We start from the raw sequence: 109505 nt of genomic DNA, 5'->3' as shown, positions 1-109505 counted from the left end.
CTTGCATGTATTAGGCACGCCGCCAGCGTTCGTCCTGAGCCAGGATCAAACTCTCCATAAAAGAAAAGCTGATGACTCATTGTTAATGCTGACTTGTTTATTAAAGTCACTGTCATGTGACTGCTTAATTCGCTCGATGTTCAGTTTTCAAAGATCAAACTGTCTTGCTTTCGTCTCTCGTTTCGATGATGTTCATCTCAGCGGCGACTTTTATAATATATCACATTCACCTAGTTGATTGCAAGCTTTATTTTTAAACTTTTTCTATCAAGCTAGCAACCGGTGTATCCGACAGCCCTTTTTAACGGGGCGAGAAATAATTTAACACAGAATTCAACATGAAGTCAACAGTCTGTTGGTGGGAATTTTTTACTCAGAAGAGCGTGTAATTCATCCCTATCAGAAGCAGCAGGCCGGGGATCCCTAAAATGCCGATCGTAAAGACTGTGTATGGATTAACCGCTAATTGCAAAGCTTCAATATCCGTAAGGCGGAGAAAATAAAGCGCAAAACCCGCGATGACCAGATTCAGAGCCGCATACTTCAGCAATCGGGCCCACCCGCGGGTTTTTAACACAATGAGGATCAATAAGGAAATGGAACTTACCAATAGAATAACCCACGCGTAATTCATGTTATACCTTCGCCACCTTGCCAGTTTTTTCGTCAAGCAGCGTCAAGCGGGCCCGTTTGGCTTTTCGCAGCAACATCTCATAACGCTTCTCGGATGCTTCCAGCGCAAACACCGCATAGTCAATCTGATCCCTTTCAATGACGTAATCCAGCCTGCATTGGGCATTCTCCCATTCCATCCGCGCGGTGCGGAGCTCTTTAATCAGGTACAAATTCTCTTCAGGCATTTCCTGATGACGCTTGCCCCGGGTTGTCCACCATGTTCCCAGCCACTTCACAAAGACCCTCTCCCTTGTCCAAATATCGTTGGTTGTATTTTTATAGATATCGGGTTTGGGACAATCTTAGAACTGAAAAATGACGACAGACCCTTAAGCGATGCCAACAAAAAAAAGAGGCCCGAAGGCCCCTAGTCCGCTAAGCTTATGCATGTCCCTTAGGACAACTCTCTTCTGCCTTCCAGAGCTTTGGATAACGTAACCTCATCCGCATACTCCAGGTCCCCGCCTACAGGCAGTCCATGGGCAATCCGGGTCACTTTCAATCCGAACGGCTTTACAAGCCTGGACAAGTACATCGCCGTAGCCTCCCCCTCAATATTCGGGTTGGTGGCCAGAATCAGCTCCTGAACGGTGTCGTCGCTCAATCGCCGAAGCAGTTCCGCTACACGGATCTCATCAGGCCCAATGCCCTCCATAGGCGAAATAGCGCCCTGCAGTACATGGTAGTACCCTTGAAACTCTTTGGTCCGTTCCATAGCAACCAGGTCTCTAGACTCCTGCACAACACAGATTACCGAGCTGTCCCGGCTTTTGTCCTGGCAGATCCGGCAAGGATCGATGTCCGTAATATTGCAGCAAACGGAACAATAATAAAGATTCCGCTTCACATTCACCAATGCCTTGGCAAAATTCACAACATCTTCTTCCTTCATCCGAAGCACGTGAAAAGCCAGGCGTCCCGCTGTCTTCGGACCGATGCCGGGAAGGTGGGTGAAAGCGTCGATTAGTTTGGCTATCGGTTCAGGGTAGAACACGGTTTACGCCCCTTTTCGCAATGATGTAAGACCGTGGCCGGCCCGGTATAAAACTTCGCGGATTAGAACAATCCAGGAAGTTTCATGCCGCCTGTGAATTTGCCCATATCCTGATTCGCCAGCTCGTCTGCTTTGGTCATTGCATCGTTTACGGCAGTCAAAATCAGGTCCTGCAGCATTTCCACATCATCCGGGTCCACAGCTTCAGGTTTAATGTTTACGGATAATACTTTCTTGTGGCCGTTCATGGCAACGGTAACTACGCCGCCCCCTGCTGTTCCTTCCACGTTCTTGTTAGCAAGTTCCTCTTGCGCTTTCATCATTTGTTCCTGCATTTTCTTTACTTGCTTCATCATCTGGTTCATGTTATTCATGGTAATCGCTCCTTCAGAAATGTAGTGGGTATCGGGTTCTATTCATCTTTAATGACTACAAGATCTTCGCCGAACATCTGGATTGCCTCGTTGATCCAATCTTCCTTATGCCCCCCCGAATTCCGGGCGTCCTCGGGTTCCAGCTGAAGCACCTCCTGCGGAGCCTGCTTCTCTTCGCTTGCGGCCTCTTTCCAATCCTTCAGCATAACCGTAACAAGCTGCAGGGATTTCCCGCATACCTCTTGCAGTACCTGCTCGATGACTTGTTTGTTGACCGGCTTCTCGGTAGTTTCCCGGTGAATAGTGTTCTTGAAAGCCACCAGCACCGCGGTGTCGGTAGCCGAGACGGGTTCGCCGTCGATAAACCATGCGTAGATGGTGATTTTGGTTTCCTTTACGCGCTGGAGCACCTTGCTCCACTGGGCGCGTACTTGCTGTAGATCCGGGCCGTCCTTAACCCGGATATACTCATCCAGCTTAGCCGTCCGCAGGATGGGAGCGGACGAGCGCGCGGGTGTGCGGGCCGCAGGCTTCGATTCGGCAGGGGCAGAGCCCCCGGCGCCGGCCGGCAGGCCCGTCTGCAAAAGCTGCTCCAGCTTCTGCTCGAGCGCAGCGACTTTGCGGGCGAGCTTTGCAGCTTCGCCTGCTTCGGCCGCCGGAGCGGCCTGCTGGACAGCATCCACGCTGCACAGCTTCATCATCGCCACCTCGAACAGCGTCTGAGGCTGTACAGAGTACTTCATCTCCGCCTGGTAATGGTTCAGGATGTCAATGTAGCGGAAGATGCGCTCCTTATCGTACAGCTCCAGCACCTCTCCGAACCGGGAAGGGTCCATCAAACGGTCTGTCAGCTGCTCCGCATTAGGCAGAAGCTTCAGCATCAGAATATCCCGGTAGCAGTAGATCAGATTCTCAAGCAGCTTCTCTGCGCTCTTGCCTTCCTGCATAAATCCGTCGATCTGCTGCAGCACCTCGCCGATCTCCTGCTTTGCGATCGCAGCAGCCAAACGGGCGAACTGCTCCGAAGCCACACCGCCGGAGACATCTAGGACATCCTGGTATGTGATGCGGTTACCCGTGAACGAGATAATCTGGTCCAGCAGGCTCAGGGCGTCACGCATCCCCCCATCGGATAAGCGCGCGATATATTCAAGCGCCTCTTGTTCGGCTTCGATGCCTTCCTGTCTGCTGATCAATGCAAGCCGCCCAACCTGATCCTGCAAGGACACCCTGCGGAAATCAAAACGCTGGCAGCGGGAAATGATCGTTGCCGGCAGCCGGTGAGGCTCCGTGGTGGCCAGGATAAAGATGACGTGGGCCGGAGGCTCCTCCAGCGTCTTCAACAAGGCGTTAAATGCTTCCGTTGTAAGCATGTGAACCTCGTCGATAATATACACCTTGTAACGGACTTCCGTCGGCGCATACTTGACCTTATCCCGGATGTCACGGATTTCCTCGACGCCGCGGTTGGACGCCGCATCGATTTCGATGACGTCCATCACGGCACCGGATGTGATCCGCCGGCAAGCATCGCATTCGTTGCACGGCTCGTCCGCAGGTCCCTGCTCGCAGTTTACTGCTTTGGACATAATCTTCGCCGCACTCGTCTTCCCGGTTCCGCGAGGTCCGCTGAACAGGTAGGCGTGCGTGAAGCGGCCTTCTCTCAGGGAGTTCTGCAGTGTCTGCGTAATATGCTGTTGTCCTACGATCTCCTGAAACCGCTGGGGTCTCCAAGACCGGTAAAGCGCTATGTGTGCCATGTTATGGTCTCCGTAACTGTAAACAAACTGAAAGAAATTGATCACTTTATTATACTATACATTGAAATACAAAAAAACAGCCAAGCTGAGCAGGCCGTTTTATTGTTCGTTATACGGGATACTGACTGTGAAGGTAGTGCCGTAACCTTTAGACGAAACCCGGATGTGTCCGCCGATGTCATGAATAATCCGCTGGCAGACGGACAGGCCGAGCCCTGTCCCGTTTTGTTTGGTGGTAAAGAACGGATCGAAGATCTTGTCCACGAGAAAAGCCGGGATTCCCGGTCCCGTATCATGGATATCGATATTGACCCTACGGTTCCCATGGTCATTGTCCACCCTTTCGGTAATGCACAGTGTGCCTCCGGAACTCATCGCTTCAATTCCATTTTTGCATATATTCAGGAAGACCTGCTTCAACAGCTCCCGGTTCCCGACGATTTTCGGAAGTTCGAAGGAGGCCTGAAACTGAACCGTCACACTGTGCAAAATCGCTTCATTATTAATGATCGGCAATATCTCCCGTAAGACCGTAGAAACGTCCACAAGATCAAACGAGATATTCTTCGGCTTGCTAAGAAGCAGAAATTCGCTAACCAATTCATTGATCCGGTCGATTTCGGAAAGCATAATTTCCGTATAGCTGTATTCTTTGTCCATTTGTTTTTCCAGGAGCGTCTTTTTGAACATTTGCAGAAAACCCTTGATGGACGTCAGGGGGTTCCTGATCTCATGCGCCGTACCGGCAGCGATTTGGCCTATCATGGCAAGGCGGTCACTACGCTGCACCTGCTGCTCCAACGAGCGAAGATTGGACACGTCCTTAAAAATCACATAAGCGCCTACTATCGTCCCCTTCTCGTCCTTAAGCAGATTGGAGTCCATCAGCAGCTCATACCGTTCTTCATTATTCATCCAGGATATGGCGTGATTGCGTACAATCATTCCGTCCAAAAGGCTGCGCTGCACCAATTGATGGCTCACCGGCACGGAAGCGAATACTTCCTCCATCGATTGATGGATCAGCTCTTCGCGGCGTACACCAAGAATATTGCAGGCCATGTCACTGATATCAAGGACCCGGAAGTCCATGTCAAACAATAGAATACCCAAGTTCACCGTCTTCATAAATGTACCCGAAAAATGCTGCTGCAGCATCAGTTCCGGCTTGGTTTTCGTCTCCTGCATAGACATCACATAAAGGGGTTCATTCTCTGTAAGTACACGAAACATATTCAGTTCCACCTTATGACGTACCCCGTCCTTCAAGCCTACCCAGATTTCTTTGGCCTCCGTCCGCTCATTACCGGCCTTGAAATACTGCTCGTATATGTCTTGCAATCTGCAGCCTTCCGGCAAAATGTCCGAAACAGGACGTCCTTGCAGCTCATATTCGCCGATCGACAGCATATGGCACAAAGGCTCGCTCGTATAGCGGATTCTGTCTTGCATATCAACGACCAGTATGGCTCCGCCTGAAAGCCGGGAGGCAAAGAACTCAATTGCATTCATTGGTAAACGAATTTCATCTGCAGTAGATTCCGTCATCGTCCTTCCCCCTCAGCCGACACATTTCCCAAAATGAGCCCAATTCTAGAACATTCGATAGGAAACTTACAAATTCCTCCTAATAAACCAATAACATCGTTATATTTTTATATAAAAAAAACACAGACGACAAGTTCCAAAACGGTTGTTCGGAACGTCTAGTCTGTGTTCTATGCTAAAGATAAGTTACCATGCACCTCTCATCGATCAATAAGATCCGAGCGTTACTTCTATCGCCGGCTCAAATCAGGCAACCCCTCGGCACATGAAGATTCCTACTTACGGCTGCTTCCTTCCGGACCTGACCGGGTTCATAAGCTTTCATTGCGAAGGACCCGACTCTCAACACCACGTGTAGAAGTCGACCTCACATCCTAAGACCTCTTCGAGGAATTAAGCCCCACTGCAGCGGATTGTGGGTTACAGGGCACCGCTACCTCCCCGCCTAGCACGGTAAACCCTAGTATAGACCATTCCCTTTCAAATAGCAACCTGAGGGGATGATTTGGCAAAGTTCCCGTTTTACCGCATAGGTGAACTAAACAAACCGAATCTACGGGCTCCAGAAGTTACCCTAAAGGCATAACGGGGTACATTCAGCTGAAGCAAATCTTTAGCCTGGTTCTCGACCCTCCGGACTTCCTCTCTTGCCAGACCCTTCACCAGCACCAGATTCACATTGGCATGCGGTCCGTTCATGGTAATTTCGGCGTTCTTCACTTCAGGTATAGAAAATATAGCCTGCCTCATCAGGTTAATATCGCTTGCATTCGTTCTTCCCGTCGGGCTGATCCTTAGATTAGGGTTTGCGCTGGACATACCCAAATATCCGTCATCCGCATACCCTTTCACGTTGCGGTCCGCCCCATTCGTTCCCCCGCCGCCCGACGCACAGCCGGGTGCCATCGTCAGTGCGGCCCCTAATAAAACGACAGTAACTCTTCGTCTCAACATAGAAAAAACCTCCCTTGGTATCCGTAGGATTACCAAGGGAGGCAGCTCTATGCTGGTATATTTATCCGAAGATTAGATACCGTATTTTTTCTTAAATTTATCCACGCGACCACCAACATCAGTGAACTTCTGCTTACCAGTGAAGAAAGGATGGCATGCGGAGCAGATCTCTACACGAAGGCTCTGCTTGATGGATCCAGTTTCAAATACGTTACCGCAAGCACAAGTCATTGTTGTGATGTTGTAATTTGGATGAATTCCTTGTTTCATTCCATTCACCTCTTTCCGCCCTAAGCTTATAGTGGAAGCCTAGAGTATATAGACACATGCTCGTAGTATAGCACGAGGTCTTGTCAGATGCAATATCCTGCTGCTTACAATTATTGCTGTATTTTCACAGGCGGTACGTGAGTGTAAGAACCGATAACTACATCAGGCAGTTCCTGGCGATAGATCTCCAGCATCTGTTTCATACCTAGAATTTCGCCCTGCGCCTTAGGAATCAGCTCCAGATAACTCTCCGGATCTATATTCAAGTTCCGCATCTGGATGAGTTTCAAATCCGTACGGCGGCAAAACTCGATCATCGCCTCGATCTCCTCTTCCCGGTCTGTTACGCCAGGGAAAATAAGATAGTTAATGGACGTATATACACCTTTAGCTGCTGCATATTTCAGAGACTTCTCCACATTGGCCAGTGTGTACCCGCGGGGCTTATAGTACGCATTATAATGGTCATCCAATGCGCTGATGGTACTCACTCGCATCAGATTCAGTCCTGCATCCACGATTCCTCTGATGTGGTCGGTCAAACCTGCGTTCGTGTTAATATTGATGTAGCCTAGATCCGTCTTCTCCCGCACGCTCCGTATCGCTTCGATAATAATCTTCGCCTGCGTGGAAGGTTCCCCTTCGCAACCTTGGCCGAACGAAATGATACTTTCCGGCGTCTGCAGATGCTCCAGCATCACTTGAACCACTTCTTCTGCCTGCGGTTTGAAATTCATACGGGTTTGAGGCGCGGGAAATCCGCTGTCATCCGGCTGCTCGGAAATACATCCGAAACAACCCGCATTACACGAGAAAGATACCGGAACGGCACCTTCCAACCTTTGCAGGAACGTATTAGAAGCCGTAAGACATTCATAACCCAGGGCGCAGTTGGACAGATGGCCGAATAACCGGTTATCCGGATACTTGGACGTTAAGCGGTCCACCTGCAGTTTGAGTTCGTCAGGGTCGCAGTTCATCGGATTCCAAGGTTCCGGGTTATCACTCTGTTCTGCTGCAACATAAAAGCCCCCGTCTTTCCAGACAACAGCTGTATATCCGAACAAAGGAAATTTCTTTTCTTTATCCGTCTTAATGTAACTCGGGATGGAAAGGCGCGTGAATCCTTGGGGTAAAAGTGCGCCTACTGCATGGTAATTCCCCTGCAATGGCACCATCTGCCCTTTATCCGGATCAAACCCGATAGCCCGGGTGTCAGGCAAACTTACCAGTGTGGCGCCTTCCGGCAGCGGAATGAGTTCTTCTTCAAGCAGTTCTATAATCATATCGCCGCTTCGGCCCAGAGCCAGCAGCTCGGGGTGGTCGAAAACGTTCCCGTTCGAGTCGGCATATACTAAATGCATAATTTATAATCTCCTGTTCCTATCGTAAGCGGACTCCTTCTGTCAGGAAGCTGGAGTACCAACCTTCTTGGACACAGAACTGCTGCGCTGCGTCTTCACAGGCGGTTTAGATTCCAGACTGTCCAGAAATTCCTGATTCGTCTTGGTGTCGGCCAGTTTCTTCAGGAATCCGTCGATAAATTCTAATGAATCGTTCATATTTTTGCGGATCGTCCATAGTTTATCCAATTCTTCTTTGGTAAGCAGCATTTCCTCGCGTCTCGTTCCCGATCTGCGGATATCGAGCGCAGGGAAGATACGGCGCTCCGCCAATTTGCGGTCCAAATGAAGCTCCATGTTCCCCGTACCTTTAAACTCCTCATAGATGATATCATCCATTCTGGAACCGGTATCGATCAGCGCTGTAGCCAAAATGGTCAAGCTTCCTCCTTCCTCCACATTCCGGGCCGATCCGAAGAAGCGCTTCGGACGATGAAATGCTCCCGGATCGATACCGCCTGACAAAGTCCGTCCGCTTGGAGGCACAACCAGGTTATAAGCTCTCGCAAGACGCGTAATGGAATCAAGCAGGATCACGACATCTTTCTTGTGCTCTACCAGACGCAAGGCTCTCTCCAGCACAAGCTCAGCCACCTTGATATGGTTCTCAGGAAGCTCATCGAACGTAGAAGCAATTACTTCGCCGTTCACCGAACGCTGCATATCTGTTACTTCTTCCGGACGTTCATCGATTAATAACACGATAAGTTCGATTTCGGGATGATTATGCGAGATGCTGTTCGCAATTTCTTTCAGCAGAAGGGTCTTTCCCGCCTTGGGAGGAGCTACGATCAAACCGCGCTGTCCGAGTCCTACCGGAGCCAGCATGTCCATAATCCGAGTGGAAAGCTTATTAGGGGAAGTTTCAAGAACCATCTTCTTTTGCGGATAAAGAGGAGTTAATGCCGGGAAATGCAGGCGCTCGGCCGCTGTTTCGGGATTCTCGCCGTTAACGGCATTGACTTGAAGCAATCCGAAGTATCTTTCATTTTCCTTAGGAGGACGGCACTTGCCCGAGACCAGATCGCCGCTTCGCAAATCGAATCTGCGGATCTGGGAAGCCGAAATGTAAATATCCTCGGAGCTAGGGAGATAGTTAATCGGACGAAGGAAACCGTATCCCTCTGATAATATTTCGAGCACGCCTTCCATAAACATGAGACCGCTTTGTTCTGCCTGCGCCCTAAGAATGGAAAAAATCAGTTCTTTCTTCTTCATCTGGCCGTAATAAGGAATCTGATACTTCTTGGCCAGTTTGTACAAGTCTGTCAGCTTCATCGCTTCCAGGTCGGCAATTTGCAAATCCATTGTATCAACCACCACACTATTCTATTTTAAAAACTATTACGCTAGTTTAGCCAGCTTTAAACCAAAGTATTCTGATATGTTGGGGATGACGAGTTCCCGCCCTGATACTGCCGAGGTTTCTACCGAAGCAGCAGGGCGGCCCGGAATGTTACTGTTCTCTCCAAACCTCGGCGCCCAATCCCCTCAGGTTATCTACCAGAAAATCGTAGCCGCGGTCAATATATTCTACCCCGGTGATCTCCGTAACGCCGGACTGGGCCGACAAGCCTGCAATGACAAGCGCAGCACCGGCACGAAGGTCGGTTGCCTTCACCTTAGCACCGAATAAGGGGCTGCCTTCAATGACAGCGGAGCGGCCTTCGACTTTGATTTTGGCGCCCATGCGGATGAGTTCCGGCACATGTTTAAAGCGGTTGTTATAAACATAATCGCTTAAAATGCTCGTTCCTCTCACCTGTGTCAGCAGGCTGGTCATAGGAGACTGCAGGTCGGTTGCAAAGCCCGGGTACACCAGCGCTTTCACATCTACAGCTTCGTACTCGGGCCGTCCGATAACACGGATGCTTTCATCCATTTCGATAATTTCGACGCCCATCTCCTGAAGCTTGGCCGTCATTGCTTCCATGTGTTTAGGAATCACATTATCAACTACTACATCACCGCGTGTAGCGGCTGCAATAATCATATAAGTCCCTGCTTGAATCCGGTCCGGAATGATGGAGTGCCGACAGCCGTGCATCTCGGATACGCCTTCGATACGAATCGTCTCCGTGCCTGCTCCTTTGATCTTCGCACCCATGGAATTGAGTAATGTTGCAACGTCTATAATTTCAGGCTCTTTGGCCGCATTTTCGATAATTGTGGAACCCTTTGCCCGCGAAGCCGCAAGCATAATATTGATGGTTGCTCCTACACTGACTACATCCAGGTAAATCTTGGCGCCAGTAAGCTGCTTCGCCCGGATATGGATGCATCCGTGATCGTTGGTCACTTCTGCGCCCAACGCTTCAAAGCCTTTGATATGCTGATCGATCGGACGGGGCTCAAAATTGCATCCCCCCGGTAATCCTATGACCGCTTCTCCGAAACGTCCCAGCATAGCTCCCATTAAATAATAGGAAGCTCTTAATTTCTTTACATTTCCGTTCGGCAGGGGTACAGATTTCGCCTTGGTAGGATCGATGACCATCTTGTCGCCGAACCAATTCACCGAAGTGCCCAGTTCCGCCAAAATTTCGGTAAGGATCCCTACATCGCTAAGCTTAGGCAGGTTATCCAGCGTTACCGGCGTTTCCGCCAAAATGGCAGCGGGAATTAAGGCCACCGCACTGTTCTTAGCGCCGCTGATCTGAATTGTGCCGTGCAGGGGTCTGCCTCCGGCTATCATCAACTTTTCCATGTGTCTAGCAATCCTCCTACTTCTGCCGCAAAAGAAGATGAAATAAACCTCGATCGAGGATCTTTCGAAGCAGAGCGACCGCGTGTAATGGTAGGTTTATTCTCTAATATGGTAAAGGGAAAAACACCGCATGCTGCGGTGTCTTCCCTTTCTGTGGCAAAACTTTATTAAAAAACTTAAGCCTGGTTGCTGCTTCCGAACAAACGGATTTTCTCTTGAACGACTTCAACCATAGCATTACGGGCTGGAGTCAGGTATTTACGAGGATCGTATACTTTGGAGTCCTTGTTCAGAACTTCGCGGATTGCATTCGTGCAAGCCACTTGGTTTTCTGTGTTCACGTTGATTTTGCCGGCACCCGCTTGAATTGCTTTACGGATATCCTCATCAGGTACGCCGGAACCGCCGTGAAGAACTACCGGTACAGGAATCGCAGCGGAAACCTTCTCGATAATATCAAAATGGATGTTAGGCTCGCCTGCATACATACCGTGAGCAGTACCTACAGCAATAGCCAGACAGTCTACGCCGGTTTCTTCGTAGAAACGGATCGCTTCTTCCGGTTTCGCCAAAGATGCGTTCGCTTCGTCAACGGAGATGTCATCTTCTACGCCGCCGATAGTACCAAGCTCACCCTCAACGGAAACGCCCATTGCGCGTGCTGCTTTTACTACTTCTTTCGTTAAGCGGATGTTCTCTTCCAGAGTGTAGTGGGAACCGTCGAACATAACGGAAGAAAAGCCTGCGCGGATACATTTCATTGCAACGTCAAAGCTGCTGCCGTGATCCAGGTGAAGAGCGATCGGAAGACCGGACTTCTCTGCTGCCGCTTTCGCGATTGCAACCGTAAATTCGATACCCATATATTTCAGAGCGCCTTCGCTTACGCCGTAAATGAATGGGGATTTCTCTTTCATAGCCGCTTCAACAATTGCTTGAGCGAACTCCAGGTTGTTCATGTTGAATTGACCTACCGCAAATTTGTTAGCTTTTGCTTTAGGCAAAAACTCGTTCATCGAAACCAATGGCATGATTTTCTTTCCTCCTGTATACGATTGTTTCGTTCTTCTGTAGTTTGTACTGCGCTATTATAACATATTTAGTCTTTAAAAAGGAAACAAGCTCTCGGAAATCGGGGAATTTTCCTGCATGGCTGCGCACATAAAAAAGGACCCTTACTCAGGATCCAAAGGAGATACGGCTGTTTTCCCTGCCAAGCTGGGAGTTTACGGCAGCAATCATTTCGTCGATATCGAACGGTTTCGTGAAATGCATCAAAGCGCCCAGCTCCGTAGATTCCTTGATCATGTCCAATTCACCGTAAGCCGTCATCATAATGACTTTAATTTCTTTATCGATATTCTTGATATGTTTCAAAATCTCAAGCCCGTCCATTCCCGGAATTTTCATGTCCAGCAGGACCAGGTCAGGAGACTCCTTGCGTACAATTTCGAGCGCGAGTTTGCCGTTTGAGGCTTGAAAAGTCCTGTATCCTTCGCTGCTGAACACTTCCAGGAGCAAAACGCGGATTCCGTTCTGGTCATCGACAATCAGTACTTTCTTCTTCTCCTCCAACCTTAATTCCCTCCCGAGAAAAACGTAAACGCACTGCGCCGAAAAGCTTCTGAGCCACTTGCAAGCGGGCACATTCACGATATTGTATTTTGTGGGCGCCGGCTGCACAAACCCGGCATTTTTGTAATATTCGTCATTTGTTTCCAGTTTCCTGCCGGAGCTGATGAATTTTACTGTTCACCGTATCAGTTATATGACAGATATGCACAAAAAAACAGCAGGCACCGGAGCGCCTGCTGATAAATTTAATTTATTTCTTGTGATTGAAAGCCGCTTGCACAAAACCTTTAAACAGAGCCTGCGGACGGTTCGGACGGGATGTAAATTCCGGATGGAACTGTACGGCCAGGAACCACGGATGGCCCGGCATTTCTACAATCTCCACCAGACGGCCGTCCGGGGAAGTACCGGAAATCTTCAGACCGACACTTTCAATCAATTCACGGTATTCGTTGTTAAACTCATACCGGTGACGGTGTCTTTCGTATACAAGCTCATCGTTGTAGCACTCCATAGCAAGCGAGCCTTCCGCGATTTTGCAAGGGTATAGGCCAAGACGCATCGTGCCGCCCAGGTTTTCAATATCCTTCTGTTCCGGAAGAAGGTCGATAACCGGGTAAGGGGTAGCCGGGTTAATCTCCGAAGAGTTGGCCCCGTCCAGTCCCGCCATTGCACGGGCATACTCGATCACGGCTACCTGCATACCGAGGCAGATGCCGAAGAACGGAATCTGTTTTTCGCGGGCATACCGGATCGCGGAAATTTTCCCTTCGATTCCGCGGTCCCCGAATCCGCCCGGAACCAGGATGCCTTGCACGCCGCCCAGCAGCTCGTCTACGTTATGATCGTAGATTTCTTCCGCATTGACCCAGCGGATATTGATTTCCGAATCGCAGTCAATTCCAGCATGACCCAAGGATTCGACAATACTTAAATAAGCGTCATGCAAAGCAACATATTTACCTACGATGGCAATTTCGGTTGTATGTTTCAGCGATTTTACTCTTTGGACCATGGATTCCCATTCCGTCATATCCGGCTGAGGCGTTTCCAGCTTCAGGTGGTTGACTACGAACTCATCCAATCCCTGCTCGCGGTACATTAACGGAACATCGTACAGAGTGTCGGCATCCAGACCCTCGATTACCGCATTTACATCGATATCGCAGAACAGCGCCAGTTTCCGCTTCATGTCGTCTGTCAGCTTATGTTCCGTACGGCAGACGATCACGTTAGGTTGAATACCGATGCTGCGAAGTTCTTTTACACTGTGCTGGGTCGGCTTCGTCTTCACTTCACCAGCAGCCTTCAGGTATGGAATCAGAGTGACATGAATGTACATCACATTGTCGCGGCCCACATCGCTCTTGATTTGACGGATGGCCTCCAGGAACGGAAGGCTCTCGATATCCCCGACGGTTCCCCCGATTTCCGTGATGACCACATCCGAACCGGACTCTTTGCCTGCACGGAAAACACGGTCTTTAATCTCGTTGGTAATATGCGGGATTACCTGTACGGTTCCGCCCAAGTATTCGCCTCTGCGCTCTTTGGTAATGACCGAAGAATACACTTTCCCTGTGGTAATGTTGCTGTTTTTGGACAGGTTGATGTCAATAAAACGCTCATAATGCCCTAAATCCAGGTCCGTTTCCGCCCCGTCATCAGTAACGAATACCTCCCCGTGCTGGTAAGGACTCATCGTCCCCGGGTCCACGTTAATGTAGGGATCGAACTTCTGGATCGTTACCTTCAGGCCCCTGTTCTTCAGCAATCTGCCCAAAGATGCCGCGGTAATCCCCTTCCCTAAAGAAGACACAACCCCGCCCGTTACGAAAATATACTTTGCCATAATCTGGTTCCTCCTCTAGCGTGTTGTGTTATATTTTTTCCTATTTACGACAATTCATGAAAAAACGTCGCAGGCTCGTACCCTTAAATAAAAAAAGAAAAAGTGCTCCCGTCGAAACGGGGCACTTTAGTAAGTAAATTTGGTAAAAAGAATGTAAATTTTTAGCCCGAAGAACAGTTTACCTTGTAGCCACCCTGATGTCAAGATAATCGAGCGTTCAAATTGTTCAGTTCCGTCTTACTTCTCGTCGTCTGCATCCTCGTCGTCGCTGTCCAAATCAGAGCTGTCTTCCTCTTCGGATTCGTCCAGTTCATCCAGCTCTTCTTCCGCATCTTCATCCAAATCGGCATCTTCGATGACTACATCATCTTCTTCAGCCTCTTCTACCTCGTCGTCTTCCCGGAACAGGTCTTCGCTCTCTTCATCGCCGTCGAAGCTGTCGTCTCCGCCGTATGTATCTTCCTCTTCCGCGAACAGGTCGTCATCATCGAGATCATCGTCTTCGTCGTTAATAATCCGCGGACGTTTCGTTGCGCCGCTCATGGCATCTTCCGCCTTCTCGACCGGATACCAACGCTTCAGTCCCCACAAATTGCTGCCGACGCAAGCGAAACGCCCGTCGATGTTGATCTCCGTATATATCTGTGCAATGACCTGCATTACTTCTTCTTCGCTCAGGCCCTTGATCTTCGCCATTTCCATCATCAGATCACGATAGTAATACGGAGTGTTCGCTGCTTTCAGCACTTCGAACGCCAAGTCTACCATCGGCATTTCCTTGGCTTGCTCCGGGGTGATTTTCAATGTATAAGTGCCACTCATCCCTGACACATCCTTTCGCGTTTACAATTAGAGAACTTTACTAACCTATCCATTATCACAATAAGTAAAACCTATTTTATACAAAATTGCAACTTGAATCACAAAAAAGAGACGAAGGACCGAAATCCTCCGCCGGTGACTGTATCCGCGCAATAACGGACCCTGCTTCCGCCACTGCGTCTGATGCCGAGAGCAACAGCCCTCACTCCATACTATGAACGCCCGAGTAGAATGACACGGTTCGGAGCCTAAATATTCCAAATTAAGGCAGACGACCTCTATCCGCCGGCGAATCTGGTTCATAAGATATGTCAAAACGGTACGCTTGAGGGGGTACTCTATTGGACTACGTCGGGTTTTGGCACCTTTTGCACGAGGAAATGAAGTATAAATCCAACACCGGCCACCAGCCTAAACAAATTATCCGGTTTCACAGCCCCATGGAATATGCCCGCTGTATGGCGGAATTAAGGCGGTTAAAGCCGTCTCTTTCCAAGCTGTCCGCTGTGAAGAATATGAACTTGATCCATGGCGTATCTTGTACGCTCGGCTCTTCCTCCAAACTAATCAAAGCACATAGCAGGCACCTCCGTGTGGAGGAAGACATGAGGATAAAGCTGCACGAGACGGCTGTATCTCCCCGTACCGATCCTCATGTGCCTTGGGGAATCCGCCAAATTAAAGCTCCCGCCGTTTGGAATAAATCGATTGGTAACCGGGTAAAAGTCGCCGTAATCGATACAGGCATCGATTACAGCCATCCGGATTTGCGTCATAACATCGCAGGCGGCATCAACCTGATTCAGCGCAGCATGCTTCCCCATGACGACAACGGCCACGGCACCCACATTGCCGGAACGATTGCAGCCGCCGGCCAATACCACGGTATTGTCGGTGTCGCCCCGCGGGCTGTCATTCATCCGGTCAAATCGTTCGATAAGCACGGGGCCGCCCTGGTATCGGATATCATACTCGGTATCGACTGGTGCGTCCGGAACAACATCGATATCATTAACATGAGCTTTGGCATGAGAACCCGCAGTGAGGCGCTGCTGCAAGCCGTCCGAAACGCATACAATGCGGGTGTCATCATCGTCGCGTCCTCTGGGAATGAAGGCAAAAAACTTTCCATGGATTATCCCGCCAAGTATCCGCAGACCATTTCCGTAGGCGCCGTCGGAAAGGATCATCATATTGCCCCGTTCAGCAACCGGAACCGCAAAATCGACGTGTTCGCCCCCGGCGAAAAAATATTATCGGCTTGGCCGCGGGGCAAATACAACGAGATGAGCGGCACCTCCATGGCCACTTCGCATGTAAGCGGCCTGATCGCTCTGCTGCTCGCTGCAAAGCCCGGGCTGAAACCGGATGCCATCCGGGAGATGCTGAAAAAAAGCTCCCTGCCAGTGCGGGGAGCGAAAGTAAAAGGCAGCGGGCGGATCGACGCCGCCCGGCTGTTTAAGTTATTGAAGTAAGCGCGCCGGCGTTGCCTGGTTCGGCGGTCTTACGCGTTCTCGCCTTCTGCCGCTTCGTCGGCAGCGGGGCTGGTCATTTGATCCGGCGCGGAGACGCCGATTAGGGCAAGCACGTTGCGGATGACGGTCCGCACGGCTTGCAGGAGCGCGAGACGCGCCTGGGTCTGCTGCGCGTCGTCAGTGATGACGCGCTCTGCTCTGTAGAAGCTGTGGAACTGCGCAGCCAGTTCGTACACGTAGCGGATGACGCGGTGCGGCGCATAGCTGGCAGCGGCGATCGCGATTTCTTCCGGCAGCTCGCCAAGCTTGAGAAGCAGGCCGAATTCAGCTTCAGATGTAAGCTTCGTCAGATCGATTTGATTCAGCGGAAGGACCGTTATGCCTTGTTCCTCCGCTTTGCGGAAAATGCTGCAAATTCTGGCATGTGCATATTGGACGTAAAAGACAGGATTCTCATTGGATGTCGATATAGCAAGATCCATGTCGAAATCAAGATGGGAATCCATACTTCTCATCGTAAAGAAATAGCGGATAGCGTCGACGCCCACCTCGTCCATCAAGTCTACCATCGTGACAGCTTTGCCTGTACGCTTGGACATTTTGACCTTCTCGCCGTTCTGGAACAGGCTGACCATTTGGGCGATCAGGACTCTCAGTTTGTCCGGGTCATTGCCCAACGCTTCCATAGCGGCTTTCATCCGTGGAATGTACCCGTGATGATCGGCGCCCCAGATGTTAATCATTTCGTCATAGCCTCTGGCGTACTTCGTTTTGTGGTAGGCGATGTCCGGTGTTAAATAAGTATAGCTTCCGTCGTTCTTGATCAAAACGCGGTCTTTGTCGTCTCCGTAGTCTGTGGTGCGAAGCCAGGTTGCGCCCTCTTGTTCATAGCTTTGCCCCTTAGCTTTAAGTTCCTCCAGAGCCTCAATCACCTGTCCATTCGTGTACAGGGAAGTTTCGCTGAACCACTCATCAAATTTCACCCCGAACCGGCCCAAGTCGCGCTTAATTTTGTCCAGTTCTTTCTCCAGGCCGTAGGTGCGGAAAAAATCCAGGCGTTCTTCTGAAGGAAGGTTGACAAAGGCATCGCCCTTCTCAGCAACCAGTTCTTTGGCAAAGCCTTTGATGTCCTCGCCGTGATATCCGTCCTCCGGCATCTCCACTTCTTGGCCAAGCTCTTGAAGATAACGGGCTTCAATGGATTTGGCAAGGTTCATGACCTGGTTGCCGGCATCGTTAATGTAATATTCCCGTGTCACTTCATATCCCGCAAAATCCAGAACATTGCACAACGCGTCACCGACAGCCGCCCCGCGGGCATGTCCCAGGTGCAGGCTGCCTGTAGGGTTGGCGCTGACAAACTCTAGTTGGATCCGGCGTCCCTGGCCGGCATTGATCCTTCCATAATCCGCTCCGGCCGTTAGTACTTCAGGAACGACGTTGTACAGATAACTGCGGTTCATAAAGAAATTAATAAAGCCCGGACCTGCAATTTCGGCTTTCTCGATGCCTGCAGAGCCTTGATCCAGATTCTCCAGAATGGTTTCCGCGATCTGGCGAGGGTTCTTCTTAGCCAGCTTGGTCAGCTGCATGGCCGCGTTCGTCGAGAAGTCGCCGTGAGCTTTCTCCTTTGGCACCTCAAGCGCTACAGCTACCGGTGTGCCCGGCTCTACCAGCCCGGACTTCGCCACCGCGTCCGCGATCGCTTCTTTCAGTTTGTTCTTCATTTGCTCCAATGCGTTCATTCCGATTGAACCTCCTGGTAACTCATCTTTATTTTATAATCGCCGGAGAAGTCCCCGTCAAAATACAAGTCATAGTTCCATTGCAAAGTGCCCGTTGCCCCTGTCACGTCCGCATGGATCAGTTGAGTGTGCGTCTCAAGCTGCATAGATACGAACGGTGTCCGGTAGTTGCCGGGCAATCTTCGGCCTACCGCAAAGGTCTGATCCGACTCTACTTCGCCATGACGGATTATTTTCAGTTCCTGCGGATCGATCCGGACCGTGGTCATCGTGTTCCCCATCGCCTCGTCCGTCTCGGCATACCGCAGATAGACGGCATTCTCTTTACGGTACAGGGTACCTTCCACCTTCTGCACGTACGTTTCGCCGCTGTGCCTGCTTTCCACCGTGAGCATGATCGCTGATTTGGCCGGCATCGTCATTCGACTCCTGTCTATTTAGATACTTCCCTTAATCATATACACTTCAGACGTAACATTCAAGAAAGGCGGGGTTTTGCGGGCAAAAAGTTCACCGTCTTGGAGGCCTACAAAGCGCAGAAAGGCTGAAACAACAAAAAGAGCAGGGAGTGTCCCTGCTCTTTGCCTTTTAATCAGTAACACCCGGAATTACCCGGGATTACCCGGTATTACTTCACAAATCCAAGCAGCATCTCGCGGATTAGCTTCGAGGCCACGATTTGAGTTTGTTCGCTGTGGTCGTAGATCGGAGCGACTTCCACTACATCGCAGCCTACTACGTTGGCGCCGGAGCCTGCGATCGCGTGAACCGCCGCCAGCAGCTCTTTGGATGTAATCCCGCCGGCTTCAGCCGTACCTGTGCCCGGTGCAGCGGACGGGTCAAGCACGTCGATGTCGATTGTTACGTACACCGGACGGCCTTCCAGTTCAGGAAGCACTTTCTTCAGCGGCTCCAGTACTTCAAACGGGAAGAAGTTGATGTTCTCGCGTCCGAACTGGAACTCTTCACGTGAACCAGAACGGATCCCGAATTGATAAATGTTCTTGCCGCCCATCATCACAGCCGCTTTGCGAATCGGTGTGGAGTGGGACAGCGGCTCGCCTTCGTACTGCTCGCGAAGATCCGCGTGCGCGTCGATATGGATGACTGCCAGATCCGGATACTTCTTGTACACTTCCTGCAGCACCGGCCAAGTGACCAAGTGCTCTCCGCCCATGCCAAGCGGGAACTTGCCGTCAGCCAGCAAGCCGGCTACATATTCCTGAATGATGTCCAGGCTGCGCGCCGCATTGCCGAACGGCAGCAGCAAATCGCCTGCATCAAAGTACGTCATATCTTCTAGGCTGCGGTCCAAATAAGGGCTGTACTCTTCGAGTCCGATAGACACTTCGCGGATACGGGCCGGGCCGAACCGGGAACCCGGGCGGAAGCTTACCGTGTAATCCATCGGCATGCCGTAGATAACCGCTTTGCTATTCGCGTAGTCATCGGAGCTAAGGATAAACACGTTACCGGAGTAAGTTTGGTCTAAACGCATATGCAACTGCCTCCTACTTCGTCAGGTCTTCCACAAATTTCGGCAATACGAATGCCGCTTTGTGCAAGCGAGGCGTGTAATATTTGGTTTCCAGCTCAGGGATTTGCGTTTCGTCAACCTGAAGCGGATCGTGTTTTTTGCTTCCCATAGTGAACGTCCACATGCCGCTCGGGTAAGTAGGAATGTTCGCTGCATATACGCGTGTAATCGGGAAGATTTCTTTAACGTCGCGGTTAACTTTTTGAATCAGATCGGCTTTGAACCAAGGGTTGTCCGTTTGAGCAACGAAAATACCGTCCTCTTTCAGCGCTTCGAAAATCCCTTGATAGAATCCGCGCTCAAACAGAGGAGCAGCCGGGCCGACAGGCTCCGTGGAATCGACCATGATGACGTCATAAGTATTCTTGTGGTCGTGGATATGCATGAAACCGTCGTTCACGATGACTTCAACCCGAGAATTTTCCAGTTGTCCTGCGATTTCCGGAAGGAACTTTTTGCTGTATTCTATAACTTTACCGTCGATTTCAACGAGAACCGCTTTCTCTACGCCAGGGTGCTTCAGCACTTCACGGATAACCCCGCCGTCGCCGCCGCCTACTACCAGTACGTGCTTAGGGTTCGGGTGTGTGAACAGAGCCGGGTGAGCCACCATTTCGTGGTAAACGAACTCATCCTTAATCGTAGTCATGACCATGCCGTCCAGTACCAGCATACGTCCGAACTCTTCGGTGTCGATCATATCCAGCTTTTGAAAATCAGTTTGTTCCGTTACCAAAGTTTCGCGAATTTTCGCAGTAATGCCGAAGCTCTCGGTTTGTTTCTCCGTGTACCACAGTTCCATGTATTTAACCTTCTTTCGTCGTCATTGATCTTGCTTATTTTTCCGAAAAGAGATCGTTTCATCCCTTGATACGTCTGAATCTGTAAAGCCTCGCGCCCCGAAGGGACAAAGCCCGTGCCACAGCACAAATTGTATTATAGTCGAACCCTGCAGAAATGCAACCTTTTAAGCCCTTTAGATGAAAATTTTTCATAATAAGATGATGTAAATCTGTATAGGCTTTCTTTTCCTTTTCCATACTGTTAAAAAGATGCCTTTACGATACTCTTCAACGAAAGGAGACCGCCATGAACCGGATGGAACAAGAACCGAAACCCGTACAGACCGAACTGCAAGATCAGGGCCCTTACGTAAGGATGTATCAGAACTTCAAAAAAGGCGTCACCGTCCTTCTCCTAACCGGGGGGATCGTCATCGGCCTGGCTGTGCTGGCTCTTCTGTTTTTGCGCACCCAATCGCTGCCAGCGGCTTCGGTCTCGCAGACTTCCCAGATTTTTGACGCAAACGGTACATTAATAGACAGCTTTCACTCCGGGCAAAACCGGCAGGTCATACCCCTAAGGGATATTTCCCCGTATTTGAAAAATGCGACACTTGCGATTGAGGATAACCGGTTTTACAGCCATTGGGGCATCGATATGCGGGGCCTCGCGCGCGCCGTTGCGGTTGACGTGAAACATATGGCGAAAGTCCAGGGGGCAAGCACGATTACCCAGCAGCTGGCACGGAACCTTTATTTAAATCACGACCGGACCTGGGAACGAAAAATCAAAGAGGCGATGTACACCGTCCAGCTGGAAATGAACTACTCGAAAGATGAGATTCTTGAAAAATATTTAAATCAGATCTACTACGGCCACTCTACTTACGGTGCGGAAACGGCGGCTCAAGTTTATTTTGGGAAGCATGCGAAGGATTTGTCCCTGGCGGAAAGCGCTCTGCTGGCCGGGGTGCCCAAGGGGCCAAAATATTATTCGCCCTATCTCGATCTGGACAATGCGCTTTCCCGGCAAAAAACCGTACTCCAATCCATGGTGAAATACGGCTATCTTACACAGTCCGAAGCTGAGGCGGCTGCCAAGGAGCCACTGAATTTTAAGCCGCTCTCGGCACCGAAGCCGGATGCTGCGCCTTATTTCAGGGACTATGTAAAGCAATTCGCCGTTACGCAGCTGGGAATTGACGAGAAGCTGATCGACGGCGGCGGTCTTAAAATCTACACTTCCCTGGATATGAAAGCTCAGGAAGTGGCGGAGAAAGCGGTGGCCGGACAGCTGCAAGGCACCGAAGAACTTCAGGCGGCGTTGATCTCGATCGATCCGCGCAACGGTTACATTAAAGCGATGGTCGGCGGGCGGGATTACGACCAGAACCAGTACAACCGGGTGTTTGCCGGAACACGGCAGCCGGGTTCGGCATTTAAGGCATTTCTTTATCTGGCCGCACTCGAAAGCAAGACATTCAGCCCGATGACGAAATTTAAAAGCGAGCCGACAACGTTCACCTACGACAACGGCAAGCAGACGTATACCCCGCGGAACTATGGCGGGCACTACGAGAACGATTGGATCGACATGCGGCAGGCGATCGCCAAATCGGACAATATTTATGCGGTCTCCACCATTCAGCAGGTGGGACCGGAGAAAGTAATCGAGACGGCGCGCAAGCTCGGGGTGGACAGTGCAATGAAGCCGCTGCCTTCCCTGGCGCTGGGGACATTCCCGGTGAGCCCGTTCGAGATGGCTGTGGCGTACGGCACGATCAGCAACCGCGGAGTCAAAGTCACGCCGACCGCGGTCCTGAAAGTCGTCGACTCCGAGGGCCGGGTGCTGTATGAATCGCACCCGCAGGCGCAGCAAGCGGCCGATCCGGCAGCAGCGTATGTGCTGACGAACCTGATGCAGAGCGTCTTTGAAGAAGGCGGGACCGGCAACCGGGTGTCCCGCTACCTGAAGCGGCCTGTTGCCGGAAAGAGCGGAACCACCAACTCGGACGCCTGGATGGTCGGCTTTACGCCGGAGCTGGTGACGGCGGTATGGGTAGGCCACGACAAAGGCAAAACGATCACTACCGTAGAGTCGCGGAAAGCGGCGCCGATCTTCGCGGAATATACGGAAGGGGCGCTGGAATCGATCCCGCCGAAGCTGTTCGAGATGCCGCAAGACGTGGTCAGCGTCTACGTAGACACGGCTAGCGGCAAGCTCGCGACCGCTTCCTGCGGGCAGTCCCGCCTTGAGGTATTTGTGAAGGGGACCGAACCGGCCGAATACTGCGGAGATGGCGGCAAACCGCTTCAGCCGACGGAAGAGCGGGCCAACCATTCCTGGTGGCAGGACCTGAAACGCTGGTGGACGGATTAAGATCAGAGAACCTTTCCCGATTTCGAGGAAAGGTTCTTTTTTGCTGCACTGAAAAAGGAACTATTTAGGTAAAATGCGACTGCACACGGAGAACGCTTACACCCTACTCCTTCTAAGAATAAATAGATCCTGCAAACAGGCATTTGTCAACCTATATTTGCTATATTACTCTCAGATAATTCTCATGTTTTTCTAATAATCCCCGTTACCCCTTAGAGAGACATAGACTTGCCGCGTGTGAGGTAAATGATTCCAAGTTTCAACATGCTATACTTCGGGTATACCGGCTAGCCAGCCACCCTTAGGAGGAAAACAGCATGAATCTACGACATCGCATTGTGAAACAGCTGACCGTGCTCGGAATCAGCGCAGCCCTATTGTACACTGGTACTGCAGCATACCTTGCCCCTCCGGCTGAAGCAGCCGTCTCGACTAGAGACCGGGTTATTACTATCGGCAAAAAATACTTGGGGACTCCCTATCAATTCGGTGCTAAATACGGCAGCACTTCCCGATTTGACTGCTCGTCCTTTACTAAATGGGTATACCATTATGTAGGCAAACCATTGCCGCGCGCTTCGAAAGACCAGGCGAAAGTCGGCCGTTACGTACCGCGCAGCAAGTTAATAAAAGGCGATTTAGTCTTCTTTACCACAACTAGCAGACCGGGTATTTCCCATGTGGCTATTTATATCGGCAACAACAAAATACTGCATACTTACGGAGCAGGCGGCGTGAAAATCTCATCTATGGCTTCCGGTTGGTGGGACAACCATTACGTGACAGCCCGCAGAGTCCTTTAAATGAAAAATTGATAGCGCTAACGAAATAGATGAATGTATTCGATTTCTCGCATACATTCCGACCGGCAAACTAAAAATGGCAGTCAGGAGAAACCTCCTGACTGCCATTTTAGTTATTAAGCCAGCCCCTGTTTTAAAGCTTCGTCCGATGCTTCCCACCACTGCGGATTGTGTTCCATCAGCAGCTTGCGCAGCGAGGCTTTCTCTTCTTCGCTCAATCCGTCCAAGATGAACCTGCGCTTCAGGGCATAATCCAGCTTGTTCACGTGATCCGCAAGAATTTTCCATCCTCTTCTGGCTTCAGCATCAATCAGCATTTCACAGGCTGTGACACCGCCGTACCTTGTTCCTTCTTCCGTGCGGTCGACGGCAACCCAAACCACCCAGCACTTCCGGCCGTTCGGGACATCCTCTTTATTGGTCGAGAATTTAATGCCGCGCTCCACCTTGCTCTTGGCATGCATAGCACCGTCGTCGATGTAGGCGCTGCCTTCGTCGATAATCACGCACGACACATTGTTCAGATCAATGCTTCCGGCACCGAACCCCCGGTGCGGCTTATTGCTGACTACATTCAGCGCGATCTGCTTCTTCTCTTTCTTCGCCGGTTCCCCGCCCGCTCCCGCGCTGCCGTTGTTCTCTATATCCATAAATGAAGGCCTCCTTCAGATTTGCCCAAGATTAGTTCTATTTTAGCGAATATACTATCATCTTTGCCATATGCAATGCAAAAATTCCCCCGCACACTTATAGAAATAATTCGCGGACAAGGTACATATACATGCTTTAGACGCTTGTCAAGCTTGTCAACGGGAGGAAAAACGTATGAACCATCGGCTTACCAAACCACTTGTATCCTTGCTCTTAGCGGTCGCTTTCATCGTATCCGGTATCGCCTTATGGCCCCGAGACGAAACTGCGGTCCCCGCTTCCGGCGAAGTGAAACCGGCAAACCAGAGCAAGAAGAAGGCGCAAAGCAAGCCCCAGCGCCCGGCCGCCAAGACTACCTCCCCGGCTGCCAAACCGCCGGTTAAGTCGGCGCCTTTGCCGAACCTGCCCGTCGATAAGAAGCCTGAACCGCTCAGCCAGCGCGTGGTGGAATATCATATTGATGCCAAGTGGGTGCCGGACCGCAAGCAGATTACCGCTGCTCAAACCGTCACCTGGACGAACCCCGGCAAAAAGACGGTAACCGAGATGTATCTGCATCTCTACCCTAATGCGTTTGAATCCATGGACACTACGTTCATGAAAGAATCAGGAGGCACGCTGCGGTCGGACCGGATGCTCTCCGGCAGCTTCGGCAGCATAAAACTGAATGCGGTGAAAACTTCGGATGGCACCAACCTTCTTCCGCGGCTCCAGGCTGTGCAGCCTGATGACGGAAACAAGAAAGACCGCACACTGGTCAAGATCCGCCTTCCTGAGCCGATTCCTCCCAAGGGATCGATTACGCTGAGAATGGCTTTTACCGTAACACTGCCTCACACGTTTGCGCGAATGGGTTATGCCGGCGATTTCGTCATGGCCGGGCAATGGTTCCCGAAAGTCGCCGCCTACGAATTGACCGGAACCCGCGGACGTGCCGTAGAAGGCTGGAATGCGCACCAATACCACGGCAATTCGGAATTCTACTCCGATTTCGGGATTTATAACGTGAAAGTGGCGGTTCCATCCAGCTATATCGTTGCGGCAACCGGCTTTCAAACCAAACCGACAACGGACAAAGACGGGTACAAGACTTATCAGTTCTACGCCGACGATGTGCATGACTTTGCCTGGTCCGCCTCCCCGGATTTCGAGTATGCGGAAGAGCCCTTCTCGGCTCCCAATGTGCCGGGTGTTCGCATCAAGCTGTATCTCGATCCGAAGCATAAGGATCTCAAAGACCGCTACTTCCATGCAGCAAAGACGGCCCTTACCGAATTTAGCAAAATGTACGGCCAATATCCATACAGCACGTTGTCGATCGTCGTACCCCCTGCCGAGGGCAACGGTGCAGGCGGCATGGAGTATCCGACACTGGTTACCGCATTCGGTGCCGACAGCATCGACCCCGGCTATGATCTGGAGCGTGTCGTCGTTCATGAAATTGCGCACCAGTACTGGTACGGCATGGTCGCCAGCAACGAGTTCGAGGAAGCCTGGCTGGACGAAGGTTTCGCTTCCTACTCGGAAGACAAGATTATGGAGAAAGAGTACGGTGTCGCACCGAACCTCCCTGTCGAATCCAGCTATATTACGTCCCCGGCTCCATTGAAGCAGCTTTCCTGGAAATACAGGGGCCATAACCATTACGCCGAGAATGTGTACACCAGAGCAAAGCTTGTGCTGCTGGGGATTGAGCGGGAAATCGGAACGAAGATGATGAACAAAGTGATCCGAGCTTATTTTGTAAAATGGAAATTTAAACACCCTTCCACGGCGGACTTCCAAACCGTGCTGGAGCGTATGACGAAACGGGATTGGGATCCTTACTTCAGCCAATACGTCTATGGCAGCATGATGGCTGACTTCTCCGTAGAGGAAATCCACACGGACAAGGTCAACGAAAACGGCGAGACGATATATGTACACCGGGTCTTTATAAGGAAGAACGGCGGGGATTTTAGTAAAGTGCCTATCTTGTTCTATTTTGAAGACGGCTCAACAATGAAGAAAACCTGGGACGGCGCCGAACTTCTGACGGAATACAAAATTACGAACTCCTCCCCTCTTACCTGGGTTGCAGTCGATCCGAACCGCACGATCGTGGTCGAAAACAAGCACATCAATAACTTTATGAAAGCCGAGGTGGACTCCAAGTGGAACATCCGGTGGAACTTGAGCATCGCCAAAATACTCGAAGCCCTGCTGGGCTCGCTCGCATGGTGAGGTGAAACTATGGTCATGCAATGGGTAAAACAAGGCTGGTCCTCCATGCTGCGGCAATTTTCTTCCGTACTGCTGCTGTTCGTGTACCAATTGATATGGGGTTTACTGCTCTACCGCTTCATCGAATCGATCGTTTACCCTCTGCTTCGGCGTTACCCCGGCAATTCCATGCAGGAGCAAGCGGTCCAGCTGTTCTTTATAGAAGGTCAATTTCAATTGACCCGGACGGATATCAGCCACCGTTATCTGGCCATTCTTGCAGCGCTCGTATTGCTAAGGCTGGTCGTCTCCCCGTTGATTCAGGCCGGGATCTGTCACTGTATCCACCAGGCCGGCTCAAAGGAGAAACGTGTTTTTCTTACCGGTGTCAAAACATACGGAGTCTTCTTCGTCCTGCTTTACTGGCTGCAGCTGACGTTAACTCTGCTTCCGGCCTACTGGATTCTTCCCCGGACCGCGGATATCTACAACACGAATGTGAACTGGCAGCCCATGCTGATGGAATTAAGCCCGCTAGCTTTACTGTGGATCCTGTATGCTTTCCTTCTGCATCTGTTGTTCTTATCGGTTCAAATCGGCAAGGTGAGCGGCCGGCCCGCATTTCACTCGCTTGGAGTCGGGCTGCGCTCCATCCTCCCGTTCTCAGGCGTGGCTTCCGTCCTGCTGTTGGCCAGCGGAGCGGTGTTTCTGGTTACTGCTGCGGTCTCCCTAATCTGGGCGGGCCTGCTGGCATTAATCCTTCATCAAATCCATTACCTGATCCGTACCATGTTTAAAGTTTGGGGCATTACGAGCCAGTATCATTTGTGGCGCTTCAAGAGCGGAGAATAAACAGTCTGGACAAACGAACAAGCCGTTCCTGCATAGCAGGGACGGCTTATTTTTACATTTCTTACAATGGACTGGGTCTAAAGATTGTCATTTTAAAATAATTTGTGACTAATCTGTGACTAAAGAAGGAGATTTGAAAAAAAGATCGAATTATGAGAGTGGAAAAAATCACTTTACACAAATTTTGCCGAATTCCCGCAAGGGAAACGGGGGATCCATTTTCGGGTGAATTGGTCTCGCTTCAGAGTGACCATAGGGAACCTTCTTACCGAACCCTTAAGCTAACCTCGTAGGCTCTGGAAGGGGCAGCTCTGTTTTGAGAAAAGTTTCAGCAGTACTTTTGGGATTGGCTGTTTCGTTGTCAGTTATGGTTGGTAGTGCTTCCGCAGCTACCTCGCTGGATAGCGAAGTATCCAAATTAATCGGTATCGACTACGACTACGGCGGCACTACGAAGAGTGGCTTTGATTGTTCAGGGTTTACTTCTTATGTATTCAACCGTTTCGATATCGAGCTGCCGCATTCCTCCAAAGCACAGGCACAGCTTGGCTCCAAGGTGAGCAAGGATGAGCTTCGTGCGGGAGATCTGGTCTTTTTTGAAACGGGCGGCGACGGCATTTCTCATGTAGGCATCTACGTGGGAGACGGAGAGTTCGCTCACGCATCTTCGAAGAAAGGCGTTACGATAAGCAAAATGAATGATTCTTACTACGTGTCGAAATTTGTGACTGCCCGTAGAATCCTTTCAAATAATGCTTACAAACAACTCGCAGTAGAGTAACGATTTCTTCAGGTTCCGTCTCCGGGCATTGGACCGGAACCGTCTGTGAAAGTCTCGTAAGGCCGTTGCAGCGGCCTTCGGGGCTTTATTTTTGTTTACAAGAAAGGCAGGGTTATAAACTATGTACTTGTTTATTCATAGAAAAGATTTAAGAGTTAAGGATATGAAAGCGTTCAGTTTTCTCCATGAGCTGGGGAAGCCAGGCCTTCACTTGGTGATTGTGGACCCGCAGCTGTTATCAACGGAACGCGGCAAGGACCACAGCGGCAGGTATTTCCTTGATGCCGTTGCCAGGTTAACCAGGGATTACGCTAAAGCGGGCCGCGAGCTTCATCTCGTTTATGGGAATCCGGAAGATGTCGTTGAAGCTGTTTGCAGCGTACACAACGTGTCGGAAATTGTGTTTCATGAAGATTACACACCCTATGCTGTACGCAGGGATCAGGCAATCCGCGAACGTGCCGGTACTGCATCGGTTCCGGTGTATGCGATACAGGATCATACGCTCGCTGAGGCGGAGGCGTTTCAGTCATTTACGGAGAAAAAAGAGCCTTATAAGGTATTTACACCATTTTACAGAAAAATGAAAACATATCTTGAACTTTTTTACAGGCCGGGTTCGCCTTATTCCGTGCGTGATTTGCAGACGGCGGAGCTGGATGCGGGATTGATCGAGAGATTTAGTGTACCATCGGAGATTGCGGCAATTCTATCGGGGAGTGCGAAGACGGCTGAGCCGGAACCGGCGGAGGTGCTTGCGGCGTATTTGGATGACGGACTGCTGCAGTACGACGACCTGCGGGATGATTACGGCAACCCGGGAACCAGCGGTATCAGCGGGCTGCTGAACACCGGAGCCCTTTCCATCCGCACCGTGTACGAAGAGCTGCAAGGCCGCGAGGGGGCGGAGGCTTGGCTCCGGCAATTGATTTGGCGGGAGTTCTATATGTATCAGGCGCAGATGGATCCGGACTTTTTCCGTTATGAGCAGGTTTATGATTTGTCGGGGCTGTCGGACCGCCACTTTGAAGCATGGCGCCAAGGCCGTACTGGCATACCGGTGATCGACGCGGCTATGCGCCAGTTAAACGAAACCGGGGTCATGCCGAACCGGCTCCGGATGATTACGGCTATGTTCCTTACTAAAAACCTGTTATGCCCTTTTCCGCTGGGAGAGGCTTATTTCCGCACCAAGCTTGCCGATTACGACAACGTATTGAACCGGGGCGGCTGGCTCTGGAGTTCCTCGATCGGCTTCGATGCGGCTCCTTACTTCCGGATTATGAACCCGGTCACTCAATCGGAGCGGTATGATCCACAGGGGCGTTATATACGGACTTGGCTTCCTGAATTGGAGGGTGTTCCTGCGGCCAAGATCCACCAGCCCCGTCCCGATGCCATCGTAGATTTGAAATTGTCACGCTTAGAGGCGATCGAGCGATATAAGGTGTTGTTGGGCGGGCGGAAAGAATAAAGGAAGTTTTCTCCCGTAACTGCAAGCGGCGGCTGTATGATAAACTAATCTAAAAGAGGAGGCCTCCTATGCCAGCACCAGGCCAAGAACATCCGAAGCATATGTTAGACAAGCGGACGCTTAACCGCGCCCTGCTGGCAAGGCAATGGCTGCTGGAGCGCTCCCCGGCCTCTGCTTATGAAGCGTTGGAGCATCTTGTCGGACTGCAGGCCCAGGCTCCGAATCCGCCTTATTTTGCGCTGTGGACCCGGCTGAGCGAGTTCAGTCAGCAAGATCTGTCCGAACTGATCGGCAGTCGGCGTGCGGTTCGGATCGCTCTGCAGCGCGCGACGCTCCATCTGGTGAGCGACCGCGACTGGCTTCGGCTGCGCCCGGTGCTGCAAGCGGTCCAGGACCGCGCAGTAAACGGCGCCTTCGGCCGGCGGCTCGAGGGCCTTGACCTCGACGCCGCAGCCGCGGCAGGCCGGTCCCTCGTAAAGGACCGGCCGCTGACCCTGGGCCAGCTCGGCGCGAAGCTCGCCGGGCTGTGGTCCGAGCGCGAGCCTGCCGCGCTGGCGAACGCGGTGCGCGCAGCGGTGCCGCTCGTCCAAGTGCCGCCGCGCGGCATTTGGGGCTCGAGCGGCCAGGCCGCGCACACATCCGCGGAGGCCTGGATTGGACGGCCGCTCGCCGCGGAGCGTGAGCCGGACGAGCTGCTGCTGCGCTACCTGCGCGCGTTCGGCCCGGCCACGGTCCAGGACATGCAGGTCTGGTCCGGACTTACCCGCCTGAAAGAGACCGTCGACCGGCTTGAGCCTCAGCTCGTGACCTTCCTAAGCGAGGATGGGCGCATACTGTACGACCTTCCGGACGCCCCGCGGCCGGACTCCTCGACTCCCGCACCTGTGCGGTTCCTGTCAGAGTTCGACTCCATGCTGCTCTCTTATGAAGACCGCAGCCGCATTTTGGACCCGGCATACAAAGCACGCCTCTTCACTGGCAACGGAATCATACGTGCCGCATTCCTCGTAAATGGTTTTGTCCAGGGAAAATGGAGTTTGGAGCTTCATCGCGAAAAAGCCGTGTTGGTCTTAGACCCTTTCATCCGGATAAGTGCACAAACGAAAGAGGAACTGGAAACAGAGGGCTTATGTCTGTTGGCTTTTGCGGCCCCGGGAGCCGATATACGGGAAATCCAATGGAAATCATAGAACAAGGGGAATCATAAAATAATGAAACTCGTATCATGGAACGTGAACGGCCTTCGGGCCTGTGTGAATAAAGGGTTTATGACGTATTTTAAAGAGGCGGACGCGGATGTGTTCTGTCTGCAGGAAACGAAGCTCCAGGAAGGCCAAATCTGCATGGAAGGTATGGAGGAATACGGGCAGTACTGGAACTATGCTGAGAAAAAAGGATACTCCGGCACCGCTGTTTTTAGCAGAATGAAGCCGCTGAACGTGACTTACGGCATCGGGGCTCCTGAAGAGACCGAGGGGCGCGTAATAACGCTGGAATTTGAAAGCTTCTATCTGGTGAATGTGTACACGCCTAATGCGCGCAGGGATCTGTCCAGGCTGCCTTACCGGTTGGAGTGGGAAGAATTGTTCCGGGAATACTTGGCGGGTTTGGATGCGGTGAAGTCTGTTATCGTATGCGGGGATTTGAATGTCGCTCATCAGGATATCGACCTGAAAAATGCTAAATCCAACCGGGGCAACTCCGGATTCACGGATGAAGAACGGGCTGCAATGACGAAACTGTTGGATTCGGGGTTTATTGACACCTTTCGTCACTTGTACCCGGACCGGACCGATATGTACTCCTGGTGGTCTTTCATGCCGAAAGTCCGGGAGCGGAATATCGGATGGAGAATCGATTATTTTCTGATGTCCGAGCGGCTCGCGCCACAACTGAAGAAAGCCTCCATCGAATGCGGCATCCTCGGCAGCGACCATTGCCCGGTAACTTTAGAGCTTGAGCTGTAAATTAAGGGCTCGCCAATACTTTTTTGAATGCAAGAGAGGTGAAGACAAGTGCCCTTAATCCGCCGTTTTATCGGTTATTATGTGCCTTACAAAAAGCTGTTTCTGTTAGATTTCAGTTGTGCCGTCGTTGCTGCCTTGCTGGAGCTTGGTTTCCCTATCGGCGTCCAATGGACAATAGATAAGCTTCTGCCGACAGGGAACTGGTCGAAAATCGCGTTCGTGTGCGCCGGGCTGCTGGTTTTGTATTTGATCAGCATGGGACTGCAGTTTGTGGTCAATTATTGGGGGCATATGCTGGGGATCAACATTGAGACGAATATGCGCAAGCAGCTGTTTACCCATGTGCAGAAGCTTTCCTTCCGCTTTTTCGACAACACGAAAACAGGGCAGATTATGTCGCGGATGACGAACGATTTGTTTGATTTGGGCGAAATGGCGCATCATGGCCCGGAGGACTTTTTTATTGCATTGATGACGCTGGCGGGCGCCTTCGGGATCATGTTTACCGTCAACTGGGAGCTGGCCTGCATTACGTTCGTCGTCGTGCCGCTGCTTGCTTGGCTGATCGTATTTTTCAACCAAAAGCTGAACAAAGCCGCCACTCAAATGTTCGAAAAGATCGCCGATGTCAACGCACGTGTGGAAGACAGCATCTCAGGCATTCGGGTAGTGAAGTCGTTCGGAAACGAGTCGTTCGAAAGAGCAAGGTTTGAGAAGAACAACCAGGCGTTCCGCGCGGCGAAGCTGAAGTCGTATTTTGCCATCTCGCTCAGTTCCTCGGGAATCTACATGCTGACGAGGTTCATTACGCTGACGGTGCTGGTGTTCGGTGCCTGGTTTGCTTATCAGGGAAAACTCACCTATGGGGAGTTGGTCGGTTTTCTGCTGTATGTGAATATTTTTCTGCGGCCGATTGAGAAAATTAATGCTCTGCTGGAACTGTATCCTAAGGGTATGGCCGGGTTCCGGCGGTTTTGCGAGCTGATGGATACCGAACCGGACGTAAAGGATGCGCCGAATGCAGTGGACGTCGATCGGCTGCGCGGGGATATTGAGTTTAAGGATGTCTCCTTCGGTTACGAAAATCATGCTCATGTGCTCCAAAACATCAACCTCCGGATTCGCGCGGGGGAAACCGTAGCGTTGGTTGGCCCGTCTGGTGCGGGAAAATCAACCCTTTGCAGCCTCATTCCGCGGTTCTATGAGATCGACAGCGGCGTGCTGTCCATCGACGGGATGGATATCCGGTCCATGAAGCAGACTTCCCTGCGCAATCAGATCGGTGTAGTGCAGCAGGATGTGTTCCTGTTCAACGGAACGATCCGGGAGAATATCGCCTATGGACGGCTTGGCGCGTCCGATGAGGAGGTAGAGGAAGCGGCCCGGCAGGCATCGCTTGACGGGCTGATCGCATCGCTGCCGGACGGGCTGGACACGTTCATCGGCGAGCGCGGGTTGAAGCTGTCGGGCGGCCAGCGGCAGCGGCTGTCCATTGCGCGGATTTTCTTGAAGAATCCGCCTATCTTGATCTTGGACGAGGCGACGTCCGCGCTCGATACCGAGACGGAGTCGCTGATCCAGGCGGCGCTGGAACGCTTGTCGCACAACCGGACGACGCTGATCATTGCGCACCGTCTGGCGACGATCCGCCACGCCGACCGCATCCTGGTCGTGACGGAGGACGGCATCGCCGAGGAGGGCCGCCACGAGGAGCTGCTGGCCGCCGCCGGCATTTACGCGCGGCTTAGCTCGGCGCAATTTGCGCAGTCGACGTTGGGTTAGATTGGCGCGGTCGGACAGGTACTTCTATGTTGCAGCCACTTAGCTAAATGAAAAAGACGACCTTCATCTCAAGAAATTGGGAATGAAGGTCGTCTTTTTGTATCACTTGGGCGGAACCATTCTAAGCTTCATTACACCGCTCTGTTCGCAGGCTGGATCCGGTAAACTCCTGCAGCGTCCTCCGTGACTTTCCAGCCAATGGACAAGATCTCAGCTAGCCGTTCTTTCTCACTAGGAGTAAGATCGGAGACCACCGCTTCGTTCCCTTCTTCCAGAATGAGCTCCGGCTTTTTGCCGAATGCTATGGAAATCCAGGAATGAATCCCCCGAACTGTATTATATTTAATCGAGTAGCCCGACTCTACTGCCGATCGGAATGTCTCAGGCTCGGCCGCTGCAAAATCCGCCAGTACTTGGTAATCCAACTCATAGATGCTCTCGTCCTTCGGCAGGTCGCGTTCCGCCACTCTCCGCAGCAGTTCCTCGTGAGGCCAGCCCAGGGCCCGCAAGCCTTCCAAGAGCAACGCTTCCCATTGGGACAACTTCACCAGCGTTTGGCTCATAGTAATCCCTCCTTATCTTCTTTTCATCCTATTTCGTAATCCGCTACAAAATGACCCGGGCTAACCTCCCGCAATACTGATTCCTCCGCATGTCCCGTAAAACGGAAACTCTCCTTCCCCTTCGCCGCCATTCTATCCCTTGCGGCACGCGGATCCGGAATCGGAATGGAAGACAGCAGCGTTTTCGTATACGGATGCAGCGGGTTCTCATAAAGCTCATCGCTTGGAGCAATTTCTACCAACCGGCCGCCATACATGACACCGATCCGGTCGGAAATATGCCGCACCATCGATAAATCATGGGCGATAAACAGGTAGGTCAGCCCAAACTCCTCCTGCAAATCTTCCAGCATATTGACTACCTGCGCCTGTACGGAAACATCAAGTGCGGATATCGGTTCATCGCATACCACGAACTCCGGACGCACGGACAAAGCGCGGGCAATCGAGATCCTCTGGCGCTGGCCGCCGCTGAATTCATGGGGATAGCGGTACAGATGTTCCCGCTTCAGCCCGACCTTTTCGAGCAGTGCTGCTACAGTCTCTTTACGTTCTTCCTCTTTAGCGGCCAAGCCATGAATGCCCATCGGCTCGCTAATCAGATCGAATACATTCATCCCAGGGTTCAGGGAGGAGTAAGGGTCCTGAAAAATGGTTTGGATCCGCCGCCGATAAGGTTTCAGTTCCTTATCTTTAAGATGGGTTAGGTCCGCTCCGTCAAAAAGCACCTGCCCCTCTGTATAATCGTAGAGCTTGATTAAACAACGGCCTACTGTCGATTTGCCGCTCCCGGATTCACCTACCAGACCGAACGTTTCGCCCCTGCGGATTTGAAAGCTTACTCCGTCTACAGCTTTAAGTACTTCCTTCTGGCGGCCAAAGAGAGCTGTTACCTTGGGGAAATATTTCTTCAAATTTCGTACATCCATAAGAATATTGCTATTATTTTCAACCATGTGCAGGACCTCCTTCCCCTAAAGCCTGCGCAAGCGTTCTATGCTCGTCCAGCAGCCAGCAGAGAGAACTGTGCCCCTGCCCGAGTACATACCTCGGCGGAAGCTCGGAACACTTCGCCATAGCATGTGGACAGCGTTCCTGGAAGGGACAGCCGGAAGGCGGATGAATCAGATCCGGCGGCGTTCCTTCGATGGGTACCAAGCGCTGCCTGCCTGCTCCTCCTTGACCGGGAAGGGACCGGAGCAGTCCTTGCGTATAAGGGTGACCCGTACGATAGAATATATCATCCACCGTCCCCTCCTCCATGACCATCCCCCCGTACATCACAATGACACGGGTACATACTTGAGCAACGACCCCTAGATCATGTGTAATGAGTGCAACAGCAGTATCCGACTGTTCCTTAAGCTCCTTGATGAGATCCAGAATTTGAGCCTGGATCGTTACATCCAATGCCGTCGTAGGCTCATCCGCTATCAACAGCTCAGGGCTGCAGGAAAGTGCCATAGCAATCATGACACGCTGACGCATGCCCCCGCTGAGCTCATGAGGATACTGATTCAACCGTCGTTCAGGCTCCGGAATGCCCACCTTGCGCAGCAGCTCGACCGCTTCCCGGAATGCCGCCTCTTTACCCAGCCCGCGGTGCCTGCGAATGACCTCCGCCATTTGGAATCCAATCTTTTTCACAGGATTCAGAGCTGTCATCGGATCTTGAAACACCATCGCCATCCGGTTTCCACGAACGGTACGCCACTTTTTCTCTGAAAACTCCAATACCCGGTCTCCGTCAAAAATAATCTCACCGCTCAGCATCTCACCCGGAGCCGAGACGAGTCCCATCACCGCTTTGGCCGTGACGCTTTTCCCGCTCCCGGACTCGCCCACAATGCCAAGGGTCTCTCCTGCGTCTATATGAAAGCTGACGTTCCGTACCGCTTGATTTTGCCCTTCGCGGGTATGAAAAGACACGGTTAACCCATCCACGGTCAGCAAACGTTTTGTCATAGTTGCCGCACTCCTTTCTGCCGTACTGGCTGTACGGATTACCTTTTGCCCAATCTAGGTTCCAAACCGAGGCGCAGAACGTCCCCAAGGATATTAAAACTTAACACTGTCATGAAAATCAGCAGTCCCGGGAACAACGCCATATAAGGAGCTTGAGCAATATATCCCTGAGCCCCGTTCAACATGCTGCCCCAAGTCGCATTCGGCGCCTGCACGCCAAAGCCGAGAAAGCTTAAAGAGGATTCCATCATAATCGCGGATGCGATGTTATTCGTCGCACTTACGATAATGACGGATACCAGACCCGGGAGGATATGCCTCCAAATAATCCCGAATGACCCATGTCCCGAAGCCTTGGCGTACATGACATATTCCCGTTCCTTGAGCGCCATGGTCTCCGCACGGATGATCCGCGCGATATTCATCCACATCAGCAGAGAAATAATCACAATAATATTGCCTACCCCCGGCTTCAGATACACGCTAAGCAGCAGTAAAATCAGGAACGACGGGATGGACAGCACAATATCCAACAGCCTCATTAACACACTGTCGATCCATCCTCCAAAATAACCGCTGACAACGCCTACTGCCACACCGATGCCTGTAGCCAAAATCATAGCCAGGAAGCCCACCGTCAGTGAAATTCGTCCCCCATACAATGCTCTTGCAAAATAATCCCGGCCATAATCATCCGTACCGAACCAGTGCTCGCTGCTTGGAGGCTTCAGCTTGTCCATGATCTGGATGGCGTTTGGATCTTTTGAAGATAAAAAGGCAAAGGCTGCTGCTGCAGTCACAATAATAAGGTAGATGACAGCAGCGATAGCCGGCTTGTTAGCAAGCAGTTCGCGGGCGACCTGGTTCCATTTATTCCGATTCATGAGATCACCTCGTTGTTTTAATTCTCGGGTCTGCCAGGCTGTACAGAATATCCGCCGCCAAATTGCCCAAAATCAGCATAACGGAGGAGAATAGGGTAATACCAAGGATTACCGGATAGTCCATTCCCCGTACCGCCGTCATACCCAGCGAACCGATCCCCGGCCAGGAAAACACAGTCTCCGTGACAATGGCTCCTGTGACAAGATCGCCCATCGACATGCCTAAAAGCGAAATAACAGGAAGGAGCACATGCTTCAACACATGCCGGAATAAGATGGTTTTCTTCGAGGAACCAAAGGCATATTGAATTTGCACATAGTCTTCTTTAAGCTGGCTGATGGTGCTGGAGCGGATGTACCGCACATACACGGCAAGAAAACCCATCGCCAGCACGGTACAAGGCAGAATTCCATGCTTAATGACATCCCAAGCTGATTCCTTGCCGATCGTCCGCATCCCCATACTTGGCAGCCAGTGCAATTTAATTGAGAACAAGTACATCAGCAGGATGGCTAGCCAGAAAAGCGGAATGGAGATTCCGATATAAGCGAGAAGATTGACTCCTTTGTCCACCCACCGGCTCCGGTTAGCCCCCGCCAGCAGTCCGAGAGGAATAGCAAGCAACACTCCTAACGCGATAGCCGACCCCATTAGGCCCGCCGTGGCAGGTAAGCGTTCAAGGATCTGATCCAAAACAGGTTTGTGATTGATTAGGGAGTATCCCAAATTGCCGGAAAGGCATTCTTTGATCCAGAGAAAATACTGGACGTAAGCGGGTTTATCCAAGCCGAGATTATGCCGGATCCTTTCGATGTCTTCTGCATGCATATTGGGCGTCACGAAGGAAAGTACCGGATCGCCCGGCGCCGCCTTCACCATTATGAAGCAGGCAATCGATACGAAGAGCAGCATAGGCACGGTTTGCAATAGTCTTCTTATAATAAATTGTCTCATGCTTCTGTTCTCCTAGGCATTATTAGAATAAAAAATAAGCTGGATGCACCAGCTTATTTTTGCCCACCCGTTATTTCAGATAAATTTTTGACAGGTCTTCAAAGATGACAACAGGCTTCAGGACCGCTTCTTCCAGTCCTCCATACTTTTTATCTACGGCAACAATCGTTTTCGTGTAAGCAATCGGATAAATCGGAGCATCCTGAGCTACTGTTTCCTGCAGCTTCTTATAGATCTCTCCGCGTTTTGCAGCGTCCGCTTCTCCGGCACCTTGCTGGAACAGGCTGTCTGCTTCTTGATTAGAGTAATGCGAGTAGTTCGCATTGCCTTTCGTTGTGTACAGAATGCTGTATGCGTCCGGGTCGTAACCCATAATATAGCCTGCTGCAGCCAACTCAAAATCTTTTGCATTTGGATCTACGAATTTCTCGCCGTAAGCGGAAGCATCCATAGCCTTAATTTCTACTTCTACACCGATCTCTTTCAGCTTTTGCTGGACATAAAGGGAGATGGCTTCCTGTGCTTTGTTGCCGCTGGAAACGATGAACCGAAGCTTCAATCCTTCTGCGCCGGCCGCTTTCAGCAGTTCTTTGGCTTTGTTGATGTCATTATCGTAGCTGGTTACCTCATTTGTGTGGAACAATCCGTCCGGTGTTACAAAGGACTTTGCAGGGTCCGCATAATCGCTGGAAGTGTAAGCTACTTGAATCAGTTCTTCCCGGTTCAAAGCGTACGAAAGTGCTTGTCTTACTTCCTTTTTGCCTAAAGCGCCCGTGTCACTGTTCTGATTGAACAGAACGTAGGATAAACGGCCTTCACTATATGGCAGAATCTCAAAATTGTTAGTAGCCTGGATTGTCGCAACGTCCTGCGGGTCCACGTACTTAATGTTAATTTCGCCGTTCTGCAACGCCAAGTTAGCAGCATTCGTATCTTTGGCGATCCGGTAGGTAATGGAATCCAAGTGAGGCTTTCCGCCTACATAGTTATCGAATCGCTCCAAAGTGACATACTCACCTGTCTTGTATTCCTTGAATTTGAATGCGCCGGAACCGACAGGAGTGCTGTTCTTGATGCTTTTCTCGATATCAGCTTCATTTTCAAAAATATGCTTTGGAATCGGGGATACTTGTACCAACGTAGCTTCAAAAGCAGGGCTGACTTGCGGAAGCTTGAATTCAACCGTGGTCTCATCTACTTTAACCGCTTCAACCGGCTTACCTCCGATCACGAAGTTCCCTCTCAGAAAACTGTTTTGCTTCTCATCTAAAATCTTTTGGATAGTAAACACGACGTCGTCAGCAGTCAGCTTCTCTCCATCATGCCAAGTCAGGCCGGGTTTCAACTTCAATGTATACGTCAAGTTATCAACGGAAGGCTCCAGGCTTTCTGCCAAATAAAAAGTCTTCTTGCCGTTGTTCACCTGAAATAGCGGTGCAAAGAGTGCTTGGTCAATGGTAAGGCTGACACGGTCGCCTGCATAGTTCGGATTCAGAATGACAGGGTCAGCTCCAACAGCTATAATTAAGCTTCCGCCATCCTTAGGCTGGGCATTCTCCGCTGGTTGTGACGTGTTACCCGGGTTGTTGGCAGCTGGTGCATTTCCAGCATTATTGCCCGAGCAAGCACTAACAACCAAAGCTAGCAAAGCAAGAAAAGTTACCCCTAATAATTTCTTCCTCATGATGTGTTTTCCTCCATTATCTCTATGAATCTTATAATTTTCTAATTGTATATCGGAATACTAGGGATTGCAATAGTAGAGACTTTATAAATATTATCATGGAAACCAACGAGCAGGGTCAAGCCTTGTTGAGAACCTTCACCAGCCCACATATAGATATTGCTATCAAATGCTGAGGAACAGACAGGATGCGGAAGATGCCGTACAAGAAGTATTTGTAAAGATACTAAGGAACCCGTCCAACGGCATGCTCCACAAACCAAAACCATAAATTGACACAATTTAGTAACAATTCGCTCAATTCAATCCTTTACCGCAGTGATATACTAATTGCAGACGAAGAACGTCCTTATCCGCCGTACTGGCATAAGGGCGTTCTTATTTTTTTGTTCGGGACATTGTTGGTGATGGAGGCGGTTGCGGTGGCGTTTGAGGAGGAACACGGATTGTTTATAGAACAGCATTTTAGGTCAAAGGAGCGGTGAGAGGCGCGGACGGCTTCAGCGGGGGCATGCGTTTGCGGAAAAACTCTTTTTGGAGCAGGTTTGGTGGCCGTTAGTCGGAAGTTTTGAGGGTTTACACCCCGAGTACGAGGTCCACGATTGGAATCGCAAGTCACAGTTTCTGGACTTCGCTTTCCTTACTCATAGCGGGTGTATTGGCATAGAGATTGACGGTTACCAAAGCCATGTAAAGGATATGGATCGGGAACGCTTTAGCTACGCATTGAATCGGGATACCTTTTTAACCGGGCTTGGTTGGCGAATCATTCATTTTTCTTTTGACGATGTACAGAAGAGACCCGAAGTGTGCCGCATGCTGCTGCAAATGGTTATTGGTCCTGCAATGATGCTGCGCAGCAGGGATCGTGAACTCTTTTCCCCTTTAGAAAAAGAGATTGTGCGTCTAGCCTGGAGCACAGGGAAGCCGGTCCGCCCTAAGGATCTTATGGAGAGGTATTAGTGAACTTCCGCACGGCCCGTAAATGGCTGCAGGGGTTGGTTGAAAAGCAGGCGCTTCAGCCGGTTTTAACCACTGGCCCTTATGTGTGCCGCTATGAACCAGCCGAGGGATTTACTCGGGCGTTGATGTGAAATGTTGTATTCTGTGCAGCATTTTGAGTGATTTGAGGGGGTTATATTGAGTAATGTTGTACGGCGTACAACATTATGGGGCTATACGGTCCGTAATGAGGTGAAAATGTTGTATGATATACAACACTTGCTAAAAATGCAGCCCAATTCAACCGCAGAAGTTGTAAAAAATACAACATTCACCCGCTTCCCCTGCCTTGGCGCGGAGATGTGACTGCTGGATCTGCGAGGGAGTCACCTCTCTCGCGTCCGGCACTCCCCGCCACCAAGCCTTCCCCTGCATCAACCCGGGAAGTAGATCGACTATGACCGGCTCGCTGCGTATAGTGAAAATAGCCAGGCCCGTCAAGCGGCCAAACACTTTGGTCCGCCCGGACCTGGTCGCTAACTTCGTTTAAGCTTCCGGAGTAGAAGTCTTATAATAATGAATCGGCCGGATTTCAATCCTCCATCCAAACCTCTCACCGGCATCCACCTGCACGGCTGGATGCAAAGATGCCGCTCGGGCAGCTTCTTCCATATCCTGCGCTTCAATAATGAACACACTGCCGATCATTTCCTTCGTTTCCGCAAAAGGGCCGTCCAGCATCCTTACTTTTCCGTCCATACGATGCAAAAGCCTCGATTCTACATCCAATCCAGCATCGATAAGGACCTGACCGCTGTTATAGAACTCCTGAAGATGCGGCTCACATTGGCTCATGGCCTGCTCCACATCCTCCTTCGGGCTGGCATCCATCTTGTCCCGGTCAAAATAACCAATACATAAGTACTTCATCTTCATTCCCCTTCCCATTCCGAATTAGAGGTGTTTATCCCTTTCAACTATACGACGAACAGCAAGACAAAGGATCGACAAGTTATATATTTTTGGCCAGTGTTCTTATTTGACGGTTCCAGACATATGTTTTTGGTAAATACAAAACCTACTAAATTCATGGGGATATGAGGTGATTTGGAATGGGAGATGTAAATAACAATCTGCTTCAAGCGATTCAGACTAACGGGTACAGCTTTTTGACGTCAATTCTGGTTTTCGGGCTATTGTTTTACTTGGCCAGAAAACGTGTCGGCTTCGGCACGCGGGTTGCATTGGGGCTGGTGCTGGGTGTGCTGGCAGGGCTTTTGTTTCAACAGATTGACTACGATACTAAAGGAATTACTACCTTCGGCAGCATCTATGTCAGCCTTATCAAAATGCTCGTCATCCCCCTTGTTTTTGTCCTGGTCCTGAACAGCATTGCCTCTTTAACAAGCCTCGAGTATCTGCGCAAAATCGGACTAAAAACGTTCGCCTGGTTTCTAGGAACGACTGCAGCAGCGTCCATCATCGGTCTAACTGTATCCCTCCTGATTCAACCGGGGAGTGGTCTACAGCAAGAGGTTCCTTCCAACTTCGAGGCCCGGGAAATTCCGTCATTCTCCCAAGTCATCCTCGACCTTGTTCCCTCCAATCCTATCAATGAAGCTGCAAATGGCAAGGTAGTGCCGATTTTGATATTCGCGCTTTTCCTGGCGGTAGCCATAGTTAAAATTGGATCCAAAAATCCCGAAGCCATCAAGCCCGTTCGCGACCTTATCGCTTCCCTGACACAGGTACTCCATCAGGTGATCAAAATAGTAATCAGCCTGACTCCGTACGGGGTTTTCGCCCTGATTTCCGGGATTACGGCAAAATACGGCTGGGAAACCCTACAAGAGCTGGGCAGTGTCATCATTACTTCATATGCTGCTTTGCTCATTCACTTTGTATTGGTATTCGGGGGACTGGTCTTACTGGTGGCCAGAGTGAACCCCATTCGTTTTTTTCGCAAAATCTACCCGACGTTGGCCGTGGCCTTCAGTACCCGCAGCAGTTATGCCACTTTGCCGGTGAATCTGGAAGTAATCACTAAGCGGCTCCATGTTTCCCCGAAAATCGCCAGCTTTATCGCACCGTTGGGGGCCTCAGTCAATTTTAACGGTTGCGGAGGCGTGTGGCCTGCCGTTGTGGCTGTCTTTACGGCACAAGTCTTCGATGTAACTTTGACTTCGACGGACTACATCGTCCTCGTTCTAATCAGTGTTGTCTCCTCCATCGGTGTAGCCGGCGTTCCGGGTCCTGCTGTAATTTCCACCACTGTTGTCCTGACGGCATTAGGTCTTCCGTTAGAGGGAATGGCTATTGTGGCAGGTGTAGAAGCTCTGATCGACATGGGGCGTACAGCTGTGAATGCCACGGGCACCACAGTAACATCCCTTCTCGTAGCTGCCTCGGAGGATGAATTTGACCGGGAGGCCTTCAACACCAGCGAGGACGCGAAAGAAATCGCCGCATACTAAACTAACCTGCAGATAAAGAACGTCCAATTGCCGCTATGGCACACGGGCGTTCTTTTTTGTCGTTGTGCTGTCTTTTTCACCGGTACTGCTCCAATAACGACGATAACTTGTCCCGAATGGCCTCTTGCAGCTCCTCCGAGTCTTTAAGGGCAACCTCTTTACCCAATCCAATAAAAAACTCAGCGAAAAAAGGAAGATCACCGCCGGAAATGTTCATTTCCAGCACTCCCGTACCGTCCTCCCTTACCTGCAAAAGAGGGGAAGCAAGCCACCGCTCCGCCTCGCATCGCTGCACACCGGTCCGCGTCAGCTCGGCGTAAATACGAATTGTGCCTTGAAGCTTTTCCTTGCTGCCCTCATCCGCGAACATGCTGCTCAGGTCCATCGGCTCTGTTCCCGACTTGTCCGCTTCCGCATGGCTGATTCGATCACACCGGAACACTCGAAATCCCTGCCTCAGGAAACAGTACGCCTTGCAATACCAAAATCCGTTGTGCGCATAAAGAAAAGCGGGCTGAATCCGGCGCGGGCCCTCTCCCTCCTCTTTTGACGTGTAGATCACCTCCAGCACTTTCCCGTTTACAGCAGCTTCCAAAAGAATGGCCAAAAAGGGAGCATCGGCATGCCTGGTAGGCGTTATGAAATCTACCCTGTGCTTCATGCTGTCGATCCGGTCCCGCACGTCCCCGGGCATGTGAAGATAGAATTTGTTCAAGGCCGATGCGGATTCCGCTTCAAACGGCAAGGAAGAATAGTGGCGCAGCGAATGCACCGCAAAAAACATCGAAACCGCCTCCTCCTCCGTAAACGCAATCGGGGGCAGCACTCTCTCCCTTACTACCTGATATCCTCCATGCGGTCCTACCTCCGAGTACAACGGCACCCCAAGTTCGCCGAGCTCCTGCAAATCCCTTAGCATCGTCCGCTTCGAAACTCCAAACTCATCCGCTAATTCCTGTACCTTAAAACGCCGTTTCCGATTGACCGTCATCATCAGTTCCATGAGCCGTTTCGCTTTTGACATGGCAGGTTCACTTCTTTCCATATTCATGACAATACCTGTCACCATTATAAGATACAATCAAAATCAATCCCAGCCCAACCGGTTGGAACCTACTATGAATAAGGAGCTGTTACTTTATGGCAATTCAACTTACCCCGTTTATTCTTTTGGATGGAAAAGCAAAGGAGGCGATTGCGTTTTATGAAAAAGCGCTTGGAGCCCAGGTTCTGTTCACTCAGACTTATGGGGAGGCCCCGGACAGGGAAGAGCATGCCCTTCCCTCCGATACGAAAGACCGGCTGGCTCATTCCGTCTTAAAAGTCGGCGGGGCCGACCTGTTTGTAGCAGATTCACTTGCCCCGACCGGCAACGAGGGTGCTGACCGCGTTCAAATTTGCATGACAACGCCGGACATTGCTGCATCCCGGCAATATTATGAGGCTTTACAGCAAGGAGGCCGGGTGGTGTTCCCTCTCCAAAAAGTTCACTTCAGCCCAGCCTACGGTATCGTAACGGATCGGTTCGGCGTTACTTTTCTTATTTTTACACAGAGGCCTTGAGCGGTATGATGGAACTGCAGGAGTGCAGCTGTGCGCCGTCAATATGAACCGGATCAAAATTCACTTGATGCTGTTGGGGTTCTCCGTTTTTACGGGGGCCTCTTTTAACCTTGCCAAATATACGGTAAGCTGCTTTTCCCCTTTTACCGCGGCGGCTTGTCGTTTTGGGCTGGCTGCTGGGGTTTTGTTGCTCATTTTGGTGATCACCAAGAGAATGGACTTCTCCGAAATCAAAAGAAATGCCGTGTGGTATCTTGTGCTTGGAGTTGTGGGCATTTTCGGGTTTAGTGCCTTCTTTTTTGTGGGGCTGCAATACACTTCCTCGGTAAATGGAGCATTGATTATGGGGCTGAACCCTATACTTACAATGCTCTTAGCCAGGGTCCTTCTTAAGGAGCGCATTACAGCATCCCGGACTGCCGGTGTGGTTTTGGCGTTCCTCGGCGTGACCCTTGTGATTTCGCAGGGTTCCTTGCAGGTGTTAGACTCGTTGACTTTCTCCAGGGGAGATGTGCTGATTCTGTGCGGCAATGTGTGCTGGACGGTTTATGGCGTTGGCGGGCGCCGTTACATTCGTACCGGTTCTCCTTTGTCCACCACCGCCTACACGATGATTGTGGGAGCTCTTTGCTTGCTGGCCGCCTCCTTGTTCACCACAAACCCGGTCCCTTTGCCTGACATCCCTCTAAGCGCTTGGGGTGCGATTGCCTTTATGGCCTTGTTCACAAGCGTATTGGGCTACCTTTGGTGGAACAAAGGGATTCGCGAAATCGGCGCCGGCCGAACTTCGCTGTTCTTTAATCTCGTGCCGGTGGTAACGATGGCGATCTCCGCTTTGTCGGGTGTGCCTGTGTCAGGGTATCAAATCACGGGAGCGGTTTTGGTTATTTTCGGGGTGCTGACAGCTTCGGGAGTGGTGCGGGTTCAGTCACTTGTAAAATGAGCGGAGCACCCAACTCCTCTCTTGCATTCCCGCGCCATTTTGCGGCATAATCAGGATACAGCACAAAAGTGAGTGGTAAAGCTTGCCCCGCTTCCTTTCCAACGGAGAGGAAACGGGGCTTTTGTTGTTTTTAACTAAATAGGTAGAGGTGATAGCAGCGGCTATGGGGTTTCAGTTGGAACACGATCTATGGATAAGCAGTCATCTGAAGCGCAGAAAAGGCGGGTGTCTTGATGCTAAGAAATCCAATTGCTCCAGCTGACATATTTTATTTTGAATATTTCGATAATAATTCCATTTCCATATTCAAATCACTTACTTTTATCCCACTATATTCATCTTCTTTTAACGGGTAAGTGTTCTTATTTAACAAATAGTTTTTTAATTTCAGGAATGTAGTCAACGGGAACTCATAGTCCCAATTTTCTTTGTATCCCACGATTCCATTTTCTTTGATTAAAGTATCCACTTCCATGATGATGGCTTCCAATAAAGAATCATAAGGGCACTCAGTATCGATGAAATCTTCATCATCCAAGTCCTCATATTTGACTACGACATGTACCATTCCATTTGATCGTTTAGTGATACTCCAAGTTATCATGAACGGTTCCGTGCACCACTGACATCCGTCTGAACTTAAGACTTCCTCTGTTGGGACGCAATTTGGGTTAATGCGTAAGAGCGCTGTAAGCAAATCACGTAATGAGTCCGTTACATAAGTAACATTAGAAGATAGTCTTTGGGAGTTAATTTCAATACAAAAATCAACAGTCCAGCGACCGTGAAACTTATATCCAAACTTCATGTCTCTTCCACCCTTGTTGATTTCGTGTTGACTTTAATAAAAAAAAACAGAGCGGCGGTGGTAATCTCACCGTGCTCTGAGAATATCTTTCGCAAATTGCTATTAACCTTTTCGTTCCTCTTCTTCACCCACCGCCACCGGATTCCCCTCATAGGAAATCCAATCGCTCCAGCTCCCCGCGTACAACTTCACACTCGTGAAGCCCGCTTCCCGCAGTGCGAGGACGTTCGGCGTGGCCGTGACGCCGGAGCCGCAGTACACGATGATCTCCGCATCCTGCGGGATCCCGTCAAAGCGTGCGGCCTGCTCAACCGCCGGCTTCCATGCGCCGCGCGCGTCCAGCGCATCCTTCCAAAACCGGTTCACCGCCCCCGGGATATGCCCCGCCACGCGGTCGATCGGCTCCACCTCGCCGCGATACCGCGCAGCCTCCCGCGAATCGATCAGCACCGCCCGATCCGTGCCCAGCGTATCGCGGACATCATAAACTTCAGCCAGCATGCTATGCTGAACCGTCGCGATAAACCTCGCAGGCACGACTTCCGTCTGCTCTTCAGTTACAGGCAGCCCCGCTTGTTTCCAAGCCGTAAAACCTTCATCCAGCACATACACTTTCTCATGCCCTAAATAGGTCAGCAGCCACCACAACCGGGAGGCCATAGCCCCGCCCTGATCGTCATAAGCTACAACGATAGACTCGTTGCCAATCCCCGCCCGGCTGAACGTCACCGAAAGGTCCACAATGTCCGGCAGCGGATGGCGCCCTCCATGCTCTCCTACAGGGGCGGACAAATCCTTCTCCAAATCCAGATAAACGGCACCCGGTATATGAGATTCCTGATATTCAGTGTGTCCCGATTCCGGTTTCCCCAATTGAAAGCGGCAGTCGACGATCACGATTCCGGGTTGCTGCAGTCTTTCCTGCAGCCAGGCCTGCGGTATAATTGCGTTCATTCTATTCACGTATCCTTTCGTCCGACAAACCCGCCACACCACAGGGCCCGCTGTCGGTATCCGTATATTTGCACCTATTATACCACGCCTCACTCCGCCTCCCAAACGCTCAATTCCAATAGAATCCAATCATTTCCCACCGCATTTTACTAACAATTATCCTGTACGATGATCCTATGAAAAAATTAGACGAGGTGTTATTCATGGTAAAATGGTTCAAACGCTCCCAGCAAGTTGCCGCCGCTTCTGAGGTGCAGCTGGCTTCCGTTGAAGAAGTGGCCAGCGCCGTAGTCCAGCTAAGAACGCTTGCCGGTGAATTCAACGTAAGTGTCAGCCGCTTTGTGGTCTGATGCGCTCCCGCTTCGACTTACAACAACGAAAGGATGTTTCTTTGTGACATCGATAGACCCGCCTTTTGATGCGCCTGCTTTTCTGTTCCGGCCTATGACAGAGGTTGACGGAAAGGACATTTCCGCTTGGCGCTATGAACCGCCTTACGATATTTACAACACTATGGCGTGGGACGAAATGAAAGAGCGCCAGTATGAATTCGCGGACCCGGACATCCGCGCCGCCCAATATCTATCCGTTACGGACAGCCAGGGAGAGCTCATCGGCTTCTGCCAGCTCTTCCCCATGAATGGCCTTACTAGGCTCGGCCTGGGACTCCGCCCCGATCTTCGGGGCAAAGGCTGGGGCAGCATCTTCACCAGAGCGATTGTCCATGAGGCGCTCCTCCGGAATCCTGACCATGAGATTGATCTGGAGGTACTTGCCTGGAATGAACGGGCGATCAATACCTATCGCAAGACAGGCTTTGAAATTACCGATACGTATGAACGCAATACGCCGTCGGGCCCCGGACTGTTTCACTGCATGGTATATACCTGAAGGAATGAAACACATATAAAACGAAGGGCTGGCGCCAAGGCGCCAGCCTTTTATCAACTTTATAGGGTCTTCGATATCGTATAACTGTACTCCTCATGCAAATCAATCTCATAAGGCTCCGCCGGCTCCGAACCGTCAGCTTCCTTGATCACTCTCACCGTCGGACGCTGCACCGAATTCGGATTAACCGATGAGACCACCGCCGTTTGGCCAGTGTTCAACAATACGGTAGAAGCAACTGGATAAATGGAAATATGACGGCAGAATAACCTCACCAGGTCCACATCGAAATACTGGTTCCCTGAAGCAAACAGAAACTCGATCGCTTCACTCGGGGTATACCGTACCCGATGCGTCCTCGGCGAAGTCAATGCGTCATATACGTCCGCAATGGCAACGATTTGGGCATATTCGTGTATCTCTTTCTGCTGCAGCCCTCTAGGATATCCATGTCCGTCAAACCGCTCATGGTGCTGCAAAGCGCAATGGGCCGACAGCAAAGATACGTCAAATTGGCTCCTCAGCAGGTTAAAGCCGTCCTCCGTATGAAGCTGGACTCTCTTGCGCTCCGCTTCCGTCAGCGGCCCGTTCTTGTTCCAAATCTCCTTCGGAACGCTGGTCATCCCGATATCGAACAACAAGGCGCCCACCCCGAGATCGGACAACTGGCTCTGATTATAGCCTTTGGCAATGCCGATAATCCCCGCCAGCACGGCTACATTGACGGAATGGTGAAACAGATACCCCTCCATCGTATGCAGACTGGACAAGTTCACCAGCACATCCTTGCGGGTCGCCAAATCCTGAAGGATACTCCCGAACACAGTACGGAACGTGCTTCCGATTTCGGGAACCGCCGCTCTTCCCTTTACGTTCTTCATATCCATCAGGCCGGTCATGGTTTTGTGAACCGCTTCCACGGCTTTCTTTCGGGTCTCGTCCCGGACAACCTCGTCCGGGATCAAGTCCATGGTATGCTTATCTTCAATGTAGATCATGTCGATGCCAAGGTTCCCCAGGCGCTGGATAAACCGGTCGTTTAACTCCACGCCGGTTCCCAACAGTACATTGCCGTTCTCCATAAAGATCGGTTTTGCCAGCCTCTCTCCTGCCTGCACAGAAGATATATGGACTTTTCTCACCAAAAACCCCGTCCTTAGTCTGCTAATTAGCTACATCTTACCAAAACCTTAAAGAGAAATCGATCATTTTTGTGACCAAAGACGCAGAGGATTATCGAGAATTGTCGAGAACCTCTTTAATCAACTGCCATTTCTCCATTTTGGCGTCAAAAGGAACCGTATGGGCGGGGCTGGTAGACGGAAGACAATACATCCGGTAAGGCTCCTCGCTCACAGGCCGGGCCGGCAGGAACACCAGTTTGCGGAACAGCTGGTCCGCCTTGCTTCCGTTAAAGAAGACGTGCCTGATACCATGGTCCGGCTGTTGTAGAAATGCGGGTAAATCGTTCGCTTCCGGTTCGCGGATGTCCGCATCCAGGCTGCCTTCCCGCTCGCATCCATGCAGTACGTCCCACAGTGCGATGCCATGGTCGAGCGCAAACCGCAAACGTTCCTCATACCCGGCATCCGGCGTGCGGCCGAACAGCGCATAGAGGATCTGCCAAAACTGATTACGGGGGTTAGCGTAGTATTGCTGATTTTCCAAAGACTGGACGCCAGGCATCGTTCCCAGTATCAGCACTTTGCTGCGGGAATCCCATACCGGCGGAAAGGCTGTAACTTGTGTCAAACCAGCTTCACCGTCCGGACGACACGATCGTCCACTTGGATCTCGATCAGATGAAAATCCTTGTCATATAGAATCATCCCTGTACCCACAGGAATGGGCTGTCCTGCTCCAAGGCCGTAGAATACATCGTCCGCGAGTGCTTCAAGGACCTCGCCCCGCTCTTCTTCATTTAAATTTTGCCATTCTTCCGAGTTCATCTCAAAAAATTCGTAAAACCTGCCGATATCTTTAATAGCGTCCATTAATTCGTCTATGATCTCTTTGTACGGGCGGGCATGCTTTACTCCCAATTGAATCGCTCCTTCAAGTTTCATTTCATTGATGCATTGATCCTTACTCTTACTATACTAAACTGTATAGAAGTTCGATAGTATCTATAGCATATTGCGCAAGAAACAGGCTTGTCGCGATACTTCTATAAATTGGATTTAAACTACATATTCTATTCTAAGATTTAGAGGTGTGCGATGGAGAAGTCAACATTAATAGGTATTTTTCTAGGTATTTTTGCAGTAGTGGTAGGGATGCTCTTGAAGCATGCGCCTCTCAGCAGCTTTAACAATCCGGCCGCTTTCGTCATCATTATCGTAGGTACGTTCGCTTCGCTGTTCATGGCCTTTCCTATGTCGGAAATCAAGAATTTCCCTAAGCTGCTGGGACTCGCTTTCAAAGGACAGAAGCTGCTCCCTAAGCAGGATATCATCCGGATGTTCATGGAATGGGCGACCATTACTAGAAGAGAAGGGTTACTGGCGCTGGAGAGCAACGTGGATGAAATCGAAGACACGTTTCTCCGCAACGGGATGCGCATGATTATAGACGGGAACGATCAGGACTTTGTGCGGGACGTACTGATGGAAGACATCTCCGCAACCGAGGAGCGCCATAAAGCGGGGGCGCTGATTTTTTCGCAGGCCGGCATGTATGCCCCTACGTTAGGTGTGCTTGGTGCGGTTATCGGTTTGATCGCAGCCTTGGCGGATATGAGCGATATGGACAAGCTGTCCCACGCGATCGCTGCCGCTTTTATGGCCACGCTCCTCGGTATTTTCACAGGTTATGTAATTTGGCACCCGCTTGCTACAAAATTAAAGCGCCTCTCGAAGAAAGAAATTGAGCTTAAGATCATGATGGTGGAAGGCCTGCTCTCCATTCAATCAGGCGTTTCTACGGTAGCGATTAACCAGAAGCTGTCCGTCTTCCTGTCGGCTGCCGAGCGCAGAGCCATGTCTGAGAAGGAGGAAGTGTCCGGTGAGCAGAAAGCATAGGAAAGAGGAACACGAAGAACACGCTGACGAGTCCTGGCTCATCCCTTATGCGGATCTTCTGACGCTGTTGCTTGCGCTGTTCATCGTTCTTTTCGCTTCCAGCCAAGTGGACAGCGCCAAATTCGAGGAAATGAGCAGGGCCTTCAGCATCGCGTTGAATCCCGGCAACGGCGTCTTGGACAGCCCTACGATGATTAGGGATGGAGAAAGCCAGCTCCGCACGAAAGGCGACGACTCCGATAAGAAAAAGAACGAGGACCAAGCCAAGTTTAAGAAGGAAACAGAGGAACTGGAGAAGCTGAAGCAGAAACTGGATAAGTATATTAAACAGAACGGCCTCACTTCGCAGCTCGTCACCAGTTTGAATCACAGCGAACTGATTATTCGGATCAGCGATAATGCCCTTTATCCGTCAGGCAGCGCAACCGTTAAGCCGGAAGCGCGCAAGCTCGCCGCCGCCATCTCGAATATGCTGGGGCAGTATCCGCAATATGAAGTAATCGTATCAGGCCACACCGACAATCAGCCCATCAGTACGGCGGAATTTGAGTCGAATTGGGATTTGAGCTATAAGCGGGCATTGAATTTCATGAAAATATTACTCAACAACTCCAAGCTCGATCCAAGGCAATTCAGTCCGATCGGGTATGGAGAATACCGGCCGATTACTTCCAACGACACCACATTAGGAAAAGCGAAGAACCGGCGTGTAGAAGTATCCATCATCCGGAAGTTTGTCGAAGCAGGTGTCGCACAGGAGACTCCTACTTCCCCGGCAACCCCGTAATGAAGCTTAGGCATCTATGAGAAAAGGCGTGCAAGCCGCTCCATCAGGAGTACTTGCACGCCTTTTTGTTCGCCTGTAATAGAAGATACCGTCCCTGTTACCTCAGACTCGGATCCGCATAACCGATCTCCCGGAACAGTTCCTTCTTTTCCTGCTCTGTCAGATCCCGCCATGATCCCACTTTCATATCGCCCAGCTTAATATTCATAATTCTCACCCGCTGCAACTTCCGCACCTCATAACCGAAAGCCGCACACATCCGCCGGATCTGCCGGTTTCGCCCTTCAGTCAGAATGATCCTAAACATCCTGTCCGTAATCCGGAACACTTCGCATGGCAGCGTCAGGCTGCCCAGCACCTTAACACCTTGCGACATGCCCTGCAGAAACGAAGCTGTAATGGGCTTGTCCACAGTTACGATATATTCTTTCTCGTGTTTTCCTTCGGCTCTTAATATCAAATTCACGATATCCCCGTCGTTGGTCAGGAGGATCAGGCCATCGGAGTCCTTATCTAAGCGCCCGATGGGAAATATCCGTTCCCGATGCCCGACAAAATCCACGATATTCCCTTTGATATGCCGCTCTGTCGTGCTGGTAATCCCCACGGGTTTATTCAGAGCAATATAAACATGCTTGCTCTTTTCACTGATCGGTTTCCCGTTCACGCGGACGTCGTCGCCCTCTTCGGCCTGACTGCCGAGCTCGGCCTTCTTGCCGTTGATCGTAACCTTGCCCTCGGCCACCAGCTTGTCCGCTTCTCGTCTGGAACAGTATCCGGTTTCACTGATAAATTTATTTATACGCAACGTGCGTTCCTCCATCCGGTGCTTCTTTTACTTATTACCTTAGCATACCCGTGCAGCCATTTCCAATGAGAAACGGGACTCTCCGCCCCTCCCGGAAAGTCCCTTTCGCGTTAATCTTTATCTATTAAATTACGGGCAAGGTAAGACTCCAGTACATTCGTCAAGGCAAACATCGTATGGGCGGATTCAAAATTTTCAAATGCATGCTCGCATTCGCCCTGGTACTCCATCTCTTCATCATAATAAGCCATATGGCTGTTTACGGCTTCTTCCGGATCTCCCCGTCCGATCAGGCGGGTACGGACCCGCTCCCGGTCCGCATAGATGAACAGCCGGATGACCCGGTCCGGATACAGCCTCTTCAGAAGGGCGGCCCCCATAGAGTTTACTACGACGTAGACCGCGACATTTTGCTCAAGAAGGCGCTCAAGATCCTCTCCCTTAATGCCATATCTATGTCCGAAAATTTCCGCTGCCTCTAAAAACTCACCCCGGCCCTCGGCCTGGGCGAACTCTTCTTTGCTGATAAAATAATAATCTTCCCCGTCGTTCTCTCCCGGGCGGGCCGGACGTGTCGTATACGAAAGAACTTCTTTCAGGCCTAATGTGCTCCCAGCCATATCCGCCAGCGTTTTCCGTCCGGAACCGTAAGGTCCGGTAAAGGCGATGATCTTCCGGTTCTCTCTAGGTTCATTCATCGTATAACCACTCCTCTTTTGCAAGATAAAGGGTATGCCCGCTGCCTCCCGTGCCCTATGCCACTATGCCTATTCAGAAAAGCCTTATTCTATGCCCGGGCGCCCTGCAAGTACCGCCCCCGCTGTTCGTCAAAACGTGAGCGGAAGCCTGATCTCCACCGTAGTGCCCTCGCCTACTTTGCTGCGGATATCCATAGTCCCATGATGATTCTCGATAAGCCTGCGTGTAACCATAATGCCCAAACCGGTACCGTTATCTTTTGCCGTGTAGAACGGTGATCCTACATTCGCCAGCTGCTCCTCAGGAATTCCGATTCCCTCGTCAATGAACAGCAAACGGACGCGGCTTGACCCGTCTTTTCCCAGGATGATCGTAATACCGCCGCCTTGGGGCATCGCTTCAATCGCATTTTTGAGAATGTTAATGAATACCTGCTTCAATTGGTTCTCTTCGCACTTAATGAGCGGGAGATCATCATCCTCTTCGATCCGGAACACAATATTGTCTAAAATCGCCTGCGGGGCCAATAGGGAAACGACACTTCGCACAATGTCCCGCACGGATCTCACTTGATAATTGACAGCCTGGGGCTTAGCCAGCACCAAAAATTCACTTACGATAAAGTTAATGCGGTCAAGCTCCGAAAGCATAAGCTCGACATGCTCCGACCGATGATCCGATTGATACCTCAATAGCTGGACGAAGCCTCGAAGCGTGGTCAGCGGGTTACGGATTTCGTGCGCTACACCGGCTGCCAATTGCCCCACAACCGTCAGCTTGTCCGATTGACGCAGAAGCTCCTCCGTCTTCCGGTGCTCCGTGATATCGCGGGATATGCCGGATAGTGCAATGATATCGCCATTTTTGTTCCGGATGGGGGATACTGTTAAGCTGACATGGATCAAGGTCCCGTCCTTGCGTCTCCGTACCGTTTCAAAGCCGCTGACTTGTTCTCCCGCCAACACTCTTGCATGAAGCTCATCGGACTCGGGAATCAGTTCTTCCGGGATAATCGCAAGCCGCTCCCCTATAGCCTCGTCAACCGTGTAGCCATAAAGTTCTTCAAAAGCCTTATTGATGCGGAGAACCCTATTGTCAAGCTGAGTCACATCCACGGCATCGGACGTATGGTTAATGAACGATTCCAAGTACTCCTGGGTCGCTTTCAGCTCAGTCAACGCCTGCTCTACCTCTTCGGCATAACTGCCCAGCCTCTTGGACATGGTATTGACGCGTACTGCGAGTATCCCCAGCTCGTCCCGGCGGGTAACCGGCGCACGCTCATCAAAATTACCCGCGGCTACCCGGTTCACCTGGTTCAAAATATTTCTCACCGGCTTTACTATCCAACCGGCCATCCAATAAACGCCGACGAACAATACAAATAGCAGAATAAACGAGAAGGTGATGGACGTCCCGGTCGTGTAGTCGAGTGTCTCCTGGATGTGGCTGTAGTCCATCACCAGGCCGACAACACTAGGAGTTTTGCCTTGAATCGGATAAAAGCTCTTGATGACCCGCTTGCCTTCCAGCAGGGCATCATAGATTACAGGTTTACCTGTCTCATATGCCTGTTTAACGGCCTTTACATCTCTAAGCGGATTGGCGTATATGTAATCTCCGAAATAGATCGGCCTGTTCTTATATTGAAGCGGAAGCAAGTCCTGTTGGGGCGGTACTGTATTGTTCTCCTGAAAAATCCGCGGGTTAAACACAGTTAACCCTAAGAGAGAAGGGTTGTTGATTTGAGATTTACGGATAATTTCTTTCGGACTGTTAAAAAAGCCATATTCCTGCATATTACTTTGGACATCGATGGACGGGTTAATGACATAGTCCGTCGTTCCGTCATAATAATAACCGTACTTATCATAGCCGTCGTCCACCTTGGCCTTACGGTTGAAGGACCCCGACCAATAGGGATTAGCTGTTCCGTTGGAGAGTACATCGAAGCCGCTCCTGCTCATACCGGACATAAGTTTATACCAGTAGTTCAATGTATCCGGTTCAATTTCCATAAGTCCCGAATCGGTAGATTTCAAGAGGAACTGCTGCTCTCCCGTCTTTTTGAAAAGAAGTATGTTGGTGATTCCGAGAAGACTTGCTGCCTGGCGCAGCTCCTCATCGGTAACATCCTCAAGCTTCGGATTTAATACATGGGTTAAAGCAATAGCCGAGATCTTCAGCCTGTAATTCATTACAGTTTCTACAAATTGGTTGCTGTCTTGCCAATGCTGGAAGTCAATACTGATCTGACCGGAGGTTAACCGCATTTGGTTTTCCAGTTCTTTGCGCAAAATATCACGGGCAACAAAATAATTCAGCAGGTTTACCACAGCAAAAATAACCGTAATAATAAGCACAATGATAACTGCAAGCTTCGATTTAATAGACACGCTTTCCCCTCCTGCTAATATTGTACTGGACGATTTTGGTACTGCCAAGCACAAACTGATTCCGAGGTTGGGGATAGGTGGATAACTCTATTGCTTTTCTTAAAAAAATAGCCTAAACTAAGGCCTGGCCTAACTGTGCACAGTGTGTATAACATGTTAATAAAGTTCTGTTTACTGTGAATAATGAGCGTGGAGAGCATGGATTTTTCAACACTTATCCACAGGTCTATCCACAACATGTTAACAAGAATAAATGTTCGATGCGGCTGGACGGAGGAAAGATATGCATTCTATAGAAGAACATCAGCAATGGATGCGGGAGGCCCTTGCGGAAGCACGCAAGGCGGAGGCGCTAAGGGAGGTTCCGATCGGAGCCGTCGTCGTGAAAGACGGTGTCATTATCGGTCGCGGGCATAATTTGCGGGAAACTACATTTGATCCTACGGCGCATGCCGAGATGATCGCCATTAAACAGGCGTCGGAAGCATTGGATGCCTGGCGGCTTCTGGACTGCACGTTGTATGTCACCCTGGAGCCCTGCCCGATGTGCTCCGGGGCCATAGTTCAATCCAGGCTCCCGGTGGTCGTATACGGCACAGCTGACCCAAAAGCCGGCTGTGCAGGCACGCTGATGAATCTGCTGCAGGAACCCCGCTTCAATCACGAAGCGGAGGTGGTCAGCGGTGTCCTGCAGCAAGAGTGCGCGTCGCTGCTCACGGATTTCTTCCGCCGGCTGCGCGGCAAACCGCCGCTTGGGGCGGAACGTGAAACAACCCCTTAAGCGAAGTAAGGGGTTGCAGCGTGCGCAAACGCCGCAGCAGGTGCGGGCGGCGTGACAGCCATCCCGGGCGACGACGCGGCATAGCCGCCGTCCACCGGGACGCTCGCGCCGATGATGAACGACGCATCGTCGCTCGCGAGAAACAGCACCGCCCTGGCGACCTCCTCCGGTCGCCCCAGGCGGCCCAGCGGAAGCGCCTCCTCCATCCGGAGGCGCTCCGCCCCGCTGCCGGCGGCTAGGGCCGGTGCGGGCGTCTCGACGTACCCTGGGCATACCGCATTGATGCGGATGCCCTCCTTGGCGTACGTGACGCCCAGCGAGCGGGTCATGTTCACCACGCCGCCCTTGGCGGCGAACGGTGAACCCCCGCCCATAGGCCCGCCCGCGCCGCCGGCCGCGGTCAGGGAGGCGGCGTTGTTGACGATCACGCCGCCTCCCTGTTTCATCATCTGACGGATGGCGTATTTATCCGTCAGAAACACCGCAGACAGCCCGGCGTCCATGGACGACGCCCGCTGTTCCTCCGCGTCCCCGGGCCTGGCCGGATAAGAAGCCGTCCCCGGGTTCGCAAAGAGCACATCTACGCGGCCGTACCGTTCCACGGCCGCTTCGATCAGATACCTTACATCGCTCTCCTTTGTCAAATCCGTGAGAACGAAGGTCGCTTCCCGGCCTTCCCGGACTAACTCAGCGGCCACGGTATAGCCTTCTCCGGAAGAGTCCGCTAACACCACTATCGCCCCTTCATCAGAGAACAGTCGGACTGTGGCCAGTCCTATACCGCTGACGCCTCCGGTTACAATTGCTACTTTATTTTTTAATTTCATATTTTTACACCTCTGCCCTAAAAACATTATCCTTTATATATACCCTAACTCTTCCAAAGTTTAACAGTTGCGGCAGAACGATTTTTTCATAGGGACTATAGAGCTAGGGCGAGGCGTAAACCGGGACGGTTTTCTAACTTGCGCATAATATGTTATACTAAGGGAACATGTCTCCGTAGCTCAAACGGATAGAGCAACCCTCTCCTAAAGGGTAGATATCGGTTCAATTCCGGTCGGGGATGTTTTGGAAAACCTTTATTTTTAAAGGTTTTCTTTTTACTTTATTAGGGTTTTAAACGAACATTTTGGGAACCTACAGAAGAGTTTCGTCCCCAGTTCGTCCCCATGCATTATTATACGTACTAAAAAATGCTCACCCCCCAACAAGGGAATGAGCAAATTGTTTTTTTAAATATATGGCTATGTTTAATTTTTAGTGTTAATTTTAACCAAAAATATAACCGCCCCATAAGGCGCGGTTTATTAAGCTATAGTGTCCCGTTAGTTGAACAACGTTATTTTATGTCTAACGAAAATCAACTCATCCAGGTATCGGATGCTTTGGTAACTTGCCATTTGTCGTCTAAGAATTCTAGAGTGACGGATGTTCCTATCGCACCTTTTGCAGACTTGAATAAGGAACCTTCAATAATAATTTTATTTCCCAAGATTTCCGAGTTCTCCACTCTGAGCAAGATGCCCTCAAGAGAGCGAGCATCCTTCACTTGACCTTCTTTTTCCAATTGTTCTAGGGTGATATCCATTACGTTCACATCGTATTTGCTGAAATGACGTAAAACCTGCTCTTTATCTCCTTCCGATAAATCCTTCAAGTTACTCATATCGATGGCGATATATTTCATGTTATCTGTAAGTCCGTCCCCAAGCGGTAGGAACGCGTCTAAAGCAAGTCCATAAATTTCCCCCATGTCGGTTTCCAATGCAGAATCATCCGACGCAACAGCCGTTTCCACATTGGTGATGATTTCATTATCCGTACGAATCGCAGTATCTTCTCCATCGATGTTTTTGGCACAGGCGGTTAGCAATGCCAGTACAATGACCAAAAGCGTTAAATTGATTTTCATTTCATAAGCCCCCTGTATGTGGTACTTCATTCATAACTAAAGACGAAGGCACAACTATTAAAGTTGCGCTAATCTGCCCGTTACTTCAATGAAACCAGGGAGCAGCTGACGGCAGCCTCGTTAATTTCCTTTATTTCGTTCTTCGTTAGTGGATTGATCGTTATACATTTGATACCGTTTCCCCACAAATCTGTAACAACAAGATTAAAGGAAACCGATGATCGCGGTAGTCAGCAAGAGTGCTACTAGGACGCTTATCGCAATAAGGAAAGTTTTACGACTCCGGCTGAACGTATAAACGAGTAAATAATACAAGCCAAACAAAAGCGTACCTGCTATAGCCAGTATGATGCCGAATGCGGTAGCGAGCCCACTGAAATCGATAAAGCCTTCGCTTTTCTTCCCACCAGTCAAGATCGATAGGAGAGGACTAAAACCAACACATACAACACAATGGCGACGGAATATTTCTTCTGCATACTGCTCCTCGCTTTCGATGGGAGCGGGAGACACGAATGGCCTCCCGTTTAGGATTAATTAAACAAAACTGCCCATTAGCCTAACGAGGTCGCCTACATATACGTGGCAGCTTCGTTAGTTTCCTTTATTAAGCTATCGTTCCCAGTTAGTTGAATGACTTATTAAGTTATCCATTCGTCTTCATTAACATTATGGCTTAGTTTAGCACTCACGACTGCATCTTCTAGCGTATCGAAATCAAAATCGCCAATGACTTCCCAATTCAAATCACAAGAAAAAAGATAATATTTTTTACTACCTTCGTACCGACAAATTGCCATTGCAGTAATTGGAATTTGGTCTAAGAGTTCTTTATTGTCATTCAATATTCCCACTACCCCAAAGTGGTTTTCCAGAGAATTTGATGTGTGTCGAATTACCTTCGCACCATCCAATTCAGTAGGAATCAACATTATCACTCCCTCCTATCTATTGCTGTAACCTGCCCGTTACTTCAACAAAGGCTGCCGTAATATTCGCGGCAGCCTCGTTAATTCCCTTTAATTATATATTCTCCGCATCTATTTCAAAGAAATCGCTCTTGGCTAGAGCAAGAAATTCGGCCAGGGCATTTGGATCTTGCCCATTGTATCCCTCAATAACCCAGCATAATGTTTTATGTGGTTTATTTAACCAAGGTGGATTAGCCTTCGGTATAAAGAATACCGTTAAATCATCATCATACTCTTGATTAATCGCCCATGCTAAAAACTCTAAAGTTCGCCAACCTTCGGGAGTTTCGTCAATTTCAAACTTTAAATACCACGTCCCCTTTTCCCATTGACCTTCTTTTGGGTGAAGGTGCCCGCCACAACTGCCAATCGTTTGAACGCTCTTAAAGGAATTTAAAACTTGAACCAAATTAACTATGTTCTCGTCAATATTATCCATGGGACCACTTCCTAGCGCGTAAGCTGTTCTATGAATCTAGCCCGCCTTTCGGCTTGCCAAGACTTGTATACACATTCGTCGCAACCTTGTTAGTTTCCTTTATTAATCTATCGTGTCCCGTTAGTTCAACAATTCATATAACTTTGCTACATTTTATTCTTGGGTTATTTATAGTGTTGTTTTTTTCGATTAAAAAATATAGCTCTAATTATAGCTACTAAAGACAAAATCAAAGTTGTAAGTGTAAAGAAAACTGTGCCAAGACAGCCCCATATTGCAAAAGAAGTTCCTTCGTCCATCTCAGTTGGGTCGGAATAATAATTGCCTAAAAACCAGCTGACTGCGCAAATGGCTAATAAAGCTATCGAGATTAATAAAAGTCTGTATTTATTAAACACAAAATATCCCCCCAATAAATTAAGCTCACCATTTACACAATACCATAAATTGGAACTATCCTGCCCGTTAGCTTAAAGCACTTTGCAGCAGAAGTATTAACGGTGGGTGGAAGTCATCGCGGGCGCAGCCTGTGGTACTGACTGGTGAATTTTACAATGGTGGGCGATCGCCCCTACCTGTAAAAGTCTAGCTATCAATTTTTCTAAATGGTTTTCCAGTGGAGAGATATAGGATCCCGATCCAGAACACTAAAGAAAGTATGAACGATCCAAGGATATCAACTCCATCAGATTCTCCAAAGTAGGAATTAAACCCTCCAATCCAAGCGGACAAGGCAATAGTTGATATAATAAGTCCTAAAATTCGCCTTCTACGAGAAAACTTATCCATATAATTGATGTTATTCTGAATATTCTCTACTTTTTTATTCATCATTAGTCCGAAAAACAACCAAATCAAAGACGAGAGCATTACAGGCATTAATAGCCACATTCTTATATGCTCATTCTCTTGTTGTTGGATGTATAAATACAAATTGTAAGCGAGAAATGGATAACCAAACCAAAATAATAGATACAAGGTGAACCGGAGATAGTTGCTCATTTTATATAGTCGATATAACGCTCGAAAACCCAAGACGATACCTAAAATAATTACAATTATTATACCGCCGCCACGCATAAAGGAGACCTGCTTTCATTAGAATTTTATTTGCTAACGAATAATTCTCTAATAATATCGATTCACCTTTATTTGTAACTATGCTGTCCGTTAGTTCAACAGTAAGCCATAATCTTTACGTACATATTAGGAGGCGAAGGGGATCGACACCCATTTTGTACGTAAATTTAATCTGGTCTGTATTTCATAACATCTCCAAACTCTTGAACTACATGGTCCCACGCTCTAATTATACCAATACTATTTAAGTCAATTCCGTTCCAAACAATAAAACCTTCTAGCTGCAGACGGTTTAACGCTGTAACAATACCTGATCTTCCCCTACCAGTCTTTTGTTCTAAGAGGGGCATAGTTGGCATGTGTCCTCTTTTTGAAGAAAAGTTTACTAAGATTCTGAGGAGCTTACGTTCGAAGTCTGGTAGCATTACATTCACCCTTTATAAGATCGTATGTTCTATTTTAGATATTTTCTGTGTCGCTGTATAGTAAATTCACAAACGCTTGTGAATTATAATATTTACAAATTAATACACGGCGTGATATATTAGGGAAAATCCGGAAGAACCGGTATTGCCCTAGGAAGCACCTAGGGCCTTTATTATTTTTGCGGGAGTGATTTTGCATGAAACCTTCAATTTATAAACTGTCTGTTGTTTCTGTTTCTTTAATTTTGTCTCTTACATCGTGCATGACATCAAAATCTAGCGCGAATAATTATGATTTTATTGAAGTTAAAGAGAAGTTCGGAGCCTGGCAGGGCGTGGCTACTGATGGAAAAAACATATACGTTACAAGTGATAGAAATGAAGATTTTAAATTACAAAACAGTATAACAGTCTATAATAAGGACGGAAACTATGTCAAAAAAATATATGATGCGTATCAAGGAAAAGATGCTCATGGTCGATTCATGTCATTTGGTGATGGGACAGTTATAAATCATAAACTATACATGACAGTATACAACTTCAATTCTGGTCCGCCAGAAAAAGAGAGAGAGTCACGCATTGTAATTTACTCGTTACCTGAACTTGAAATTCAAAAAGAGATTCCTATAGGTGGGTATTCAGCGGAAGTTGTTACTATGCACAAAGACTCTTATTGGGTGTTCTATCATGACAAAAATGAAGCTTTAATATTGGATAAAAACTACAAGATAAAGAATACAATTCAACTATCTGCGAATTTCGAAAAAGAAGGAGGGTATCAAGGAGCGTTTTGGGAAGGTGATAATCTATATCTTAATCTTCATGGTTCTAATAGCTACGATGACAATGCTTATGCATTTGGACTGGATCATTATAAATTGACGGAATCAGGGCTAAAATACATAGAAAGAATTGTCCCTCCTACTTATGGATCTGGACAAGGCATTGATAAACTAGGGTCAAAGTACTTGTGGGTAGATCGCCCTGCTAATAAGATAGTTCTAACTGATAAAATTGTAACTAAACCAAAACAATAAAAAAAATGCCCCTGAAACAAAATACTCAGGGGCATTTTTTTAAATCAATTTTTGGCCAGCTGCCTTACGTAATTCATTTGCTAAGCGATGAGCTTCAGCAGCACCCCTTTCATCTCCCTTGCGTTTAGCATCTGCAAATTCTGGTTGTAAGAAGTTCTTTATTATTTTCTCTGCATCTTCTTTTTTTAGCATATATTCTATTTCCTCACCTCCTAATTTGGTCCTCACAAGTTCCTTAAAAACTTCCCAACCTTTCCAACTGCCGCCGTCATACATTAGACGCGGGCAAATCTTCCCTGACCAGTCGTAATGTCGGCGTAGCCTGTCTATTCCCCATCCGCGCTCTTTAAGTAATCCGGCTACTACGACAGCTGCGTTATCCAAAGCCTTTTCGTAATTTCCTGACTCGCATATTTCAACGGAAATTGAAGTATAATTTCCTTCCCTTGTTCCTGAATGAAGGGCCTTCTCGTTTAAGGGGATACATTCAATCGCCTGGTTATCATCAACACCTATGTGAAATGATGCTTGTCTGCTGTTGCCCGGGTTTGTCAGCCATTCGCGTTCGTTCTTTGCTGTGCTGGAGGCATTTCCTGTATTGTGAATAGTTATTGTCGTTGGGGCGATGACAACACCCTGGCGGCGGCCTAAGGGTGTTGTCAGAGGGATATGATTAACAGCTATCTTCATTTTGTGAGCCCGCCTTTCCCTTTTAGGACACTAATGATATTTACTAACTGATCTGGTACAGGTAGTTTCATGCGTCCGGCATTTTCAATCAGTGAAATCAGCTCATTTACAATGTAAAAATAGATCGCTCCCATTTGCACTACGTCTGTCTCAAGGGCGACATCGACTTTATGGCATATCAAAATAATCAGCATGATAGTTCCTTTTCGCAACAGACCTATGAATCCCCTCGATGATTGAATTTTCGTCTTATCTACGATGCTTGCGACCATCCCGCTAACGTAGTCTACCCCAATCAGCCATAGCAACAGCTCAAATGGTGCTGACCAGCCGCCATAAAGTGTTGTAACCGCCAAGCCAATGAACCCAGTTACTGCAACGAATGATGCCTGTGCAGCTGCGTAAATGCCCGTCAATTCTGAAGTTATTTTAAACAGTTCTGTTGTTTTCAATATATCTCCCCCTCAAAAATAATAGCTCCGCCTAAGCGGAGCCTTCTGCTGCGGCCGGAGCCGCGTTCTGTTCAGTTAGGTATTGCTGGTACTCGGCTTCCCACGTTGCATCCTTATTCGTCTCGATGAGATAACGGTACGGATCGCGGACCTTAGAAACTGGATACTTGAAACGCCTGCACATTGCAAACCAGTATTTCTGATCATTCGCTGTCCAGTTGACTTGATTGTATGGGTATGGGTACTCGTACATACTATGCGCCTCCTTTTAATGCCGCGATCTCTGCGCGGAGCTCATCAATTTCTGTTCTCATTTGGAATACAAGCTCCAGTGTATATTCATCGATCTCCTGCATGCCCGCAGTGCGCTCTTCATTTGAATTAAGCTGCTCTAGCGTAAACTGGTCAATTTCCTGCATGCCTGTTGTGCGTTCATCGATAATACGGACTTGTTCGGTGACAGGTGGAGGCATCGGCGGTTTGGCAGATTCTGCGGTCAGGTATGCCTCCCATGCTTTGTTTAATTCTGATTTATTAGGTTGCGGTACTGATAGATTCCATGCAGCAATATAAGGACCTTTTTCGTCTCCATCATCCTGCACACGAAAATCAACGAAGGGGTCAGCATCCGGGTAAATAGTCATAATAGCTTTTGCTATATTCATTGAGATCGTCCCCTATCCTACTTTCAATATCTGTAAATGTGTATATAAACCGTCGCCACTGACGTTCCTAGCAACAGAGTTATTATGCTGGCAGTAAAACTCCATCGTGTCCCCTGCATTCAATGCTAATAATTTTGAGGCAGTGACTTGAACATCGGCACCCGTGAGGGAACTATGAGCGGTTCCTGATAAGTTTTGTTGACCATTTAAATTTATTGAGCACCAATACTGTTTTTGCGCTTCTGTATTAGTAAACGTCACAGAATAAGTCACCAAATAAACACCCGCAGATTTTGCGGTAAATTTGCTATTGGATGTGTCCCACTCTGAAAGATGATCTGCAGCTTCGTTAATGAATTGCAACTTTGTGTATATGTTAGGGTTTACCGGTTGAGCTGCTGCAGGAAGAACCCTAACATGACTACGTAAAGAGGTTGTGTTATCACCCCAAGGATTCAACGTCCCTACAGCGCTCACTATAATCCCGCCCTGCGATGCCACTTGAGCCGCTGCTCCCGTTGGGGCAGTAGTGGTATTAAATCCTACATGCGACGAGATTATCGAACTAACCCCGATAACATTTCCCGTTCCGCCTGTTCCGTTGATGAATACCTGACTATAGTAGTTAACCATGATACCACTATTCCGGTTGGATGCAGCTCCACCTGTTATGCGTCCCTGAGATGATGTGAACTCATACCCATGTTGACCACTTGCTACAGCAGATACCCAGCACGAATCAAACAATACGTGAGAGGAATAGACCGAAAAGAATGCGCTCTTTGTTGTTGTCGTTGCAGTGAATCCAATTATCTCAAAACGCCCTTTAGAATGTTGGAAGGAAAAAGAGTTTACATTTGTTGCTCCTTGGGCTGTATTTGCCGATTGGATTACTATACCACCGGCCCCAGCAGTTGTACCTCCATACACAAAACCATAAGCGACGACATCCTCTGGATATGTTCCGGCGGCGACATTAATTGTCACCGGATGATAGAGGATTTTAGGTAGAGAATCGAGCGCTTTTTGGATTGTCCGAAACGCACCTCCGGCGGTATTTGATAGACCATTATTACTGTCATTGCCGTCTGTACGGACGTAATATGTGACAGCAGCAGTTGTGCTGTTTGGTACGTTAGGGGCAATGAAATTACCAGTCATCGTGTCTCCGTCGCGTTTGACCGCATTTTCAAGTGTCGTGCGCGGAGAAGTGTACCAGTTTGCCTTCCCCGTGATCTGCTTAATCATGTTACCAATTTGCCCTAACAGAGATGTTATCCTCGCCGAAGCTGCAGCAGGTACATTGGCATCATTAATAGTGCGGTTACCAATAATGGTATCTGTAGCTGCATCTGCTGCCAAACCGGCGCTAGTGATCTTGGGTCCGTTCCCAGCTGTGCCGTCATGTGTATGACCCGCAGCTCCAAAAGCCGCGTCAAGGATATCTGCATTGTCGTCAATTATCGGTTTGGTGTTAAAAGTTGTGGTGGTCGGGTTGGACCGATCCACTTTATTCAATCCTAAATTTGTAGTCTTTGGATTAGCCAAAGCACTCACCCCCAAGCTAATTTATCAATCGTTGTATTTTCAATTTGCTGAAGCGTCATGGCTTCGACTTCAGAGAGCATCAGGTACCGGTAATTATAAGAAACTAATAAATGTGCAGGCACAATATCGTCTACAGTTCGCTTTAGATCATCAATATTTGGCGGAATCCCAAGTGCGCTGATAAAACGTATCGTGAAGGTGCTGGTCGGTGCATTAAATGAGACATCTACCAGTCCGTTCACGTATGCTTCAGCAACGTCCTTTAATAGCTTTCCTGAGAATTTGCCATATCCACGCATTTTTGAGGATACAATAGCCCTTCGCTGTTCGATTGGTTGATCAGCTGCGGGTGTCGTATTGTATTCTTTTTCCCATATGGGAAGTGACCAAGTGGCTGTTTCAATTGAATCCTGCAGCTTAAGATCTTCTATCTCATCCGCACATTCATCAAATTCAACTGCTTCTGCATTTAATATTTCTTGGATGACTGTGGACTTCCGAATGAACGGCGGAAGTGTCTTTAACATCTTCTCGGATCTGTTAGACACTTATTGTCACCGTCCCAAGTACCGCAACCTCTGTATTGCTAATGGCAATGTTTACGTTCCCACCGTTAATTGTCAAATTAGAGTAGTCAGCGACACCTTCACTAGAAAGGATCGATTGACCAATACGTGCATAACTAACGATGTTTTCTGTGAAAGCAATTTGCTTTAAAAAGTCCGTCAGGCTGTCCGTGATGTTACCCGTTGCTTGCGACAATGTATAGCCAGGAGTTAGCGATAGGGTAAACGAAACATTGATGACCTTGGCCAAAGCACTGCTTGCGGTAACTACTGCTCCAGCAGGTGCTTGCCCGTCACCTAATCCCGTCATACCGGGATCTAAGTATTGCTGGACGGCATTTACAATAGCATTACTCGCTGGTTTTTTATCACTATCAATAACAATGACTTTTACCGTATTAGGCCCATTCCAAATAGGGAATACCCTTGCGCCGCCTACACCTGGAACCTCTTTTGCCCAATTTAAATAATGGGCACGATTGCCACTTGTGGCCGGGGTCCGAATTCGTTCATAGTACCTTTCAATTAAGTCCTCGTCAGTTTCTTCATCGAACCCGTCCTGGGTTGGTGCAGCATTAGATACGGATGTAAATCCTGCAAGCGTAACAGGAAAAAGTGTAATGGTTTCCGCAGGAATGTTGCCTTTAGAACCGGCTTCTACAGCTCGAACGTTTACAGCACCGGTATTAACGATGTTTTTCGTTTCAGTAGCTTCAAATTGGATCTCTCCTTCAGTTTCAAAGAGGTCTCCAACATGAATCGTCCCAGTCCCGGTTAGTGTCACCACACCAACGGCATAAGTAGCACTCTTTCTTGTTAGGCCTGTCCGCTCCCTAACCCTTTCGGTCAACTCATCACCCGATAAATTGTCGATAATACGTTCTTTTTTCGCAGTTTCTATTTCTTGTAACAGATCAGCAACCTGTTCGGCAACAGGAGCAAGTGTATCGTAAGCAAAGCTTCCGGGACGTTTATCTACCTTATCCGAAACAGATGCCAATAGGGTCTTAAGAATTTCATCTTTTCCCACCTAGAACATCACCTCTTCTTTACTCTCACCGTAGATGCTGCTCACGAAAAACTCTGCCGTCATCCGCGATCCTTCTTGGGTAAAGGTGAAGTTTTCAACGGCAATAATCGCGTCGTTTTGTAACAGCGCTTCTTGAATCATTCTCTCGTACTCTGAACGGGAAAGATCCGGATGCAAATTAAGCCCGATCATAGAATGGTGCTCACTTCCGTATCCTGTACCAGCATAAATACCTTCGTCTTTTTTGGTACGGAGGGCCTTTTGAATCCAGATTTTTATATAGTCTAATCCGGTAAGCTCTACCAGTTTCCCGTCCTTTAGTTTGAAATCATTTTTTTCAAAATCCCAATCGTAAATCATATGGACGGTATTTGAGGCCGTAGTTTCAGGCACTTCATATTCCAGTTGTGCAATTTCAGGGAGAGACATTAGTCCCGACCCTCCTTTTTACGTTAATGCGTCGATTACATACCATTGCCTTAAATTCTCATCAGGCATAATTAGCACTTGGTCGCCAGGTTTTAACGCGATCTTCCAAAGGATCATTTCATCTACCATAGACCCGTCGATGTTCTTGTACCTGTTAGGAATTTTGATTCCTTCCCTATATAGTTTGGGAACATATAGCTTGTCTTCGGTTATATGGATTTGGTCACCCCATCGTATTTTTAACGGAGTTGATGTTATTACCACACCGATTCTCGGCGCGGTGCTTGGCGGGTTCGCGTTCGCTTTATGCATTTCCACAAGCCGACGCGCCAGTAAATCTAAACTGTTGCTCATATGAACCTCCTTACTTCACTTCTTGAGGCAAGACGAGCTCAAGGTCCATCGTATGAAACTGATTTGCTACATTATGCTTAACGGACAAAATCATAAACCGGCCCTTCATTCCGGTTAATGGTTCAGAGACATCAAAAAGGCGACCAGCTTTAAATGCGGGATCGCCTATTAATTTGATAGTATTAGTCTCCTGGACTCTGGCCAATCGCTGTAGTAGAATCCGGGAAACTTCTCTTGCCTTAGCAGCGTCTTCAGCCTCGATCTTAAAGACTTCTTCAAGCAACCCATATTTTCGAATTAAGCCTTGATCTTCTGCGTTAGCAACTACTTCATATTTAGCCTTCCCGGCATTCTCCTTTCCGTTATCCCGCTCGATGAGGATCTTCACTCGGTTTCGTAAAGATTCAATGGTACGTGTACGGCTGGCACTTAACGGATTGGACAATACATCATACTCCGTCTCTAACTCGGATAAACGGAAGGTGCCTTTAATGACAAGATTTTTCATTTCCTCGAAGTAAATCTTGCCCTTCCGCATCTCGACATTAAAACGTTTCCCGGTCCGGCGTTCTTCCCTTTTGTAGATTTCTTCAATGATGGCTGCAGGACTCTTCTCTAAAAATATCTCATCAATGATGGTGTTCATTGTTGGGACGTTCCCTACAAGCATTCCAAAATCCTTCAGTATACGTAGGATTGCTTTTGAGGCCGGGACCTTGTTGAACTGGTAAACGCTTTTCGATTTTCCTAAGTACCATGCATAATCATAAACGGTGTATTTCATCGCTCCCCGATCTGCTTGGCCCTCAGTCACGACGATTCCCCTGTATACTTCCTCTTTGTCTTGCTTCAGGATAACAACATCACCCAGGTCAACGGGGTTCTTAGGAAGAAGTGTATTGTCAGCCCAAAATAATTCAAATTCAAGGACAGACATAAGAGATAAATTGGAGTCCCAAGAAACTGCGCCGATGATGGGAGTTAAGTTGAATATCTTGGAGCCGTCATTTTTGATCAAATTCATTGTAAACATGAAGTCACCTTCCTGTGCTTACGAATGGAAATTCGCTCATTTGCAAGGTATACTGGATATCCCCATCCGTAGCCATACCATGAGTAAAATCATCGATCACTACGGCCATGTTTTCTGTCTTCTTACCGCTTGAGTCAATGATAACGAGCCGAATGGGGATGCGAAGGCCTCTCCAACGTTCAATCGTATCAACATATTGCATTCCCCACATGGTTCTGTTCTGAAGGAAAGGATAGTTGTGTCCGGCAGCTGGGAAGAATGATGATATTTCAACAGAACGCAAACCTTTTAGGCCGATGATATTCAGAGTTTGCTTTAAGCCATCAACCTGAGTGTTTTTCCACGGGCCTGGTATCGAGTACATGTTCGGCGGTACCGGCAGCTGCAGCACCTCTTTATTGTTCTTTATGCTTAGAAACACCTTAATCAAGCTACCACCGCCTTATACTCCATACATGTGCCTTTCCACTCTGGCCAGCAAGCCGTCCGCAATATCCATACCAGTCTTATTACCTTTAAGGGTCTCGGTATTTTTTCCGGTCGCATTGGTGTTTTTGCCTGTTTCCTCCGTGTTTTTAGCCAGTGCTGCAGTATTTTCCTTTAGAGCCTTTGTCAGTGGGTCGTCATTCTTGCCTTTCTTCTTATCCTTTTCTGCCTGGACCTTGCTGACCTGCTTCATGATAGCATCGTCACTGAATTTCGCGCCGCCAAAATTAACTTGGGGGAATACGTTGAATCCGCTGTCCCATTTTGGTTTTTCAGCATTTGCTTTAGCTCCGCCAAAACTAACTTTCTTCATGCCCTCAAAAGAGAGCTCATTAGCAATGGTGCCAAGTCCTAACGATTTAGAAATGCTATTCGCTTTACCGATCAGCGAGTTAATTCCTTCTAAGGACTTATTTATCATAGAGTTAACTAACCCTATAAATCCGTTTACGCCTGCTTCACCCGCTGTCAGGATGCCATTCCAAATGCTTTTGCCAGCGTACTCAATACTGTCCCAGGCATACTTATAAATTTTCATCATGAAGTTAGCAAAAGTGAAGTACTTATTGACTGCCCATTCGGCTGCACCCACGACTGTGTTCCAGGTTCGCATTCCCGCCAGCTTGACTTGTTCCCAGTTCTTGACCACATAAATACCAGCTATCACTAGCAATCCAAGTAACGTGATGATTACACCTATGGGGTTTGCATTCCATGCAGCATTTAATAATCGCTGTGCTCCAGCCAAGATGCTAATTTGACCAGAAGCTACAAGGGCTGCTGTACCCATAAAGGCAGTACTTATAGAGGAAAAGGTCGCCTCTTTACCAAAGACAGCAGTCCAAAAGGCGGCACCCATGGCAGATACCTTGTATGCTGTAAAGGAAGCAACAATACCGTATATAATCGGTCCAATCAATGTCCAGTTGTTTCTAAAAAACTGATATGTGCCGCTAGCTATATCTGAAACTGATTTGATACCTGCAGCAACCCGTTCAATCCCACCGTTCGCGGCCCATGAAGTTACTGCGCCGGCTGCCCCTTCAACCCATGTAGTAATTTGAGGCAGGTACTGGAGGAAGACTCCGGCAAACTCGGTCTTCACTTTCAAATAAAGCAAACCTACAGCGTCCTCTATACCGCCCATAGCATTAGCGACTTGCGCGAGCTTCCCCGCATCAGTCTGAGCTAGTGCCTTATTAACCCCGCCAACATTCTTCGAGATAACCTCTGCTAACGTTGCAGCTCGCTGTTGTTCAGTTCCATGCTTTAGCATCTTCTCTTGAGCTGCGGTAAAACTTATGCCGAGCTTAGATAAAGCCCCGGTCTGTCCATCCATTACTTTTCCAAATAAATTACCTACGGATACGGCGTCACCTTGTGCCGCTTTGACACCTTTCGTTTGAGCTAGTAGATCGTTCATACCCGGCATCAGTTTTTTGATGGTGTCTGACTGTAAAGAGAAAGTTGCCAGTTGCTGAGATCCTGCCAGGGTAACATCGGCAGCGACAACACCGCTTTTCTCCAATTCATCTGCATAAGTCTTCACTGACTCAATTTGTGCATTTGTGGCTCCTACCGTTCCTTTCATGATGGTAGCCAGCTTTGTAGATGCTTCAGTCATCGCTTCAACGCCCTCGACTGACCTGCCTACAAATTCCGCAGCAGCGCCTAAGCCAAAAAAACCAGCAGCAACGCCAGCAACTGTAACTATCCCAGTCCGAAGTGAAGTCCATGTATCATTACCAGTTTGTTTTAAGTCCTGTAGGTCCTTTTTATACTTCACGGTACCTGCGCTAATTTTACCGAGAACACTGGAAACACCATCCTTGAGCGTCATCGTCTTGGATATATCCTTGGCTCCCACAATTCCCACCTCCTAATGCACAAAAAAAGAGCCGGGGTTACCGGCTCTCATCCCTTTTCGCTTCTTCTTCAAAATACAGTAACATGGATGCTTTCATAAAAAGTTTTCCCGCTGCATCTAAATTAAGCAACTCCGATAGTGGGTGACCCCTGTTGCTGAAATGATGCATCATATACAGGTCACTATCGGAGTTGATTAGTTTTTTAGATCCGTGATCATCTTCTTAACGCCATCGCCATAACCGGCCAGCTGCAGTGCATGTCCACTAATAGCTCCAATTTCGCCCGGCTTGAAGATCATGTCGACAATATCCGTTGGCTCAACGCAGCCATAGGCTTTAAGTAGTTCCGGATCTTTCAGATTCGGTTCAATCACACAATTGTATACTACGAAAGGATCTGACATTTCCCTTTTCATGTCATCCTGGGCCATCTCTATCGCCTCAAGAGCGAGTGCCCTACTGGGCTCCTCGATCACAATTTCTCCTTGCAATGATTCGATATGAAGCGTGAGTGTCCTCTTTGTTTTTTGTTTCAGCTGCTCTTTCTGAGCAATCAATTCAGTAATGGTTAACTTTTTACCCATATGAAATATCCTCCTTATGGCGCAATGGTATCAACCATCTCGTAGTCACTGAACGAGAATGGAATCTCTTCGCTGCCAAGTGTTTTCGTTTCGAATTTTAGAAGCATGAACTCGCCGATCGTTACATCATGTAAAGCAACCCTCTCGGAAACTCGGGTATCGGGATCTTCTACCTTGCCGACGATTTCCAATCGTGGATATATTCCTTTTCTAACGTTTTCAGCCATTTTCCGCTGAACGCGTGAGTATATTTTCTTGATTTTCATCTTGCCGTCGCTTTTCCATCCAGTTGCTTTTTGATAAGTCGCCCCGTCATTGGCAAAATTCACTTCTTCCCAGTTGATGGTGACTTTAGCTTCAAAGCTGTCGACTTCAGCCCATAATTCTCCATCAACCCACACACGTCCAAATGTGCCGTTAATGATCCGATTAGCTTTATGCAATTAGGACACCCGCTTTCTATGCAGAAATTTTAAAGTCTAAGTCTTCAACTGCATCCAAGAATTTAAGAGAACCAGATAGGAACACTTTGGCATCAAAGCTGGTTTCTTTGACCTTTTTCTCGTCCCATTCGCTTGTATCAGTTCCAATGGATTCCCATGCTTGCCGCTGTGCCTCGATATCTACTGCTACCGTGTTGGTGCCAGCAGCATCCAAGACCTCGCCTGTCAGGCCACGTAGGTATGCATTTATTGCGGTCAGGAACAGTACTTGATTGTCGTAACTGTTATTCACCTTGCCGACATATTCATTTTTGAACGTGCGTGTGATGTCTTCGACAACCAAGTCATGACCTTCGATAATCTTTATCTTTTGAAATGCTGCCTTTTTACCGGTTAGCGTTGTGAGAGAATTAACGCCACGACCAATCTTGATCTTCCCATCATCATTGATGAGGATCAGCTGGCCGGCATCAATGTCTGCGTCTGGATCGTCGCTCTCCGTTATTGACTCCACTTCCGGCAATTCGAAGAAAGTTGCACTGCGAGTTAAAGGTAATCCTGCCAGAATTCCCGCAATTCTAGCCGTGTATTCTGATGTTTCGTATGTTACACCGCCGACAAGGATGTCATCCGTTGTGAAGTTAATAATACCTTCGTGATCACTAACACTGTTCGGAAGTACAGCTTTAAAGATCTTTTTATTCGCCCGCCACGTTTTAATTTGTGTAGCAATATCCGGGACATCTGCAGCCGCAATACCAGGAATGGCCAAGTAGTTCCAACGCTTACCTCCTAACCTCGTAAGAGCATCGCTATATGTTGTTGCCGCCGTATCCAGTCTTTCGACAATGACCTTGGAGGGTCCGCCTAAAAACGCCTGCTTGATGTATGCTATATTATCTGCTGTCCAATCAGTCGTTTTGATTTCCGAAATTGATCGATATTCCTTTGTATCAAAAGCTCCGGCATTCTTTAGGATGAGGGAGACAACCCCTCTTTTACTACGTTCAATAGCCGAGACGGCTAAAGTGGAAAAAATAATATTAATTTCGGGCAAGCCCATTGCATTCACCCTTTCACAATTTGTCCATGATCCGGTCGAATTCGCGTTCTAGGATCTCATTCCATTGCTCGGAAACTTCGGCAGCCGCCCTATCAAATACATGGTAGCCTTCCTTAAATCCGAGTTCCTTCCCTGACTTATCCACGATCCTGTGTCCGTATTCAATGAGATGTCCATGCGGTGCGCCGGTGTAGATCCGAACCTTAAAGGATTCCTCACCCTCATCCATCCACACTTTCCCGCGCTTAATGGATCTCAAGTACGTTCCGGTTACCTTCTTGACCAGCTGCCTAGCCTTTCTAGCTACTATGCCGCGAGCCTTCGAGCCTGAGCGAAGCATGACTTGTCGGGCTTCCCGTGGAAATAGCTCCTGCAGGCTATCCAACTCATTTTTGAAGACTTCCACGTTGCTGTAGTCGATGTCAAATTCAGCCATTGAACTCCAGCTCCTCCATTAGCGGACCTTCCGGTGCCTGATCCTTTGACTCGTAATAAGAAAAATCAAACGAAAAGTGCAATACCTTGTCCACCACTTCGGTTGCGGCCCCGTCAATGGTGAAAACGCGGTCCCCAACAGGTAGCGTGAGTCCAAACTGCATCTCAAGCTTATCCTGAACGTCATAAACCTCTTCTTTATTCAGATTCCTGTCTTTCGGAAAGTACTTAATACGGCATGTCATATCCCGCATGATAGAAAACTGGTATTGCTGCGTCGAATTCGTCTCGATAGAAACATAGAAAGAAGGCCTTGGAAAGCCTTCTTCTATATCACTGCTTTGTATCGGGACTGTTGGGAATATTGTCTTGATAGCGTCGTTTACCGCCTTATTGATGTGTGCGCGGCTCAGCATTATGAATCCACCCTCTCAACACTCAACAGAAGCGTCTCATGACGGTTAAATGGATCTTCTATGAAGCGAATATCATGGCGATTACCGTCGATCATTAAGTACATATCCGGAGTAATACCAGCGCGGTACCGGATGGTAACGGTAAGGTTGTTGACCGTCTCTATGACATCATCCGCTGTATTTGATGAACCACCCTTATATTCAATTCTGGCAGGAACCGTGCACACCCGCTCCGGCACTGGTGAATCCTCACCCATACTGTTCTGGTTCAAAGTATAATGCCATAGTTCCACGCTGTCCCTAAGTTCAGATAGGTTGGTTTGTATGTCATTTACAGCTGAGCAGACCAATTCAAGCGTTCGACTTTTGGTTTCAAAGGTACGAATAACCTCATAGAGAACCCCGTTATGTTCCAGGCGGGGCTCTTTATGATACTCATCTGACCACACTACAAAAGTTGCCGAAGGCTGAATTGAATTCCCAATCGCTTGGTAATATTCGGACTGCCGGATGGATTTCATTTCCGCCAATATAGAGCGGTATTCACCCTCCTGAACAGAATCAACGTCGCCTGAGCTGACATAGGACAGCGGGATCAGTTGGATTAACTCAGCGAATCTCATGGCAGACTCACCGCCATGAGCTGGGGCAGCAAGATCACCGTGAAAGCTTCAGAGAACTTGACCTCACCGGAGTTGGAGTTCCACAAATCGGACACCCCAAGTGTCAGCGTTGCAACGCCAAGATCACTTTCAATTTGCTCAGCCGTAACCCCCGCATTCAACATGTACTGCCTAACCGCCAACATCTTGGCCATTAAATTTCCATCATTGTGGGTACCCGTTACGCTTAAGCCCGTTTTCACCTTTTCAAGCAGCTCATTATTCGTCAGCGGCAACGGGATCACCCGCAATAGCGGTTTCCGTCTCAACGCTAAATGGCACTAACACGATAGGAATGCCGCTCTTCATGGATTCGAAGCTCAGCTTTTCGGATAAGTGCTCATGTTCCTCAACTGTCAGAGGACGGTTTGCTTTCCAAAGGAGAACCTCGATGCCTCCAACATTCGCCTTTTCAGGCACATCATCAACATCTGGACTATTTGGTTTTTTAGCCACTTAAAATCACCCTTTCGTTATAGTTGAAAACTCCGCGATTAAGTCGCGGAGTATCCCCACAGTGTGAACGTTTGTTTAGGGAACATCGGACGACCGCCGCTGTACACCTTACCGCGCCACATCGTTTGGTCCTTACCGAACACATCATCACCGACGCTGGAAGACTCAATTGTAATTTCCTGAGACTCGTTCACGACATATTGCTTAATGTCACCGAACAGGATATCATCGATGGCCATTGCCGTTGTGAAGATGACTTCATGTCCGTCCAGGTAGAACTTCGTCTTCCCGTTCCCGGTCACAATAGGAATTGTGGTCGTGATTGGCGCACCGCCTGCATCGGTCATTTTCCGGAACCGGTTAAAGAATGTTTTTCGACGCATGATGAAAACTGCATCGTCTCCATACGGACTGTCTACTTCTGCTTCAATATCCATTAATTTATCCCAGTTCATCTGGGAGTAAGTCTTCTTGGCCGTTGGTGCAGCCGTAATGGACGGCACAATGCCCGTGAATGATCCAGCGTCGCCGTTAATAACCGCGCTGTCCAAATACGTTCCGATGTATTTACCCATTTCCATTGCGAGGTACGTTTCAAGTGCGGAAATACTGTTTTTCAGCAGTACGTTTTTCACTTTAATTGTTGCGACGATGGCTTCCTGCTCGATTGTTGCTTCAGTGAATGTAAAGTTGAGCGTCATCGTTCCGTCGCCGTTGTCCGTTGGTGCACCCGCTGTACCGATCGGAAGGCTTACATTACCGGTAAAACCGTATTTCGTAATTGCGGAATACACCTGACCGTATTTCGTAATGATGGACTGAATTGTATCCAGTGTGGTCTGAGGGACAAGGTACCCCGCTCCACTTGTGATGCTACCACCGTTCAGGTCAGTGATTGCCCGCTTACCCATCTCCATGATTTCGGTATCATCAGCAGAGACGTTCCGATTAATAAAGCTACGGTAAAATGCATCACGATATTTTGTAGAGCTTCTGAAATTCTCTGTTGTGATTTCTTGACCGCGCGGCATGTTGCCAGCTCCGCGCTGCTCTGGTGCGTCGGCCAGCTTGTCATCGATATCATCCATTTCTTCAGAAATGGTTCTCAGCTGCTCTGCGTATGAGTTCATTTCTTCTGCAGATGCTCCGCGATGATTTTTCACCTGTTCGCGGATCTCTTTACGTTTGGAACGAAGCTCCGACTTTCTGCGGCGAAGCTCAGCAATTTCTTTGTGTGTCATAGGGGTATTTCCTCCTCAGAATTTTAATTGATTACATGTATTGCATAAGCGTTGTCAGTGCCGACTGGAATGCAGCAGAATCTTCAGGTGCTGGTTCCGGATCGGGACTGTCATCGGCAGTGATCATAACCGTATCGTCGTATGCCGGGAACGGGAGTAAGCTGACCTCGTAGATCTCGTTTATTTTCGTTATAATGTCGATCTTGTTCGTCCAATCGGTTGCGATAATGGCTTTGCTGTCGAAGTAAAAGCTCATACCGTCAACGATTTCTCGGTCTACCCGGTCATGCACATAGTCATCAAACCATGTGCCTCCAATGGTGGCCTCTACAAACAGTCCCACATCATCAACCTCGACCCGCATGTTTTTTCCATTGCGGGCTAAAACCCAAGTGGGGTCATGATTCCAAAGAAGAACAAGCTTCGATAGGTCAACGCCTTCCAGCGCACTCTTGCTTATCTTCTCTTGCCACTCGCTTCCACGCCACGGCTGACCAAGGACATCAAACAAAATGGCGTACCCTCGCAATTTGCGAACAGGTACGCCACCTTCAACTTCCTCTGTAACGGCACGAATGCCGGCTTTGTCATCATTGTATTGCAAAGGCCTATGCCCGCGCTTATTCACCAGCGGGGACTTCTTTTCCTGTTCCGTTTTGCTCAAGATTATCACCTCCCCCCACAATTGCGTTTTGTCCAATCGCCATGAAGTTTTTCGATTCCATATATTGATCTAACTCAGGCGGCCCCTTAGGGAATGACAGCCTGCGGCGAACATCATTTCGATTCAACACCCCACCGAATAGCATTTCTTTGAAGAATGCAGTTTTTGCAGATAGGGTGCTGATTTCAAGATCAATCAGTTCGGCGCTGATCCGGTTGTTATGTCCTACCTCCGTGCTGCTAAAAAGCTTGTATGTCAGTTCTTCTTCAATCTGATACACAATCGGCTTAATGGTATTGTCGATAAACTGTTCATACACTAGCTCCGTGGCCGTGTGCGTAATGATCTCCTTTGAAGCTCCAAAATAGTTGTATAGATATCCAATGATGGCCTCCATTACTTCACGGTTTAGAGGTGAAAGCTTCATGTCTAACTTATGGACCTCATATTCAGCACCGATCATCCCAAAACCTGTTGTGTTCTCAGAAGTAAGAAATAGATCCTTGAACTCATCCAGCTTCTTTTTCATGTCCGTCGACTTCAGCGCTGTTTTCGCTTGCAGCAGTGCTGCGATACGTTGACTGTTCTTGCTGTCTTCAACAGCTTGATTTTGCATCGTGCCAACAATTTCGACATATCCGCTGGTGGCGTGCCGGGATGATCCGCCCTTTTCTGTCGGGAAGCGCTGAAGATGGATGATGTCATCGTAGTAGCACGAATATCGCTTCTCATACGGAAAGGTAATCACCGCTCGCCCATCCTCATCCTTATCAAACTCAAACCGAGTAAATGGCATAACATAAAGTGCCTGCAGCTGGCCTCGATCATCCCACTCTGGCATGATAAAAACGTTGTTGGAGAGCAGAAGCCTGGTAATCGCATACGTCCAAAACACCTGTGGAGATTGATAAGGGTTGGGCCTAATCGTAAGGACCCTCTGAACACTTCCTGGTACTATGGCTATATTCCCTTCGAAGTCAGAACGGACATGATAAAACGGAACACTGCTGACTTTTTCAGCAATGAAGTTAATCGTTGTTCTAACCTCCGGAATGTTGTAAAGATCACGACTTACGTTAAGCAACGGGGCTCCTCGGTTCATCAAATCAATGATCTGAGAAACCGTTGCCGTTTCCTTCCCTCTCCCAAGTATCCCGGTAACCCGTTTCCATACACTCAAGATATTTCACCTCCTCACGGTTGGTATAGTTCGAATTGATCCCGGACCTTAAGATAAGCGACATAAGCCATTAAGAACGATACATAACCATCAATCCTCCCTCTGCTCCTTGCTTTGTCCGGCTGGACGTTGTTGTTCACATCAATCCGGCCTGATGTATTTGTAACACACCAACGAAATAACCCGTTATGCCGATCGAAAACAATTGATCCGTCTTTAAAAAGGCTTCGTGTTTCTTTCATTGGTGTTGAAAGCGACCGCGCACCTTGGGCAACCGGGAAAGTAACGCCCTTATCCCCGTCCTCTTTTGGAAAGCCGCTTGTCTCCATATCATCTGCCCAGTCGCCACCATGCCAACGGTCATAACCGATTTTCCAAAAGGTAACGCCGTAAGTTTCTGCCAACTCTCTGTACCATGCAGTTACGTCTGTCTTTCTGACCATGCTCCCTTCACAGATATGCAATAGCTCCTTGTTCAGCGGATCAGTCGCATTGGTGGAGCAAAAGCTTTCATATGCCATTTTGTCGGCTTTGCTGTTTGTTTCCAGCCGCTGACGGGCAATGAAATATTTTTGAAACACATGCAGCTTCCCGCCAAATGGTACAAGTGCCGTAGCGCAACATAAGTCTGTCGTTTCGGCCAAGTCCACGCCGCCGACGGCATAAAGGTCCTGAATCATATTCAAGGACATATCGTCTACGCACTTATTAACCTCATGTAAATCGAAGTAGATTACGCTCGTTCCGCTGGCGCGATTAAGATGCTTTGCCAGAAAGCTTGGCATCTGGGCTGGATCTTCCAACGCCTTTTGATACTCGCCTTCCAGGTAGCTCATTGTCGGTCTAGCTTCATCCATGCCTGGGTTAGCTTTAATCCAGCAGCTTCTATCCGAAGGGTCATCATCGTCATCTATCCGGAAAATCATTGGGAACATACGCTCTTTGCTTTGACCGGATAGAACCTTTTGACACCTTTCCAGCACACTGTCGAAAATTCCCTCACGGATAAACCCAAACGTGCTGATGATTACGCCAAGCGGCTGAGTGCGAGCACCTACGGCTGAAGAGAATACGTCATAGGTGTTCCGCTGTGTAATAGCATGGCATTCATCGATCACATAGGCATGCGGGTTAAGTCCATCCTGAGAATTGCTATTTTTACTTCCTGCCTTAAGGTAACTGTTCGTTGGCTTAAAAAAGATCAGCTCGGAATTATCCTTGTCCCGTTTTGTTCGCCAATATCTTTTAGGATCTTCTGATGGTGTGAGGACATCGCTGGTTAAAAGGAAGCTCTTTGCATTGTCGTATACGATACCGGCCTGCGCCTTCATAGTAGCGAGGCACCAAACCTGAGCAGCCGGTTCACCATCAGCCATAAGCAGGAATAAAGCCATTGCTGAAATAAAGAAGGACTTTCCCCATTTACGAGCGACAAACAAAACAAGCTCCCGGAAGTAACGAACTTCCATTTGAAGCTCTTGGTCATACATTTTAAAACCAAAAACGCATGCGATAACATATTTTTGCTCAATTGTCAGTTCAAACGAATCCCCCGCCCATCTACCTTCGCGGTGTTTCATAAACGAACAAAATTCGATAAACGCTTCTACATCTGTGGGATCGTAATAAACAACCTTACTTCGCAGAAGACGCTCGACCAACCTCATGAGCGCTTTAATGTCGTTCCCATGTTTCTTCGGTTCTCTTTTCACATACTGGTGCCAGTTATAAATGAATTCCGGTGTGCTAGCCATGCTTCCTTACTGGAGTGGACTTCCTACCCATGATTTTCATAAAAGGATCTGCTTCATTCGTCTTCGGAGCCGAAGCTGGCACCAGCTCCATTACCTGCTTACATGCAGTGGTATAGTTCTTGATGGTCGCGTTGTAAATGGTGACAGCCGGTCTTTGACGGTCATAGGTAGCGTCCCCCTGAGAAAATGACTCCACTTCTCCGTAACAGTTGATGTCCGCTTCAAGATCCTCCAACGTAATTGCCATGAAGGCGATTCGTCGAATAAGGCCGTCCGCAGCAGAGAGTTGATCTTTGGACAGATTTTTTAGCAGACGCTTCAATCTGTTGAATTCCGTTTTAATCCTCTCTTCTCTTGTCTTCCCTGTCGATATCGCCATAACATCACTCCTTTCTGTCCATATATTCACAAGCGCTTGTAACTTTGGGGAGGGGGGTACAAATTTCACCCGCGAGTAAAAATGAAGCTCCCCAGTACGGTATAGACAATATGCTCCCAAAAGCTAACCCCCGGGGGGATACTCCGGAGGTAAGAGGAAATCCTGCAATCCGTTACTCCTGGAATGCTTATGGTTGTGGCAGTCAGAGCATAGATATTGGAGGTTGTCAGGGTTGTATGCTATGTTCCAATCATGCTTGTTATCGTCTGTCAGCTCTATGATGTGGTCAACCTCTTTACCCTTGACTACCTTGCCCTTCTTACTATGAAGCTCACAAAGGCCACCGGCCCGAATGATAGCAGTCCGCCTTGCCTTCTTCCATTCCGCTGTTGCGTATATCTCAGGATGCCTGGCCATTATTTAGTTCCACTCCTGCTGCTTGCCCTCTAATAGTGTCCAAGATTCACGCCACATGCGACGACGTGCCGCCCGTGCCTTACGAGTCTTGCGTACCTCATTCTTGGCTCTGATCTGCTTCCACAGCTTCTTAAGCATTGTTGCACCCCCCTCCTTGACAGGTTAATATTCGCATGAAATACGAACACTTTGTGAACGATTGAGTTATCCATAACAGATATTCTGTTTAACTGATGCGACTCTCGAAACCCTTGATTCTACTAGAAGAAAAGAGGTTTTCTAAAAACAGTTACACCTACCCGCAATATGCTGAACTCAACCTATTTTGAATCGTTTCATTACCGCATCCATGGAGTCTTGAAGCTCTCCAATATACCGTAATGTGATCTTCTCAGAGGAATGGTTGAAGTGATTCATTAACATTGCGATGTCCTTGTTCTGCTTGTAATGCCAATGACCAAACGTTTTCCGCAGAGTGTGACACCCAATTTCTGAAAGTCCAAAGTCATCAGCAATGCCTTGCATAATTTTATAAGCCATACTCCTACCGATCGGTCGGCTTGGTCCTTGCCTACTTTTAAACAAATACTCCTGAGGAAGCATTCCCTCGGTGTATAACCTAAGCTCTCTTTTAAGATTCGTTGTTATTAGAATTGACTTTTCCTTACGTGTTTTCTTTTCCCTAATCGTAATGTGAGTGCCTTGAACGTCACGAACTCGAAGTTTAAGGATGTCACTAATGCGAAAACCGGTGTTGATTCCAGTAAGGAAAAGCAAGTAGTTTCTTTTATTGGTTTGATTCAAGTGGTCCAGTATGTCGTTGATGATTTCGGCATCGCGAAGCGGCCTCACCGTATTCATCTTTGATCACCTTGCTTTTTCTTTCTCACACAAACCTGCTTACTACAGAACTGTTTTCCTTCCCATCTTCCCCATACACAACCACGGCATTGGGCCGGCTGTAGGTGGGCGTTGCTTTCTTGCCTTGCTTTTATTGCCGTCTTCACCGGCCCTCCTCCTCTCAATAAAAAAGGACTGCATGAGCAGCCCTTCAAAGTAACAAACGACAAATCACGAGAATCATGGTTTCTCGCATGGTACTTTTGGTGAAATAAAAGTTAGGGGTCTCAAACCCCGCCCCATCTCCACACCCTTGACGATAAACGTCTAAGGTTTGCCTTTTATAGTACAAACCCACAGCATGGCCGAGTACCTACGATGGTAAGGGTACAGTAGGTTCACCCGAGCTTGTTCAGCTCCTATGACCTTACTGTACCGTGTATTCACGGACATGCTGTGGACTTGTTTCGGACAGAAAATGGACATTATTTCACTCCAAGTATTTCAAAGTATTTGCAATGGACTCGATGCCTTCCATCAGCTTACGGTCCACGGTTTTTTCACAATAAAGAGGGAAACGAATAATGGTAGCAGCTCTTGAATTTCCTTGAACATACCTGTATTCGATAATCTTCTTCACATCCGCGTCAAGGATCTGTGCAATTGCACGCTCAATGTTCCTGGTGAATTTAAGGAGGCGGAGGTATAGTTCTTGTTGGAGTTGTGATTCAGGCGGGTTTTTCTCGAAATCATCAAATTGTTTTTTTCGTTTCGCATAGCTGGCAAGTTCTGATTTAGTCTTAACAATATCGGCCGGCGTGGCCTCCGGAAAAAGTACGTCCATATCCATAACAAGCATTCCTCTCATCCTTCCGATCATGGTACAATATGGATGAGTATAGAACAAACATTCCCCCGGTGACCCTATCCCCATAGGCCGGGGGAATTTCTTTATTGCTGACAATCTTCTAAATCGATCAGTTTCAATTGCTCCGCTGTAAAACCACACTTGCATCGGTGAACATCAGTTTTTAATTCAACCATATCACCGCCGCAGTCCGGACAAATAAGCTCTACCATGGTTCACCTCACAACTGCAGCTGATCCCCACAACCACTGCATATCCTTGTCATTACGCTGGATATATACTTTAGTTTAAAAGGTCCTCCTACTCCGCAATTCCGGCAATGCCCGGGCCTTTCACGAAGTGGCACGGAGGATTGGCTTGTCTTCTCTCTTGCCGAAGGCTTTTTTGCCATGTTCAGCAGCTCCTATACCGCAGGTATTACTCTCTTTGTGCCGGTTAAACGATGTACAAGGTGTAGCTGAGTTCCTACTGCCTTATAAACAAGCCAGTTATCTACATTTAATCCACAACCCTGAATAGTTTGCTTTTGTTTCAACGTGAGTGTTTTCCCGTTTTTCATACCCTATTTCCCCCAGGTTTCCTCAAGATTTAAAATAATTCCATTTGTCCAGCTTCTAGCTCTTCCATCCTTACATAGTTAGGAACTTCTTCCCAACTCCCCTGGAACTGATGCTCTCGAACAACTTTGTTTTCATAGACCGAATAATGATGAAATCTTCCTTCAATCCGGCATATGCAACTGTGTCTATATAACTTGTTCACAGCAATGACCTTGATGTCGTTGCCAAGTATATTCTGCATTTCGGCAGCATGTTCAAGCATTTGTGGTTTGCTGGCAATTACTGCATGACTGGACCCGCTATAAAAGGCTTCCCGCTTCATATAAGCCCTCCCCATGTTCCTCAATATTCATTTTGATACACGGCCCTTAAGCACCACATAGTCTCCTTTGAAACTAAAAGCTGATATGCCTTTTTCTGTTGGCCGGTAGAATACCTGGTTAAACTGTTCAACATAACCTCTATTTACAAGACCCTTGAGGATTGATAAATGTACCCCCGCCTGAGTTACTGGCCTACCTGCCTGATATCTTCTGTCAATAAGATTAAACCAAGCCTTGTGTTTCTTAGATACTGGCCTCATTGGATCATCTCCATCCATTCGGATAGTTGTTCTTCTGAAATGCTGGTGTATCGTGTAACATAACCCACACTTAATTCGCCATTCCTCACTCCTGCAACGAGTTGTCTAATCTTAGTCGCCAAGATTTGTTCCCGATCCATCTGCTGCAGGTTTTTAACTTGAATAGCATGCTCTTCCGAACTATACAAACACTTCACTCTCCTCCAGGCAGGATTCCTCCATTGCAAGCAGATGAAGGCTTCGTTTCTTCCTTTGATCATTCCGAGGTTTGTTTATCTCCTTGCCCAAGGCAACCAGCTTAATTCCGGCTTGGCAAACAGTATTACAATGCTTGTCTAGTTCAGATGTAACCCTATTAGTTTGTTTTTTCATATACTGCTTTTTATAGGAGCAACCTCTACAGTTCTCATCTATAATCATCCCGGCTAAAATTCTCATCTCACGCCGATCCATTGTCTACTAGCCCTCCTTTTTAAGACCAAGTGACAAATGTTCCTGTGTCAACTCGTCAATGCTTTGCTCTACACTAATCTCATGCATGCCATCCCAAGTTTCACGAATTTCTTTAGCCTTCTCTTGAACTGCTGCTACTTTAGCTGCACTTATGCCTGATGTACACTCCATAGCTTCTACTAAGTGTTTCTGACCTTTCCAGTAAGCTTGAGTATGAACCCAATTCATCCAAGACCAAAATTGTTCATGTGTCATGCCTTTCACGTTCTGAAATATTTTTCTGCGTTGAATGGCATTCATTGAAGATCCCCCTTAGTCCATAAGAATAATTCCACTGTTCACCCTTGCAATATCACTCTCTGTCGCTGGGCTTACTACAAATTGCCTTCCTTTAACGAAGATAATGCTTTCTTCTTTCACGGAGAGAATTAATTCCTCAAGTGTGGATACCTTGTCTTCCATTGCTTGGATTACCTCTTTCTATGCATGTCCGGTATTGGGGCGCTCGACTTACCGTATGCGATCTCTTGATGAGAGCGATCAAGTGACACGAATTTGTTGTAATTTTTAAGGAATATGAGCTCCACTGTTCCAACCGGCCCATTCCGCTGCTTTGACAGGATAATTTCAATGACGTTTTTCTTTTCTGATTCTGCATTGTAATAATCATCCCGGTAAAGGAAAGCGACTATATCAGCATCCTGCTCGATAGACCCTGACTCTCGAAGATCTGACATCATCGGTCGTTTGTCCTGACGCTGCTCTACTCCCCTGCTCAGTTGGGACAATGCGATAACCGGCACTTCTAGCTCACGGGCCAGCTGCTTAAGTGTCCTTGAAATCTCGGAAACTTCCTGCTGCCTGTTTTCACGGCGTCCTGTCCCTGAAATGAGCTGTAGATAGTCGATCAGAATCATGTCCAATCCTTGCTCTTTCTTCAACCTTCGGCATTTGTTGCGAATTTCAATGACGTTAATGGCTGGCGTATCATCGATAAATAATTTCGCATCACTAAGGGCACCCATTGACATGGTTACTTTTTCCCAATCATCTGGTTCAAGAAGCCCTGTGCGTAATCGAGAAGCATCTATATTGCCCTCGGCGGCTATCATCCTTTGCACCAGTTGGCTGGCACTCATTTCAAGACTGAATACCGCAACGGACTTCTTTGCTCGGATTCCTACATTTTGAGCAATATTTAAAGCGAAAGCTGTTTTACCAACTGATGGCCTTGCGGCTATGATTATTAGGTCAGAATTTTGGAATCCGCATGTCATCCGATCCAGATCAACGTATCCGGACGGGATCCCCGTTGCTTCCCCATTACTCCTGTTTGTGTACCTGGATTCAAGCTGCTCGAAGTTTTCTTTGCAGATATCATCGATTGTTCTGAATTCTCGTTTGCTTGCCTTTCTGTCAGCGAGTGCAACGCCTGTTTCCTGCATACTCATCAAAATGGCATCTGTACTATGTGTGTTCTTCGCAGTCAGCAATCTATCGGCCATTTCCATAATGGCAGCTCGATGGATGAAGGCATCCGTAACTGCTTTGGTATAATAAGACATCGATCCTTCGGAGGAGGAAGGCACTGAGGAGGCAAGTCGTGTCATGTATCCTAAACCGCCTACCGCGTCCAGTTCTTCCCTTTCTGTAAGCCTGGTACCTAGGGATACAATGTCAACTGGGTTTCCCTCGTCATTAAGAGATTTCATGGCTCTGTATAGCCGTGCATGTGCTTCGTGGTAAAATTCATCCCCACGAAGCTCGTCCAGCATACTTTCCAGTGCCTCCGGATCAATAATGGCTGCTCCTAGCACTGCCTGCTCTGCTTCAACGTTCCGCGGCAATTCCGTTAAGTCGATCTCAAGAATTCCTTGCTTTGCTCCATCCTTCGGCAAGCTGTCTCATCCTTTCTTTCACATGTGCTGGTGGTGGAACTGCCGTCTTCCTCCACTCTTCTACTTGGTCAAAGTGTTGCTTTGATGAGATGCGTAATTCCACATGAAACGCACTGCTTGGATCGCTCTTGAATGATCGGGAGAGATCGGCAATGGTAGGCGGAAACTTCTCGACAGCAATATGCTTAAGCAAGTTTTCTTGAGCCAAATCCGCAGGCACATCTTTCAGGAACTCCGCCCACAAGTCCATCTTGCTCAGGCCAGTATCAAAGTTGTTATAGGCTTGTTTAATAGTTTTAAAGAGCTCCATTACTTCCGATTTTTTCACGATGCTTCTCCTCCTCGATGAGCTTGTCCAACTCGTCCAACTGCTGTTGGTGCTTGCTTTTCCCACGGATGCTGCGGGGTCCAAGAGCGACTCCCCCGTACGGCACCAGTGGAGTTATGGATTGTTCCGTCTGTATCCTTGTCCACTCGTCATAGCAGCGAGGGACGCAATAATTAAAGCTTCGTATTTCATCACGCTTATGTTTCGGCACATACTCAGCAAAACTCTTATCAATACCAGTCTTAATTACATCCTCAGGGATTCCGTCTTGGATCATCTGCCTTATTTCAGCCTGGTCCTTCACACTGACTTGGAATCCCTTGCCACGTCGATGTATGAAATATCGTTCAATCACATTCGCAAGCTTTGCGGCATCAACTACATCAACATCTTTGTTTAACCCTGTTATATCTTTATTAGATCGGACACTTTTGTCCGTGAGATCGGACATTCTTGTCTGCTCTACTCCTATGAGTTCAGACATTTTTGTCTGATCAAAATCGTCAGTCCGGGCAAATTTGTCCGTTCTCTTCCTTTGAAATTTCTTGGAGTTTTTAACAGTGATGATCAGACCATATGGAGCGCGAGTCACCTTGATATAGTCATGCTTCTCAAGAGACTCAAGCCATCTGCTTACGGTCTTATCATCAACGGAGAATACTTTCCCTAGTTCGGATAGCTTCATCGGTTGATTTCCACGTACAACGCCCCAAGTCACCCCATCTTTCTCCACATCCTTGGTTGTTGAGCTGATACACCAAAGAAACAGCCACAGAGACTTTCCTATCTGCTTGTAATGCTTCGGTTCCAGCAGCCCGGAATATGTATCAAAAGGGTAACTATCAACTGACATACTAACATCCCCTTATTAAATGTCAGGACCGGGAGACACCCGATAATGATCCTAGAGCTTTTTTAAAACACCTTCCTGAGCAGTATAGATCCGGTCCGATTCGCCATACGCTCTGCCCTTTGAATAGAGGCTTTTGGCAGCAATCATTCGCACATTCGTCAACTTGAATCTTAAACGGCATGATATTCACCTCCCTTGCTTTCCGATTCCAAGGGAGCTATACTGTTTGTAGAGTTTTTTGATAAGTCTTTTTCTAAGTAGTCACCCTGGCCGGTGGCTATTTTCTTTTTCCCTGATGTCCGCTTTAATTGGCGGGCATTTTTCGTTTCCAGTTTTGCAAACTTGATTAACATGTTTAAGTAATCTTCCAGCTGATTGCGTTTATTCTGGTCATACCTTTCAGGGTACTTCTTAAGCCATTTCAAATTGTGCTTTGCATGCTTGGCCGCTTTTAATGCTTCCTTAGCCAATTTGTCCCTACACATAAAGAACCTCCTCATTTAAGCTACACCTACCGCTTGCAACACAGTTTGAACAGAATCGATGATCGAGGCAGGATCTACTCCATATAGAAAAGCAATTCCAGCTTCGGCGTTTCCAGTCACTTTCGTCCAATTTACAAATGTTTGAATATCGAGCACCTTCTGATTCTTCTCGAACTTGCTGATACAGCTTTGAGTTCTATGTAGTAAAGCAGCAAGTTTCTCCTGACTGATTCCTGCGCGCTCTCGGAAAGTCTTAAGTAGAGCACCGGTCGTCAATGTTACTCACCTCCATATTCCAAATTGGAATTGATATACTTTCAATCCGAATTTATGATTGAATTAACGGATCTGAAATCGGTGCCTAATTGCGTTTAGTGCTAACTGTTTATTTGTAGGATCTAGGTAGTCCATATCCGACAGATTGACTTTATAACGCTCATTAAAAAGATGTAATGCCAATTGCAGCAGGAATCTCTCTGAAGATGACCACGGCTTAGCAATTTTCGTGAGAGCATGATAATCTACTATTCCTTCCTCAAGGTCGAAGTATCTCGGAGTGAAATACATCTGAAGTCGAGGCTGCTTAGAGAAAAGCATAAGCAAAGCACCCCAATAACGATCCTGGGTTAAATGGTTAGGTATCCTGATTACAGTTTTCATGAATGGAGTACCTCCTGTTATTTCTCATAGTCGCTAATTGCTGGATAATGCCTTAAGCTAGTTGCATTTGAACACTTTCTTTCTCTAGCTGAGAAAACCAGTTATCAATTGACTCTTTGCGAAAAAATACTCGCCCCCTAAGGCGAATGTGAGGGATTTGTTTTTCCCTTGCCATGGTGTATAGGGTATCTACACAAATGCCGGTATAAGTAGCAGCCTCAGAAACATCCATTGTTGCAGGTGCAATTTTTAGTTCATTCCGGATCAACTGGCGAATTTCTACTTCTGTCATTATTTTTGCCTCCTTATACATTCGATGAAATAGCAATAGGAAACATTTTGTTTCCTTTGTTGTCAAAAAAAATAATCCAGTTAAAGTTTAGGACCATCCCAATTCTTTTAGCAACATCAACACTTGGGTTACGGTTCCCATTCTCAATCATGCTGTAGTATTGCCGCTTGATATTTGCTTTAATTGCTACCTCTTCATGGGTCATTCCTGCTTGATCTCTGTAGCTGCTTAACCAATCTCTTTTCAATCTCACCACCTCCACATAGCAACGTTTTGTTTCTATATACTATAATTATACGCAACAGTTTGTTTCTGTCAACAGATTTATGCAACATTTTGTTTCCTTCCTTTTTAGCAACAAATAGTTGCGTTATAATTATCTATAAATGACTAGCTAGAAAGAGTGGTAAATGTGTTTGCTGATCGCCTATCAATATTAAGAACCAATAAAAAGCTAACACACCAAGACATGGCCGATCGTTTAGGAATAACACGGCAAGCATATGGAAACTACGAAAGTGGCAAAAGAGAACCGGATTATGAGACATTACAAAAACTTGCGGATTTATTTAATGTCTCCTTGGACTATCTTCTTGGACGCGATCAGGCACATGATGAAAATAAGGGATTTGCTTTTTACGGTGGTGGAAGCGACTTAACCGAAGAGGAAAAAGAAATAGCGGAAGCTGCAGCTAATGCAGCCATAGATGCTTATCGTAAAGGCAAGAAAAAAGGTAATGAAGGCAACTAAATATGGCCCTATTAAGGGCTATTATTTTTAAATTTATATAGAACATGTGTTTGCTTTTTCTCTACTTATATACTTATTTATCCACATCTTGGGGGTATCGCAATGAACTTAAAGTATTATAAACCGACCCAATTAGAGCAATGGATCAGCAACGTATATCAAAAGAATGGCATTAACTACGCTAGTGATCTAGATCTAGAGAGGATCTGCGACATTTTCGGAATTAATCTGCAATATTATACTGGACCATCCTGTGCAAAATGGGCTGACGATTACTCTTTTATTTTCTTAAATTCATATCTCTGTACCGAGCAAAGAAGGGAGGTTTTCTTTCATGAATTATGTCATCCCTTGAAGCATGTAGGTAATCAACGAGAACTGCCTGAATTATTCAAGCAATTACAAGAAAATCAGGCGGCCCAGTTGCAGATGTACGCAGCCATTCCCGCCTATATGCTTGAGGAGTTTAATGGCATTACTTCATATTCTGCATATATAAAAGTGTTGTCAGAAGAGTTCCTTTTGCCTACAGCATTTATTGTAAAGCGCGTTGAGCAAATTCAACGTCGAATATACCAGGCTAAGCAAGATCGGCAACTCCGTATACAGTCGAAGACTATACAACTCCATTTTGGTTACTCACCAGAAACAATGAGGATCCTCAACCAATTGGAGAAACAACTTGCCAAAACTAGGGAGATTGTCTAATGGCTACTATGTCTGTATATTACGAATATTTTGATGGTCCTCTTGTCCCACAATGGATGGTAATAAAATTTGGGCGTTTAGGTGTGCCGTGGGAGAGAAATATAATCTATGTTCCCGTTGAGTCCCCATTCACACAACATAGGGCAGAGGATTTTGAGATGGACACAATCAATCTTTCCATAACTTTAGACAAACTAGTCATACATCCTGAGCGTCCAGGGTCCTTTGGTATAGATATTAAGTCAATTCAAGAAGAGCTTTTTAAGAATTATGGAAGCCAATTGATATGCGAAAAGATTGAAATGCTTATTATCCAAATGGCAGATTTAGAAGAGATACTACAGATGGAAGCACGAGCTATTTATCCATGGGAGGAATGATACGTGGCATCTATAGAAAAGCGAGGAAAGAATAGTTGGCGGTTTGTAGTTGAAGCAGGCTATGATCCTAACGGTAAGAGAATAAAGCGCTCAAAAACAATAAAAATTGAAGATGAAGCCCTTTTGAGAACAACTCGAAAATTGAAGGATTTCCTTGATATGGAGTTAGCAAAATTCAAGATTGAAGTTGAGGCCGGTGAGTATGTATCACCAGAGAAAATGTCATTCAGCTCATTCGTTATTGAGTGGAAGAATAAATACGCAATAAAGACACTTAGCCCTTCAACATTAACAGCTTATATGGCTTATTTAAATAAACGGATATTACCGGTTCTAGGCCATAAACGGATCGATGAGATAAAACCAATTCATATCGTTAATTTAATATCAAGTATTACAGATAGTCCAAGAGAGGGACTTGGACATGAAGGTACAATAAGTTCTGGAACGGTTGCTTTCATTCTAAGGATACTCAAGAATGTATTCTCTCGTGCTGCAGAGTGGAAATTAATAAAAGAGAGTCCAGCTGCAGGCATAAAGAAACCAAAAGTAAACTATAAAGAGTTTGAAATCTATAATGAAGACGAAATCGAGAGACTTTTCGCTGCACTAGAGAATGAGCCTCCCCAATGGAGAGTTATGATCGCACTAGCACTAACTACGGGGCTACGTCGTGGAGAACTTCTTGGCCTTGAATGGCATCATATCGATTTAGAAAATGGACTTCTGGAGGTAAGACAAACATTATCCGGTAATGCGTTGGATGGACAACCAATACTAAGTGAACCTAAGACCAAACAATCAAGAAGGATACTAAGCCTTCCTGAATCTATGATCGAAGAACTCAAATTTTTCAAGCAGGTAAACGAAAAAGCAAAGAATGTCCTGGGGGATAGATGGAAAGGTGAAAATCGCTATTTTGTTTTTTCCAAACACGATGGAGAGCCTTATCACCATAAAGCTCCTTACTTATGGTTTAGAAGGTTCCTGTTGAGACATAAACTGAGACATATCCGATTCCATGATCTTCGTCATACTTCTGCTTCACTATTAATCAGCCAAGGTGTGCATGCAAAGTTAATCTCTTCACGTTTAGGTCATTCAAGTATCTCGACAACTATGAATATTTACGGTCATGCTCTAAGATCGGCCGATAGAGAGGTAGCCAGCAAACTTAACAATTTACTCCCTGGCCGAAAAAATAAATAAGGGACTTTATCTCAGGAGATAAAGTCCCTTTAACTTTTAACTTGCCTGTATTCGTTCTTCTCTAACTTCTTCATTTTCTGGACGTAATAAGTGGATAGTTAATTTAGTAAGAAATAAATAATAGCCATAACTATTAAGCGAAAGTGTCTTCTTAAGTATTCCTTCAGATATTCCATGCGTAATCAAACGTTTAGAATAAGAGTTGATTAAACTCAAATCTACCACATAATCTGTCAAATCAGCATCAGGAATATATAAGAGCCTATAGTTCATATTATTCTTAACTGCCAATTCATCCACTTTTAGATCCTTTATTGGTAAGAGCGGAGCAAATAATATTTCTTTATCATTTTCAGCGTCACATGTGTTTGACAGGAGCATCCCTTTCGTTACATACCTTTTTTCTTCCCCATTTTCAGTAAATCTAAGGAAAGGAAGCGATTCTACGATGTCACCTTGTGAAAGAAAAGGAAATGGTTGTGCTTTGCAGAATTTTTGTGTTTTACCACTAGATTGAAACTGCTTTATTGCCTGTTTTACATTTTCTTTAGTGTAAGGTTTTATTGATGGGAATAATTCTTCAACAAAATTTATAAACTCATTTAACATAGTCAAAGAAGTTATTTCCTGTTGATGTGAATAGACTATCTAGTGAAGCTTCATACGCTTCCGATTCTTCTTTAGTAAAGTCCCTAACCACAGGAAACAACGATTGGGCTTCTTCTATCCAACTGAGTTTTTTGTAAGATACTATTCCCGGAGTACCTGTTTCCTCAATAAAACTTACTTTTTGAAAGGAAGGAACTGAATGAACAGAATATACACCAAGTGTAGAAACAGCTGCAAATGTTAATGCGGCTTTAGTGGCAAAAGAAGAATTCTGTTTACCATGATCTACCATTGTCATAATTCGATCACACCTTCCATTATTATTTTCTGAACTTTATTTTCTATAATATCTCTTGTAATAGAGAATATTTCTTCTACTTGCCTTGAATCTGAGCGATACTCTTTTATATGATTAAAAGCATACCTATTGTTAACATCTAAACTTAAACTCAACATATGTGAAGTTTCCTCTAGTTCAGACATAATTGGAGTAGAAATGCCGGTGGGAATGACTCCTTCATAAACCCTAGCGTTTGAAAAAGTGAAATTAGCATAATGTGTATTATTTAATGCATATGTTATTTTGTATTCTATATCATGCGGATCTTTATTTGACTTATAATTCAGAAACTTCTCTTTAATTAATTCAATAGCCTTGCCATCGAACTCATCAAAATATACTTGCAATTTTAATCCCGAGAAAAAGGACTTATCCACCATGTAGGACTCTAATACTTGGGTAACCTGAAAAACACGTTTATATATGTAGTCCAAGCATTTTGAAGGATCATGCATAAAGGCGGTATCATACTCTGTAGTGATTTGTGCATTTGTCATTGAGATCTCTAATATTGAATGACCATTATGTGAAGTTGTGGTCAGTCTAGGAATAACTTCTGGTGCTTCATCAGGAATCGGCAAAACATTAATAGATGAAAAGTGAGGAGATAATTGATCCTCAATTTCAATTGCTCGTTTCCTTAAATTTAATATTTTTGGGAAGACTGAATTAAAAGTTGCTGATTTAATATACATAAAAATCCTCCGAACGTAGTATATCCTTGGTTTTTATTATATACAGTTGTGGTAAGTCAAGCAATAATTATTAATGGGTTATTTGTCCAAAAACGAACTATTATAACCATATATATATATTTATAACCACTTTTAGTGTTTTTATGTATTAAACGTTTAATTAACGTATAATAAAAGAATGTCCCCAATTTGTCCCCAACAATTAAATAAGGTTTTTATAAATCTTTAAATATAAAGGGTTTGTGCTTCATGTTATTTAGTCCTAAAGGGTAGATATCGGTTCAATTCCGGTCGGGGATGTTTAGATGTGCCTGACATATAAAGAACAGCCCGCCCCTATGCAGGGTGCGGGCTGTTCTTTTGCTGATGCTTTCATGTACCGGGTTCTGCCTTAATCAAACCAGCCTTTCCGCCGAAACCAGGCATACATGCTAAGTCCCAGCACAAGCATCACAATAAGGATAACGGGATATCCATATGTGGAGGTCAGCTCGGGCATCCGTTGAAAATTCATGCCGTACACGCCGGCGATGAACGTAAGCGGCATGAAAATGGTCGTGATCACCGTCAATGTTTTCATTATATTGTTCATCCGGTTGGAGCTGACGGACAGGTAGTTGTCCCTTAGATCGGCGGTAAGCTCCCGGTTGGCTTCTACCATTTCGGACAGCTTGAGCAGATGATCGTAAACATCATGAAAGAACACAGCCTTATCCGGCAGTCCCTCGATCCGCTGCGAATTCAGAACCCGGTACATCAGATCCCGCATGGGAATGATGGTTCTACGGAGTTGCAGCAGCTCTGAGCGAAGCGAGAACACCTGGTCCATGATGTCGTTCAGCTGAGATCCGGAACGGAATTCGATATCGTTCAAATCATCTTCGATCCGGTGGACACTTGGGAAATACCGGTCAACGAGTTTATCCATCACCATATAGACGGCATGAAGGGGCCCCTGAGGCCATAGCGCGGGCTGATTCAGATATTTGTCCCGAACCTGTTCCACCTCATGGCTGGGGTTCAGATGAAAGCTGACTACAAACTTTTTGTGTAAGAACAAATCCAGCTCATCCACTTCCAAAGTCTGCTCGTTCATGGAGTGCAGCACAAGAAAGTGTACGGGCCCGTAATGATCCAGCTTAGGACGCTGCAAAAAGTGCATACAATCCTCCACCGCCAAAGGATGGAAATGAAAATGGCTGCTCAGCGTTTCCCGTTCCTCTGGCGTAGGCGAAGAATAATCCACCCAGTACCATGAAAAGTCTTCTTGATCCAGCTGTTCCAGCGGCACATCCTGGACCATCCTGCCGTCGCTGGTGAAAGCAATGGTTCGGATCATCAATATCCCCTCCGTTCGTCCGACATTCTTCTCAGTGTAGAATGACATAATATAAACAGCTTTTCAATCCGCTCTACTTATCCTTGGAGGTTAGTACTATTTATGCGTTATTCCATTTATGTTTTTTTGGGCGCCTGCAGCTTCGGCGTGTTATCCACTTTCGTTAAACTCGCTTATGCGGACGGATATACTGTGAACCAGGTATCCGGCTCTCAAATGCTGTTCGGCCTGCTGTTGTTTGCGGTTGTGTATCCCTTTACCGGCAAAAGCCGGATGACCCTGCGCCAAACGGCCTTCCTTCTGCTGGTGGGCATTACAGTTGGGCTTACGGGAATATTTTATTATAGCGCATTACAGACGATACCCGCATCTATCGCGATTGTCCTGCTGTTTCAATTCACCTGGATGGGAGTTCTCATGGAAGCCTTTCTGGCTCGCCGGAAACCGGACCGCAGCCAATGGATATCCCTGGTACTGCTGTTTGGCGGTACCATCCTCGCGGGAGGTATCCTGGGGACGCAGGGGGCTCTGGAGGGAATTACATGGACGGGGGTCGTGCTTGGGCTTCTCTCTGCCCTTTCTTATGCCTTCTTTATAGTTTTGAGCGGCAAGGCGCCGGCGGAACTTCCTTTTATCCAACGAAGCCTTGTCATCTCGGTGGGCTCCCTGATCATCACTTTTCTGATCTTTCCACCGGACTTTCTTGCGGACGGCTCCTTATTCGGACGACTTTCGCTTTGGGGGTTTCTGCTTGGTTTCTTCGGTCCGGTCATCCCCACCCTGCTGTTTACGATAGGTGTGCCCCGAATAGGAGGATCCTTAGCCTCCATCCTTAGCGCTGCTGAGCTCCCTGTTGCCGTTCTCATGTCCTGGCTTGTGCTCAGTGAGACAGTTTCAGGCTGGCAGTGGGTGGGGGTCGCTGTCATTCTTACCGGCATTGTTCTGCCTGAGTGGTTAACCCGCCGTTCGAAGGAGGCTGGACCTGCTTGATCCTTTTAAGCGAAACTATCTATTTACGGCAGTTAACTCCGGACGATGCTGATATGATGCTGGATCTGCGCGTTCAGAACAGACAATTTCTGCAGCTCTATGAACCGATTCGGCCGGAATCGTTCTATACGCTGGAGGGCCAGCGAGATGCCCTTAATAAAGGGGTGGAAGACTGGGAGCTCGACCGGGGATATGCGTTTGGCCTCTTTCTTAAAGAGAACGATACGCTGATCGGCCGCGCAGCACTCTCCAACGTGGTGAGGGGCGTGGGCCAATATGCCGACCTTGGCTATTTTCTGGATCAGGAACATACAGGAAAAGGCTATATGACCCAAGCCGTCTCGCTCATCACGGCCTTTGGCTTTCAGTCTTTGCGGCTTCACCGGATTCAGGCCGGCGTAATGCCTTGGAATGAAGCGTCCCTGGCTGTGCTGGCCCGTGCCGGCTTCGAGCGGGAAGGCATTGCCCGCAAATATATCCGCATCAACGGCCGTTGGGAGGATCATGTCATTCTCTCACTGATTAACGATCAGGAAGAGGATATGCTCTAGCCGGATGCAACCCATAGCAAAAACCCTTCTCCGCCAAGAGAAGGGTTTTTTAGCTTCCTCGCTTAACTTCCTTCCCCATGATTGTTGCGGGAATGATTGCGGTTCTTCACCGTTTTGGAACCGGACAGCGGTTCAGGACGGTGATCGATAAAATCCTCGCGGTTCGATTGGCGTCTTTTTTCCTCGGGGCTGGTAACGGATTGAACTTTGGGCTTCATGCAGCTATCGCCTCCTAGTAATGAGTGATCTCTTGAAGATTCTGCGCGCATTCCCGCATATGGCGTACATAGTCATGGGCCAACCCTTGAATGATGTCCGTATGCTCATCAACGTGAATACCATCTGCTTCTACATCGACTAACTGGGTATCGATTTCTCGTGAATCGGCATAGGTCACTTTGAAATCGAAGCTGTAATTCGTTCGGCCCGCTGTCTGGATAGCCACGCGCAGCGAGTTTGGATCGGCCGCATCTCCCTGCACCAGCGCTTTATCGGATCCGTTCAAAATGCTCGGCAGCGTCTCATTCCAGGCATCAACCAGTTCATCCTGATTTACTTTCAATTGGTCCTTCTCAGGCTTCATTATTCCACCTCCACTTGTTATAAAATGCGATTTCCCGATCCTTTTTATTCGTATCTTCGTTAACAACACAAAAGCCCCTCTACCAAGGTAGAGAGGCCTGTGTGTATTTGGATTAGTGGGAAGCGGTGAATTCCTCACTGTGCGCAGCCGGATCCAGCTTCTCCCCGCTCATGATGAACGAAGCGCCCAAAGCCAGCACGGCTGGAATCAAAGCCCAAGCAAAAGTCTGTGCGATCGAAGAGGACAAGGCATTCGTGATGCTGTCCAGCACCTGCGAAGGGATCCCTGCGCGTGCTTCAGGGTTCAGTAAAGCTCGAGGATCCGCAAGATCTACTCCTTCGGGAGCTTGAGCGCCTCCAGCTCCGGCAAATGCGTCCGAAAGCTTCTTCGTCAGCATATGACTTTGCATAATTCCGAAAATGGTGATCCCCAGCGTCATACCAAGGGAACGCAGGAAGTTCAACGTAGCGCTGGCCGATCCGCGCTGTCTTGCAGAGAACGTATGAATCGCTGCGTTGCTAAGTACGGAGAACGAGGCTCCAATACCCAGTCCGATCAGGATCATATAAATCGTAATCATCAACCGTGAGGTATCCGGCGTAATTGTTGTAAGCAAGCCAACCCCGATAACCAGAAGCACCAGAGTAGGAATCATAATGGTACGGTACTTTATTTTCGTCAACAGCGCACCGCCCGTCGTAGCTGTTACGACAGATCCAAGCATCATAGGAAGAAGCACGAGACCGGAGTTGGTTGCCTTACCTCCCAGTACCCCTTGGATGAAGATCGGGATATATACCGAGGCTGTAATAAAGGCGGCACCGCTAAAAATTGCGATCAGGTTGCTGGAAGCATAGAGGCGGTTTTTAAACATCCCGAAAGTTATAATCGGCTCTTCTACTTTGGTTTCAACTATGATAAAGAACACCGTTAATACGGCAAAGCCTGCGAATAATCCGATAATTTGCCCGGAGTCCCAAGCATACTCTTTCCCGCCCAGCTCAAGAGCGAACATTAGGCACACTATAGCGCCTACTAAGGAAACCGCGCCTAAGTAGTCAATCTTTTGCTTGGAATGAACAGGGGATTCTTTATAAAAGAAAGCAATAAACACAAAGGCAATAATGCCCAGAGGAAGATTAATGTAAAATACCCATTTCCAGTTGATGTAGTCCGTAATGTAGGCGCCTAACAGCGGGCCGAATATACTGGACATGCCGAATACCGCCCCAAATAAACCGCCTAACTTACCGCGCTGCTCCGGTGGGACAGTGTCGAACATAATGGTAAAAGCAATCGGGACCAGCGCCCCTGCGCCAATTCCCTGGATAGCACGGTACACGCTAAGCTCCGTGATGGAGCTGGCCGTGCCGCATAACATCGACCCTAGCATAAAAACTAGAATACCAAATACAAAAAAACGTTTGCGTCCGTACATATCGGACAATTTACCGAAGATCGGCATCCCTGCCATCTCAGCTACCATGTAAGCGGAGGTAACCCAGACGAATTTATCCAACCCTCCTAATTCTCCAACGATGGTACCCATGGCTGTAGCCACAATGGTATTATCCATCGAGGCCATTAGAATCCCCAGCAGCAAACCTGCCAGTACAATTCCTAAGTTGTTGCGCGGTTTTACACTTTGAGCCGTCATAACTTACGGTTCCACTCCTTTTTTATCTAATAAAATTAACGGTTTCCATCCTGTTTGAGAGGCGGGGCCGCTTTACACCTTTCTTCTTACCTCCACGACAGCCTGGGCATGGACCTTCAGACTCTCTTTGTACTCTACAGTGTTGATGCTGCAGCCATTACCTATTGTAACCCGGCTTCCACGGACGATCTTCGCCTGAGTATATTCCAGATACAGTTCGTCGCCTTCTATAAGATCTGCCTGAAGTTCCGGCTTGCCTGAAGGATGCAGCCAGTCTTTCAGCGCGGATAATGTATTCTTTCGGACATCGATACGAGAACCGCCGATTTCCTTAGCTTGGCAGGGGCCGTATAGGCTTATGCGGATCTCTTCCGCATTCAGCATCCCCTTAATCCGTCCTCCGCCCTTCCACGAGATGGTCTCGGCTTCACAGGAGCCGCCGGTTTGAATATCCCCGCGGAATTTCAGACGATCTCCCTGAATTCCTGACTTTGCATAAAACTGTCCCAGAAAATGCAATTCTTTACCCCGCCAGGAACCTTCCACACGCACTTCTCCATTTACCTTACATATAGTAGATTCTACGGACCCTTGAATGGAAGCTCTACCCGTACATTTGAATTGCTCGCAATGGAGCGCTCCGTGGATATCCCCTTCCCCCGTAATCGTTACATGACGGAAACGACCTCCGGAGGTAGAACCGTTGCCTGTTATTTTTAGATCACGAGAAGTCTCAGCATTCATTAGTTTACTCCTTTCTCAGGATAAATCTACCTAAAGTTTTACGCAATCAAACTTTAACTTTTTTTCCCACTTTCGCTGTGGAGTGAACCTTTAGTTCGCCCCGGTATTCAACAGTCTCTACAATGCAACCCGCGCCCAGCTCCACGTTGTTGCCTCTTACAGTTCCTGCCTTCGTTTTCTCCAGATAAATTTCATCCGCTTCTATGACATTGGCTTCCAGCACGCTTTTCAGAGAGGGGACCGCCCAAGAAAACAGCTGGCTCCAGTCCGACTTATTCGTCTTAATGACATGTACCCGGGTACCGCCAATCTCTTTTGCTTTCGAGCGCCCATAGAGTTCAATTTCAATCAGGTCCGCATTCAATAGCCCCCCAACGACAAAGCCTCCTGCTCCATGAAACGTTTCCGCTTCACAATCACCTCTTATTTTCACTAAACCATTCAAGCGGGAAACGGCTGCACTCATGGAGCCTTCCACCGTCATTTGTCCGTCAAACTCCACCTGTTCTGCATGCAGATGTCCCTTAATTTTGAGTTTTCCGTTTGCTTTAAAATGGTCTGCTTTCACTGACCCATCGATATTGGCAACCCCATTGATATAGCAGGTATTGCAGGATAAATCCCCCTCTACATCTCCGATGCCTTCCATATGGACTTTGGAATACTCCCCGCCTCCGGCTTTGCCGATCCCATTGATCTTCAGCTCGTTACCATCCACAGGTGCACCCTCCTTAGTATAATTTCATTTTGAATGCCTCTACCCATTCCGACATGGGCACCCGCGCGATGACTTTAACTTGAGAATCATAATGCCACTCCCCCGGGACCGAAATCAGATTGAAGAAAGACACCCCCATTTTTCTAGCAAAAATAAGTTCGCATTTCCGTCCCTCAAACTTCATGTAATGGTCTTGGAGCGTAGTTAGCAAAAGAGCTCCTTCGTCTAATCCCATTTCACCAGTCTGCAGCAGACGATCCACTACGTAAAGGTACAGCCCCTGTTCGAATGACAAAGGTTCCTCCTGACTGCGCGCTGCATTCGCAGGCATATAGCGGGATAGGACCATCGGCGATACAATATAGCGGGATTCAAGTTCTTCCCGGGTAAACCGAATGTCCATCGGCAGAGGGGAAAGTTTCCCAGCCAGTTCATCCAGAGACAAATCATCTTTCATGTGAACAATCCGGTCTATGCGGGCCAAAATCAGATCCTTCGGGAAAAATGTCTCCTGCCCCGTAAACGTGGATTTGCGTATAAACCACTCTTCGGGAATCAGCTGCTTTCTCTTCCAGCGATACAACTGTCCATAGGAAATCCCGGTCAGTTCAAGCAGATCCTTTTTGGAAATAAGGTTCTCCTCCATTACCTTGGCTCCTTCCTGTTTTACATTGTTTATCGTAACATAACACTGTTACGTTATAATCGGTCTTGAGACTGAGTGTAGCACATTCGATGGGAGGAACGCCACTTTCGGGCCGCATTTGTCAATATCCTCCTTCGTGACCTTCAGCCTCTCGGTATGGTAAAATAATAGTTCGTTTGGAGCAAACTATGGTTGTCAGAAGACAAGATGAGGAGCAGCATCATGAGTGAAATGAAGCGTAATTTAAAACCCCGTCATATTTTGATGATGACGTTAGGCGGGACGATCGGAGCCGGCATTTTTCAAGGTTCCAGTTCCTCTATAGAGTTAGCCGGGCCGTCGGTATTACTCACCTATTTAGCCGGCGGACTTCTTCTGTTTGTGGTGATGCGATGTTTGGCTGAGCTGGTGATCCGGCATGGAACGGCACGGAATCTGAGGGAGTTGATTGAGCCTTCTTTAGGCAAAGCGGCTGGATATACAGTAGGGTGGGTTTACTGGCTCAACTGGGTACTGGTCATGGCGGCGGAGATGGCGGCGGCTTCGTTCTTCCTGTCGTTCTGGTTCCCTAATGTTCCTTTGTGGGTCCTTGCTTTGCTGTGTTCTATCGTGATTACTTTGATAAACCTGCTTCATGTCAATATGTTTGGGGAAACGGAATATTGGCTGGCCGGGATTAAAATTATCACGTTAGTGCTGTTTGTTATTATCGGTTTTATCGTACTTGGCACACAATCCTCTTTGCAGGAAGTACAGGACAACCTGACGGCTCACGGCGGATTGTTTCCGCACGGTTTTATGGGTATGGTTTCAGCTATGCTAGTCGTTATGTTCAGCTTCGGAGGCATCGAAATGATCGGCATGACCTTGGGCGAGACGGAGAACCCGCAAACCACTATTCCCAAGGCTACGCGAAGCATCATCATGCGGATTCTTCTTTTCTATATCCTGCCGATCTTTATTATCATAAGTCTGGTGCCTTGGAACAGGTTAGCCGAACAGACCCAAAGCCCGTTTGTCACGGTGTTCACGGAAGCAGGCATCCCCTATGTGGATGGCATAATGAATTTTGTATTGCTTACGGCGGTCCTCTCCGCGGCAAATACGGGCATGTACTCTTCTAGCCGGTCTCTTTACGATCAAGCTCTAAAAGGAAACGCTCCCCGGTTTCTCACCAAGCTCTCCCCTGCCGGGGTTCCAGTGCGTGCCCTGCTGTTCAGCACCATGTTCCTATATGTCGGGGTCGTTATAGCCTTCTTCGCCAAAGGCGAGACATTCAACTACCTAATGGTGTTTCCTGGCTATACCGTCATGATTGTGTGGACCATGCTCGTACTCTCCCATATCAAGCAGCACGGTATACAGTTCACCACTGGCCTTGCCTTTGTTGCCCTCTTGGCTATCTTTGCGGGAATCATCTTCACCACAAACTGGATCGGCACTACCATCATGTTCAGCGTACTGCTTCTAATCTTGTTGTCTTATCGACGGCAAATCAAAAAACCATAGGACTTGGTCCTATGATTTTTTCGTTCTGTTATTTATCGGAGACCTAGACGGTCTTGACCAGCAGATGAGCTGTTTCTTTGTTTAGCGGTAAATAGTTCCCCTAATCCGACAATATCTCAGCCATTTTACCGTTTAAGGGAAAAAAGGTTACCTAAATCCACAAATTCCCCGCCTGAACCAGCTTTTCAGCCCTTTTAAAGGAAGTTAGTTCCCCTATATCGCGGAACCGTTGATTTCAGAGTCCAGTAGCGGAAATAATTTACCTTATTCTTCGGCGACCCCAGGAAACCAGTTCGAATCCTTGAAGTATGTATATACGGAGAGGGTGGGATGCTCCACTGCGTGGAGACTGCGAAGTATCCCTAACGAAGCTTAAGCTCCGGCGAACCCAAGAAACCAGTTCGAATCCTTGAGGTATGTAATACGGAGAGGGTGGGATGCTCCACTGCGTGGAGACTGCGAAGTATCCCTAACGAAGCTTAAGCTCCGCCGAACCCAAGAAACCAGTTCGAATCCTTGAAGTATGTATATACGGAGAGGGTGGGATGCTCCACTGCGTGGAGACTGCGAAGTATCCCTAACGAAGCTTAAGCTCCGCCGAACCCAAGAAACCAGTTCGAATCCTTGAAGTATGTAAATACGGAGAGGGTGGGATTCGAACCCACGGTGCCCGCAAAGACACGGCGGTTTTCAAGACCGCTGCCTTAAACCACTCGACCACCTCTCCAAGAACCCCGCAAGCGGGGGAAATCCCGAAGGAGGGAGCCAGCGCCTTCCTATCAGAACGGCTGGCTCTTGTACAACCTATTGTAAGCTGATCTGCTTCAGATTATTCATATAAGGCTGAAGCACTTCCGGAATAGCAACGGAACCGTCGGCCTGCTGATAATTCTCAAGAATCGCAGCAACCGTACGTCCGACAGCCAGGCCGGAACCGTTCAACGTATGCACGAACTCCGGTTTAGCCTTGGCATCGCGGCGGAAGCGGATGTTCGCGCGGCGTGCCTGGAAGTCCTCGAAGTTACTGCATGAAGAAATCTCACGGTATGTACCGCCGCTTGGCAGCCATACTTCGAGATCATACGTCTTCGCCGACGAGAAGCCGATGTCGCCGGTGCAAAGCGAAAGCACACGGTACGGCAGCTTCAGCAGCTGCAGCACCTTCTCCGCATTCGCCGTCAGCGATTCCAACTCGTCGTAGGAATCCTCCGGCTTCACCAGCTTCACCAATTCAATTTTGTTGAATTGGTGCTGCCGGATCAAGCCCCGCGTATCGCGGCCGGCCGAACCGGCCTCCGAGCGGAAGCATGCACTGTAGGCTGCATAATACTTCGGCAGGTCCTCTGCCGACAAAATATCCTCCCGGTGGAAATTCGTCACCGGGACTTCCGCCGTCGGGATCAGATAGTAATCTGTTCCCTCCAGCTTGAACAGGTCCTCTTCGAACTTCGGAAGCTGACCTGTACCCTTCAGGCTGTCCCGATTCACGATCATCGGCGGCAGCATCTCTACATACCCGTGCTGATCCACATGCAGATCCATCATAAAATTGATTAGTGCACGCTCCAACCGCGCCCCCAGCCCTTTGTAGAACACAAAGCGGGAACCGGTCACCTTAGCGGCAGCCTCGAAATCCAAAATCCCTAACGCTTGCGCCAGCTCCCAATGAGCCTTAGGCTCAAAGCCTAACTCAACGGGTTCCGACCATCGGCGCAGTTCGACATTTTCTTCTTCCGAATGCCCTACCGGTACGCTTTCGTGAGGCAGATTAGGAATCGCCATGACGATCTCGCTCAACTGCTCCTCGAGTCCGCGGATTTCATCATCCAATTCCTTAATACGATCGGAGACCGTACGCATTTCTACTATAAGATCGTCGGCATTCTCGCCGGATTTCTTCATTCTCGCTACATCCTGCGAAACTGTATTGCGGCGATTCTTCAGCTGCTCGCTTTCCTGCAGCAGTTCCCTGCGGCGTGCATCCAGCTGCGTAAAGCCGGACAACTCGTCCAACTTCTTGCCGCGATTCGCCATCGCCTGTTCCACACGTCCAAAATCATTCCTCAACACCTTAACATCCAACACTAGAAAACCCTCCCGAACGGGATATTTTTTCAATATGAAATTACTATACTATATCTGCATGAAAAAAGCACTTTCCACCTGAACGACCAGGCGAAAAGTGCATCTTCTTATGATCTTGCAGCACGAATCATATCAGCAAAGTAAGAATGCAGCCGGTAATCATCCGTTAATTCCGGGTGAAAGGAAGTCGCCAGTACATTTCCTTGTTTCGCCGCAACAATCTCATCATTGTAAGTCGAAAGAATTTCCACTTCCGGCCCAACTGCTCTAATCAGCGGTGCGCGAATGAATACGGCTCGGATCGGCTCATCAATGCCCTTAACCGGCAAATCCGTCTCGAAGCTTTCCCGCTGCCGTCCAAAAGCGTTCCGTGCCACAGTCATATTCATCAACTGCAAATGGGGCTCATCCCCGCCTGCGATCTGATCAGCAACAATGATAAGTCCTGCGCAGGTTCCGAACACACCTTTGCCTTCAGCAGCAAACTGCTTCAACGCATCCAAAAAGCCGTACTTCCGCATAAGCTTGCCGATCGTTGTGCTTTCACCGCCGGGAATGATAATGCCGTCAAGCTCTGCAAGCTGCTCGGTCTTCTTCACTGCAACGCCTTCGGCACCCGCCTGTTCGATCATTCGTATATGTTCAGCCACTGCGCCCTGCAGGGCAAGTACGCCAATCTTCATTGCTATACCACCTTTATGCCTGTATCCCTAAAGCAGGCAGCTGATTACCAGCCGCGGTCCTGCATACGCTCGGAAGCGTGCAGCTTGGAGATCTCGATCCCTTTCATCGGAGCACCCAGGTTTTTGGACACTTCAGCAATCAGCTTATAGTCTTTGTAATGTGTTGTAGCTTCTACAATGGCACGCGCGAATTTCTCAGGGTTGTCCGATTTGAAAATCCCGGATCCTACGAATACGCCGTCAGCGCCAAGCTCCATCATAAGAGCAGCATCGGAAGGAGTTGCTACGCCGCCTGCAGCAAAGTTTACAACCGGCAGTTTACCGTTCTCGTGGATGTATAGGACCAGATCAAAAGGTGCACCCAGGTTCTTAGCTTCAGCATAAAGCTCATCTTTGGAAAGGCCTTGAATTTTGCGGATTTGGGATTGAATCAAGCGCATGTGGCGTACTGCTTCCACGATGTTGCCTGTTCCCGGCTCGCCTTTAGTACGAAGCATAGCAGCTCCCTCGTTAATACGGCGAAGCGCTTCTCCAATATCTTTAGCGCCGCATACGAAAGGCACTGTGAATTCTCTCTTGTCGATGTGGAATACTTCGTCCGCCGGAGTCAGTACTTCGCTTTCATCGATGTAGTCGGCACCGAGTGCTTCCAGGACGCGTGCTTCTACAATATGTCCGATTCTGGCTTTAGCCATAACTGGAATGGAGACCACTTTCATTACTTCTTCTAAGATCGTAGGATCAGCCATACGGGCTACGCCGCCGGCCGCACGAATATCGGAAGGCACTCTTTCCAGCGCCATTACTGCTGTTGCTCCTGCCGCTTCTGCGATTTTCGCTTGTTCAGCATTCATGACGTCCATGATGACGCCGCCTTTTTGCATTTCAGCCATACCTCTTTTTACACGCGATGTACCTGTTTCCATATTCCGAACAGCCTCCTGATCTATAAATAAAAATGTAGAAATGGTCTGCATTTCTAAGCCTTATAAGAAGTCATTTTACCGCAAGGCTACTAAATATACAACCCATTTGGTTGGAATTATGTGACGTTCTCTGCTAAAACAAATCCTTAATGCCCGAGAACAAATCCCGGAAGAAATCGCCGATGGCACGGAAGAACAGTTTCATGCCCCCAGCTTTGTTCATGTCTTCCGATGCAATAAGCTTCAGGTTCTGCTTCGTGTCTCCATAAGTCACTGTTACTGTTCCCACTTGCTGGCCTTTTTTAATCGGAGCGACCAATTTCTCTTTAGGGGTCGGTGCAGCAGCAATCTTGACGCTGTCCGGCGTATCGCCTTTTTTCAGTACAACGGTGATTTCTTTCTCCGCTGTCACAGGCACTTCGTTTTCTTTCCCTTTGGTAATTTTGACTGTTTTCACATCAGCGAGTTGAGCGCCTTGGGCTATGATCGTCTTTTTCTCAAAATTGTTAAAACCGTAATCCATTACTTTCTTCGTCTCGATAAAACGCTTCGGTTCGCTCTTCGTGCCCATCACTACGCTAATAAGGCGCATGCCGTTACGTTCAGCCGTACCCGTAAAGCAGTACCCGGCTTCGTTGGTATGGCCTGTCTTTAACCCGTCCATGCCCTCAAATACATATCTGCGGAAGTTTTCGTTATCTTTGTTCCCTTCCAGCATCCAGTTATAGTTGATCATAGGTTTGGTATCGCGTTCTCTGAATTTATAGGATGGAATCTTGGAAATTTCCAGCGCTTCCGGGTGCTTTGTTACGATATGATAAGCCAGCTTAGCCGCGTCTAATGCGGTCATCAAGGTTTCCTTATCGGGCGATTCCGGGCGGAATGCTGCAGGCATGTCCGAACGGCTAAGTCCAGTTGCATTAATAAAATGTGACTTGGAAGATAAACCGATTTTCTTCGCAGTGTCATTCATCAGCTTCACAAAAGACTGCTCCGTACCGGAAATATGCTCGGCCAGCGCAACTGTTGCGTCATTGGCAGAACCTACAGCCATAGCTATGTAAAGTTCTTTAACGGTATGCTGGTCACCTTCCGCCAAAAAGATACGGGAACCGATCTGGGCTGCAGCATTAGCGGTAGTGTTTACCGGCTGATCCCAGGACAATTTCCCCTGCTTAATCTGTTCCACCACGATGTATTCTGTCATCATTTTGGACATCGATGCCGGCGGTAAAGGAATGTCCGCATTCATATTATATAGAACTTGTCCGGTGCTAACCTCCATCAAAACAGCCGATTTTGCTTCCAGCTGCAAAGGTGCCAGCTCAGCCGCCTTCGCCGATTGAGGCAGTACCGTCCATATTACATTCAGTACTAGAGTTAAACATAAAACATAGATTAGTGCCTTGAACTTGCCGTAACCCATCACTCACACTCCTAGTCGCTTTTTGTCGTTGTTGTCCTATTGTAACATACCGTATAATGCAAAAAAAAGACAGGGTAAATTAGTTAATTTACCCTGTCTCTATGAACAAAACATGTGTTCTATTATAGTGAATAGTTCGGTGCTTCTTTCGTAATTTGGACGTCGTGCGGATGGCTCTCGCGAAGTCCTGCACCTGTAATGCGGGTGAACTGCGTATCGTTCTTCAGTTCCTCAATGCTCTTGGTGCCGCAATATCCCATACCGGAACGAAGCCCGCCGATCAGCTGATGAATGGTGTCGGCTAAAGGCCCTTTATAAGGAACACGTCCTTCGATGCCTTCAGGTACAAGCTTATTCTCGTTCTCCTGGAAGTAGCGGTCCTTGCTGCCTTCTTTCATGGCACCCATGGAGCCCATTCCGCGGTATACTTTGAAACGGCGTCCTTGGAAAATTTCCTGCTCCCCAGGGCTTTCTTCCGTTCCCGCAAAAATCGATCCGATCATAATCGCACTCGCTCCCGCAGCGATCGCTTTTACGATATCACCGGAGTACTTAATGCCGCCATCAGCGATAATCGGTACATTGTATTCTCGTGCGACTGTAGCACAGTCATAAATCGCGGTAACTTGCGGAACCCCGATCCCTGCAATAACACGGGTCGTACAAATCGAACCTGGTCCGATACCTACTTTGACAACGGAAGCTCCTGCTTCAATTAGATCACGAGTAGCTTCGCCAGTGGCTACGTTACCTGCAATGATAGTCAGCTCCGGATAGGTTTCACGCAGCTTACGAACCGTATTAAGGATGTTAATATGATGACCGTGTGCGGAGTCAACCACCAGTACGTCGATACCGGCTTGTACTAACGCATCCGCACGTTCAAACGTATCTTTGGAGATCCCTACCGCCGCACCGACCACAAGGCGTCCATGCCGGTCTTTGGCTGCGTTCGGGAATTGGATTGCTTTCTCGATATCTTTAATGGTGATTAAGCCTTTCAGCTCGTTATGTTCATCCACCAGCGGAAGCTTCTCGATTTTATGCTTTTGAAGAAGATGTTCCGCTTGTTGTAAGGTTGTGCCGACTGGGGCAGTTACCAGCTCTTTGTGAGTCATGACTTCACTGATTTTCATGGAGTAATCATGTACAAAACGCATATCACGGTTCGTAATAATACCAACGAGCTTATTCTCGCCGTTTACAATAGGAACACCCGAAATACGATATTTGCCCATTAGCGATTCTGCATCATATACATGATGGTCTGGTGTCAAGGAGAACGGATTCGTGATAACGCCGCTTTCCGAACGCTTCACACGATCCACTTCTTCTGCCTGCTGCTGCACGGACATGTTCTTATGAATAATTCCGATCCCGCCTTCTCTGGCAATGGCGATGGCCAGTTTGGATTCGGTAACGGTATCCATTCCCGCGCTAATTAGAGGAATATTCAGTTTCACGTATTCGCTTAATCTGGTGCTTACATCGACTTCTCTCGGCAGCGTTTCAGACTTACGCGGAATCAACAGCACATCGTCAAACGTCAGACCCTCTTTAGCAAATTTCGTATCCCACACTTGGTTTGTTCCTCCTTTGATTGTCCTTGCCGCAAAACTATTATTGCTCATATTATCAGAACGTTAAATTTGGTGTCAAGCTTGTACACTAACATAAATAAAGTATACGCTCTCATTATCCAAAATGCGGTCATCTTTATCCTTTAGCGTTATTATGTGCCAGTACAACCGTTTCCTTACTTAATTAAAAAATGGAACGATACCTCTTACCTTAACGATGGAATTGGAGCATGTCGCCGTCTGTTATATCACAATTCAGAGTAAAATCATGCTGCTCCAGCCGGATTCCATATTCCTTGGATGACGCAAAAAAGAGACCTTAAAAACTAAGGTCTCTTCCTCGTGCTTGGCAACGTCCTACTCTCCCAGGACCCTGCGGTCCAAGTACC

The 109505-nt window shown here is 48.1% G+C and carries 129 protein-coding genes, 2 tRNA genes, 1 rRNA gene, 1 other RNA gene, 1 pseudogene and 1 riboswitch; of the genes and pseudogenes, 29 read left to right on the top strand and 105 right to left on the bottom strand.

The genetic code is table 11. The features are described from left to right. From ACFSUF_RS19350 to rpoE, 17 genes are all read right to left on the bottom strand, one after another. Nucleotides 1-61 (bottom strand): 16S ribosomal RNA (locus tag ACFSUF_RS19350); the annotation flags it as partial. 312 nt (nucleotides 62-373) lie between these two features. Next, nucleotides 374-634, bottom strand: a complete 261-nt coding sequence (locus ACFSUF_RS19345; protein ID WP_377605572.1) for a pro-sigmaK processing inhibitor BofA family protein — start codon at nucleotides 632-634, stop codon at nucleotides 374-376. 1 nt (nucleotide 635) lies between these two features. Next, the gene (locus ACFSUF_RS19340) at nucleotides 636-911 is read right to left on the bottom strand and encodes a DUF2508 family protein (protein WP_377605569.1); all 276 of its coding nucleotides are present in this window, start codon (nucleotides 909-911) and stop codon (nucleotides 636-638) included. 158 nt (nucleotides 912-1069) lie between these two features. Further along, on the bottom strand, nucleotides 1070-1669 hold the full coding sequence (gene recR, locus ACFSUF_RS19335) for a recombination mediator RecR (protein WP_377605567.1): 600 nt from the start codon (nucleotides 1667-1669) through the stop codon (nucleotides 1070-1072). A 62-nt stretch (nucleotides 1670-1731) separates the two neighbouring features. Further along, nucleotides 1732-2043 carry a YbaB/EbfC family nucleoid-associated protein gene (locus tag ACFSUF_RS19330; RefSeq protein WP_377605565.1) on the bottom strand — a complete coding sequence of 104 codons (312 nt, stop codon included), beginning with the start codon at nucleotides 2041-2043 and terminating at the stop codon, nucleotides 1732-1734. A gap of 38 nt (nucleotides 2044-2081) precedes the next feature. Then, nucleotides 2082-3803: a DNA polymerase III subunit gamma/tau gene (gene dnaX, locus ACFSUF_RS19325; RefSeq protein WP_377605563.1), complete on the bottom strand. Its 1722-nt coding sequence runs from the start codon at nucleotides 3801-3803 to the stop codon at nucleotides 2082-2084. A gap of 99 nt (nucleotides 3804-3902) precedes the next feature. Next, complete coding sequence (locus ACFSUF_RS19320) at nucleotides 3903-5351, bottom strand: ATP-binding protein (protein ID WP_377605561.1); 1449 nt, start codon at nucleotides 5349-5351, stop codon at nucleotides 3903-3905. A 189-nt stretch (nucleotides 5352-5540) separates the two neighbouring features. Further along, nucleotides 5541-5805, bottom strand: an RNA gene (ffs, locus tag ACFSUF_RS19315) — signal recognition particle sRNA large type. Nucleotides 5806-5873: 68 nt separating this feature from the next. Continuing rightward, nucleotides 5874-6305 carry a hypothetical protein gene (locus tag ACFSUF_RS19310; RefSeq protein WP_377605559.1) on the bottom strand — a complete coding sequence of 144 codons (432 nt, stop codon included), beginning with the start codon at nucleotides 6303-6305 and terminating at the stop codon, nucleotides 5874-5876. Between the two features lie 72 nt (nucleotides 6306-6377). Next, the gene (gene rpmE / locus ACFSUF_RS19305; RefSeq protein WP_377605556.1) at nucleotides 6378-6575 is read right to left on the bottom strand and encodes a 50S ribosomal protein L31; all 198 of its coding nucleotides are present in this window, start codon (nucleotides 6573-6575) and stop codon (nucleotides 6378-6380) included. A 110-nt stretch (nucleotides 6576-6685) separates the two neighbouring features. Beyond that, nucleotides 6686-7939 (bottom strand): radical SAM protein, encoded by a 1254-nt coding sequence (locus tag ACFSUF_RS19300; RefSeq protein ID WP_377605554.1) that lies wholly within the window; start codon nucleotides 7937-7939, stop codon nucleotides 6686-6688. Nucleotides 7940-7981: 42 nt separating this feature from the next. Then, nucleotides 7982-9286 carry a transcription termination factor Rho gene (rho, locus tag ACFSUF_RS19295; protein WP_377605552.1) on the bottom strand — a complete coding sequence of 435 codons (1305 nt, stop codon included), beginning with the start codon at nucleotides 9284-9286 and terminating at the stop codon, nucleotides 7982-7984. A gap of 148 nt (nucleotides 9287-9434) precedes the next feature. Then, nucleotides 9435-10685 carry a UDP-N-acetylglucosamine 1-carboxyvinyltransferase gene (locus ACFSUF_RS19290; protein ID WP_377605550.1) on the bottom strand — a complete coding sequence of 417 codons (1251 nt, stop codon included), beginning with the start codon at nucleotides 10683-10685 and terminating at the stop codon, nucleotides 9435-9437. A 176-nt stretch (nucleotides 10686-10861) separates the two neighbouring features. Continuing rightward, nucleotides 10862-11716 (bottom strand): class II fructose-1,6-bisphosphate aldolase, encoded by an 855-nt coding sequence (gene fba, locus ACFSUF_RS19285; protein WP_377605548.1) that lies wholly within the window; start codon nucleotides 11714-11716, stop codon nucleotides 10862-10864. A 148-nt stretch (nucleotides 11717-11864) separates the two neighbouring features. Continuing rightward, the gene (locus tag ACFSUF_RS19280; protein ID WP_377605546.1) at nucleotides 11865-12260 is read right to left on the bottom strand and encodes a response regulator; all 396 of its coding nucleotides are present in this window, start codon (nucleotides 12258-12260) and stop codon (nucleotides 11865-11867) included. 250 nt (nucleotides 12261-12510) lie between these two features. Next, entirely contained in the window at nucleotides 12511-14112 is a 1602-nt protein-coding gene (locus ACFSUF_RS19275) for a CTP synthase (protein WP_377605544.1), read from the bottom strand. Nucleotides 14113-14349: 237 nt separating this feature from the next. Then, the gene (rpoE, locus tag ACFSUF_RS19270) at nucleotides 14350-14934 is read right to left on the bottom strand and encodes a DNA-directed RNA polymerase subunit delta (RefSeq protein WP_377605542.1); all 585 of its coding nucleotides are present in this window, start codon (nucleotides 14932-14934) and stop codon (nucleotides 14350-14352) included. A gap of 341 nt (nucleotides 14935-15275) precedes the next feature. Between rpoE and ACFSUF_RS19265 the strand changes: the two genes are divergently transcribed. Further along, nucleotides 15276-16409, top strand: coding sequence for a S8 family peptidase (locus ACFSUF_RS19265; protein ID WP_377605541.1), 1134 nt, complete (start codon nucleotides 15276-15278; stop codon nucleotides 16407-16409). A 29-nt stretch (nucleotides 16410-16438) separates the two neighbouring features. On the opposite strand, the gene argS is transcribed toward ACFSUF_RS19265, so the two are convergent. The 4 genes from argS to speE form a co-directional block, all read right to left on the bottom strand. After that, a complete protein-coding gene (gene argS / locus ACFSUF_RS19260) occupies nucleotides 16439-18154 on the bottom strand; it encodes an arginine--tRNA ligase (RefSeq protein WP_377605539.1) in 1716 nt (571 codons plus the stop codon). Further along, the gene (locus ACFSUF_RS19255; RefSeq protein ID WP_377605537.1) at nucleotides 18151-18570 is read right to left on the bottom strand and encodes a DUF1934 domain-containing protein; all 420 of its coding nucleotides are present in this window, start codon (nucleotides 18568-18570) and stop codon (nucleotides 18151-18153) included. The genes argS and ACFSUF_RS19255 overlap by 4 nt, the downstream gene beginning before the upstream one ends. A gap of 212 nt (nucleotides 18571-18782) precedes the next feature. Next, the gene (gene speB, locus ACFSUF_RS19250) at nucleotides 18783-19652 is read right to left on the bottom strand and encodes an agmatinase (RefSeq protein ID WP_377605535.1); all 870 of its coding nucleotides are present in this window, start codon (nucleotides 19650-19652) and stop codon (nucleotides 18783-18785) included. A 13-nt stretch (nucleotides 19653-19665) separates the two neighbouring features. Further along, entirely contained in the window at nucleotides 19666-20493 is an 828-nt protein-coding gene (gene speE / locus ACFSUF_RS19245; protein WP_377605533.1) for a polyamine aminopropyltransferase, read from the bottom strand. Nucleotides 20494-20789: 296 nt separating this feature from the next. Between speE and ACFSUF_RS19240 the strand changes: the two genes are divergently transcribed. Together ACFSUF_RS19240 and ACFSUF_RS19235 are read left to right on the top strand one after the other, a co-directional pair. Then, complete coding sequence (locus tag ACFSUF_RS19240; protein WP_377605576.1) at nucleotides 20790-22853, top strand: transglycosylase domain-containing protein; 2064 nt, start codon at nucleotides 20790-20792, stop codon at nucleotides 22851-22853. Nucleotides 22854-23170: 317 nt separating this feature from the next. Then, on the top strand, nucleotides 23171-23656 hold the full coding sequence (locus ACFSUF_RS19235; protein WP_377605531.1) for a C40 family peptidase: 486 nt from the start codon (nucleotides 23171-23173) through the stop codon (nucleotides 23654-23656). Between the two features lie 116 nt (nucleotides 23657-23772). Here ACFSUF_RS19235 and ACFSUF_RS19230 read toward each other — a convergent pair whose 3' ends face one another. Beyond that, nucleotides 23773-24306 (bottom strand): YwhD family protein, encoded by a 534-nt coding sequence (locus tag ACFSUF_RS19230; RefSeq protein WP_377605529.1) that lies wholly within the window; start codon nucleotides 24304-24306, stop codon nucleotides 23773-23775. 175 nt (nucleotides 24307-24481) lie between these two features. Between ACFSUF_RS19230 and ACFSUF_RS19225 the strand changes: the two genes are divergently transcribed. From ACFSUF_RS19225 to ACFSUF_RS19195, 7 genes are all read left to right on the top strand, one after another. Continuing rightward, a complete protein-coding gene (locus ACFSUF_RS19225) occupies nucleotides 24482-26530 on the top strand; it encodes a M1 family metallopeptidase (RefSeq protein ID WP_377605527.1) in 2049 nt (682 codons plus the stop codon). 15 nt (nucleotides 26531-26545) lie between these two features. Next, nucleotides 26546-27361, top strand: a complete 816-nt coding sequence (locus ACFSUF_RS19220) for a hypothetical protein (protein ID WP_377605525.1) — start codon at nucleotides 26546-26548, stop codon at nucleotides 27359-27361. Nucleotides 27362-27536: 175 nt separating this feature from the next. Continuing rightward, nucleotides 27537-27672, top strand: a riboswitch (cyclic di-AMP (ydaO/yuaA leader). 5 nt (nucleotides 27673-27677) lie between these two features. Next, the gene (locus tag ACFSUF_RS19215) at nucleotides 27678-28142 is read left to right on the top strand and encodes a C40 family peptidase (RefSeq protein WP_377605523.1); all 465 of its coding nucleotides are present in this window, start codon (nucleotides 27678-27680) and stop codon (nucleotides 28140-28142) included. Between the two features lie 121 nt (nucleotides 28143-28263). Next, nucleotides 28264-29616, top strand: coding sequence for a cryptochrome/photolyase family protein (locus ACFSUF_RS19210; protein ID WP_377605521.1), 1353 nt, complete (start codon nucleotides 28264-28266; stop codon nucleotides 29614-29616). Nucleotides 29617-29684: 68 nt separating this feature from the next. Continuing rightward, nucleotides 29685-30806, top strand: coding sequence for a winged helix DNA-binding domain-containing protein (locus tag ACFSUF_RS19205; RefSeq protein ID WP_377605520.1), 1122 nt, complete (start codon nucleotides 29685-29687; stop codon nucleotides 30804-30806). A 21-nt stretch (nucleotides 30807-30827) separates the two neighbouring features. Next, the gene (locus ACFSUF_RS19200; RefSeq protein WP_377605518.1) at nucleotides 30828-31583 is read left to right on the top strand and encodes an exodeoxyribonuclease III; all 756 of its coding nucleotides are present in this window, start codon (nucleotides 30828-30830) and stop codon (nucleotides 31581-31583) included. Nucleotides 31584-31631: 48 nt separating this feature from the next. Continuing rightward, nucleotides 31632-33365, top strand: coding sequence for an ABC transporter ATP-binding protein (locus tag ACFSUF_RS19195; RefSeq protein WP_377605516.1), 1734 nt, complete (start codon nucleotides 31632-31634; stop codon nucleotides 33363-33365). A 131-nt stretch (nucleotides 33366-33496) separates the two neighbouring features. Here the strand turns inward: ACFSUF_RS19195 and ACFSUF_RS19190 are convergent, their stop codons facing one another. The 6 genes from ACFSUF_RS19190 to ACFSUF_RS19165 all read right to left on the bottom strand — a co-directional run bounded on the left by ACFSUF_RS19190 (nucleotide 33497) and on the right by ACFSUF_RS19165 (nucleotide 39416). After that, the gene (locus ACFSUF_RS19190; RefSeq protein ID WP_377605514.1) at nucleotides 33497-33928 is read right to left on the bottom strand and encodes a hypothetical protein; all 432 of its coding nucleotides are present in this window, start codon (nucleotides 33926-33928) and stop codon (nucleotides 33497-33499) included. Nucleotides 33929-33951: 23 nt separating this feature from the next. Next, nucleotides 33952-34884, bottom strand: a complete 933-nt coding sequence (locus ACFSUF_RS19185) for an ABC transporter ATP-binding protein (protein ID WP_377605512.1) — start codon at nucleotides 34882-34884, stop codon at nucleotides 33952-33954. After that, nucleotides 34877-35893: an ABC transporter ATP-binding protein gene (locus ACFSUF_RS19180; protein WP_377605510.1), complete on the bottom strand. Its 1017-nt coding sequence runs from the start codon at nucleotides 35891-35893 to the stop codon at nucleotides 34877-34879. The genes ACFSUF_RS19185 and ACFSUF_RS19180 overlap by 8 nt, the downstream gene beginning before the upstream one ends. A gap of 38 nt (nucleotides 35894-35931) precedes the next feature. Continuing rightward, nucleotides 35932-36777 carry an ABC transporter permease gene (locus ACFSUF_RS19175; protein ID WP_377605508.1) on the bottom strand — a complete coding sequence of 282 codons (846 nt, stop codon included), beginning with the start codon at nucleotides 36775-36777 and terminating at the stop codon, nucleotides 35932-35934. Nucleotides 36778-36781: 4 nt separating this feature from the next. Continuing rightward, on the bottom strand, nucleotides 36782-37732 hold the full coding sequence (locus ACFSUF_RS19170) for an ABC transporter permease (protein WP_377605506.1): 951 nt from the start codon (nucleotides 37730-37732) through the stop codon (nucleotides 36782-36784). Between the two features lie 70 nt (nucleotides 37733-37802). Then, the gene (locus ACFSUF_RS19165; RefSeq protein WP_377605503.1) at nucleotides 37803-39416 is read right to left on the bottom strand and encodes an ABC transporter substrate-binding protein; all 1614 of its coding nucleotides are present in this window, start codon (nucleotides 39414-39416) and stop codon (nucleotides 37803-37805) included. A 136-nt stretch (nucleotides 39417-39552) separates the two neighbouring features. Here ACFSUF_RS19165 and ACFSUF_RS19160 point away from each other — a divergent pair. Both ACFSUF_RS19160 and ACFSUF_RS19155 read left to right on the top strand, forming a co-directional pair. After that, nucleotides 39553-39687, top strand: a pseudogene (locus ACFSUF_RS19160) (RNA polymerase sigma factor); the annotation flags it as partial. A gap of 263 nt (nucleotides 39688-39950) precedes the next feature. After that, nucleotides 39951-40379: a DUF559 domain-containing protein gene (locus tag ACFSUF_RS19155; RefSeq protein ID WP_377605501.1), complete on the top strand. Its 429-nt coding sequence runs from the start codon at nucleotides 39951-39953 to the stop codon at nucleotides 40377-40379. A 279-nt stretch (nucleotides 40380-40658) separates the two neighbouring features. Here the strand turns inward: ACFSUF_RS19155 and ACFSUF_RS19150 are convergent, their stop codons facing one another. Further along, complete coding sequence (locus ACFSUF_RS19150; protein ID WP_377605499.1) at nucleotides 40659-40871, bottom strand: hypothetical protein; 213 nt, start codon at nucleotides 40869-40871, stop codon at nucleotides 40659-40661. 33 nt (nucleotides 40872-40904) lie between these two features. Then, the gene (locus ACFSUF_RS19145; protein ID WP_377605497.1) at nucleotides 40905-41288 is read right to left on the bottom strand and encodes a YciI family protein; all 384 of its coding nucleotides are present in this window, start codon (nucleotides 41286-41288) and stop codon (nucleotides 40905-40907) included. Between the two features lie 182 nt (nucleotides 41289-41470). Between ACFSUF_RS19145 and ACFSUF_RS19140 the strand changes: the two genes are divergently transcribed. Beyond that, the gene (locus ACFSUF_RS19140) at nucleotides 41471-42832 is read left to right on the top strand and encodes a dicarboxylate/amino acid:cation symporter (RefSeq protein WP_377605495.1); all 1362 of its coding nucleotides are present in this window, start codon (nucleotides 41471-41473) and stop codon (nucleotides 42830-42832) included. A gap of 76 nt (nucleotides 42833-42908) precedes the next feature. Here the strand turns inward: ACFSUF_RS19140 and ACFSUF_RS19135 are convergent, their stop codons facing one another. Beyond that, on the bottom strand, nucleotides 42909-43856 hold the full coding sequence (locus ACFSUF_RS19135; protein ID WP_377605493.1) for a helix-turn-helix transcriptional regulator: 948 nt from the start codon (nucleotides 43854-43856) through the stop codon (nucleotides 42909-42911). Between the two features lie 116 nt (nucleotides 43857-43972). On the opposite strand from ACFSUF_RS19135, the gene ACFSUF_RS19130 reads away from it, so the two are divergent. Next, nucleotides 43973-44395: a VOC family protein gene (locus ACFSUF_RS19130; protein WP_377605491.1), complete on the top strand. Its 423-nt coding sequence runs from the start codon at nucleotides 43973-43975 to the stop codon at nucleotides 44393-44395. Nucleotides 44396-44438: 43 nt separating this feature from the next. Then, nucleotides 44439-45338, top strand: a complete 900-nt coding sequence (locus tag ACFSUF_RS19125) for a DMT family transporter (protein WP_377605489.1) — start codon at nucleotides 44439-44441, stop codon at nucleotides 45336-45338. 268 nt (nucleotides 45339-45606) lie between these two features. Here the strand turns inward: ACFSUF_RS19125 and ACFSUF_RS19120 are convergent, their stop codons facing one another. Together ACFSUF_RS19120 and ACFSUF_RS19115 are read right to left on the bottom strand one after the other, a co-directional pair. Then, nucleotides 45607-46146, bottom strand: a complete 540-nt coding sequence (locus ACFSUF_RS19120; RefSeq protein ID WP_377605487.1) for a hypothetical protein — start codon at nucleotides 46144-46146, stop codon at nucleotides 45607-45609. 102 nt (nucleotides 46147-46248) lie between these two features. Further along, on the bottom strand, nucleotides 46249-47100 hold the full coding sequence (locus ACFSUF_RS19115; protein WP_377605485.1) for a sulfurtransferase: 852 nt from the start codon (nucleotides 47098-47100) through the stop codon (nucleotides 46249-46251). A 203-nt stretch (nucleotides 47101-47303) separates the two neighbouring features. Here ACFSUF_RS19115 and ACFSUF_RS19110 point away from each other — a divergent pair, with 203 nt between their 5' ends. After that, nucleotides 47304-47450 (top strand): hypothetical protein, encoded by a 147-nt coding sequence (locus tag ACFSUF_RS19110; RefSeq protein ID WP_377605483.1) that lies wholly within the window; start codon nucleotides 47304-47306, stop codon nucleotides 47448-47450. A gap of 43 nt (nucleotides 47451-47493) precedes the next feature. After that, nucleotides 47494-47991: a GNAT family N-acetyltransferase gene (locus ACFSUF_RS19105; RefSeq protein ID WP_377605481.1), complete on the top strand. Its 498-nt coding sequence runs from the start codon at nucleotides 47494-47496 to the stop codon at nucleotides 47989-47991. Nucleotides 47992-48050: 59 nt separating this feature from the next. On the opposite strand, the gene ACFSUF_RS19100 is transcribed toward ACFSUF_RS19105, so the two are convergent. The 3 genes from ACFSUF_RS19100 to ACFSUF_RS19090 all read right to left on the bottom strand — a co-directional run bounded on the left by ACFSUF_RS19100 (nucleotide 48051) and on the right by ACFSUF_RS19090 (nucleotide 50033). Next, nucleotides 48051-49133, bottom strand: coding sequence for an HD-GYP domain-containing protein (locus ACFSUF_RS19100; RefSeq protein ID WP_377605479.1), 1083 nt, complete (start codon nucleotides 49131-49133; stop codon nucleotides 48051-48053). 91 nt (nucleotides 49134-49224) lie between these two features. Beyond that, nucleotides 49225-49743 carry a DNA-deoxyinosine glycosylase gene (locus ACFSUF_RS19095; protein ID WP_377605477.1) on the bottom strand — a complete coding sequence of 173 codons (519 nt, stop codon included), beginning with the start codon at nucleotides 49741-49743 and terminating at the stop codon, nucleotides 49225-49227. Further along, nucleotides 49740-50033 carry a hypothetical protein gene (locus tag ACFSUF_RS19090; protein WP_377605475.1) on the bottom strand — a complete coding sequence of 98 codons (294 nt, stop codon included), beginning with the start codon at nucleotides 50031-50033 and terminating at the stop codon, nucleotides 49740-49742. Before ACFSUF_RS19090 ends, ACFSUF_RS19095 begins: the two co-directional genes overlap by 4 nt. Before the next feature lie 177 nt (nucleotides 50034-50210). Here ACFSUF_RS19090 and motA point away from each other — a divergent pair, with 177 nt between their 5' ends. Together motA and motB are read left to right on the top strand one after the other, a co-directional pair. Continuing rightward, nucleotides 50211-51011, top strand: coding sequence for a flagellar motor stator protein MotA (gene motA, locus ACFSUF_RS19085; protein ID WP_377605473.1), 801 nt, complete (start codon nucleotides 50211-50213; stop codon nucleotides 51009-51011). Continuing rightward, nucleotides 50995-51798: a flagellar motor protein MotB gene (gene motB / locus ACFSUF_RS19080; RefSeq protein WP_377605471.1), complete on the top strand. Its 804-nt coding sequence runs from the start codon at nucleotides 50995-50997 to the stop codon at nucleotides 51796-51798. Before motA ends, motB begins: the two co-directional genes overlap by 17 nt. Before the next feature lie 97 nt (nucleotides 51799-51895). On the opposite strand, the gene rluF is transcribed toward motB, so the two are convergent. From rluF to ACFSUF_RS19065, 3 genes are all read right to left on the bottom strand, one after another. Beyond that, nucleotides 51896-52606: a 23S rRNA pseudouridine(2604) synthase RluF gene (gene rluF / locus ACFSUF_RS19075; protein WP_377605470.1), complete on the bottom strand. Its 711-nt coding sequence runs from the start codon at nucleotides 52604-52606 to the stop codon at nucleotides 51896-51898. Between the two features lie 110 nt (nucleotides 52607-52716). Next, nucleotides 52717-53304, bottom strand: a complete 588-nt coding sequence (locus ACFSUF_RS19070) for a guanylate kinase (protein WP_377605468.1) — start codon at nucleotides 53302-53304, stop codon at nucleotides 52717-52719. Nucleotides 53305-53433: 129 nt separating this feature from the next. Continuing rightward, the gene (locus ACFSUF_RS19065) at nucleotides 53434-55701 is read right to left on the bottom strand and encodes a PAS domain S-box protein (protein WP_377605466.1); all 2268 of its coding nucleotides are present in this window, start codon (nucleotides 55699-55701) and stop codon (nucleotides 53434-53436) included. Between the two features lie 283 nt (nucleotides 55702-55984). On the opposite strand from ACFSUF_RS19065, the gene tadA reads away from it, so the two are divergent. Next, nucleotides 55985-56482, top strand: coding sequence for a tRNA adenosine(34) deaminase TadA (gene tadA / locus ACFSUF_RS19060; protein WP_377605464.1), 498 nt, complete (start codon nucleotides 55985-55987; stop codon nucleotides 56480-56482). Here tadA and ACFSUF_RS19055 read toward each other — a convergent pair. After that, on the bottom strand, nucleotides 56479-57309 hold the full coding sequence (locus ACFSUF_RS19055; protein ID WP_377605462.1) for an SDR family NAD(P)-dependent oxidoreductase: 831 nt from the start codon (nucleotides 57307-57309) through the stop codon (nucleotides 56479-56481). The genes tadA and ACFSUF_RS19055 overlap by 4 nt on opposite strands. 169 nt (nucleotides 57310-57478) lie before the next feature. On the opposite strand from ACFSUF_RS19055, the gene ACFSUF_RS19050 reads away from it, so the two are divergent. Further along, nucleotides 57479-57551 (top strand) — tRNA-Arg (locus tag ACFSUF_RS19050). 294 nt (nucleotides 57552-57845) lie between these two features. Here ACFSUF_RS19050 and ACFSUF_RS19045 read toward each other — a convergent pair. The 5 genes from ACFSUF_RS19045 to ACFSUF_RS19025 form a co-directional block, all read right to left on the bottom strand. After that, on the bottom strand, nucleotides 57846-58397 hold the full coding sequence (locus ACFSUF_RS19045; protein ID WP_377605460.1) for a peptide ABC transporter substrate-binding protein: 552 nt from the start codon (nucleotides 58395-58397) through the stop codon (nucleotides 57846-57848). Nucleotides 58398-59038: 641 nt separating this feature from the next. Then, nucleotides 59039-59329, bottom strand: coding sequence for a hypothetical protein (locus ACFSUF_RS19040; RefSeq protein ID WP_377605458.1), 291 nt, complete (start codon nucleotides 59327-59329; stop codon nucleotides 59039-59041). 91 nt (nucleotides 59330-59420) lie between these two features. Next, nucleotides 59421-59807 carry a hypothetical protein gene (locus ACFSUF_RS19035; RefSeq protein WP_377605456.1) on the bottom strand — a complete coding sequence of 129 codons (387 nt, stop codon included), beginning with the start codon at nucleotides 59805-59807 and terminating at the stop codon, nucleotides 59421-59423. 164 nt (nucleotides 59808-59971) lie between these two features. Next, complete coding sequence (locus ACFSUF_RS19030) at nucleotides 59972-60205, bottom strand: hypothetical protein (protein WP_377605454.1); 234 nt, start codon at nucleotides 60203-60205, stop codon at nucleotides 59972-59974. Between the two features lie 187 nt (nucleotides 60206-60392). After that, on the bottom strand, nucleotides 60393-60887 hold the full coding sequence (locus ACFSUF_RS19025) for a hypothetical protein (protein ID WP_377605451.1): 495 nt from the start codon (nucleotides 60885-60887) through the stop codon (nucleotides 60393-60395). Nucleotides 60888-61509: 622 nt separating this feature from the next. On the opposite strand from ACFSUF_RS19025, the gene ACFSUF_RS19020 reads away from it, so the two are divergent. After that, entirely contained in the window at nucleotides 61510-62352 is an 843-nt protein-coding gene (locus ACFSUF_RS19020) for a hypothetical protein (protein WP_377605448.1), read from the top strand. 39 nt (nucleotides 62353-62391) lie between these two features. Here ACFSUF_RS19020 and ACFSUF_RS19015 read toward each other — a convergent pair whose 3' ends face one another. From ACFSUF_RS19015 to ACFSUF_RS18800, 44 genes are all read right to left on the bottom strand, one after another. Continuing rightward, nucleotides 62392-63042: a peptidoglycan recognition protein family protein gene (locus ACFSUF_RS19015; RefSeq protein WP_377605446.1), complete on the bottom strand. Its 651-nt coding sequence runs from the start codon at nucleotides 63040-63042 to the stop codon at nucleotides 62392-62394. Further along, on the bottom strand, nucleotides 63039-63494 hold the full coding sequence (locus ACFSUF_RS19010) for a phage holin family protein (RefSeq protein WP_377605444.1): 456 nt from the start codon (nucleotides 63492-63494) through the stop codon (nucleotides 63039-63041). Before ACFSUF_RS19010 ends, ACFSUF_RS19015 begins: the two co-directional genes overlap by 4 nt. Before the next feature lie 31 nt (nucleotides 63495-63525). Then, nucleotides 63526-63747, bottom strand: coding sequence for a hypothetical protein (locus tag ACFSUF_RS19005; protein ID WP_377605442.1), 222 nt, complete (start codon nucleotides 63745-63747; stop codon nucleotides 63526-63528). 1 nt (nucleotide 63748) lies between these two features. Then, complete coding sequence (locus tag ACFSUF_RS19000) at nucleotides 63749-64159, bottom strand: XkdW family protein (RefSeq protein ID WP_377605440.1); 411 nt, start codon at nucleotides 64157-64159, stop codon at nucleotides 63749-63751. A 12-nt stretch (nucleotides 64160-64171) separates the two neighbouring features. After that, nucleotides 64172-65707 carry a C1q-like domain-containing protein gene (locus ACFSUF_RS18995; RefSeq protein ID WP_377605437.1) on the bottom strand — a complete coding sequence of 512 codons (1536 nt, stop codon included), beginning with the start codon at nucleotides 65705-65707 and terminating at the stop codon, nucleotides 64172-64174. Nucleotides 65708-65712: 5 nt separating this feature from the next. Beyond that, a complete protein-coding gene (locus ACFSUF_RS18990; RefSeq protein ID WP_377605435.1) occupies nucleotides 65713-66255 on the bottom strand; it encodes a putative phage tail protein in 543 nt (180 codons plus the stop codon). Further along, on the bottom strand, nucleotides 66248-67303 hold the full coding sequence (locus ACFSUF_RS18985; protein ID WP_377605433.1) for a baseplate J/gp47 family protein: 1056 nt from the start codon (nucleotides 67301-67303) through the stop codon (nucleotides 66248-66250). The genes ACFSUF_RS18990 and ACFSUF_RS18985 overlap by 8 nt, the downstream gene beginning before the upstream one ends. After that, nucleotides 67304-67732: a DUF2634 domain-containing protein gene (locus ACFSUF_RS18980; protein WP_377605431.1), complete on the bottom strand. Its 429-nt coding sequence runs from the start codon at nucleotides 67730-67732 to the stop codon at nucleotides 67304-67306. Between the two features lie 18 nt (nucleotides 67733-67750). Then, nucleotides 67751-68086, bottom strand: coding sequence for a DUF2577 domain-containing protein (locus tag ACFSUF_RS18975; protein WP_377605429.1), 336 nt, complete (start codon nucleotides 68084-68086; stop codon nucleotides 67751-67753). A 10-nt stretch (nucleotides 68087-68096) separates the two neighbouring features. Continuing rightward, nucleotides 68097-69119 (bottom strand): XkdQ/YqbQ family protein, encoded by a 1023-nt coding sequence (locus tag ACFSUF_RS18970; protein ID WP_377605428.1) that lies wholly within the window; start codon nucleotides 69117-69119, stop codon nucleotides 68097-68099. A 4-nt stretch (nucleotides 69120-69123) separates the two neighbouring features. Next, nucleotides 69124-69540 carry a hypothetical protein gene (locus tag ACFSUF_RS18965; protein ID WP_377605574.1) on the bottom strand — a complete coding sequence of 139 codons (417 nt, stop codon included), beginning with the start codon at nucleotides 69538-69540 and terminating at the stop codon, nucleotides 69124-69126. A gap of 21 nt (nucleotides 69541-69561) precedes the next feature. Next, a complete protein-coding gene (locus ACFSUF_RS18960) occupies nucleotides 69562-71472 on the bottom strand; it encodes a hypothetical protein (RefSeq protein ID WP_377605427.1) in 1911 nt (636 codons plus the stop codon). A gap of 195 nt (nucleotides 71473-71667) precedes the next feature. Next, a complete protein-coding gene (locus ACFSUF_RS18955) occupies nucleotides 71668-72057 on the bottom strand; it encodes a phage tail assembly chaperone (protein WP_377605425.1) in 390 nt (129 codons plus the stop codon). Nucleotides 72058-72071: 14 nt separating this feature from the next. Then, nucleotides 72072-72500 (bottom strand): phage tail tube protein, encoded by a 429-nt coding sequence (locus ACFSUF_RS18950; protein WP_377605424.1) that lies wholly within the window; start codon nucleotides 72498-72500, stop codon nucleotides 72072-72074. Between the two features lie 16 nt (nucleotides 72501-72516). Beyond that, nucleotides 72517-73563: a phage tail sheath subtilisin-like domain-containing protein gene (locus ACFSUF_RS18945; protein WP_377605422.1), complete on the bottom strand. Its 1047-nt coding sequence runs from the start codon at nucleotides 73561-73563 to the stop codon at nucleotides 72517-72519. 13 nt (nucleotides 73564-73576) lie between these two features. Beyond that, complete coding sequence (locus tag ACFSUF_RS18940; RefSeq protein WP_377605420.1) at nucleotides 73577-73999, bottom strand: HK97 gp10 family phage protein; 423 nt, start codon at nucleotides 73997-73999, stop codon at nucleotides 73577-73579. Continuing rightward, nucleotides 73992-74414 (bottom strand): phage tail terminator family protein, encoded by a 423-nt coding sequence (locus tag ACFSUF_RS18935; RefSeq protein WP_377605418.1) that lies wholly within the window; start codon nucleotides 74412-74414, stop codon nucleotides 73992-73994. The genes ACFSUF_RS18940 and ACFSUF_RS18935 overlap by 8 nt, the downstream gene beginning before the upstream one ends. Beyond that, nucleotides 74414-75037, bottom strand: a complete 624-nt coding sequence (locus tag ACFSUF_RS18930; RefSeq protein ID WP_377605416.1) for a phage head closure protein — start codon at nucleotides 75035-75037, stop codon at nucleotides 74414-74416. Before ACFSUF_RS18930 ends, ACFSUF_RS18935 begins: the two co-directional genes overlap by 1 nt. Next, nucleotides 75034-75312, bottom strand: a complete 279-nt coding sequence (locus ACFSUF_RS18925) for a hypothetical protein (RefSeq protein WP_377605414.1) — start codon at nucleotides 75310-75312, stop codon at nucleotides 75034-75036. Before ACFSUF_RS18925 ends, ACFSUF_RS18930 begins: the two co-directional genes overlap by 4 nt. Then, nucleotides 75296-75532, bottom strand: a complete 237-nt coding sequence (locus tag ACFSUF_RS18920) for a hypothetical protein (RefSeq protein ID WP_377605412.1) — start codon at nucleotides 75530-75532, stop codon at nucleotides 75296-75298. Before ACFSUF_RS18920 ends, ACFSUF_RS18925 begins: the two co-directional genes overlap by 17 nt. 38 nt (nucleotides 75533-75570) lie before the next feature. Next, entirely contained in the window at nucleotides 75571-76773 is a 1203-nt protein-coding gene (locus ACFSUF_RS18915; protein WP_377605410.1) for a phage major capsid protein, read from the bottom strand. Nucleotides 76774-76804: 31 nt separating this feature from the next. Beyond that, entirely contained in the window at nucleotides 76805-77437 is a 633-nt protein-coding gene (locus ACFSUF_RS18910; RefSeq protein ID WP_377605408.1) for an HK97 family phage prohead protease, read from the bottom strand. Further along, a complete protein-coding gene (locus tag ACFSUF_RS18905; protein ID WP_377605406.1) occupies nucleotides 77394-78617 on the bottom strand; it encodes a phage portal protein in 1224 nt (407 codons plus the stop codon). Before ACFSUF_RS18905 ends, ACFSUF_RS18910 begins: the two co-directional genes overlap by 44 nt. Nucleotides 78618-78631: 14 nt before the next feature. Continuing rightward, entirely contained in the window at nucleotides 78632-80371 is a 1740-nt protein-coding gene (locus ACFSUF_RS18900) for a terminase large subunit (RefSeq protein ID WP_377605404.1), read from the bottom strand. Next, nucleotides 80364-80750: a hypothetical protein gene (locus ACFSUF_RS18895; protein ID WP_377605402.1), complete on the bottom strand. Its 387-nt coding sequence runs from the start codon at nucleotides 80748-80750 to the stop codon at nucleotides 80364-80366. Before ACFSUF_RS18895 ends, ACFSUF_RS18900 begins: the two co-directional genes overlap by 8 nt. Before the next feature lie 123 nt (nucleotides 80751-80873). After that, a complete protein-coding gene (locus ACFSUF_RS18890; protein WP_377605400.1) occupies nucleotides 80874-81167 on the bottom strand; it encodes an HNH endonuclease in 294 nt (97 codons plus the stop codon). A gap of 3 nt (nucleotides 81168-81170) precedes the next feature. Then, nucleotides 81171-81305, bottom strand: coding sequence for a hypothetical protein (locus tag ACFSUF_RS18885; protein ID WP_377605398.1), 135 nt, complete (start codon nucleotides 81303-81305; stop codon nucleotides 81171-81173). Between the two features lie 177 nt (nucleotides 81306-81482). Next, entirely contained in the window at nucleotides 81483-82028 is a 546-nt protein-coding gene (locus ACFSUF_RS18880; RefSeq protein ID WP_377605396.1) for a site-specific integrase, read from the bottom strand. Nucleotides 82029-82497: 469 nt separating this feature from the next. After that, nucleotides 82498-82857 carry a hypothetical protein gene (locus ACFSUF_RS18875; protein WP_377605394.1) on the bottom strand — a complete coding sequence of 120 codons (360 nt, stop codon included), beginning with the start codon at nucleotides 82855-82857 and terminating at the stop codon, nucleotides 82498-82500. A 421-nt stretch (nucleotides 82858-83278) separates the two neighbouring features. Further along, entirely contained in the window at nucleotides 83279-83434 is a 156-nt protein-coding gene (locus ACFSUF_RS18870) for a DUF6906 family protein (protein ID WP_377605392.1), read from the bottom strand. Between the two features lie 29 nt (nucleotides 83435-83463). Continuing rightward, nucleotides 83464-83757, bottom strand: a complete 294-nt coding sequence (locus tag ACFSUF_RS18865; RefSeq protein WP_377605391.1) for a hypothetical protein — start codon at nucleotides 83755-83757, stop codon at nucleotides 83464-83466. 27 nt (nucleotides 83758-83784) lie between these two features. Further along, nucleotides 83785-84018 (bottom strand): hypothetical protein, encoded by a 234-nt coding sequence (locus tag ACFSUF_RS18860; protein ID WP_377605389.1) that lies wholly within the window; start codon nucleotides 84016-84018, stop codon nucleotides 83785-83787. After that, nucleotides 84015-84206 carry a hypothetical protein gene (locus ACFSUF_RS18855; protein WP_377605387.1) on the bottom strand — a complete coding sequence of 64 codons (192 nt, stop codon included), beginning with the start codon at nucleotides 84204-84206 and terminating at the stop codon, nucleotides 84015-84017. The genes ACFSUF_RS18860 and ACFSUF_RS18855 overlap by 4 nt, the downstream gene beginning before the upstream one ends. Continuing rightward, nucleotides 84199-84471 (bottom strand): hypothetical protein, encoded by a 273-nt coding sequence (locus tag ACFSUF_RS18850; RefSeq protein ID WP_377605385.1) that lies wholly within the window; start codon nucleotides 84469-84471, stop codon nucleotides 84199-84201. Before ACFSUF_RS18850 ends, ACFSUF_RS18855 begins: the two co-directional genes overlap by 8 nt. Before the next feature lie 6 nt (nucleotides 84472-84477). Further along, a complete protein-coding gene (locus ACFSUF_RS18845) occupies nucleotides 84478-84771 on the bottom strand; it encodes a hypothetical protein (protein WP_377605383.1) in 294 nt (97 codons plus the stop codon). Nucleotides 84772-84783: 12 nt separating this feature from the next. Continuing rightward, complete coding sequence (locus tag ACFSUF_RS18840) at nucleotides 84784-84933, bottom strand: hypothetical protein (protein WP_377605381.1); 150 nt, start codon at nucleotides 84931-84933, stop codon at nucleotides 84784-84786. Nucleotides 84934-84941: 8 nt separating this feature from the next. Beyond that, nucleotides 84942-86369 (bottom strand): replicative DNA helicase, encoded by a 1428-nt coding sequence (dnaB, locus tag ACFSUF_RS18835; protein ID WP_377605379.1) that lies wholly within the window; start codon nucleotides 86367-86369, stop codon nucleotides 84942-84944. Further along, nucleotides 86335-86697 (bottom strand): replicative helicase loader/inhibitor, encoded by a 363-nt coding sequence (locus ACFSUF_RS18830; RefSeq protein WP_377605377.1) that lies wholly within the window; start codon nucleotides 86695-86697, stop codon nucleotides 86335-86337. Before ACFSUF_RS18830 ends, dnaB begins: the two co-directional genes overlap by 35 nt. Next, a complete protein-coding gene (locus tag ACFSUF_RS18825; RefSeq protein WP_377605375.1) occupies nucleotides 86666-87550 on the bottom strand; it encodes a hypothetical protein in 885 nt (294 codons plus the stop codon). Before ACFSUF_RS18825 ends, ACFSUF_RS18830 begins: the two co-directional genes overlap by 32 nt. Nucleotides 87551-87720: 170 nt before the next feature. After that, the gene (locus ACFSUF_RS18820) at nucleotides 87721-88035 is read right to left on the bottom strand and encodes a hypothetical protein (protein WP_377605373.1); all 315 of its coding nucleotides are present in this window, start codon (nucleotides 88033-88035) and stop codon (nucleotides 87721-87723) included. A gap of 15 nt (nucleotides 88036-88050) precedes the next feature. Then, nucleotides 88051-88311, bottom strand: coding sequence for a helix-turn-helix domain-containing protein (locus ACFSUF_RS18815; protein ID WP_377605371.1), 261 nt, complete (start codon nucleotides 88309-88311; stop codon nucleotides 88051-88053). A gap of 63 nt (nucleotides 88312-88374) precedes the next feature. Continuing rightward, a complete protein-coding gene (locus ACFSUF_RS18810; protein WP_377605369.1) occupies nucleotides 88375-88695 on the bottom strand; it encodes a hypothetical protein in 321 nt (106 codons plus the stop codon). 52 nt (nucleotides 88696-88747) lie between these two features. Further along, nucleotides 88748-88987 (bottom strand): helix-turn-helix domain-containing protein, encoded by a 240-nt coding sequence (locus tag ACFSUF_RS18805; RefSeq protein ID WP_377605367.1) that lies wholly within the window; start codon nucleotides 88985-88987, stop codon nucleotides 88748-88750. Nucleotides 88988-89000: 13 nt separating this feature from the next. Then, the gene (locus tag ACFSUF_RS18800; protein WP_377605366.1) at nucleotides 89001-89234 is read right to left on the bottom strand and encodes a helix-turn-helix domain-containing protein; all 234 of its coding nucleotides are present in this window, start codon (nucleotides 89232-89234) and stop codon (nucleotides 89001-89003) included. A gap of 165 nt (nucleotides 89235-89399) precedes the next feature. On the opposite strand from ACFSUF_RS18800, the gene ACFSUF_RS18795 reads away from it, so the two are divergent. The 4 genes from ACFSUF_RS18795 (at nucleotide 89400) to ACFSUF_RS18780 (ending at nucleotide 92035) form a co-directional block, all read left to right on the top strand. Further along, on the top strand, nucleotides 89400-89738 hold the full coding sequence (locus ACFSUF_RS18795) for a helix-turn-helix domain-containing protein (protein ID WP_377605364.1): 339 nt from the start codon (nucleotides 89400-89402) through the stop codon (nucleotides 89736-89738). 102 nt (nucleotides 89739-89840) lie between these two features. After that, entirely contained in the window at nucleotides 89841-90446 is a 606-nt protein-coding gene (locus ACFSUF_RS18790; protein ID WP_377605362.1) for an ImmA/IrrE family metallo-endopeptidase, read from the top strand. Continuing rightward, a complete protein-coding gene (locus ACFSUF_RS18785; RefSeq protein WP_377605360.1) occupies nucleotides 90446-90826 on the top strand; it encodes a hypothetical protein in 381 nt (126 codons plus the stop codon). The genes ACFSUF_RS18790 and ACFSUF_RS18785 overlap by 1 nt, the downstream gene beginning before the upstream one ends. A gap of 3 nt (nucleotides 90827-90829) precedes the next feature. Continuing rightward, the gene (locus ACFSUF_RS18780; protein ID WP_377605358.1) at nucleotides 90830-92035 is read left to right on the top strand and encodes a tyrosine-type recombinase/integrase; all 1206 of its coding nucleotides are present in this window, start codon (nucleotides 90830-90832) and stop codon (nucleotides 92033-92035) included. A gap of 36 nt (nucleotides 92036-92071) precedes the next feature. Here ACFSUF_RS18780 and ACFSUF_RS18775 read toward each other — a convergent pair whose 3' ends face one another. The 4 genes from ACFSUF_RS18775 to corA all read right to left on the bottom strand — a co-directional run bounded on the left by ACFSUF_RS18775 (nucleotide 92072) and on the right by corA (nucleotide 95018). Then, nucleotides 92072-92650 (bottom strand): hypothetical protein, encoded by a 579-nt coding sequence (locus ACFSUF_RS18775; RefSeq protein WP_377605356.1) that lies wholly within the window; start codon nucleotides 92648-92650, stop codon nucleotides 92072-92074. Beyond that, a complete protein-coding gene (locus tag ACFSUF_RS18770) occupies nucleotides 92634-92942 on the bottom strand; it encodes a hypothetical protein (RefSeq protein WP_377605353.1) in 309 nt (102 codons plus the stop codon). The genes ACFSUF_RS18775 and ACFSUF_RS18770 overlap by 17 nt, the downstream gene beginning before the upstream one ends. Beyond that, nucleotides 92939-93679: a hypothetical protein gene (locus ACFSUF_RS18765; protein WP_377605351.1), complete on the bottom strand. Its 741-nt coding sequence runs from the start codon at nucleotides 93677-93679 to the stop codon at nucleotides 92939-92941. Before ACFSUF_RS18765 ends, ACFSUF_RS18770 begins: the two co-directional genes overlap by 4 nt. 391 nt (nucleotides 93680-94070) lie before the next feature. Then, nucleotides 94071-95018 carry a magnesium/cobalt transporter CorA gene (corA, locus tag ACFSUF_RS18760; RefSeq protein ID WP_377605349.1) on the bottom strand — a complete coding sequence of 316 codons (948 nt, stop codon included), beginning with the start codon at nucleotides 95016-95018 and terminating at the stop codon, nucleotides 94071-94073. 102 nt (nucleotides 95019-95120) lie between these two features. On the opposite strand from corA, the gene ACFSUF_RS18755 reads away from it, so the two are divergent. Both ACFSUF_RS18755 and ACFSUF_RS18750 read left to right on the top strand, forming a co-directional pair. Then, the gene (locus ACFSUF_RS18755; protein ID WP_377605347.1) at nucleotides 95121-96008 is read left to right on the top strand and encodes an EamA family transporter; all 888 of its coding nucleotides are present in this window, start codon (nucleotides 95121-95123) and stop codon (nucleotides 96006-96008) included. Then, on the top strand, nucleotides 96005-96559 hold the full coding sequence (locus ACFSUF_RS18750) for a GNAT family N-acetyltransferase (RefSeq protein WP_377605345.1): 555 nt from the start codon (nucleotides 96005-96007) through the stop codon (nucleotides 96557-96559). Before ACFSUF_RS18755 ends, ACFSUF_RS18750 begins: the two co-directional genes overlap by 4 nt. A gap of 62 nt (nucleotides 96560-96621) precedes the next feature. Here ACFSUF_RS18750 and ACFSUF_RS18745 read toward each other — a convergent pair whose 3' ends face one another. The 6 genes from ACFSUF_RS18745 to ACFSUF_RS18720 all read right to left on the bottom strand — a co-directional run bounded on the left by ACFSUF_RS18745 (nucleotide 96622) and on the right by ACFSUF_RS18720 (nucleotide 100907). Further along, a complete protein-coding gene (locus ACFSUF_RS18745) occupies nucleotides 96622-96777 on the bottom strand; it encodes a small acid-soluble spore protein P (protein WP_377605343.1) in 156 nt (51 codons plus the stop codon). Nucleotides 96778-96791: 14 nt separating this feature from the next. Next, the gene (locus ACFSUF_RS18740; protein ID WP_377605341.1) at nucleotides 96792-97142 is read right to left on the bottom strand and encodes a hypothetical protein; all 351 of its coding nucleotides are present in this window, start codon (nucleotides 97140-97142) and stop codon (nucleotides 96792-96794) included. Between the two features lie 112 nt (nucleotides 97143-97254). Continuing rightward, on the bottom strand, nucleotides 97255-98799 hold the full coding sequence (locus ACFSUF_RS18735) for an MDR family MFS transporter (protein WP_377605338.1): 1545 nt from the start codon (nucleotides 98797-98799) through the stop codon (nucleotides 97255-97257). 72 nt (nucleotides 98800-98871) lie between these two features. Continuing rightward, nucleotides 98872-99543 (bottom strand): hypothetical protein, encoded by a 672-nt coding sequence (locus ACFSUF_RS18730; RefSeq protein ID WP_377605336.1) that lies wholly within the window; start codon nucleotides 99541-99543, stop codon nucleotides 98872-98874. A gap of 46 nt (nucleotides 99544-99589) precedes the next feature. Then, on the bottom strand, nucleotides 99590-100261 hold the full coding sequence (locus ACFSUF_RS18725) for a polymer-forming cytoskeletal protein (protein WP_377605334.1): 672 nt from the start codon (nucleotides 100259-100261) through the stop codon (nucleotides 99590-99592). 13 nt (nucleotides 100262-100274) lie between these two features. Further along, nucleotides 100275-100907: a YhbD family protein gene (locus ACFSUF_RS18720; RefSeq protein WP_377605331.1), complete on the bottom strand. Its 633-nt coding sequence runs from the start codon at nucleotides 100905-100907 to the stop codon at nucleotides 100275-100277. 222 nt (nucleotides 100908-101129) lie between these two features. Between ACFSUF_RS18720 and ACFSUF_RS18715 the strand changes: the two genes are divergently transcribed. Beyond that, entirely contained in the window at nucleotides 101130-102416 is a 1287-nt protein-coding gene (locus ACFSUF_RS18715; protein WP_377605329.1) for an amino acid permease, read from the top strand. A gap of 640 nt (nucleotides 102417-103056) precedes the next feature. Here ACFSUF_RS18715 and ACFSUF_RS18710 read toward each other — a convergent pair. The 6 genes from ACFSUF_RS18710 to guaB form a co-directional block, all read right to left on the bottom strand. Further along, nucleotides 103057-103143, bottom strand: a tRNA-Ser gene (locus ACFSUF_RS18710). Between the two features lie 77 nt (nucleotides 103144-103220). Continuing rightward, entirely contained in the window at nucleotides 103221-104501 is a 1281-nt protein-coding gene (serS, locus tag ACFSUF_RS18705; protein ID WP_377605327.1) for a serine--tRNA ligase, read from the bottom strand. Nucleotides 104502-104608: 107 nt separating this feature from the next. Then, nucleotides 104609-105184, bottom strand: a complete 576-nt coding sequence (gene pdxT, locus ACFSUF_RS18700; RefSeq protein ID WP_377605324.1) for a pyridoxal 5'-phosphate synthase glutaminase subunit PdxT — start codon at nucleotides 105182-105184, stop codon at nucleotides 104609-104611. Between the two features lie 44 nt (nucleotides 105185-105228). Beyond that, nucleotides 105229-106110, bottom strand: coding sequence for a pyridoxal 5'-phosphate synthase lyase subunit PdxS (pdxS, locus tag ACFSUF_RS18695; protein WP_377605321.1), 882 nt, complete (start codon nucleotides 106108-106110; stop codon nucleotides 105229-105231). 133 nt (nucleotides 106111-106243) lie between these two features. Continuing rightward, nucleotides 106244-107536, bottom strand: coding sequence for a D-alanyl-D-alanine carboxypeptidase family protein (locus ACFSUF_RS18690; RefSeq protein ID WP_377605319.1), 1293 nt, complete (start codon nucleotides 107534-107536; stop codon nucleotides 106244-106246). A 122-nt stretch (nucleotides 107537-107658) separates the two neighbouring features. Next, nucleotides 107659-109116, bottom strand: coding sequence for an IMP dehydrogenase (gene guaB, locus ACFSUF_RS18685; RefSeq protein ID WP_377605317.1), 1458 nt, complete (start codon nucleotides 109114-109116; stop codon nucleotides 107659-107661). Nucleotides 109117-109505: the final 389 nt, after the last annotated feature.

The sequence above is a fragment of the Paenibacillus gansuensis genome (assembly GCF_042684925.1).
GTDB classification, from domain to species: domain Bacteria; phylum Bacillota; class Bacilli; order Paenibacillales; family DY6; genus Paenibacillus_N; species Paenibacillus_N gansuensis.
Note: the sequence above shows the minus strand (reverse complement) of the source record. Positions and strands in the feature narration are given on the sequence as shown.

Bases quoted from the DNA above. Each gene is read 5' to 3' on its own strand.
- ACFSUF_RS19120 (WP_377605487.1), bottom strand. From the start codon at position 46,146: ATGAAGTTTGGATATAAGTTTCACGGTCGCTGGACTGTTGATTTTTGT.
- ACFSUF_RS19015 (WP_377605446.1), bottom strand. From the start codon at position 63,042: ATGAAGATAGCTGTTAATCATATCCCTCTGACAACACCCTTAGGCCGC.
- ACFSUF_RS19005 (WP_377605442.1), bottom strand. From the start codon at position 63,747: ATGTACGAGTACCCATACCCATACAATCAAGTCAACTGGACAGCGAAT.
- fba (WP_377605548.1), bottom strand. From the start codon at position 11,716: ATGCCATTGGTTTCGATGAACGAGTTTTTGCCTAAAGCAAAAGCTAAC.
- ACFSUF_RS18955 (WP_377605425.1), bottom strand. From the start codon at position 72,057: ATGGGTAAAAAGTTAACCATTACTGAATTGATTGCTCAGAAAGAGCAG.
- ACFSUF_RS18895 (WP_377605402.1), bottom strand. From the start codon at position 80,750: ATGGCGATATCGACAGGGAAGACAAGAGAAGAGAGGATTAAAACGGAA.
- ACFSUF_RS18870 (WP_377605392.1), bottom strand. From the start codon at position 83,434: ATGAAAAACGGGAAAACACTCACGTTGAAACAAAAGCAAACTATTCAG.
- rpmE (WP_377605556.1), bottom strand. From the start codon at position 6,575: ATGAAACAAGGAATTCATCCAAATTACAACATCACAACAATGACTTGT.
- pdxS (WP_377605321.1), bottom strand. From the start codon at position 106,110: ATGGAAACAGGTACATCGCGTGTAAAAAGAGGTATGGCTGAAATGCAA.
- ACFSUF_RS19225 (WP_377605527.1), top strand. From the start codon at position 24,482: ATGAACCATCGGCTTACCAAACCACTTGTATCCTTGCTCTTAGCGGTC.
- ACFSUF_RS18720 (WP_377605331.1), bottom strand. From the start codon at position 100,907: ATGGAGGAGAACCTTATTTCCAAAAAGGATCTGCTTGAACTGACCGGG.
- ACFSUF_RS18880 (WP_377605396.1), bottom strand. From the start codon at position 82,028: ATGAATACGGTGAGGCCGCTTCGCGATGCCGAAATCATCAACGACATA.
- ACFSUF_RS19020 (WP_377605448.1), top strand. From the start codon at position 61,510: ATGAAACCTTCAATTTATAAACTGTCTGTTGTTTCTGTTTCTTTAATT.
- ACFSUF_RS19145 (WP_377605497.1), bottom strand. From the start codon at position 41,288: ATGAAGTACTTATGTATTGGTTATTTTGACCGGGACAAGATGGATGCC.
- ACFSUF_RS19180 (WP_377605510.1), bottom strand. From the start codon at position 35,893: ATGACAAAACGTTTGCTGACCGTGGATGGGTTAACCGTGTCTTTTCAT.
- ACFSUF_RS18975 (WP_377605429.1), bottom strand. From the start codon at position 68,086: ATGAGCAACAGTTTAGATTTACTGGCGCGTCGGCTTGTGGAAATGCAT.
- ACFSUF_RS19310 (WP_377605559.1), bottom strand. From the start codon at position 6,305: ATGTTGAGACGAAGAGTTACTGTCGTTTTATTAGGGGCCGCACTGACG.
- ACFSUF_RS19230 (WP_377605529.1), bottom strand. From the start codon at position 24,306: ATGGATATAGAGAACAACGGCAGCGCGGGAGCGGGCGGGGAACCGGCG.
- ACFSUF_RS18900 (WP_377605404.1), bottom strand. From the start codon at position 80,371: ATGGCTAGCACACCGGAATTCATTTATAACTGGCACCAGTATGTGAAA.
- ACFSUF_RS18980 (WP_377605431.1), bottom strand. From the start codon at position 67,732: ATGTCTCTCCCTGAAATTGCACAACTGGAATATGAAGTGCCTGAAACT.
- ACFSUF_RS19140 (WP_377605495.1), top strand. From the start codon at position 41,471: ATGGGAGATGTAAATAACAATCTGCTTCAAGCGATTCAGACTAACGGG.
- ACFSUF_RS18940 (WP_377605420.1), bottom strand. From the start codon at position 73,999: ATGGCTGAATTTGACATCGACTACAGCAACGTGGAAGTCTTCAAAAAT.
- ACFSUF_RS18755 (WP_377605347.1), top strand. From the start codon at position 95,121: ATGCGTTATTCCATTTATGTTTTTTTGGGCGCCTGCAGCTTCGGCGTG.
- ACFSUF_RS19115 (WP_377605485.1), bottom strand. From the start codon at position 47,100: ATGAACGCAATTATACCGCAGGCCTGGCTGCAGGAAAGACTGCAGCAA.
- ACFSUF_RS18790 (WP_377605362.1), top strand. From the start codon at position 89,841: ATGAACTTAAAGTATTATAAACCGACCCAATTAGAGCAATGGATCAGC.
- ACFSUF_RS19165 (WP_377605503.1), bottom strand. From the start codon at position 39,416: ATGAGGAAGAAATTATTAGGGGTAACTTTTCTTGCTTTGCTAGCTTTG.
- ACFSUF_RS18740 (WP_377605341.1), bottom strand. From the start codon at position 97,142: ATGAAGCCTGAGAAGGACCAATTGAAAGTAAATCAGGATGAACTGGTT.
- ACFSUF_RS18860 (WP_377605389.1), bottom strand. From the start codon at position 84,018: ATGAGGCCAGTATCTAAGAAACACAAGGCTTGGTTTAATCTTATTGAC.
- ACFSUF_RS19130 (WP_377605491.1), top strand. From the start codon at position 43,973: ATGGCAATTCAACTTACCCCGTTTATTCTTTTGGATGGAAAAGCAAAG.
- ACFSUF_RS18765 (WP_377605351.1), bottom strand. From the start codon at position 93,679: ATGTATATTAAATCAGCAACTTTTAATTCAGTCTTCCCAAAAATATTA.
- ACFSUF_RS19345 (WP_377605572.1), bottom strand. From the start codon at position 634: ATGAATTACGCGTGGGTTATTCTATTGGTAAGTTCCATTTCCTTATTG.
- ACFSUF_RS19185 (WP_377605512.1), bottom strand. From the start codon at position 34,884: ATGGTTGAAAATAATAGCAATATTCTTATGGATGTACGAAATTTGAAG.
- ACFSUF_RS19070 (WP_377605468.1), bottom strand. From the start codon at position 53,304: ATGAATGAACCTAGAGAGAACCGGAAGATCATCGCCTTTACCGGACCT.
- ACFSUF_RS18970 (WP_377605428.1), bottom strand. From the start codon at position 69,119: ATGTTTACAATGAATTTGATCAAAAATGACGGCTCCAAGATATTCAAC.
- tadA (WP_377605464.1), top strand. From the start codon at position 55,985: ATGCATTCTATAGAAGAACATCAGCAATGGATGCGGGAGGCCCTTGCG.
- ACFSUF_RS19000 (WP_377605440.1), bottom strand. From the start codon at position 64,159: ATGAATATAGCAAAAGCTATTATGACTATTTACCCGGATGCTGACCCC.
- ACFSUF_RS19045 (WP_377605460.1), bottom strand. From the start codon at position 58,397: ATGAAAATCAATTTAACGCTTTTGGTCATTGTACTGGCATTGCTAACC.
- rpoE (WP_377605542.1), bottom strand. From the start codon at position 14,934: ATGAGTGGCACTTATACATTGAAAATCACCCCGGAGCAAGCCAAGGAA.
- ACFSUF_RS19190 (WP_377605514.1), bottom strand. From the start codon at position 33,928: ATGAGCCAAACGCTGGTGAAGTTGTCCCAATGGGAAGCGTTGCTCTTG.
- ACFSUF_RS19240 (WP_377605576.1), top strand. From the start codon at position 20,790: ATGGAACAAGAACCGAAACCCGTACAGACCGAACTGCAAGATCAGGGC.
- ACFSUF_RS19040 (WP_377605458.1), bottom strand. From the start codon at position 59,329: ATGTTGATTCCTACTGAATTGGATGGTGCGAAGGTAATTCGACACACA.
- ACFSUF_RS18715 (WP_377605329.1), top strand. From the start codon at position 101,130: ATGAGTGAAATGAAGCGTAATTTAAAACCCCGTCATATTTTGATGATG.
- ACFSUF_RS18935 (WP_377605418.1), bottom strand. From the start codon at position 74,414: ATGCTGAGCCGCGCACACATCAATAAGGCGGTAAACGACGCTATCAAG.
- ACFSUF_RS19210 (WP_377605521.1), top strand. From the start codon at position 28,264: ATGTACTTGTTTATTCATAGAAAAGATTTAAGAGTTAAGGATATGAAA.
- ACFSUF_RS19320 (WP_377605561.1), bottom strand. From the start codon at position 5,351: ATGACGGAATCTACTGCAGATGAAATTCGTTTACCAATGAATGCAATT.
- ACFSUF_RS18745 (WP_377605343.1), bottom strand. From the start codon at position 96,777: ATGAAGCCCAAAGTTCAATCCGTTACCAGCCCCGAGGAAAAAAGACGC.
- ACFSUF_RS18945 (WP_377605422.1), bottom strand. From the start codon at position 73,563: ATGGGCTTGCCCGAAATTAATATTATTTTTTCCACTTTAGCCGTCTCG.
- ACFSUF_RS18915 (WP_377605410.1), bottom strand. From the start codon at position 76,773: ATGACACACAAAGAAATTGCTGAGCTTCGCCGCAGAAAGTCGGAGCTT.
- ACFSUF_RS18735 (WP_377605338.1), bottom strand. From the start codon at position 98,799: ATGACGGCTCAAAGTGTAAAACCGCGCAACAACTTAGGAATTGTACTG.
- ACFSUF_RS19300 (WP_377605554.1), bottom strand. From the start codon at position 7,939: ATGCATTTAGTATATGCCGACTCGAACGGGAACGTTTTCGACCACCCC.
- ACFSUF_RS18820 (WP_377605373.1), bottom strand. From the start codon at position 88,035: ATGTGTAGGGACAAATTGGCTAAGGAAGCATTAAAAGCGGCCAAGCAT.
- ACFSUF_RS19275 (WP_377605544.1), bottom strand. From the start codon at position 14,112: ATGGCAAAGTATATTTTCGTAACGGGCGGGGTTGTGTCTTCTTTAGGG.
- ACFSUF_RS18785 (WP_377605360.1), top strand. From the start codon at position 90,446: ATGGCTACTATGTCTGTATATTACGAATATTTTGATGGTCCTCTTGTC.
- ACFSUF_RS18730 (WP_377605336.1), bottom strand. From the start codon at position 99,543: ATGAATGCTGAGACTTCTCGTGATCTAAAAATAACAGGCAACGGTTCT.
- ACFSUF_RS19055 (WP_377605462.1), bottom strand. From the start codon at position 57,309: ATGAAATTAAAAAATAAAGTAGCAATTGTAACCGGAGGCGTCAGCGGT.
- ACFSUF_RS18890 (WP_377605400.1), bottom strand. From the start codon at position 81,167: ATGGCCAGGCATCCTGAGATATACGCAACAGCGGAATGGAAGAAGGCA.
- motA (WP_377605473.1), top strand. From the start codon at position 50,211: ATGGAGAAGTCAACATTAATAGGTATTTTTCTAGGTATTTTTGCAGTA.
- ACFSUF_RS18690 (WP_377605319.1), bottom strand. From the start codon at position 107,536: ATGGGTTACGGCAAGTTCAAGGCACTAATCTATGTTTTATGTTTAACT.
- ACFSUF_RS18875 (WP_377605394.1), bottom strand. From the start codon at position 82,857: ATGGATATGGACGTACTTTTTCCGGAGGCCACGCCGGCCGATATTGTT.
- rho (WP_377605552.1), bottom strand. From the start codon at position 9,286: ATGGATTTGCAAATTGCCGACCTGGAAGCGATGAAGCTGACAGACTTG.
- ACFSUF_RS19220 (WP_377605525.1), top strand. From the start codon at position 26,546: ATGCAATGGGTAAAACAAGGCTGGTCCTCCATGCTGCGGCAATTTTCT.
- ACFSUF_RS19110 (WP_377605483.1), top strand. From the start codon at position 47,304: ATGGTAAAATGGTTCAAACGCTCCCAGCAAGTTGCCGCCGCTTCTGAG.
- dnaX (WP_377605563.1), bottom strand. From the start codon at position 3,803: ATGGCACACATAGCGCTTTACCGGTCTTGGAGACCCCAGCGGTTTCAG.
- ACFSUF_RS19205 (WP_377605520.1), top strand. From the start codon at position 29,685: ATGCCAGCACCAGGCCAAGAACATCCGAAGCATATGTTAGACAAGCGG.
- ACFSUF_RS18850 (WP_377605385.1), bottom strand. From the start codon at position 84,471: ATGGATCGGCGTGAGATGAGAATTTTAGCCGGGATGATTATAGATGAG.
- ACFSUF_RS19135 (WP_377605493.1), bottom strand. From the start codon at position 43,856: ATGTCAAAAGCGAAACGGCTCATGGAACTGATGATGACGGTCAATCGG.
- ACFSUF_RS18810 (WP_377605369.1), bottom strand. From the start codon at position 88,695: ATGAAAACTGTAATCAGGATACCTAACCATTTAACCCAGGATCGTTAT.
- ACFSUF_RS19200 (WP_377605518.1), top strand. From the start codon at position 30,828: ATGAAACTCGTATCATGGAACGTGAACGGCCTTCGGGCCTGTGTGAAT.
- speE (WP_377605533.1), bottom strand. From the start codon at position 20,493: ATGGAACTGTGGTACACGGAGAAACAAACCGAGAGCTTCGGCATTACT.
- corA (WP_377605349.1), bottom strand. From the start codon at position 95,018: ATGATCCGAACCATTGCTTTCACCAGCGACGGCAGGATGGTCCAGGAT.
- ACFSUF_RS19035 (WP_377605456.1), bottom strand. From the start codon at position 59,807: ATGGATAATATTGACGAGAACATAGTTAATTTGGTTCAAGTTTTAAAT.
- ACFSUF_RS18865 (WP_377605391.1), bottom strand. From the start codon at position 83,757: ATGAAGCGGGAAGCCTTTTATAGCGGGTCCAGTCATGCAGTAATTGCC.
- ACFSUF_RS18805 (WP_377605367.1), bottom strand. From the start codon at position 88,987: ATGACAGAAGTAGAAATTCGCCAGTTGATCCGGAATGAACTAAAAATT.
- ACFSUF_RS18885 (WP_377605398.1), bottom strand. From the start codon at position 81,305: ATGCTTAAGAAGCTGTGGAAGCAGATCAGAGCCAAGAATGAGGTACGC.
- ACFSUF_RS19290 (WP_377605550.1), bottom strand. From the start codon at position 10,685: ATGGAAAAGTTGATGATAGCCGGAGGCAGACCCCTGCACGGCACAATT.
- speB (WP_377605535.1), bottom strand. From the start codon at position 19,652: ATGCGTTTAGACCAAACTTACTCCGGTAACGTGTTTATCCTTAGCTCC.
- ACFSUF_RS19235 (WP_377605531.1), top strand. From the start codon at position 23,171: ATGAATCTACGACATCGCATTGTGAAACAGCTGACCGTGCTCGGAATC.
- ACFSUF_RS19125 (WP_377605489.1), top strand. From the start codon at position 44,439: ATGAACCGGATCAAAATTCACTTGATGCTGTTGGGGTTCTCCGTTTTT.
- ACFSUF_RS18840 (WP_377605381.1), bottom strand. From the start codon at position 84,933: ATGGAAGACAAGGTATCCACACTTGAGGAATTAATTCTCTCCGTGAAA.
- pdxT (WP_377605324.1), bottom strand. From the start codon at position 105,184: ATGAAGATTGGCGTACTTGCCCTGCAGGGCGCAGTGGCTGAACATATA.
- ACFSUF_RS19170 (WP_377605506.1), bottom strand. From the start codon at position 37,732: ATGAGACAATTTATTATAAGAAGACTATTGCAAACCGTGCCTATGCTG.
- argS (WP_377605539.1), bottom strand. From the start codon at position 18,154: ATGAACGCATTGGAGCAAATGAAGAACAAACTGAAAGAAGCGATCGCG.
- ACFSUF_RS19330 (WP_377605565.1), bottom strand. From the start codon at position 2,043: ATGAATAACATGAACCAGATGATGAAGCAAGTAAAGAAAATGCAGGAA.
- ACFSUF_RS18825 (WP_377605375.1), bottom strand. From the start codon at position 87,550: ATGTCAGTTGATAGTTACCCTTTTGATACATATTCCGGGCTGCTGGAA.
- ACFSUF_RS18770 (WP_377605353.1), bottom strand. From the start codon at position 92,942: ATGACAATGGTAGATCATGGTAAACAGAATTCTTCTTTTGCCACTAAA.
- ACFSUF_RS19255 (WP_377605537.1), bottom strand. From the start codon at position 18,570: ATGCCGGCCAAATCAGCGATCATGCTCACGGTGGAAAGCAGGCACAGC.
- ACFSUF_RS18930 (WP_377605416.1), bottom strand. From the start codon at position 75,037: ATGAGATTCGCTGAGTTAATCCAACTGATCCCGCTGTCCTATGTCAGC.
- ACFSUF_RS19025 (WP_377605451.1), bottom strand. From the start codon at position 60,887: ATGCGTGGCGGCGGTATAATAATTGTAATTATTTTAGGTATCGTCTTG.
- ACFSUF_RS18845 (WP_377605383.1), bottom strand. From the start codon at position 84,771: ATGAATGCCATTCAACGCAGAAAAATATTTCAGAACGTGAAAGGCATG.
- ACFSUF_RS19175 (WP_377605508.1), bottom strand. From the start codon at position 36,777: ATGAATCGGAATAAATGGAACCAGGTCGCCCGCGAACTGCTTGCTAAC.